This window comes from Amycolatopsis sp. NPDC043885 (genome assembly GCF_056435685.1).
Window position 1 is genome coordinate 21,330 of the sequence record NZ_JBWKEA010000017.1, and the last position, 114,206, is coordinate 135,535.

At 69.8% G+C, this 114,206-nt stretch carries 105 protein-coding genes (1 of these 105 only partly in view); 50 read left to right on the forward strand and 55 right to left on the reverse strand.

The features are described 5' to 3' along the window. Positions 1 to 308 precede the first annotated feature (308 nt). From AC069I_RS34395 to AC069I_RS34410, 4 genes are all read right to left on the reverse strand, one after another. Positions 309 to 851 (reverse strand): DUF1062 domain-containing protein, encoded by a 543-nt coding sequence (locus AC069I_RS34395; protein WP_478267261.1) that lies wholly within the window; start codon positions 849 to 851, stop codon positions 309 to 311. 230 nt (positions 852 to 1,081) lie between these two features. Next, complete coding sequence (locus tag AC069I_RS34400; RefSeq protein WP_478267262.1) at positions 1,082 to 2,635, reverse strand: GMC family oxidoreductase; 1,554 nt, start codon at positions 2,633 to 2,635, stop codon at positions 1,082 to 1,084. Continuing rightward, positions 2,632 to 4,143 carry an APC family permease gene (locus AC069I_RS34405; RefSeq protein WP_478227830.1) on the reverse strand — a complete coding sequence of 504 codons (1,512 nt, stop codon included), beginning with the start codon at positions 4,141 to 4,143 and terminating at the stop codon, positions 2,632 to 2,634. Before AC069I_RS34405 ends, AC069I_RS34400 begins: the two co-directional genes overlap by 4 nt. 17 nt (positions 4,144 to 4,160) lie before the next feature. Then, complete coding sequence (locus tag AC069I_RS34410; RefSeq protein WP_478267263.1) at positions 4,161 to 5,645, reverse strand: aldehyde dehydrogenase family protein; 1,485 nt, start codon at positions 5,643 to 5,645, stop codon at positions 4,161 to 4,163. A gap of 216 nt (positions 5,646 to 5,861) precedes the next feature. On the opposite strand from AC069I_RS34410, the gene dxs reads away from it, so the two are divergent. After that, positions 5,862 to 7,766, forward strand: a complete 1,905-nt coding sequence (dxs, locus tag AC069I_RS34415) for a 1-deoxy-D-xylulose-5-phosphate synthase (protein WP_478227832.1) — start codon at positions 5,862 to 5,864, stop codon at positions 7,764 to 7,766. Positions 7,767 to 8,238: 472 nt separating this feature from the next. Here dxs and AC069I_RS34420 read toward each other — a convergent pair whose 3' ends face one another. Beyond that, positions 8,239 to 8,886, reverse strand: coding sequence for a DJ-1/PfpI family protein (locus tag AC069I_RS34420; protein WP_478267264.1), 648 nt, complete (start codon positions 8,884 to 8,886; stop codon positions 8,239 to 8,241). Positions 8,887 to 8,944: 58 nt separating this feature from the next. After that, positions 8,945 to 9,472: a TetR family transcriptional regulator gene (locus AC069I_RS34425; protein ID WP_478267265.1), complete on the reverse strand. Its 528-nt coding sequence runs from the start codon at positions 9,470 to 9,472 to the stop codon at positions 8,945 to 8,947. 91 nt (positions 9,473 to 9,563) lie between these two features. Here AC069I_RS34425 and AC069I_RS34430 point away from each other — a divergent pair, with 91 nt between their 5' ends. Further along, positions 9,564 to 10,379 (forward strand): oxidoreductase, encoded by an 816-nt coding sequence (locus tag AC069I_RS34430; protein WP_478267266.1) that lies wholly within the window; start codon positions 9,564 to 9,566, stop codon positions 10,377 to 10,379. Positions 10,380 to 10,521: 142 nt separating this feature from the next. Here the strand turns inward: AC069I_RS34430 and AC069I_RS34435 are convergent, their stop codons facing one another. From AC069I_RS34435 to AC069I_RS34455, 5 genes are all read right to left on the reverse strand, one after another. Further along, complete coding sequence (locus AC069I_RS34435; protein ID WP_478267267.1) at positions 10,522 to 11,964, reverse strand: purine-cytosine permease family protein; 1,443 nt, start codon at positions 11,962 to 11,964, stop codon at positions 10,522 to 10,524. An 80-nt stretch (positions 11,965 to 12,044) separates the two neighbouring features. Then, the gene (locus AC069I_RS34440) at positions 12,045 to 13,451 is read right to left on the reverse strand and encodes an aminobutyraldehyde dehydrogenase (protein ID WP_478227837.1); all 1,407 of its coding nucleotides are present in this window, start codon (positions 13,449 to 13,451) and stop codon (positions 12,045 to 12,047) included. Next, a complete protein-coding gene (locus AC069I_RS34445; protein ID WP_478227838.1) occupies positions 13,448 to 15,103 on the reverse strand; it encodes a thiamine pyrophosphate-binding protein in 1,656 nt (551 codons plus the stop codon). The genes AC069I_RS34440 and AC069I_RS34445 overlap by 4 nt, the downstream gene beginning before the upstream one ends. Beyond that, positions 15,100 to 16,053 carry an agmatinase gene (speB, locus tag AC069I_RS34450; protein ID WP_478233753.1) on the reverse strand — a complete coding sequence of 318 codons (954 nt, stop codon included), beginning with the start codon at positions 16,051 to 16,053 and terminating at the stop codon, positions 15,100 to 15,102. Before speB ends, AC069I_RS34445 begins: the two co-directional genes overlap by 4 nt. A 21-nt stretch (positions 16,054 to 16,074) precedes the next feature. Further along, positions 16,075 to 17,526 carry a sodium:solute symporter family protein gene (locus AC069I_RS34455; RefSeq protein WP_478267268.1) on the reverse strand — a complete coding sequence of 484 codons (1,452 nt, stop codon included), beginning with the start codon at positions 17,524 to 17,526 and terminating at the stop codon, positions 16,075 to 16,077. A gap of 111 nt (positions 17,527 to 17,637) precedes the next feature. Between AC069I_RS34455 and AC069I_RS34460 the strand changes: the two genes are divergently transcribed. The 4 genes from AC069I_RS34460 (at position 17,638) to AC069I_RS34475 (ending at position 21,881) form a co-directional block, all read left to right on the forward strand. After that, entirely contained in the window at positions 17,638 to 19,119 is a 1,482-nt protein-coding gene (locus AC069I_RS34460; RefSeq protein WP_478267269.1) for a PucR family transcriptional regulator, read from the forward strand. 109 nt (positions 19,120 to 19,228) lie between these two features. Beyond that, positions 19,229 to 19,906 carry a response regulator transcription factor gene (locus AC069I_RS34465; RefSeq protein ID WP_007033550.1) on the forward strand — a complete coding sequence of 226 codons (678 nt, stop codon included), beginning with the start codon at positions 19,229 to 19,231 and terminating at the stop codon, positions 19,904 to 19,906. After that, complete coding sequence (locus AC069I_RS34470; protein WP_478267270.1) at positions 19,903 to 21,030, forward strand: sensor histidine kinase; 1,128 nt, start codon at positions 19,903 to 19,905, stop codon at positions 21,028 to 21,030. Before AC069I_RS34465 ends, AC069I_RS34470 begins: the two co-directional genes overlap by 4 nt. Before the next feature lie 26 nt (positions 21,031 to 21,056). Further along, positions 21,057 to 21,881 carry an aldo/keto reductase gene (locus AC069I_RS34475; RefSeq protein WP_478227843.1) on the forward strand — a complete coding sequence of 275 codons (825 nt, stop codon included), beginning with the start codon at positions 21,057 to 21,059 and terminating at the stop codon, positions 21,879 to 21,881. A 255-nt stretch (positions 21,882 to 22,136) separates the two neighbouring features. On the opposite strand, the gene AC069I_RS34480 is transcribed toward AC069I_RS34475, so the two are convergent. Further along, entirely contained in the window at positions 22,137 to 23,744 is a 1,608-nt protein-coding gene (locus AC069I_RS34480) for a CehA/McbA family metallohydrolase domain-containing protein (RefSeq protein WP_478267271.1), read from the reverse strand. 78 nt (positions 23,745 to 23,822) lie between these two features. Between AC069I_RS34480 and AC069I_RS34485 the strand changes: the two genes are divergently transcribed. Next, positions 23,823 to 24,206 (forward strand): hypothetical protein, encoded by a 384-nt coding sequence (locus tag AC069I_RS34485; RefSeq protein ID WP_478267272.1) that lies wholly within the window; start codon positions 23,823 to 23,825, stop codon positions 24,204 to 24,206. Between the two features lie 157 nt (positions 24,207 to 24,363). On the opposite strand, the gene AC069I_RS34490 is transcribed toward AC069I_RS34485, so the two are convergent. Together AC069I_RS34490 and AC069I_RS34495 are read right to left on the reverse strand one after the other, a co-directional pair. After that, entirely contained in the window at positions 24,364 to 26,475 is a 2,112-nt protein-coding gene (locus tag AC069I_RS34490) for a 3-hydroxyacyl-CoA dehydrogenase NAD-binding domain-containing protein (protein ID WP_478267273.1), read from the reverse strand. Further along, on the reverse strand, positions 26,475 to 27,761 hold the full coding sequence (locus AC069I_RS34495) for a thiolase family protein (RefSeq protein WP_478227847.1): 1,287 nt from the start codon (positions 27,759 to 27,761) through the stop codon (positions 26,475 to 26,477). Before AC069I_RS34495 ends, AC069I_RS34490 begins: the two co-directional genes overlap by 1 nt. A 185-nt stretch (positions 27,762 to 27,946) precedes the next feature. On the opposite strand from AC069I_RS34495, the gene bla reads away from it, so the two are divergent. Continuing rightward, complete coding sequence (gene bla / locus AC069I_RS34500) at positions 27,947 to 28,861, forward strand: class A beta-lactamase (RefSeq protein ID WP_478227848.1); 915 nt, start codon at positions 27,947 to 27,949, stop codon at positions 28,859 to 28,861. A 100-nt stretch (positions 28,862 to 28,961) separates the two neighbouring features. Here the strand turns inward: bla and AC069I_RS34505 are convergent, their stop codons facing one another. The 6 genes from AC069I_RS34505 to AC069I_RS34530 all read right to left on the reverse strand — a co-directional run bounded on the left by AC069I_RS34505 (position 28,962) and on the right by AC069I_RS34530 (position 37,814). After that, the gene (locus AC069I_RS34505; RefSeq protein ID WP_478227849.1) at positions 28,962 to 29,549 is read right to left on the reverse strand and encodes a D-alanyl-D-alanine carboxypeptidase family protein; all 588 of its coding nucleotides are present in this window, start codon (positions 29,547 to 29,549) and stop codon (positions 28,962 to 28,964) included. A gap of 172 nt (positions 29,550 to 29,721) precedes the next feature. Further along, the gene (gene atzF / locus AC069I_RS34510; protein ID WP_478267274.1) at positions 29,722 to 31,335 is read right to left on the reverse strand and encodes an allophanate hydrolase; all 1,614 of its coding nucleotides are present in this window, start codon (positions 31,333 to 31,335) and stop codon (positions 29,722 to 29,724) included. Then, complete coding sequence (gene uca / locus AC069I_RS34515) at positions 31,332 to 34,898, reverse strand: urea carboxylase (RefSeq protein ID WP_478227851.1); 3,567 nt, start codon at positions 34,896 to 34,898, stop codon at positions 31,332 to 31,334. Before uca ends, atzF begins: the two co-directional genes overlap by 4 nt. Then, positions 34,895 to 35,506 carry an urea amidolyase associated protein UAAP2 gene (locus tag AC069I_RS34520; protein ID WP_478267275.1) on the reverse strand — a complete coding sequence of 204 codons (612 nt, stop codon included), beginning with the start codon at positions 35,504 to 35,506 and terminating at the stop codon, positions 34,895 to 34,897. The genes uca and AC069I_RS34520 overlap by 4 nt, the downstream gene beginning before the upstream one ends. Further along, positions 35,503 to 36,336: an urea amidolyase associated protein UAAP1 gene (locus tag AC069I_RS34525; protein WP_478267276.1), complete on the reverse strand. Its 834-nt coding sequence runs from the start codon at positions 36,334 to 36,336 to the stop codon at positions 35,503 to 35,505. The genes AC069I_RS34520 and AC069I_RS34525 overlap by 4 nt, the downstream gene beginning before the upstream one ends. 11 nt (positions 36,337 to 36,347) lie before the next feature. Beyond that, the gene (locus AC069I_RS34530; RefSeq protein WP_478227854.1) at positions 36,348 to 37,814 is read right to left on the reverse strand and encodes an amino acid permease; all 1,467 of its coding nucleotides are present in this window, start codon (positions 37,812 to 37,814) and stop codon (positions 36,348 to 36,350) included. 177 nt (positions 37,815 to 37,991) lie between these two features. Here AC069I_RS34530 and AC069I_RS34535 point away from each other — a divergent pair, with 177 nt between their 5' ends. Further along, on the forward strand, positions 37,992 to 38,648 hold the full coding sequence (locus tag AC069I_RS34535) for a TetR/AcrR family transcriptional regulator (RefSeq protein WP_478227855.1): 657 nt from the start codon (positions 37,992 to 37,994) through the stop codon (positions 38,646 to 38,648). A 7-nt stretch (positions 38,649 to 38,655) separates the two neighbouring features. On the opposite strand, the gene AC069I_RS34540 is transcribed toward AC069I_RS34535, so the two are convergent. From AC069I_RS34540 to AC069I_RS34550, 3 genes are all read right to left on the reverse strand, one after another. Continuing rightward, entirely contained in the window at positions 38,656 to 39,921 is a 1,266-nt protein-coding gene (locus AC069I_RS34540) for an HRDC domain-containing protein (protein ID WP_478233763.1), read from the reverse strand. Positions 39,922 to 39,989: 68 nt separating this feature from the next. Further along, the gene (locus AC069I_RS34545; RefSeq protein ID WP_034318331.1) at positions 39,990 to 40,706 is read right to left on the reverse strand and encodes a response regulator transcription factor; all 717 of its coding nucleotides are present in this window, start codon (positions 40,704 to 40,706) and stop codon (positions 39,990 to 39,992) included. A gap of 1,209 nt (positions 40,707 to 41,915) precedes the next feature. Further along, positions 41,916 to 42,479, reverse strand: coding sequence for a DUF3000 domain-containing protein (locus AC069I_RS34550; RefSeq protein ID WP_478227857.1), 564 nt, complete (start codon positions 42,477 to 42,479; stop codon positions 41,916 to 41,918). Positions 42,480 to 42,567: 88 nt separating this feature from the next. Here AC069I_RS34550 and hemE point away from each other — a divergent pair, with 88 nt between their 5' ends. The 4 genes from hemE to AC069I_RS34570 are packed head-to-tail and all read left to right on the forward strand — an operon-like array spanning position 42,568 to position 47,078. After that, positions 42,568 to 43,638, forward strand: a complete 1,071-nt coding sequence (hemE, locus tag AC069I_RS34555; RefSeq protein ID WP_478227858.1) for a uroporphyrinogen decarboxylase — start codon at positions 42,568 to 42,570, stop codon at positions 43,636 to 43,638. Next, positions 43,635 to 45,014, forward strand: a complete 1,380-nt coding sequence (gene hemG / locus AC069I_RS34560) for a protoporphyrinogen oxidase (protein ID WP_478227859.1) — start codon at positions 43,635 to 43,637, stop codon at positions 45,012 to 45,014. The genes hemE and hemG overlap by 4 nt, the downstream gene beginning before the upstream one ends. A 25-nt stretch (positions 45,015 to 45,039) precedes the next feature. After that, positions 45,040 to 45,732 carry a hydrogen peroxide-dependent heme synthase gene (gene hemQ / locus AC069I_RS34565; protein WP_016332997.1) on the forward strand — a complete coding sequence of 231 codons (693 nt, stop codon included), beginning with the start codon at positions 45,040 to 45,042 and terminating at the stop codon, positions 45,730 to 45,732. Beyond that, the gene (locus AC069I_RS34570; RefSeq protein ID WP_478233767.1) at positions 45,732 to 47,078 is read left to right on the forward strand and encodes a CoA transferase; all 1,347 of its coding nucleotides are present in this window, start codon (positions 45,732 to 45,734) and stop codon (positions 47,076 to 47,078) included. The genes hemQ and AC069I_RS34570 overlap by 1 nt, the downstream gene beginning before the upstream one ends. A gap of 17 nt (positions 47,079 to 47,095) precedes the next feature. Here the strand turns inward: AC069I_RS34570 and AC069I_RS34575 are convergent, their stop codons facing one another. The 9 genes from AC069I_RS34575 to AC069I_RS34615 form a co-directional block, all read right to left on the reverse strand. After that, positions 47,096 to 47,452 (reverse strand): SCO6045 C-terminal-like domain-containing protein, encoded by a 357-nt coding sequence (locus AC069I_RS34575; RefSeq protein ID WP_478233768.1) that lies wholly within the window; start codon positions 47,450 to 47,452, stop codon positions 47,096 to 47,098. Continuing rightward, entirely contained in the window at positions 47,449 to 48,264 is an 816-nt protein-coding gene (locus AC069I_RS34580) for an MbnB/TglH/ChrH family RiPP precursor modification enzyme (RefSeq protein WP_478267277.1), read from the reverse strand. Before AC069I_RS34580 ends, AC069I_RS34575 begins: the two co-directional genes overlap by 4 nt. After that, complete coding sequence (locus AC069I_RS34585) at positions 48,254 to 49,180, reverse strand: TIGR04222 domain-containing membrane protein (RefSeq protein ID WP_478227863.1); 927 nt, start codon at positions 49,178 to 49,180, stop codon at positions 48,254 to 48,256. The genes AC069I_RS34580 and AC069I_RS34585 overlap by 11 nt, the downstream gene beginning before the upstream one ends. 80 nt (positions 49,181 to 49,260) lie before the next feature. Further along, the gene (locus AC069I_RS34590) at positions 49,261 to 50,052 is read right to left on the reverse strand and encodes a TIGR04222 domain-containing membrane protein (RefSeq protein WP_478227864.1); all 792 of its coding nucleotides are present in this window, start codon (positions 50,050 to 50,052) and stop codon (positions 49,261 to 49,263) included. Further along, the gene (locus AC069I_RS34595) at positions 50,045 to 50,779 is read right to left on the reverse strand and encodes a TIGR04222 domain-containing membrane protein (protein WP_478227865.1); all 735 of its coding nucleotides are present in this window, start codon (positions 50,777 to 50,779) and stop codon (positions 50,045 to 50,047) included. Before AC069I_RS34595 ends, AC069I_RS34590 begins: the two co-directional genes overlap by 8 nt. 76 nt (positions 50,780 to 50,855) lie before the next feature. Next, positions 50,856 to 51,278: a peptide-methionine (R)-S-oxide reductase MsrB gene (msrB, locus tag AC069I_RS34600; protein WP_007033524.1), complete on the reverse strand. Its 423-nt coding sequence runs from the start codon at positions 51,276 to 51,278 to the stop codon at positions 50,856 to 50,858. Positions 51,279 to 51,297: 19 nt separating this feature from the next. Further along, positions 51,298 to 51,603 carry a hypothetical protein gene (locus AC069I_RS34605; RefSeq protein ID WP_410649339.1) on the reverse strand — a complete coding sequence of 102 codons (306 nt, stop codon included), beginning with the start codon at positions 51,601 to 51,603 and terminating at the stop codon, positions 51,298 to 51,300. Between the two features lie 77 nt (positions 51,604 to 51,680). Then, the gene (locus AC069I_RS34610) at positions 51,681 to 53,288 is read right to left on the reverse strand and encodes a serine/threonine-protein kinase (RefSeq protein ID WP_478267318.1); all 1,608 of its coding nucleotides are present in this window, start codon (positions 53,286 to 53,288) and stop codon (positions 51,681 to 51,683) included. Positions 53,289 to 53,454: 166 nt separating this feature from the next. Beyond that, positions 53,455 to 54,141 carry a TVP38/TMEM64 family protein gene (locus AC069I_RS34615; RefSeq protein ID WP_478227866.1) on the reverse strand — a complete coding sequence of 229 codons (687 nt, stop codon included), beginning with the start codon at positions 54,139 to 54,141 and terminating at the stop codon, positions 53,455 to 53,457. Positions 54,142 to 54,165: 24 nt separating this feature from the next. On the opposite strand from AC069I_RS34615, the gene AC069I_RS34620 reads away from it, so the two are divergent. Both AC069I_RS34620 and AC069I_RS34625 read left to right on the forward strand, forming a co-directional pair. Continuing rightward, the gene (locus tag AC069I_RS34620; RefSeq protein WP_478227867.1) at positions 54,166 to 54,723 is read left to right on the forward strand and encodes a GNAT family N-acetyltransferase; all 558 of its coding nucleotides are present in this window, start codon (positions 54,166 to 54,168) and stop codon (positions 54,721 to 54,723) included. A gap of 19 nt (positions 54,724 to 54,742) precedes the next feature. Continuing rightward, complete coding sequence (locus AC069I_RS34625) at positions 54,743 to 55,762, forward strand: DNA polymerase domain-containing protein (RefSeq protein ID WP_478227868.1); 1,020 nt, start codon at positions 54,743 to 54,745, stop codon at positions 55,760 to 55,762. Here the strand turns inward: AC069I_RS34625 and AC069I_RS34630 are convergent. Next, entirely contained in the window at positions 55,759 to 56,181 is a 423-nt protein-coding gene (locus AC069I_RS34630) for a hypothetical protein (RefSeq protein WP_478227869.1), read from the reverse strand. The genes AC069I_RS34625 and AC069I_RS34630 overlap by 4 nt on opposite strands. A gap of 242 nt (positions 56,182 to 56,423) precedes the next feature. Between AC069I_RS34630 and AC069I_RS34635 the strand changes: the two genes are divergently transcribed. Both AC069I_RS34635 and AC069I_RS34640 read left to right on the forward strand, forming a co-directional pair. Then, the gene (locus tag AC069I_RS34635) at positions 56,424 to 56,816 is read left to right on the forward strand and encodes a DUF6221 family protein (RefSeq protein WP_465452081.1); all 393 of its coding nucleotides are present in this window, start codon (positions 56,424 to 56,426) and stop codon (positions 56,814 to 56,816) included. Positions 56,817 to 56,823: 7 nt separating this feature from the next. Beyond that, a complete protein-coding gene (locus AC069I_RS34640; RefSeq protein WP_478227870.1) occupies positions 56,824 to 57,861 on the forward strand; it encodes an LLM class flavin-dependent oxidoreductase in 1,038 nt (345 codons plus the stop codon). 84 nt (positions 57,862 to 57,945) lie between these two features. Here the strand turns inward: AC069I_RS34640 and AC069I_RS34645 are convergent, their stop codons facing one another. Continuing rightward, the gene (locus AC069I_RS34645; protein WP_478267319.1) at positions 57,946 to 59,538 is read right to left on the reverse strand and encodes a PucR family transcriptional regulator; all 1,593 of its coding nucleotides are present in this window, start codon (positions 59,536 to 59,538) and stop codon (positions 57,946 to 57,948) included. A gap of 128 nt (positions 59,539 to 59,666) precedes the next feature. On the opposite strand from AC069I_RS34645, the gene pruA reads away from it, so the two are divergent. Then, positions 59,667 to 61,295, forward strand: coding sequence for an L-glutamate gamma-semialdehyde dehydrogenase (pruA, locus tag AC069I_RS34650; RefSeq protein ID WP_478267278.1), 1,629 nt, complete (start codon positions 59,667 to 59,669; stop codon positions 61,293 to 61,295). An 18-nt stretch (positions 61,296 to 61,313) separates the two neighbouring features. Then, positions 61,314 to 62,243: a proline dehydrogenase family protein gene (locus AC069I_RS34655; RefSeq protein ID WP_478267279.1), complete on the forward strand. Its 930-nt coding sequence runs from the start codon at positions 61,314 to 61,316 to the stop codon at positions 62,241 to 62,243. 87 nt (positions 62,244 to 62,330) lie between these two features. Here the strand turns inward: AC069I_RS34655 and AC069I_RS34660 are convergent, their stop codons facing one another. Continuing rightward, positions 62,331 to 62,687, reverse strand: coding sequence for a thioredoxin family protein (locus AC069I_RS34660; RefSeq protein WP_020637318.1), 357 nt, complete (start codon positions 62,685 to 62,687; stop codon positions 62,331 to 62,333). A 90-nt stretch (positions 62,688 to 62,777) separates the two neighbouring features. Here AC069I_RS34660 and AC069I_RS34665 point away from each other — a divergent pair, with 90 nt between their 5' ends. Continuing rightward, positions 62,778 to 63,020 (forward strand): DUF2630 family protein, encoded by a 243-nt coding sequence (locus AC069I_RS34665; RefSeq protein ID WP_478267280.1) that lies wholly within the window; start codon positions 62,778 to 62,780, stop codon positions 63,018 to 63,020. Between the two features lie 148 nt (positions 63,021 to 63,168). Here AC069I_RS34665 and AC069I_RS34670 read toward each other — a convergent pair whose 3' ends face one another. The 10 genes from AC069I_RS34670 to AC069I_RS34715 form a co-directional block, all read right to left on the reverse strand. After that, positions 63,169 to 64,734, reverse strand: coding sequence for an alpha/beta fold hydrolase (locus tag AC069I_RS34670; RefSeq protein WP_478267281.1), 1,566 nt, complete (start codon positions 64,732 to 64,734; stop codon positions 63,169 to 63,171). Between the two features lie 71 nt (positions 64,735 to 64,805). Then, complete coding sequence (locus AC069I_RS34675; RefSeq protein WP_478227874.1) at positions 64,806 to 65,885, reverse strand: ATP-dependent DNA ligase; 1,080 nt, start codon at positions 65,883 to 65,885, stop codon at positions 64,806 to 64,808. A gap of 28 nt (positions 65,886 to 65,913) precedes the next feature. Continuing rightward, the gene (gene amaP, locus AC069I_RS34680; RefSeq protein ID WP_478267282.1) at positions 65,914 to 66,501 is read right to left on the reverse strand and encodes an alkaline shock response membrane anchor protein AmaP; all 588 of its coding nucleotides are present in this window, start codon (positions 66,499 to 66,501) and stop codon (positions 65,914 to 65,916) included. Then, positions 66,498 to 67,034 (reverse strand): DUF6286 domain-containing protein, encoded by a 537-nt coding sequence (locus AC069I_RS34685; RefSeq protein ID WP_478267283.1) that lies wholly within the window; start codon positions 67,032 to 67,034, stop codon positions 66,498 to 66,500. The genes amaP and AC069I_RS34685 overlap by 4 nt, the downstream gene beginning before the upstream one ends. Positions 67,035 to 67,048: 14 nt before the next feature. Further along, on the reverse strand, positions 67,049 to 67,405 hold the full coding sequence (locus tag AC069I_RS34690; RefSeq protein ID WP_478227877.1) for an Asp23/Gls24 family envelope stress response protein: 357 nt from the start codon (positions 67,403 to 67,405) through the stop codon (positions 67,049 to 67,051). After that, the gene (locus AC069I_RS34695; RefSeq protein ID WP_005157087.1) at positions 67,402 to 67,578 is read right to left on the reverse strand and encodes a hypothetical protein; all 177 of its coding nucleotides are present in this window, start codon (positions 67,576 to 67,578) and stop codon (positions 67,402 to 67,404) included. The genes AC069I_RS34690 and AC069I_RS34695 overlap by 4 nt, the downstream gene beginning before the upstream one ends. Then, positions 67,578 to 68,027, reverse strand: a complete 450-nt coding sequence (locus tag AC069I_RS34700; protein ID WP_478267284.1) for an Asp23/Gls24 family envelope stress response protein — start codon at positions 68,025 to 68,027, stop codon at positions 67,578 to 67,580. Before AC069I_RS34700 ends, AC069I_RS34695 begins: the two co-directional genes overlap by 1 nt. A gap of 189 nt (positions 68,028 to 68,216) precedes the next feature. Then, on the reverse strand, positions 68,217 to 68,642 hold the full coding sequence (locus AC069I_RS34705) for a hypothetical protein (protein ID WP_340683202.1): 426 nt from the start codon (positions 68,640 to 68,642) through the stop codon (positions 68,217 to 68,219). Next, complete coding sequence (locus AC069I_RS34710) at positions 68,642 to 69,199, reverse strand: RNA polymerase sigma factor (RefSeq protein WP_340683201.1); 558 nt, start codon at positions 69,197 to 69,199, stop codon at positions 68,642 to 68,644. The genes AC069I_RS34705 and AC069I_RS34710 overlap by 1 nt, the downstream gene beginning before the upstream one ends. Next, entirely contained in the window at positions 69,196 to 69,942 is a 747-nt protein-coding gene (locus AC069I_RS34715; RefSeq protein WP_478267285.1) for a pyrimidine reductase family protein, read from the reverse strand. The genes AC069I_RS34710 and AC069I_RS34715 overlap by 4 nt, the downstream gene beginning before the upstream one ends. A 98-nt stretch (positions 69,943 to 70,040) precedes the next feature. Here AC069I_RS34715 and zapE point away from each other — a divergent pair, with 98 nt between their 5' ends. Beyond that, positions 70,041 to 71,075 carry a cell division protein ZapE gene (gene zapE, locus AC069I_RS34720; RefSeq protein WP_478227879.1) on the forward strand — a complete coding sequence of 345 codons (1,035 nt, stop codon included), beginning with the start codon at positions 70,041 to 70,043 and terminating at the stop codon, positions 71,073 to 71,075. Here zapE and AC069I_RS34725 read toward each other — a convergent pair. Then, entirely contained in the window at positions 71,029 to 71,637 is a 609-nt protein-coding gene (locus AC069I_RS34725; RefSeq protein WP_478227880.1) for a phosphatase PAP2 family protein, read from the reverse strand. The two genes, zapE and AC069I_RS34725, sit on opposite strands and share 47 nt — an antisense overlap. 70 nt (positions 71,638 to 71,707) lie before the next feature. Between AC069I_RS34725 and AC069I_RS34730 the strand changes: the two genes are divergently transcribed. Then, on the forward strand, positions 71,708 to 72,583 hold the full coding sequence (locus AC069I_RS34730) for an FAD-dependent oxidoreductase (protein WP_478267286.1): 876 nt from the start codon (positions 71,708 to 71,710) through the stop codon (positions 72,581 to 72,583). 33 nt (positions 72,584 to 72,616) lie between these two features. On the opposite strand, the gene AC069I_RS34735 is transcribed toward AC069I_RS34730, so the two are convergent. Both AC069I_RS34735 and rocD read right to left on the reverse strand, forming a co-directional pair. Further along, a complete protein-coding gene (locus tag AC069I_RS34735) occupies positions 72,617 to 73,978 on the reverse strand; it encodes a DUF2252 domain-containing protein (protein ID WP_478227882.1) in 1,362 nt (453 codons plus the stop codon). A gap of 31 nt (positions 73,979 to 74,009) precedes the next feature. Then, positions 74,010 to 75,212, reverse strand: a complete 1,203-nt coding sequence (rocD, locus tag AC069I_RS34740) for an ornithine--oxo-acid transaminase (RefSeq protein ID WP_478227883.1) — start codon at positions 75,210 to 75,212, stop codon at positions 74,010 to 74,012. Between the two features lie 156 nt (positions 75,213 to 75,368). On the opposite strand from rocD, the gene AC069I_RS34745 reads away from it, so the two are divergent. Genes AC069I_RS34745 through AC069I_RS34755 form a run of 3 tightly spaced genes read left to right on the forward strand, consistent with a single transcriptional unit; the run spans position 75,369 to position 79,315 of the window. Further along, entirely contained in the window at positions 75,369 to 76,223 is an 855-nt protein-coding gene (locus AC069I_RS34745) for a PPK2 family polyphosphate kinase (RefSeq protein ID WP_478227884.1), read from the forward strand. A 21-nt stretch (positions 76,224 to 76,244) separates the two neighbouring features. Beyond that, entirely contained in the window at positions 76,245 to 78,368 is a 2,124-nt protein-coding gene (locus tag AC069I_RS34750; RefSeq protein WP_478227885.1) for a S9 family peptidase, read from the forward strand. Further along, on the forward strand, positions 78,365 to 79,315 hold the full coding sequence (locus tag AC069I_RS34755; protein WP_478227886.1) for an LLM class F420-dependent oxidoreductase: 951 nt from the start codon (positions 78,365 to 78,367) through the stop codon (positions 79,313 to 79,315). The genes AC069I_RS34750 and AC069I_RS34755 overlap by 4 nt, the downstream gene beginning before the upstream one ends. Before the next feature lie 187 nt (positions 79,316 to 79,502). Here the strand turns inward: AC069I_RS34755 and AC069I_RS34760 are convergent, their stop codons facing one another. Continuing rightward, on the reverse strand, positions 79,503 to 80,579 hold the full coding sequence (locus AC069I_RS34760; RefSeq protein ID WP_478267287.1) for an NAD(P)/FAD-dependent oxidoreductase: 1,077 nt from the start codon (positions 80,577 to 80,579) through the stop codon (positions 79,503 to 79,505). A gap of 86 nt (positions 80,580 to 80,665) precedes the next feature. On the opposite strand from AC069I_RS34760, the gene AC069I_RS34765 reads away from it, so the two are divergent. Beyond that, the gene (locus AC069I_RS34765; protein ID WP_478227888.1) at positions 80,666 to 81,091 is read left to right on the forward strand and encodes a MarR family winged helix-turn-helix transcriptional regulator; all 426 of its coding nucleotides are present in this window, start codon (positions 80,666 to 80,668) and stop codon (positions 81,089 to 81,091) included. A 1-nt stretch (position 81,092) separates the two neighbouring features. On the opposite strand, the gene crcB (AC069I_RS34770) is transcribed toward AC069I_RS34765, so the two are convergent. Next, on the reverse strand, positions 81,093 to 81,467 hold the full coding sequence (gene crcB / locus AC069I_RS34770) for a fluoride efflux transporter CrcB (RefSeq protein ID WP_478227889.1): 375 nt from the start codon (positions 81,465 to 81,467) through the stop codon (positions 81,093 to 81,095). Then, on the reverse strand, positions 81,464 to 81,874 hold the full coding sequence (gene crcB / locus AC069I_RS34775; RefSeq protein ID WP_478267288.1) for a fluoride efflux transporter CrcB: 411 nt from the start codon (positions 81,872 to 81,874) through the stop codon (positions 81,464 to 81,466). Before crcB (AC069I_RS34775) ends, crcB (AC069I_RS34770) begins: the two co-directional genes overlap by 4 nt. Positions 81,875 to 82,046: 172 nt before the next feature. On the opposite strand from crcB (AC069I_RS34775), the gene AC069I_RS34780 reads away from it, so the two are divergent. The 16 genes from AC069I_RS34780 (at position 82,047) to AC069I_RS34855 (ending at position 98,494) form a co-directional block, all read left to right on the forward strand. Continuing rightward, the gene (locus AC069I_RS34780) at positions 82,047 to 82,178 is read left to right on the forward strand and encodes a hypothetical protein (protein ID WP_255431246.1); all 132 of its coding nucleotides are present in this window, start codon (positions 82,047 to 82,049) and stop codon (positions 82,176 to 82,178) included. Further along, entirely contained in the window at positions 82,179 to 83,360 is a 1,182-nt protein-coding gene (locus AC069I_RS34785) for a cupin domain-containing protein (RefSeq protein ID WP_478267289.1), read from the forward strand. 85 nt (positions 83,361 to 83,445) lie between these two features. Continuing rightward, on the forward strand, positions 83,446 to 84,393 hold the full coding sequence (locus tag AC069I_RS34790) for a sucrase ferredoxin (protein ID WP_478267290.1): 948 nt from the start codon (positions 83,446 to 83,448) through the stop codon (positions 84,391 to 84,393). Between the two features lie 131 nt (positions 84,394 to 84,524). Beyond that, the gene (locus AC069I_RS34795) at positions 84,525 to 86,432 is read left to right on the forward strand and encodes an intein-containing Rv2578c family radical SAM protein (protein WP_478267291.1); all 1,908 of its coding nucleotides are present in this window, start codon (positions 84,525 to 84,527) and stop codon (positions 86,430 to 86,432) included. Between the two features lie 161 nt (positions 86,433 to 86,593). Further along, complete coding sequence (gene merB, locus AC069I_RS34800) at positions 86,594 to 87,169, forward strand: organomercurial lyase (RefSeq protein WP_340683185.1); 576 nt, start codon at positions 86,594 to 86,596, stop codon at positions 87,167 to 87,169. Positions 87,170 to 87,283: 114 nt separating this feature from the next. Continuing rightward, a complete protein-coding gene (gene aspS / locus AC069I_RS34805; RefSeq protein ID WP_340683184.1) occupies positions 87,284 to 89,056 on the forward strand; it encodes an aspartate--tRNA ligase in 1,773 nt (590 codons plus the stop codon). Then, complete coding sequence (locus AC069I_RS34810) at positions 89,056 to 89,997, forward strand: DUF389 domain-containing protein (RefSeq protein WP_478267292.1); 942 nt, start codon at positions 89,056 to 89,058, stop codon at positions 89,995 to 89,997. Before aspS ends, AC069I_RS34810 begins: the two co-directional genes overlap by 1 nt. A 79-nt stretch (positions 89,998 to 90,076) precedes the next feature. Continuing rightward, positions 90,077 to 91,264, forward strand: a complete 1,188-nt coding sequence (locus AC069I_RS34815; protein ID WP_340683182.1) for a phosphotransferase — start codon at positions 90,077 to 90,079, stop codon at positions 91,262 to 91,264. A gap of 75 nt (positions 91,265 to 91,339) precedes the next feature. Then, on the forward strand, positions 91,340 to 92,188 hold the full coding sequence (locus AC069I_RS34820; protein WP_478267293.1) for an SGNH/GDSL hydrolase family protein: 849 nt from the start codon (positions 91,340 to 91,342) through the stop codon (positions 92,186 to 92,188). A 43-nt stretch (positions 92,189 to 92,231) separates the two neighbouring features. Beyond that, positions 92,232 to 93,599: a replication-associated recombination protein A gene (locus AC069I_RS34825; RefSeq protein ID WP_478267294.1), complete on the forward strand. Its 1,368-nt coding sequence runs from the start codon at positions 92,232 to 92,234 to the stop codon at positions 93,597 to 93,599. Positions 93,600 to 94,014: 415 nt separating this feature from the next. Continuing rightward, a complete protein-coding gene (locus AC069I_RS34830) occupies positions 94,015 to 94,440 on the forward strand; it encodes a phosphorylase family protein (protein WP_478227899.1) in 426 nt (141 codons plus the stop codon). Beyond that, positions 94,437 to 95,567 (forward strand): acyl-CoA dehydrogenase family protein, encoded by a 1,131-nt coding sequence (locus AC069I_RS34835; protein WP_478267295.1) that lies wholly within the window; start codon positions 94,437 to 94,439, stop codon positions 95,565 to 95,567. Before AC069I_RS34830 ends, AC069I_RS34835 begins: the two co-directional genes overlap by 4 nt. Continuing rightward, positions 95,567 to 96,577: a s-methyl-5-thioribose-1-phosphate isomerase gene (locus AC069I_RS34840; RefSeq protein ID WP_478233803.1), complete on the forward strand. Its 1,011-nt coding sequence runs from the start codon at positions 95,567 to 95,569 to the stop codon at positions 96,575 to 96,577. Before AC069I_RS34835 ends, AC069I_RS34840 begins: the two co-directional genes overlap by 1 nt. Beyond that, complete coding sequence (gene mtnC, locus AC069I_RS34845) at positions 96,574 to 97,290, forward strand: acireductone synthase (protein WP_478227901.1); 717 nt, start codon at positions 96,574 to 96,576, stop codon at positions 97,288 to 97,290. The genes AC069I_RS34840 and mtnC overlap by 4 nt, the downstream gene beginning before the upstream one ends. After that, complete coding sequence (gene mtnB / locus AC069I_RS34850) at positions 97,287 to 97,919, forward strand: methylthioribulose 1-phosphate dehydratase (protein WP_478267296.1); 633 nt, start codon at positions 97,287 to 97,289, stop codon at positions 97,917 to 97,919. Before mtnC ends, mtnB begins: the two co-directional genes overlap by 4 nt. Then, positions 97,916 to 98,494, forward strand: coding sequence for a 1,2-dihydroxy-3-keto-5-methylthiopentene dioxygenase (locus tag AC069I_RS34855; RefSeq protein ID WP_478227903.1), 579 nt, complete (start codon positions 97,916 to 97,918; stop codon positions 98,492 to 98,494). Before mtnB ends, AC069I_RS34855 begins: the two co-directional genes overlap by 4 nt. 79 nt (positions 98,495 to 98,573) lie before the next feature. Here the strand turns inward: AC069I_RS34855 and AC069I_RS34860 are convergent, their stop codons facing one another. Both AC069I_RS34860 and AC069I_RS34865 read right to left on the reverse strand, forming a co-directional pair. Continuing rightward, on the reverse strand, positions 98,574 to 100,949 hold the full coding sequence (locus tag AC069I_RS34860) for a chitinase C-terminal domain-containing protein (protein ID WP_478267297.1): 2,376 nt from the start codon (positions 100,947 to 100,949) through the stop codon (positions 98,574 to 98,576). A gap of 178 nt (positions 100,950 to 101,127) precedes the next feature. Continuing rightward, positions 101,128 to 101,820, reverse strand: coding sequence for a VOC family protein (locus tag AC069I_RS34865; protein WP_478267298.1), 693 nt, complete (start codon positions 101,818 to 101,820; stop codon positions 101,128 to 101,130). Between the two features lie 161 nt (positions 101,821 to 101,981). Between AC069I_RS34865 and AC069I_RS34870 the strand changes: the two genes are divergently transcribed. Beyond that, positions 101,982 to 102,572: a hypothetical protein gene (locus AC069I_RS34870; protein WP_478267299.1), complete on the forward strand. Its 591-nt coding sequence runs from the start codon at positions 101,982 to 101,984 to the stop codon at positions 102,570 to 102,572. A gap of 68 nt (positions 102,573 to 102,640) precedes the next feature. Here AC069I_RS34870 and AC069I_RS34875 read toward each other — a convergent pair whose 3' ends face one another. Continuing rightward, positions 102,641 to 104,719 carry a phosphocholine-specific phospholipase C gene (locus AC069I_RS34875; protein ID WP_478227907.1) on the reverse strand — a complete coding sequence of 693 codons (2,079 nt, stop codon included), beginning with the start codon at positions 104,717 to 104,719 and terminating at the stop codon, positions 102,641 to 102,643. 737 nt (positions 104,720 to 105,456) lie between these two features. Between AC069I_RS34875 and AC069I_RS34880 the strand changes: the two genes are divergently transcribed. The 7 genes from AC069I_RS34880 (at position 105,457) to AC069I_RS34910 (ending at position 113,686) form a co-directional block, all read left to right on the forward strand. Beyond that, the gene (locus tag AC069I_RS34880; RefSeq protein WP_007031187.1) at positions 105,457 to 105,855 is read left to right on the forward strand and encodes a DUF948 domain-containing protein; all 399 of its coding nucleotides are present in this window, start codon (positions 105,457 to 105,459) and stop codon (positions 105,853 to 105,855) included. Next, positions 105,852 to 106,160, forward strand: a complete 309-nt coding sequence (locus AC069I_RS34885) for a hypothetical protein (RefSeq protein ID WP_016333063.1) — start codon at positions 105,852 to 105,854, stop codon at positions 106,158 to 106,160. The genes AC069I_RS34880 and AC069I_RS34885 overlap by 4 nt, the downstream gene beginning before the upstream one ends. A gap of 99 nt (positions 106,161 to 106,259) precedes the next feature. Next, the gene (gene alaS, locus AC069I_RS34890) at positions 106,260 to 108,923 is read left to right on the forward strand and encodes an alanine--tRNA ligase (RefSeq protein ID WP_478267300.1); all 2,664 of its coding nucleotides are present in this window, start codon (positions 106,260 to 106,262) and stop codon (positions 108,921 to 108,923) included. Next, positions 108,916 to 109,419 (forward strand): Holliday junction resolvase RuvX, encoded by a 504-nt coding sequence (ruvX, locus tag AC069I_RS34895; protein WP_034318271.1) that lies wholly within the window; start codon positions 108,916 to 108,918, stop codon positions 109,417 to 109,419. Before alaS ends, ruvX begins: the two co-directional genes overlap by 8 nt. A 344-nt stretch (positions 109,420 to 109,763) precedes the next feature. Next, complete coding sequence (gene mltG / locus AC069I_RS34900) at positions 109,764 to 111,209, forward strand: endolytic transglycosylase MltG (RefSeq protein WP_478267301.1); 1,446 nt, start codon at positions 109,764 to 109,766, stop codon at positions 111,207 to 111,209. A 13-nt stretch (positions 111,210 to 111,222) separates the two neighbouring features. Continuing rightward, on the forward strand, positions 111,223 to 112,053 hold the full coding sequence (locus AC069I_RS34905; protein WP_478227931.1) for a shikimate dehydrogenase: 831 nt from the start codon (positions 111,223 to 111,225) through the stop codon (positions 112,051 to 112,053). 364 nt (positions 112,054 to 112,417) lie between these two features. Continuing rightward, positions 112,418 to 113,686: a GrpB family protein gene (locus tag AC069I_RS34910; RefSeq protein WP_478267302.1), complete on the forward strand. Its 1,269-nt coding sequence runs from the start codon at positions 112,418 to 112,420 to the stop codon at positions 113,684 to 113,686. 106 nt (positions 113,687 to 113,792) lie between these two features. Here AC069I_RS34910 and AC069I_RS34915 read toward each other — a convergent pair whose 3' ends face one another. Next, positions 113,793 to 114,206 carry the 3' portion of a TetR/AcrR family transcriptional regulator gene (locus AC069I_RS34915; protein ID WP_478227911.1) on the reverse strand. It continues 267 nt past the right edge of the window, so the window shows 414 of its 681 coding nt (coding positions 268-681); the start codon falls outside the window, past its right edge — the gene reads right to left on this strand; its stop codon occupies positions 113,793 to 113,795.

The following is a 114,206-nucleotide window of genomic DNA, read 5'->3' on the forward strand; positions in this document are numbered from 1 at the left end:
GGTTGGGGGAGAGAGGGGGCCCCTTTCGTCTGGGTGGGGGGGGGGGGGGTGGGGGGGGGTTTTGGGGGGGAAAACCCAAAACCCCCCCCCACGACCCCCTCGCGAAATCGCCCCTCCGGCATCACTCGGACATTGAGTCAGCGAAAAGTGTTCTTGGTGGACACTCAGGGGCGCGGCCGGCTCCTGTCGGCCAGGGCGGCCGAGCGCGTGACGGACGGACGACAATCACGCGAGTTCGCCATCCAATCACGGTTGTCGTCCGTCCAGTCACGCGAAACCGCCAGTTTGGCGCAGGTGCTCGTGAGTGGTCAGCGCTTCAGTGTAAAAGTGAAGTCCCCGGACACTTTCCCGGTCAACCGCACCCCCGAAACCACCTGCCCCTCATCGATCAGCCTCTCGACCTCGCCCCGCGAAAGACCGCACCCTTCGGCGATCAGCCGCACCGGCCGGACCGGGATCCGGGCCGCGAAGCGAACCGAGACGTCGCGAAAGTCCGGCACGCCCGAGGGGCCGGTGTCGAGGCGCCAGGCGCCCTCCCAATCGAGGGCGATGCGGTTCCGGCGCCGCACAGCGGGATCCTGGAGCAGTTCCGCCGCCAGGACGAGGTCGTTCTCGTGTAGCCGGTCCAGCAGGTCAGGCCGCACGGAACGCACGTTCACGCGCTCCAGGATCGTGAGCTTCGCGGTGTCCCCGCATCCGGCGCAGAGCACGAGAAGCCAGACGTCGAGGAGTTTGTGGTGGGCGTTGACGCGGAATTTGCCGTTCGCCCGGGAGCGTCCGGACGGGCAAGAGCGGCAACGGCGGAGGACGACAGGCAGGCAGGTGGGAACGACCACCCAGTTTTCGAGCATGGGAAGTACACCCGTTCCAGTGAGAAATCCGCAGCAAAAGGAAGCGCGGCGCCAAAGCGCGACGCGCGACGAAATCAGCGCTCGGGAGGTCTCACAGGGTGTACAACGGCAGGCCCTCGGCTCGACGACGTGGTCCGGCAGCACGGTAATGGCCCGGGAGAGGCCGCTCCACCGGTTTTCCGGGCACGACAAAGGCCCCCTCCAGCACGGAGGGGGCCTTCAGCGTGAAGCTAGGAGCGCGTGTCCTCCTTCAGCATGTCCGCGCACCGCTCACCGATCGCCATCGTCGTGATGCACGGGTTCACCGCGACCAGGAACGGCATCGCCGAACCGTCGGCGACCCGCAGGCCTTCGACACCCCGCACTCGCAGACGCGCGTCCAGCACGGCCATCGGGTCGTCGTCGCCGCCCATTTTCGCGGTGCACGAGGGGTGATAGACCGTGTTGTGCGTCTTGCGCAGGTAGTCCGCGATCTCGTCGTCGGTCTTGACATCCTTGCCGGGCGCCAGTTCCGTGCCCGCCCATTCGTCCAGCGCGGGCTGCTCGGCGATCTTGCGGGCCAGTTTGATGCCGTAGGTCATCACGCGCATGTCGTGCTCGTCGGTGAAGTACCGCGGGTCCACCTTCGGCTTGTCCCGGTAGTCGCGGCTGCGAAGCCGCACCGTCCCGGTCGACCGTGAGCGGGTGACGTTCGGGGTCAGGCAGAAGCCGTTCTCCGTGGTGGGATATCCCTGCCGGAGGGTGTTCATGTCGAACGGCACCGAGCCGTAGTGGAACATCAGGTCCGGCCGGTCGAGACCTTCCTCGGTGGTGGTGAAGATGCCGATCTCCCACCATTGCGTGGACTCGGTCGTCATCGGCTGCAGCGCGTCCCACTGGATGACGCCTTCGGGGTGATCCTGCAGGTTCTCGCCGACGCCGGGGGAGTCCACCAGAACCTCCAACCCGACCTCGCGCAGGTGCTCGGCGGGGCCGATCCCCGACAGCATCAGGAGTTTCGGGGTGTCGATCGCGCCGGAGGACAGGATGACCTCCCGCCGTGCCCGCAGCGGAACGCCGTGGATCAGGTCGTCGGCCAGGTATTCCGCGCCGGTGCAGCGTTTGCCGTCGAACAGCAGCCGCCGGACGCGGGCGCCGGTGATGACCTCCAGGTTCGGCCGCTTGCCGATGATCGGGTGCAGATACGACACCGATGCCGACGAGCGTGTGCCGTCCTCACGCGCGTTGATCTGGAACCAGTTCGCCCCGTGCGTCACGGTCTTGCCCGAGTTGAACTCCGTCCTCGGGATACCCGCCTGCTCACAGGCCTGCAGCAGCGCGACGCCGGTCGGGTCGTTCGGCGGCACCGAGCGGATGGTCACCGGACCGGAGCGGCCGTGGTGGTCGCCGGGTCCGTCGTTGGTCTCAAGACGCTTGTACAGGGGGAAAATGTCCTTCGAAGACCACCCGGGCAGGCCGAGCGACGCCCATTCGTCGAGGTCTTCGGCCGGCGCCCAGAAGGCGATGCACGAGTTGTGCGATGAGCAGCCGCCGAGCACCCGCGCGCGGGCGTGGCGCAGGAAGGAGTTGCCGGACTCCTGCGGTTCGACCAGGTAGTCCCAGTCGTAGCCGGATTCCAGCAGTGCCATCCACTTCGTCAGTTCCAGTACCGCCGGATCGTCCACATCGGACGGTCCGGCTTCCAGGAGCGCCACGGTGACGTCCGGGTCTTCCGAGAGTCTCGCCGCGACCACCGAACCCGCCGTCCCGCCGCCGACGACGATGTAGTCGAACTCTCCGGTCACTGTGCTGCCTCCTCGGGAAGTGCTTCCGCGGCGTGATCGGCCAGGACGCCGCTCTTGTGCCGCAGGACGAACCAGTAATACGCGAAACCGACGACCGCCACCGCGCCGACGAACAGCACGGCCCCCCATTCGAGGTACCAGTGATACGGCTCGGTCGCGTTGTAGACCTCGCGTCGCGGCCACGCCAGGTTCACCACGATCGCGCCGCCCCACAGCACACCGAGGATGTTGACCGGCAGCCCCAGTTTGCCGAGCGAGAAGTACTTGGCGCCCGCCACCTTCGGCGGCGGCCACTGCCCGCGCAGGCGTTTGACCAGCATCGGAACGGTGACCAGCAGGTACGCCAGGTAGATCATGATGATGCCGATACTGGTGATCACCGTGAAGATCTGCGGCTGGCCGACGTTCACCACCAGGATGAAGACCGCGATGACCCCGGAGACGATCGCGGGGATCACCGGCGTCTTCGTCTTCGGCGACACCCGCGCCAGATGCTTCCCGGCGGGCAGGTTGTTGTCGCGGCCCATCGCGAACATCATCCGGATCGACGCCGACTGCACGGCCAGGTTGCACACGGTGATCGCGATGACCACCGCCAGCAGGAAGATCGTGCCGATGGTGCTGCCCAGCACGTCGAGCACGATGAACTGAAGGCCGCCGGTGGCGATCTCCGGGTTGTTGATGTCGCCGACGGCCATCAGCGCGAGGATCAGGATGAGCCCGCCGATGACGAACGACGCGATCAGCGCGCGCAGGATCGCCTTGGGCGCGTTCTTGCGCGGGTCGTGGCTTTCCTCGCCGAGCGAGCTGGCGGTGTCGAAGCCGTACATGACGTAGGTCGACGCGAGCGAGGCGACCAGGAAGGCGCCGAAGTAGCCCCACGGCTGGTCGGCGCCGGTGTTGTTGGTCTGCATGACGACCTCGGGGCCCCGCGTGATGTTCACCGCGAGCGCCACGATGAGCAGGACCGCGGCGACCAGTTCGATGAACACGCCGGCGCTGTTGATCCGCGCCATCAGCTTGACGCCCCATGCGTTCACCAGCGTGGTGAACAGGATCAGGACCGTGCCGAGGATGACCGCGTTCACCGCGCTGTCGCCGGAGAACGAGAAGAACGACGAGATCTGGGGGAGCGTGATCTGATAGGCCAGCGCGACCGCGGCGATGGTGACGATCGACGCGGTCAGCATCATCCACCCGGCCAGCCACGCGACGTGCGGGCTGCCGAGCCGTTTCGACCAGTTGTAGATCGAGCCGGCGACCGGATAGTGCGCGGCCAGTTCGGCGAACGACAGCGCGACCATCAGCTGGCCGACGAACACCATCGGCCACGACCACCAGTACGCGGGGCCGCCGAAACTGAAACCGAAGTAGAACAGCTGGAAGGTGCCCGTCAGGATCGAGATGTAGCTGATCCCGGCGGCGAAGGTGTGGAAGTTGCCGAGGGTTCTTTCGAGTTCCTGTTTGTAGCCGAAACCGGCCAGGCCGTCATCGGAAGGAGTGCTCATCGGCAATTTTCCCCTCTTTAGTTGGACGCGGGCTCCCCGGAGAACCAGCGCTGTGGAGCGGGCCGGAGGTTCTGATAGATGTGCTTCGCCTCCGTGTACTCGGCGAGTCCGGTCGGGCCGAGTTCGCGCCCGAAACCGGACTGCTTGTAGCCGCCCCACTCCGCCTGCGGCAGATAGGGGTGGAAGTCGTTGATCCAGATCGTGCCGTGCCGCAGCCGGTTCGCGACCCGCTGCGCGCGGGAGGCGTCCGAGGTGAACACCGCGCCGGCGAGGCCGTAGTGGGTGTCGTTGGCGATGCGGACGGCGTCGTCCTCGTCGGTGAAGGTCTCGACGGTGAGCACCGGGCCGAACGATTCGTCGACGACGGCGCTGCTGCCCTGCTTCACGTTGTCGAGGATGGTCGGCAGGTAGTAATGCCCCTTCGCGAGCTTGCGATCGTCGGGGCGTTTGCCGCCGGTGCGCAGGACGGCGCCCTCTTCCAGTGCCGCGGCGACGTAGCGTTCGATCTTTTCCAGATGGGCGGCCGAGATCAGCGGACCGGTTTCAGCCTTCGGGTCGAAAGGTCCACCCAGTCGGATCAGTTCGGCGCGGCGGACGAGTTCGTCGACGAACCGGTCATGCCATTCCTCTTGGACGATCAGCCGCGCGCCCGCCGAGCAGACCTGCCCGGAGTGCAGGAACACCGCGGTCAGCGCGTAATCGACGGCGGTCTCGAAGTCCGAGTCGGCGAACACGACGTTCGGGTTCTTGCCGCCCAGCTCCAGCGCGACCTTCTTGACGGTCGCGGCCGCGGAGGCGGCGATGATCTTGCCGGTCGTGAGGCCGCCGGTGAACGACACGAGGTCGACGTCCGGATGCTCGGACAGCGGTGCCCCGGCCTGCGCGCCGGCGCCGAGCACCAGGTTCGCGACGCCGCCGGGGAGTCCGGCCTCGGTCAGCAGCTTCATCAGCATGATCGAGGTGTGCGGGGTCAGTTCGCTGGGCTTGAGGACGAACGTGTTGCCCGCCGCGAGCGCGGGGGCGACCTTCCAGATGGTCTGCAGGAGCGGGTAGTTCCACGGCGTGATCAGCCCGCAGACGCCGACCGGCTCGTGCACGATCCGGCTGAACGCGTCGGGGTTGCCGGTGTCGACAACGCGGCCCGCGTCGTTCGCGGCGAGCTTGCCGAAGTAGCGCAGGCACGCGGCGATGTCGGCCATGTCGTATTCGCTCTCGACCAGCCGTTTCCCGGTGTCGAGCGATTCGGCGCGGGCGAAGGCCGCGGCGTCCCGGTCGAGCAGGTCGGCGGCCTTCAACAGCAGGTCACCGCGCTGTGGGGCGGGCGTCTGCGGCCACGGGCCGGTGTCGAACGCCTTCCTCGCGGCGGCGATGGCCGCTTCGGTGTCTTCACGGGTGCCTTCGGCGACTTCCGCGACCAGCGACCCGTCCGCGGGGCAGCGGATTTCCCGGCGACCACCGCCGACCGCGTCGACCCACTCGCCACCGATGAAAAAGTCCGCCATCAAGCCCTCCGAACCGGCTCCTGCTCAACCGTCGATCAGCGATTATCGCGGCCACCCGACGTGACCGCTACTTGGCAAAAGAGACCATGTTCACACCATCGGGTGTCGAGTGGTGATTTTCTGACATGTGACCCGTGACGCGGCGGACGGAAGACTCTCAGGCGCCCTCCGTAGACTGGTCGGAACGGCGGAAGAGGAACCAGGCGAGGTGGGAGAGTGACGTTGCTCGAGTCCGTGCACGGACCGGCCGACTTGAAGCGGATGAACCAGGATCAGCTCGGTGAGCTGGCCGCGGAGATCCGGGACTTCCTCGTCGAAAAGGTGCGGCTCGCCGGTGGTCACCTCGGCCCGAACCTGGGTGTGGTCGAGCTGACCATGGCGCTGCACCGGGTCTTCGACTCGCCGGACGACGCCATCGTGTGGGACGTCGGTCATCAGGCGTACGTGCACAAGATCGTCACCGGTCGTCATGACGGCTTCGGCAAGCTGCGCCAGCTCGGCGGCCTCACCGGCTACCCGGCGCGCTGCGAGAGCGAGCACGACCTCGTCGAGAACAGCCACGCGTCGACCGCGTTGTCCTATGTGGACGGTCTGGCGAAGGCGTTCGAACTCGGCGGGGGCGGCAGGCACGCGATCGCCGTCGTCGGCGACGGCGCGCTGACCGGCGGCATGTGCTGGGAGGCGCTCAACAACATCGCCGCGAACCCGCGCCGCCCGGTCGTCATCGTCATCAACGACAACGGCCGCTCGTACTCGCCGACCATCGGCGGCGTCGCGGACCACCTCGCGTCGCTGCGGCTCAAGCCGGGCTACGAGCGCGTCCTGGACCGCGGCAAGGAACTGCTGCGGCATACGCCCGTCGTCGGCAAGCCGATCTACGCGGCGCTGCACGCGGCGAAGGCGGGACTGAAGGACGCGCTGAGCCCGCAGATGATGTTCTCCGACCTCGGCCTCAAGTACCTCGGCCCGGTCGACGGGCACGACCTCGTCGCGCTGGAGAAGGCGTTCCAGAGCGCCCGCGACTTCGGCGGCGCGGTCATCGTCCACGTGGTCACCGAGAAGGGGCACGGCTACGAGCCCGCCGTGACCAACCAGGCCGACCAGATGCACCAGACCGATCCGATCGACCCGGAAACCGGCCTGCCGCCGGTCAAGGGCCCGAGCTGGACCGGGGTCTTCGCCGACGAACTGGTGAAGATCGGCGCCGACCGTGAAGACGTCGTCGCGATCACCGCGGCCATGCTGCGCTCGACCGGGCTGCACAAGTTCGCCGAGGCGTACCCCGACCGCTGGTACGACGTCGGGATCGCCGAGCAGCACGCGGTGACCTCGGCCGCCGGTCTCGCGATGGGTGGCAAGCACCCCGTGGTCGCCGTGTACTCGACCTTCCTGAACCGGGCGTTCGACCAGGTCCTGATGGACGTCGCGCTGCACCGCCAGCCGGTGACGCTGGTGCTGGACCGCGCGGGCATCACCGGTCCGGACGGCCCCAGCCACCACGGCATGTGGGACCTTTCGCTGCTGGGCATGGTGCCCGGGATGCGGGTCGCCGCGCCGCGTGACGCCGGAACGCTGCGCGAGGAACTGCGGGAGGCCGTCGCGGTCGAGGACGGGCCGACGGCGCTGCGGTTCTCCAAGGGCGGCGTGATCGACTCGGTGCCCGCCGTCGAGCGCGTCGGCACCGTGGACGTGCTGCGCAAGCCCGCCGGTGAAGCGGACGTCCTGCTCGTCGCGGTGGGCGCGTTCGCGATGCTCGGGCTCGCCGCCGCGGACCGGCTGGCCGACCAGGGCATCGGCGTGACCGTGGTGGACCCGCGTTGGGTCGTCCCGGCCCCGGCCGAACTGGTGGCGCTGGCCGAGCAGCACAAGCTCGTCGTGACCGTCGAGGACAGCGGGCGGCACGGTGGCTTCGGCTCCGCGCTGGCCGCGCTGTTCCGCGACGCCGAATGCGATGTGCCGCTGCGCGATCTCGCGGTGCCGCAGGTGTTCCATGACCACGGTTCGCGTGAGGAGGTGCTGGCCCGCGTCGGGCTCACCGCGCAGGATGTGGCGCGGCGGGTGACCGAGTGGTCGGCGAAGCTGGCGAGCCGGACGCCGGCGCCGGAGGACACTCGCCGCTGACAAGCGCTATGAAAGGTCCTTTCCTTGCAAAATTTGCAAGGAAAGGACCTTTCATGGCACGCGTGTCAGGTCAGTGCCTGTCGATGCTTGATGCTTCATGTTCGAATGAAGGACACGATTCGACGGCTTCAGCTGGCGGCGGATGAGATCGCAACTCGGACACGTCAGCGAAATGACTTGATGTGCGAGCTTTTCGTTGCAGGGATGCCCCAGCGTGAGATCGCCAAGTACGCCCTGGTGAACCAGGCGACCGTGAGCCGCGTCATCGCGCGAGCACGGGGTGGCGACCGGGCTCGTGAGTGATTCGGGTCGTTTCGCGGGTACGGCCGATGACCGTGTGGATTTTGGGTCGTTAGATGACCAAAAATCCACACAGTGCAGCGAGACGGTCCTGGTGACGACCAGATCCGGAGGGGTGTGTGGAAACAGGGACACTCAACGTCCCTATTTCCACACACCCTCACTCACGCGGTCAGGCCCGCCAGACGGTGCCCCGCCGCTCGTACTCCAGCACCACCTCGGCCCGCTGAGCCACCTTCGCGCCCAAGAAGCGCTCCACGAGCCACAGCGAGACCTCGAGCCCCGCGGTGATCCCTCCACCGGTGATCAGATCGCCGTCGTCGACGACACGCGCGTCGATCACCTTCGCGCCCTGTGCGGCCAGGTCCGCCTTCGCGCCGTTGTGTGTCGTCGCGTTGCGGCCCTTCGCCAGGCCGGCGGCGGAAAGCACCATCGTGCCGGTACAGATCCCGACGGGTAGCGCCCGCGACGCGGTGAGGCGCCGCAGGAAGCCCTGATCGGCGTTGAGCCGGTGCACTCCAGGCCCGTTCCGGTCGGTGTAGCCGCCGCCGGGCACCACGAGGACGTCGGCCTCACCAGGCGACCATCCGCGCGGCACCTCGACGACAGTGCCATAGGTGCATTTCGCGGATCCGGGCCGTCCCGCGCTCACGAGCGAGGTGACGACAGCGCCACCGGTGAGCTTCCCAGCCAGGCCCAGAACTTCGACGGGCGCGATGAAATCCTGTTCCTCCACGCCGTCGAACAGCAGGATCTGCACCCGTAACGGGGCAGCGGCGGACGCGTCGGGGGCGGTGACGCCCACCAGACCGGCGGACAAGGCTGAAGCACGCAGGAAAGTTCGGCGCTGCATACCCAGTGGTCGCGCGAAAAGCGGCTCAGGTTCCCACGATCCGGCTGACCGCGCGGACGACGAGGTCGCGGGTCGCGGTGGGGGAGGAGAACCCGAGGATCGACAGGTGCACGACGAGGCTCAGTAGTTCCTCGGCGTCGAAGTGGTCCGGCACGGTGCCCGAACGTTGCGCCTCCCGGATCGCGGCGACCTTGTCCGCGTGCGCCCTGACCTCGGCTTCCGGCATCGCGTCGAAGCCGTTCTCCAGGCGAAGCCAGCCCATGAGCCGGAGGAGCTGGGGATGTTCGAGGTAGCGGTCGAACAGCTTTCCCGCGTAGCCGGGCAGGTCCTCGGGGGTGATCGTGAGGGTCCGGATGGCGAGGTCCACCTGCTCCTGCACGACCTTCTCGAAAAGCTCTTCCTTGCTGCAGAAGTAGGCGTAGATCAGCGCCTTGTTCGCGCCCGCGTTCTTCGCGATGCGATCCACCCTGGCACCGGCGATGCCGTACGTCGCGAACTCCGTCGTCGCCGCGTCCAGCAGTTTCCGCTTGGTCGCTTCCTTGTCCCTGGCCATGTGACCCACTCTAACTAACTGGTTGGTTGACAGCTAGCCCGGACTCGTGGCAGCCTGAGTTGGCAACCAACCGGTTAGTTAGGAGAGGGATATGAAGGTCGCACTGGTCACGGGCGCTTCCGCGGGCATCGGCGAAGCCACGGCGCTCGCGCTGCACGAAGCGGGCTACACGGTCTACGGCGCCGCGAGGCGCGTCGAGCGGATGGCGGGGCTGGCCGAACGCGGTATCAAGATCCTCGAAATGGACGTCACCGACGACGCGTCGATGGTCGCGGGGATCGAGCGGATCATCGAGGAGTCCGGCCGCATCGACGTCTTGGTCAACAACGCGGGCTACGGCTCCTACGGCGCCTTCGAGGATGTCCCGCTCTCGGAAGGGAAGTACCAGTTCGAGGTCAACCTGTTCGGGCTCGCGCGGCTCGTCCAGCTGGCCACGCCGCATATGCGTGCCCAGGGGGCCGGCAAGATCGTGAACGTCTCGTCGATCGGCGGCAAGATCTACGAACCGCTCGGCGGCTGGTACCACTCGACCAAGTTCGCGGTCGAAGGTCTCAGCGACTCACTGCGGCTGGAGCTCAAACCGTTCGGCATCGACGTCGTGGTGGTCGAACCCGGCGCCATCAAAACCGAATGGGGCGGCATCGCCATCGAGAACCTGATGAAGACCTCGGGCGACACCGCGTACGCGCCACAGGCCAAGGCGCTGGCGAAGTTCTTCGATCAGGCCGCGCGCGGTTCCCACCCCAAGGTGATCGCCGACGTCATCCTGAAGGCCGTCCGGGCCCGGCGCCCGAAGACCCGCTACGCCGCCGGATTCGGGGCGAAGCCGATCCTGTTCGTGCGCCGGGTGCTCCCGGACCGTGCCTTCGACGCGTTGTTCCTCGGGGCGCTGCGCCGCTTCGCTTAGACGGTGTCATTCAAAGCGCGCTTTCGGATTTTCGTAGCCGGGCCTCCGGCCCGCCTCCGCAAATCCGAGGCCTCCGGCCGAAAAGAAACGCGCGCGCGTGCCCTCGCCCGACGTGCCTACCTGGCGGTTCGGGCGACACGTCCTAGACCGCGACGGCCGGTTCCGCGACGGGCTCCGCGTACGAGTAGACCTCCCGCGGTTCGGGGAAGATCTTCACCAGCACGGGGTACGCGATCGCCGCCGTGCACAGCGTCACCACCATGCTGATGTCGACGCCGCCCGCGATGTCCTTGAACGGCCCGGCGATCATCGGGGTGTTGGCGGTCAGCAGGCCCAGCGTCGTCGCCGGGATCCACGCGGCCATCGCGCGCCAGTTCACCCCGCGGGTGAACCAGTAGCGGCCGCCCTTGCGGCCCTGGTTGAACACCTGGAGATCGTCCGGGTCGTAGAACCCGCGCCGCAGCACGAAACCGATCATCATGATCACCATCCACGGCGACGTGCACAGCACGATCAGCGTGGCGAAGGCGTTGATGCTGGAGACCATGTCCAGCACGAAATTGCCGACGAAGATGAACACCACACTGAGCGAGCCGATCAGCAGCGTCGCCTGTACCCGGCTCAGCTTCACGAAGATCGAGCTGAAGTCCAGCCCGGTCCCGTAGAGCGACGTCGTGCCGGTGGACAGGCCGCCTATCAGCGCGACCACGATCAGCGGGATCGCGTACCAGAGCGGGGAGATCGCGGTCAGGCCGGTGATGTAGTCGGCCGGATCGGCGACGAGGGTCGCGGTGGCGATGCCGAACCCGAACGGCAGCAGGGTCGCCACCTGCGCCAGGAACGGCGCGGCCAGCAGGGAACGGCGGCTGTGGCGCGCGGGGATGTAGCGCGTCCAGTCGCCGAGGAAGGCGCCGAACGAGATCGGGTTCGCCATCGTGGTGAGCGCGGCGAGGATCCAGGTCGGCCAGAAGTCCCCGAGCGCGTAGGTGCCGGTGCCGGCGAACCCGGGGTCGAACGTGCCGCCGTAGGCCACGATCCCGAGCAGCATGATCGCCGTGCCCAGCACCACGGCGACCCGGTTCACCAGCAGCATGAACCGGTAGCCGTAGATGCACACCACCAGCGTGGCGATCGCGATGACGCCGTACGCGACACCGCGAAGCGCTTCGCCGCCGTCGAAGCCGAAAAGCCGTTGTGCCGCACCGGCGACGGCGTCGCCGCTCACCCAGACCGAGATGGCGAAGAACGTGATCGCCGTCAGCAGGGAGAGGAAGGAGCCGACACAGCGGCCGACGACGCCGAAGTGCGCGCCGGAGGAGACGGCGTTGTTGGTCCGGGTGAGCGGGCCGAACAACGACATCGGCGAGAGCACGAGCGCGCCGACGACCACGCCCGCGACGGTGGCCGCCACCGCCGCCCAGAAGCTCAGGCCGAAGGCGATCGGGAGGGTCCCGAGGATGATGGTGGCGAAGGTGTTCGCACCGCCGAACGCCATCCGGAACAGGTCGCGCGGACGCGACGTCTGTTCCTCCGTCGGGATCGGCGCGATGCCATGCTGCTCGACTTCGGTGACCTTGTCACCCATGGGGACCTCCAAATACGCGTTTCGTCCTCTGAATGCGGTCCTTGCACACGCAACTACCGCATTCAGAGGACGAAATGCGGTCAGGCGAAGCGGGTCATGACGTGCTTGACGCGGGTGTACTCGGCGAAGGAGTAGGACGAGAGGTCCTTCCCGTGGCCCGAGTGCCCGAAGCCGCCATGGGGCATTTCCGAGACCAGCGGCCCGTGGGTGTTGACCCAGACGCAGCCGAAGTCGAGTTCGCCCGAAACGCGGGTCGCGCGTGCCAGGTCGTTGGTCCAGATCGACGACGCGAGCCCGTACGGGACGCCGTTGGCCAGGCGCACCGCCTCGTCCTCGTCCACAAAGGACTGGACGGTGATCACGGGGCCGAAGATCTCCTCCCGCACGATCTCGTCGTCCTGTTTCAGGCCCGAGATCACGGTGGGGGAGAAGAAGAAACCGCGGTCGCCGGCGGGCACTCCGCCGGTCTCCACGCGAGCGTGCGACGGCAGCCGCTCGACGAGCCCGCGGACCCGCCCGAACTGCGCCTCGCTGTTGAGCGGGCCGAACTCCTCACCGGGCGTCTGCGCGGCGGCGGCCTTGGTCAGCTCCGCGACGAACTCGTCGTGGATCGCCGCGTCCACCAGCACCCGGCTGCCCGCCGTGCAGTCCTGCCCGGCGTTGTAGAACGCCGCGCCGACGATGCCCTCGGCCGCTTCGGCGAGGTTCACGTCGCCGAAGACCAATAGCGGCGCGTTGCCGCCGAGTTCGAGGTGCGTGCGCTTGAGGTCGGCCGCCGCGACGGTCGCGACGTCGATACCGGCGCGGGTCGACCCGGTGATCGACACGAGCTCGGTGATCGGATGCTTCACCAGCGCGCGGCCGGTGTCGCGGTCGCCGCACAGCACGTTGAAAGCGCCCTGCGGCAGGAACTCCGCCGCGACCTTCGCCAGCAGCACGGCCGTCGACGGCGTGGTCTCCGCGGGCTTCAGCACGACGGTGTTGCCCGCGGCCAGCGCCGGGGCGATCTTCCAGACACCCATCATCAGCGGGTAGTTCCAGGGCGCGATCTGCGCGCAGACGCCGACCGGCTCGCGACGGATCGCGGACGTGTGCCCTGGCAGGTACTCACCGGACGCGGTGCCTTCGAGCTGCCGCGCCGCACCCGCGAAGAACCGCAGCGCGCTGACGCACTCCGGGATCTCCTCGTCCAGCACGACGGACCGGATCTTGCCGGTCTCGCGGATTTCGAGGTCGGCGAACTCCTCGGCGCGGGCCTCCACCGCGTCGGCGATCTTCAGCAGTGCGAGCTGGCGCTGAGCGGGGGTGCTCTTGCGCCACACCTTGAACGCCCGTTCCGCGGCGGCCAGCGCGGCGTCCACATCGGACTGTTCGGAGAGGACGCTGGTGCCGAAGACCTCGCCGGTGGCGGGGTCGACCAGGTCGAGCGTCCGCGAGCCCGAAGCCGGTACCTCGGCGCCGTCGACGAAATTCAGGACCTGAGTCATTTCTTCTCCAGGTGGGTCGGCTCGAACATCTTCAGGAGGGCGGGGAGGACGACCATCGACGGACCGGGCGTGCCCAGCGCGTCGGCCAGGTCCTTCCCGATGGTGTCCAAAGAGGACACAGTGGCCGGGACGCCGAAGGACTGTGCCAGCGCGGCGAAATCGGGCCGCGCGAGCTCGGTGGCCGTGGACTGGCCGAACGCGCCGGTCAGGTACTCGCGCAGGATGCCGTAGCCGCCGTCGTCGATGACGAGCCACGTGACGGCCAACCCGTGCTGGACCGCCGTGGCCAGTTCCGCGACGCCGTACATCGCGCCACCGTCACCGGAGACCGCGAGCGCCGGGCCGCCGGTCGCCGCCGCGCCGCCGAGCGCGCCGGGCAGGCCGTAGCCGAGCCCGCCCGCGCCCTGCGCGGTGTGGATCGGCGCGCCCTCGGGATTCCACGCCGACCAGGCCCAGTAGGCCGCGATCGTCATGTCCCAGAACGTCTGTGTGCCTTCGGGGACCGCGGCACGGATGTCGTCGATCAGCTTGCGCTCGGTTTCGAGGGGCTGGCCGTCGAGGCGTTCGCGCACCTTGGCCAGCAGATCCGCGACCGCCTTCTCGGCGACGCCGTCACTCTGGCGGAAGGGCACCTGCTCCAGAAGTCCTTGCAGGGCGAGGCGGACGTCGGCGTGGACGCCCAGCGCCGGGTAGTTCGACTCCAGCTTCCCGAGATCGGCCTCGATCTGGATCACCCGGCCGCGCGGGGCGAATTCGCGGTAGTTGCTGGACAGCTCGCCGAGCCCGGAACCCAGTACCAGCAGCACATCCGCGGCCGAGAGGAACTCCGTGCTGTGCCAGTCTTCGAGCCACGACTGGCCGGACAGTTCATGGTCCCAGCCGAAGACGCCCTTGCCGCCGAACGTCGACAGCACCGGCGCGCGCAGTGCCTCGGCGAGCGCCTTCAGCTCGGCCTGCGCGCCCGAGCGCAGGGCGCCGCCACCGGCGAGGATCACCGGATTCTTCGCCGCGCCAAGGAGATTCGCGGCTTCGGTGACGAGCTCCGGCAACGGTTCGAGCGGTGCGGGCCGTGCCGTCACCGACGTGATCCGCGGCAGGTCCGCCGGTGCCAGCAGGATATCCTGCGGGATCTCGACCCACACCGGGCCGTACGGCGCGGTCGCCGCCGATTCCCATGCTTCGCGCAACGCCGTCGGGATCTGGCTGACGGTGCGCACCACGTGCACCGACTTCACCACGTCGCGAAAACTGGCCTGCTGGTCGGGCAGTTCGTGCAGATACCCGTGCCGCCCGCCGCCGAGCCCGGCCACCGGGATCTGGCTGGAGATCCCGAGCACCGGGACCGACGCCGCGCGGGATTCCTGCAGGGAAGCCAAAGTCAGCAACGCGCCGGGGCCGGTCGACACGATCATCGGGGTCACCGGGACCGGGCCTTCGGGATCCGCCGCGAGCCGGGCACGGGCGTACCCGTCGGCCGCGAACGCCAGGTTGTTCTCCACCCGTGAGCTGATGACGCGCAGGTCCTCGGTGCGCCGCAACGCTTCGAACAGCCCGAGCGCGTGCTGGCCCGGCAGGCCGAAGACGGTGTCCGCGCCGAGCGCGTGCAGGATTTCGACGACTACGTCGCCGCCTATCCGTTCAGTGCTGGTCATGCGCCCTTCCCCAAACTGAGCAGGCTCACCAGGTCGTAGGCGACGTGGGAAGCCGCGATGGCGGTGATCTCGGCATGATCGTAAGCCGGGGCCAGCTCCACCACATCGGCTCCGATGAGGTTGCAGTCCCGCAGCCCGCGCAGGATCTCCAGCAGTTCGCGGCTGGTCATGCCGCCCGCTTCGGGGGTCCCGGTGCCCGGCGCGTGCGCCGGGTCGAGCACGTCGATGTCGACCGAGATGTAGAGCGGGCGGCCACCGATGCGCTGGCGCAGCGCGTCGACGGTCTCGGCGACCCCGCGGCGCATGACGTCGCCGGAGGTGACGATGCCGAATCCGAGGCGGCGGTCCTCTTCCAGATCCCGCTTGCCGTACAGCGGGCCGCGCGTGCCGACGTGGGACAGCGCTTCGGTGTCGAGGAGGCCTTCCTCGGACGCCCGCCGGAACGGGGTGCCGTGGGTGTACGGCTCGCCGAAGTAGGTGTCCCAGGTGTCGAGGTGCGCGTCGAAGTGCAGCAGCGCCACCGGTCCGTGCTTCTTCGCCGCCGCCCGCAGCAGCGGCAGCGCGATCGTGTGGTCGCCGCCGACGGTCACCAGCCGCGTCCCGCCCGCGGTCAGCGCCTCGGCCTCGCTCTGCAGCGTCTCGATCGCCTCGCCGATGTCGAACGGGTTGAGCGCGATGTCGCCGGCGTCGACCACCTGGGTCGCGGCGAACGGGGAAACGTCGAGTTCCGGGTGGTACGGGCGAAGGAGCCGGCTGGCCTCACGGAGCGCCGCGGGGCCGAACCGCGCGCCGGGACGGTAGGACACCCCGGCGTCGAACGGCACCCCGACGACGGCGACGTCGGCATGCTCGACCTGATCGATCCGCGGCAGCCTCGCGAAGGTCGCGAAACCGGCGAACCGGGGCACCCTCGAAGAGTCGACGGGTCCGATCGGGGTCTGCTCAGGCACTGTGTCTCCTTCGAATGGTTTTCAGGACTGCGAAGCGGCGAGTTCCGCCTCTTCTTCTTCGGCGGCCGCGCTGCCGTTCAGGCGGCGGGTCCACACGGTGAGGATCTCGTCCGAGGTACGCGGGGTGAGGAAGCTGACCAGCAGGTACACCGCGAGGCTGGACCCGAGGCCCCAGTAGATCGGGCTGTTGGCCTCGACGCCGTCGACGAACATGAACGTGATGACGACGACGGTGCCGACGACCATCGACGCGAGCGCGCCCTGACGGGTACCGCGTTTCCAGGCCAGTCCGCCGATGATCGCGACCAGCAGGCCGCCGACGAGGATGTCGTAGGCGATGGTCAGCGCGTTGACGACGTCGTCCACGATCATCGCGATGCCGATCGCGGCGATGCCGAGGACCAGGGTGGTGACCCGGTTCCTGGTGACCTCGTTGACGGCCTTTTCGAGGCCCAGTTTGGAAAGCAGGTCCGAGGTGCTGACCGTCGAGCACGCGATGAGCGCGCCGCTCGCGGTCGACATCATCGCCGAGAGCGCCGCGGCGAGCACCAGCCCGCGGACCCCGGCGGGCAGCTGGTCCTCGACGATGGTCGCGAACGCGTCCTGCGCGCTGGCGAGGTTCGGGTACAGCGTCTTGGCCGCGGTGCCGATCAGCGCGCCGGCGAGACCGTAGACCAGGCAGTAGACGCCGGAGATGACGCCGCCGCCGGTCGCGATGCCCGGTGTCCTCGCGGTGAACACGCGCTGCCAGATGTCCTGTCCGATCAGCAGCCCGAAGCTGTAGATGAGGAAGTAGGTGAAGATCGTGTCGCCGCCGATGGCGGTCAGCTCGAAGTAGCTCTCGTCCAGCCGCGCGGCCATCCCGTCGAAACCGCCCGCCGAGACGATCGAGACCGGCAGCAGGATCAGCAGGATGCCGATGGTCTTGATGACGAACTGGACGATGTCGGTCAGCGTGATCGACCACATGCCGCCCAGCACCGAGTAGAGCACCACGATCGAGCCGCCGATGGCGATACCCGCCCAGCTCGGCACGTTGAAGAGGACCTTGAAGATGGTGGCGAACGCCAGCGTCGAGGTGACGGTCAGCATCAGCGTGTAACCCCACATGACGACACCGGAGATGGTGCTGGTGGAGCCGCCGTAGCGCAGGTCGAGCATCTCGCCGACGGTGTAGACCCGCAGTTTCACCAGCCGCCGCGCGAACAGGGTGTGGAGGACCAGGATGCCGACGCCGATCGCGATCACGAGCCAGGCGCCGGAGATGCCGTAGGTGTAGCCGAGCTTCACCCCGCCGACCGTCGAAGCGCCGCCGAGGACGACCGCGGACATCGTGCCCGAGTACATGAACCAGCCGAGACGGCGGCCCGCGACGAGGTAGTCGGATTTGGTCTTGGCGAGCCGCAGCCCGAACCAGCCGACTCCGATCATGCCCGCTATGTAGAGCGCGATCACCGCGTAGTCACCGGCCACGGTGTCCTCCTTGACTTGGGGCTGTTCGCTTCGTTCGGGTCACCGTAGGTTCGTTAGCGGCTTGAACGACATGGGATGATCCATCCGAACTCCGGCGTGAGCGAGGATGAAATGACCCAAGGCCGCGATCCGTTCGACTCGGATGTGAATGTCCCGTTACGGGCCGTGGTCGGCAACCCGGAACTGGCGGTCGACCCGGTCTTGGAGACCCTGCGGCCGGGTGCGCTCGACGCCCCGGTGCGCTGGGCGCACGTCAGCGAGCTGCTGGATCCCGCGCCGTACCTGCTCGGGGCGGAACTCCTGCTCACCGCCGGGGTGAACCTGCCGGTGGAACCGGCCGAGATCGACCGCTACGTCCGGCGGCTCGCCGAAAGCGGGATCTCCGCGCTGGGGTTCGGGCTCACTCCGGGCGCCTACGAGACGCTGCCGCCGCCACTGCGGACGGCGTGTGCCCGGCACGGGCTCCCGCTGCTGGTCGTCCAGCCGCGGACACCGTTCCTCGCGATCAGCCGGGCGGTGTCGGTCGCGCTGGCGGAGGCGGGGCAGCGGGAACAGCGGCGGATCGCGGTCGCGCGCGAGGCGCTGACCAGGGCGGCCGGTGACGGACTCGGTGAACTGGCCGGCGCGCTGGCCGGACGGCTCGGGGCCTGGGTGGCGCTGGTCGGCGTCGGCGACGTCCTGGCCGCGGACCACGGGGCACCGTCGCCGCTGCCCGCGGAAGTCCGGGAGCTCCTCGCCACGCTCCGGACGGGCCGGGGGATCCGCAGCGCGACCACGGAACTGGCCGACGGCACCCACGTCGTCGCGCAGCCGGTGTACCCGCAGGCGACGGCGTCGCATCTGGTCGTGGTCGGCCGCGTCGCGCGGTTCGACGGGGCGGACCGCTCGATCCTGTCGGTCGGGGCGGCGCTGCTCGGGCTGGTGGGCCGCGCGGGTTCGGACGCGGCCGGTCTGGGCGCCACCGCCACGGCGTTGCTGCTGGGCGAGACCGACGTGATCGGCGGGGACGAACGCCGTCTGGTCGCGGGGATCGCTTACCGCCGCGGGCCGAACGAGGTCGCCGCCCGCTACGACTGGCTGCGCGCCCGGCTCGACACCCCGCTCGTCCGGTTGCGGCCGGGGCCGCGGTTCACCGCGATCGTCCGCGAGGCGCCTGAAATCGGCGACCTCGACCGGCTCCGCGCCGACGGCTGGCTCGCGGTCGTGGGCTCGCCCGTCCCGCCCGGACGGCTTCCCGAAGCGGCGGGCGAAATCGAGTTACTGCTGACGCGGGCAGCCGCGCTGGAACGGCCCATCGTGGCGGAAGGTACTGCGGGGCTGGACGCCCTGATCGATCCGGGCGCCGCGGCCGGGTTCGCCGCCCAGACGCTGGCGCCGCTGCGCGAACTCGACCGGAAGGGGGACCGCGAACTGGTCGGGACGCTGCGGACCTGGCTCGCGCACCACGGCGGCTGGGACCGGACGGCCGCCGAACTCGGCGTGCACCGCAACAGCGTCCGGCACCGGATCGGTCAGATCGAACGGGCGCTGGGGGTGGACCTGGCGGATCCGGAGATCCGGATGCGGCTGTGGTTCGCGCTGAGGTGGATGTGAAGGGGGCGGGTGGTCATGGGGTTCGTGAGTGGTAGGGACGGCTAGAACCGTCCTTACCACTCACGAGTCCAATAAGGTCACTCTCAGGAATGTGTGGCAACGTAGGGTCGTGCGAATTCTGGTAGTCGAAGACGAAGAACCCCTCGCCGACGCGATCGCACGCGGCCTGCGGCGCGAGGGCATGGCGGTGGACATCGCGCTCACCGGGGACGACGGGCACGAGAAGGCCGCCGTCACCCGGTACGACGTCGTGCTGCTCGACCGCGACCTGCCCGGGATGTCCGGTGACGACCTGTGCCGCGAGATCGTCGCGTCCGGCGAGCTGACCCGTGTCCTGATGCTCACCGCGAGCAGTTCCGTTTCGGACCGCGTCGACGGGCTTTCCCTCGGCGCCGACGACTATCTCGCCAAGCCGTTCGCCTTCCCCGAACTCGTCGCGCGCGTGCGGGCGCTCGGCCGCCGCGCGACCCCGGCCGCGCCGCCGCTGCTGACTTCGGGCGACGTCGAACTGGACCCGGCGAGGCGGACCGTCCGCCGCGCGAGCGGTCCGGTCGAGCTGACCCGCAAGGAGTTCGGCGTCCTGGAGGTGCTGCTGTCGGCCGCCGGTTCGGTGGTCAGCAGCGAAGAACTGCTCGAACGCGTGTGGGACGAGAACGCAGACCCGTTCACCACCACCGTCCGGGTCACCGTGATGACACTGCGCAAGAAGCTCGGCGAGCCGGGCATCATCGAGACCGTCGTCGGCTCCGGCTACCGGGTGCCGGAGCAGGGGACCGCACGCGGGTGAACCTGTCCGGTGCCCGCAGCCTGCGCGCGCGGGTCACGCTGCTCGCGACCGGGCTGGTGGCACTGGTCAGCCTCCTGTTGCTCTGGCTGACCTGGAACCTGGTCGGCGACGCGGTTTCCGCCGTCCCGCAGCTGCCGCCGGGCACCACGGTGCGGGTCGACGGCGTCGACGTCGACGCTTCCGCGGTCACCGAGCATCTGCGGGCGTACGCCAGGAACCGGGTGCTGCTCTTCGGCGCGGTCGCGTTCTGTTTCGTCGTGCTGGCGGCGGGGATCCTCGCGTGGACGTTCACCGCGCGGGTCCTGCGACCGCTGCGCGAGATCACCGGTACCGCGCGGCGCCTGTCGATCGAATCGATGGGGGAGCGGATCGGTGAGGTCCGCACGAAGGACGAACTCGCCGAACTGGCCGAGACCTTCGACGACATGCTCGACCGGCTGCAGGCCGCGTTCGACGCGCAACGGCATTTCGTCGCCAACGCCAGCCACGAACTGCGGACACCGCTCGCGGTCATCCGCACCGAACTCGACGTCACCCTGGCCGACGAGCACGCGGACGAAGCCGAATTACGCCGGATGGCGGGTGTGGTCCGCGACGCGACCGAGCGGGCCGAGCGGCTGGTCGGTTCGCTGCTGCTGCTCGCGCGCACCGACGGCGCGGGACTGGTGGCCAGGGAGCCGGTCGATCTGGCGGTGATCGTCGCGAGCGCGTGGCGCGCGGTGCGCACCGAAGCCGAAAAGCGCGGCATCCGTACCGAATTCGCGACCCAGGGAGCGCCGACGTTCGGCGATCCCGCGCTGCTGGAGCGGATCGCGGGAAACCTGCTGGAGAACGCCGTAAGGCACAACATCGACGGCGGCTGGCTGGACGTCGTCACGCAGGCGGGTCCACAGTGGTCAGTGCTGCAGGTGCGGTCGTCCGGCGGTTTGCTCGACCCGGCCGCGGTCCCCGAACTGTTCGAACCGTTCCGCCGCGCCGGCGTCGCCAGGACCGCCCGCACCGGTGCCGGGCTGGGGCTTTCGATCGTGCGGGCCGCGGTCCAGGCGCACGGCGGCACGGTGTCCGCGGAACCCGTTGTGGGCGGCGGTCTTTCGGTGACCGTGCACCTGCCCGCTCTGCCTTGACCCCCGGCTGGGGTTACGGTTCAAGCATGGTCCCCAGCATTCGGCTGAACAACGGAACGTCCCTCCCGCAACTCGGGTTCGGGGTGTACAAGATCGGCGACGACGAGGTCGTGGACGCGGTCCGTACCGCCATCGGGGCGGGTTACCGGGCCATCGACACGGCGACCCTGTACGCCAACGAACGCGGAGTCGGCGAGGCCGTTCGCACCAGCGGGCTGCCCCGCGAGGAACTGTTCGTCACCACGAAACTGTGGAACACCGAGCACGGCTACGACTCGGCGTTGCGTGCCTTCGACACGAGTCTGAGCGAACTCGGTCTCGAGTATGTCGATCTGTACCTGATCCACTGGCCGCTGCCCGCGCAGGACAAGTACGTGGAAACGTGGCGGGCGCTGGAAAAGATCGCCTCCGACGGCCGGGCGAAGGCGATCGGCGTCTCGAACTTCCAGATCCCGCATCTGGAGCGGCTGATCGAAGAGACCGGGATCGTCCCGGCGGTGAACCAGATCGAATGCCACCCGTGGCTGCAGCAGCCGTTGCTGCGGGACTTCCACGAGAAGCACGAGATCGTCACCGAGGCCTGGGGTCCGCTGGCGCGCGGCGGGGACCTGCTCGCCGACGAGAAGATCACCACGATCGCGGAGAAGCACGGCAAGACTCCGGCGCAGATCGTGCTCCGCTGGCACGTCGAGATGAACCACCTGGTGATCCCGAAGTCGGTCACGCCGGAACGGATCAAGGAGAACATGGACGTCTTCGACTTCGCGCTCGACGCCCACGACGGCGCCGCGATCGCGACGCTGGAGCAGGGGAAGCGGCTGGGGCCGGACCCGGACAAGCTGGGCGCCTAGGGTTTCGGCGCGTTCTGGACTGTCCATAAAGGACGATTTCTGGGATTGAAGTGCCCGTTTTGGGTATTTCGCGTAGCTTCGCGCGTAGGTCGTGAGTGGCAATGAGGGTTCTAACCCTCATTGCCACTCACGACCCCAGAAGAAACCGTGCATATAGGCATTAATCGGACAGCGAGGTGAAGGGGACATTCCGGGCATGCCATGAGGGGAAAGTCCCCTTCATCCTCAGGTCTGCTGGTTCGCGGGACCGTGTGCTTACCGCACGTCCACGAAGATCGGGTTCCCGTACAGCCACAGGTCTTCGAACGGGTTCGACTGCCCGATCACGTCGGCGCTCGGCTCGATCCCGCCGGGCACGTGCTTCTTGCCGTCGGTGCCGCGCGGGCGTACGAAGAACGGCTCACGCACGTTGCGGAAGGTGTGCCGGAAGGCCACCCGGCGCCCCGGTGCCCAACGCGGTTCGAAGGACCGCACGACCCGCGTTCCCGGGGCGGTCTGGGTGTCCCGGTCGGCGGCCGGGCCGGTCACCGGTCCCGAAACGAGGTCGAGCCGCGCGAGCCGGGGGATCGTGCCGCCGCCGTTCGGCCGGGCGGCCAGCTTCGCCGAGACGACGACCGTGACGTCGGATCCGCGCCGGACCCGCAGCCTGCCGCCCATCGTCGCCGAGCTCCAGCCGCTGTACGCGCCGAACTCCAGTTCCTGCGCGAGCCCGCCGTGCACCACCCAGACGCGTCCCGCGCGCAGGCCCTCCAACACGCCTTCGTGGCTTCGGCGTGACACGCCGACGACGGTTCGGCTGAACTCAGCGGGCGCGAAGTCCGCGTACGGAGGCAGAGTCTGCGGGACGCCGGTGTCGATCGGGTCCGGGTAGGCGCCGTGCTCGTCGTAGTACCCGTCCGGGACGCCGGGCCGGACGTGGGTGTCGCCGCGGTTGTAGTGCGAGTCGGAGTTGCTGGTGATCCACCACGGCTTTCCTTCGGCCAGGAGCGAATCCCACAGGCCGCCGACGGTCGCGGTGCTCCAGTCGAAGCCGCCGTAGGTGCGGTAGGCCGACTCCGGGAAGCCCGGCCACGAGTTCGAACCGGGAGAGTTGCCGTAACCGCCGCGCGCGCCACCACCGCTCCCGAGCGGTTTCGGAAAGCCGTCGGCCTGGGCGCCCGGCGCGCCTTCCATGCCGATGACGATCCCGGGCGCGGCGTCGCGCAGCGCGCGGAGCTCGTGCGGGGCGATCCGGCCGTTGCGCAGCGGATGGTTGATCACCACCACCGGCGCGTGGATCCGGCGGGCCCGCTCTTCGGCGGCGAGCCAGCGGATCGCCGCGACGGCCAGCGCCTCGTTGTCCGGAGTGCCCGGCTCGGTCCCGGTCAGCCGCCAGTCGAAGGCGCGCTCGAACTCACGCAGTTTCGCGGCCTGGTTCGCACCCGCCTGGAAGAACAGCGTCGCGTGCTCGGCGCCCGGCACGTTCCACTCCATGCCCTGCCACAGCAGGAGATCGGGGTGCTCGCGCTGCGCCGCCCGGATCGCGGCGTCCGTGCGCTCCACCGACGACTTCTCGTGCGCGGCGTGGCCGTGATCGGTGATCACCGCCCAGTCCGCCCCGTGACGGCGGGCGCCGTCGGCGATTCCGTCCACTGTGTACATCGCGTCGTAGGAGTACTGCGTGTGGATGTGGTGATCGCCCACCAGCCACCGGTAGCGGTCCCGGCCGAAGAGCAGGTTGACATCGATGTCGAGATCGATGTCGAGATCGAGGGCTTCCGCCGGGGCGGTGGCGGCGAGCGGGGCGCCCGCGGCCGCCGCGGACACGAGGCCGGCGCGCTTGAGGAATCCGCGGCGGTCGACGCCGGGTTTTTCGCTGTTCACCGGCGGCACGCTAAAGAGCCTCGCTGAACGGGCGGTGTCCGGACGGCGAATGAACCGCGCCGTGTGATGATCGTCCCTGTGGAGGAACCGGAACGGACACCCAAGGCGCCGCGGCGGTTGCTGTGGGTGGTCGGTACCGACGCGGACATGACCGTCGTCGCCCAGGCGCCCCGGGACGATCCGAAAGCCCGCCGGATGCTCACCGAAACCAAGACAGTGGCGTCCGAGCGCTTCAAGAAGATCTTCGCGGACCGGCCGGAAATGCTGGAGCCGGCGACGCCGGACGTGCTCCCCGCGGCCGTCCCTCTCGTACCCGTGGCCGGAACCGACGTCGAAGCGTGGGCGAACGAGTTGCGGCAGCGGTTCCCCGAGGCGGAGAAGGTCGACCTACTCGATCCCGCGCGGATCGCCGCTCGGATGACGACCACGCCGCCGCCCTGCCCGCCTTCAGGAGAACGCTGACAGTCCGTCTCCCCGGGGGATGGCCGGGGAGACGAACCTTCCGGCTCGGAGACAAGGTTTCACGAAAACGCAGTCATCCGCCATGAAATCCACGAAAAACGTGAAAGGCCACCGCCTGCGATCAAGGGATCGCCGACGGTGGCCTTTCGTCGCGGCCTCAGGAGAGCGGCACGCTCGCCAAGCCCGGGGCCAGGAACGGCTTGCCGTTGACCTTCTCGGACACACCCGCCCGGTCCAGGTACGGCGTGATGCCGCCGAGCCAGAACGGCCAGCCAGCGCCGAGGATCAGGCACAGGTCGATGTCCTGCGCCTCCGCGACCACGCCCTCGTCGAGCATGATCCGGATCTCTTCGGCGATCGCCGCCAGCGCGCGGTCACGCACCTGCTCGGAGGTCGACGGCGCGTCGCCCTGTTGCCAGAGTTCGGCCACCTCGGGGTCGACGGTGGCGTTGCCCTTGTCGTCCCACTGCCAGACGCCCTTCTTGCCCGCCTTGACGAACCGGTCGAGGTTCTCGCTGACGGTGAACCGGTCCGGGAACGCCTCGTGCAGGGTCTCCCCGACGTGCAGGGCGATCGCCGGGCCGACGAGCTGCATCAGCGTCAGCGGCGTCATCGGCAGGCCCAGCGGCTCGAGCGCCTTGTCGGCGACGTCGAACGGCGTGCCCTCGTCCACGGTCACCAGCACCTCGCCGAGGAACCGCAGCAGCAGCCGGTTGACCACGAACGCGGACGCGTCCTTGACCAGCACGCTCGACTTCTTGAGCTGCTTGCCGAGCGCGAACGCCGTCGCCAGCGTGGCGTCGTCGGTCTTCTCCGCGCGGACGATCTCGAGCAGCGGCATCACCGCGACCGGGTTGAAGAAGTGGAACCCGACCACGCGCTCCGGATGTTTGAGCTGCGACGCCATCGCGGTGATCGACAGTGACGAGGTGTTCGTCGCCAGGATCGCCTCGGGCGAGACGTACTGCTCCAGGTCGGCGAAGACCTTCTGCTTGACGCCCAGCTCCTCGAACACCGCTTCGATCACGAAGTCGGCGTCGGCGAAGGCGGACTTGTCGAGCGAGCCGGTGACGAGCGCCTTCAGCCGGTTCGCGCCGTCCGGCGAAACCCGCTTCTTGGCCAGCAGCTTGTCGATCTCACCGTGCACATAGGACACGCCCTTGTCGACGCGTTCCTGGTCGACGTCGGTGAGCACCACCGGCACCTTGAGACGACGGACGAACAGCAGCGCCATCTGGCTGGCCATCAGGCCCGCGCCGACGATGCCGACCTTGTTCACCTTGCGCGCCAGCGACTTGTCCGGCGCGCCCGCCGGCCGCTTGGCGCGCTTGTTGACCAGGTTGAACGAGTACAGCCCGGCACGCAGGGTGTCGTCCATCAGCAGTTCGGCGAGCCCGTCGGTCTCGGCCGCGTAGCCGCGGTCCAGATCGTTCTCGCGGGCCAGCTCCAGCAGCTCGACGGCCTTGGTCGCACCGGGGGAGGCGCCCTTGGTTCGTCCGTCCACAATGGCCTTGGCGCGGGCGATCGCGGCGTCCCAGCCCGCGCCGCGGTCGATCTCGCGGCGGGCGGGGGTGATCTCGCCGTTGACGACCTTCGCCAGCCACAGCAGGGACTGCTCCAGGTAGTCGGCCGAACCGAAGACCTCGTCGACGATGCCGAGCTCGGCCGCCTGCGCGACCTTGAGCATCTTGTTCTGCGCCAGGGCGTTCTCGATGATCACGGTGACCGCGGCGTCCGGCCCGATCAGGTTCGGCAGCAGCTGCGTGCCGCCCCAGCCGGGGAACAGGCCGAGGAAGACCTCGGGGAACGCGATCGCGGCGGTGTTCTCCGAAAGCGTGCGGTAGTGGCAGGAGAGCGCGAGTTCGAGCCCGCCGCCCATCACCGCGCCGTTGATGAACCCGAACGTCGGGATCTCGGATTCGGTGAGGCGCCGGAACACGTCGTGCCCGGTCTGCGCGATCTCCCGCGCCAGCGCCGGATCCGCGACCGCTTCGACACCGGAAAGGTCGGCGCCGACGGCGAAGATGAACGGCTTGCCGGTGACCGCGATCGCGGCGGGTTCCGCGGCGAAGGCGGCGTCGATCGCGGCGTCGAGGCTCACCAGGCCCTGCGGGCCGAAGGTGTTCGGCCGGGTGTGGTCGTGGCCGTTGTCCAGGGTGATCAGCGCGACCGGCTTGTCGAGCCCGGGCACCTTCACCAGCCGCGTGACCGCGTTCGTGACGACCTCGTCGGGGAAGGCGGCTTTCGCCTGTGCAGCGGTGAAAGTCATTACTTCGCCCCCTCGAAGGCCGGGTTTTCCCAGATCACAGTGCCGCCCATGCCGATACCGATGCACATGGTGGTCAGGCCGTAGCGCACGTCGGGGCGCTCGGCGAACTGACGCGAGAGCTGCGTCATCAGCCGGACACCGGACGAGGCGAGCGGGTGACCGCAGGCGATCGCGCCACCCCACTGGTTGACGCGGGGGTCGTCGTCGGCGATGCCGAAGTGGTCGAGGAACGCGAGCACCTGGACGGCGAACGCCTCGTTGATCTCGAACAGGCCGATGTCGTCGATCGACAGACCGGTGCGCTTGAACAGCTTCTCGGTGGCGGGCACCGGGCCGATACCCATGACCTCCGGCTCGACACCGGCGAAGGAGTAGCCCACCAGGCGCATGCCGATCGGCAGGCCGAGTTCGCGGGCGGTGTCCTCGTCGGCGAGCAGCGCCGCGGTGGCGCCGTCGTTGAGGCCGGCCGCGTTGCCCGCGGTGATCCGGCCGTGCGGGCGGAACGGCGTCTTCAGCCCGGCGAGCTGCTCGACGGTGGTACCGGGACGCGGCGGCTCGTCCTCGGTCGCGAGGCCCCAGCCCAGTCCATCCATGCCCCCGCCGCCGCCCTCAGCGGAGGAGCTTCGCTCCGCTGATTGAACTTTTGACCGGGTGGCGACCGGGACCAGCTCGGGGCCGATCTTGCCGGTTTTCACGGCCTCGGCGTACTTCTCCTGGCTGCGCGCGGCGAAGGCGTCGGTGCGCTGCTTGGTGATGGCCGGGAACCGGTCGTGCAGGTTCTCCGCGGTCTGGCCCATCACGAGCGCCGTCGGGTCGACCAGCTTGTCGGCGATGATGCGCGGATTCGGGTCGACGCCCTCGCCCATCGGGTGGCGGCCCATGTGCTCGACGCCGCCGGCGATGGCGATGTCGTACGCGCCGAAGCCGATCCCGCTCGCGGTCGTGGTGACCGCGGTCATCGCGCCCGCGCACATCCGGTCCAGCGCGAAGCCGGGCACCGACTTCGGCAGGCCGGCCAGCAGCGCGGCGGTGCGGCCGATGGTCAGGCCCTGGTCCCCGATCTGGGTGGTGGCGGCGATCGCCACCTCGTCGACGCGCTCGGGCGGCAGCTCGGGATGCCGCCGCAGCAGTTCACGGATGGCGTTGACGACGAGATCGTCGGCACGAGTGCCGGCGTACATACCCTTTTCGCCTGCCTTGCCGAAGGGCGTTCGCACCCCTTCGACGAAGGCGACATTGCGTACCGACCGCGCGTTCGGCGCGAGCGGTGTTGCTCCTGCGGCCACGAATGCTCCTGAAGTTGAGGTAGTCCTGACCGCACCCTAGCCCCGGTTACCCGTCGGTAACCAGGATGGTGGCCCGGTCGAGTGGGGGAAGGCACACTCCCGGGGTCACCCGCCTCGGCCGCTTGGCCGATCCGGGGGTGGTGGGGAAGTTGCTATGTTCGACGTGATCAGGGGGAGGGATCACGATGAACTCGCCGGGGCCGGCCGTCACCCGTCGTGCGCTGCTGGGGATGGCGGTCCTCGCGTCGCTGGCCGCCTGCACCCGCGGGACCCCGCCTCCGAGCCCTTCATCTCCTCCGCCTCCGCCTTCTCCTTCCCGGCAGTTCCACGACCGGTTGATGGAGCTGGAAAAGAAGTTCGACGCCAGGCTCGGCGTGTACGCGGTCGACACCGGAGGCGGCGCCACGGTCGAGCACCGCGCCGACGAGCGCTTCGCGTTCTGCTCGACGTTCAAAGGGGTGGCGGCGGCCGCGGTCCTGCAGCGCAATCCGTTGTCGCATCTGGAAACCCGGGTCGAATACTCGCGCGACGACCTGATGAAACACGCTCCGGTCACCGGGCAGCACGTGGCCACCGGGATGACCATCCGCCAGCTGTGCGACGCCGCCATCCGGTTCAGCGACGGCACCGCGGGCAATCTGCTGCTGCGGGACCTCGGCGGCCCCGCCGCGCTGACGGCGTTCACGCGCAGCATCGGCGACACCGTCACGCGGATGGACCGGGTCGAGCCGGCCATCACCGAGGCCACCCCGGGCGATCTTCGTGACACCACGACTCCGCGCGCTTTCGCCGCCGACTACCGGGAGATCGTGCTGGGCGACACGCTGACGGCCGACAAACGGGACTTCCTGCGCGACCTCTTCCGGCGCAACACCACCGGCGCCCAGCGGATCCGGGCGGGCCTGCCGTCCGGCTGGACCGTCGCCGACAAGACCGGGACCGGCGACTACGGCACGTTGAACGACATCGCCGTCGTATGGCCGCCGGACAGGGCGCCGCTCGTCGTCGCGATCATGTCCAGCAAGGCGACCAAGGACGCTCCGTACGACCAGGCGCTCCTCGCCGAGGCCGCGAAGTACGTGGCCGAAACCCTCACGTGAGGGAATCCGGGACTCGCGTGATCGAAGGCGGAACTCGCGTGTTCGGAGGAGTTCCGCCTTCGATCACGCGAGTTCCGCGTCCAAGCACGCGAGTCCCGGCCTAGTTGCCGGTGGCACTGGGAAGCAGGGCCGGGCAACCGCTGGTCTTGTAGGCCGGGTCGTACTCGAAGTGCCATTTCTCGTTGTCGTAGCGGCGGCACCAGCCGAGCGCGCCGCCGTTCTTGTCCACCCACGCGGCCGAGTTCAGCGGCTGGATGTCGACGGCGATTCCCTTGACGTGCATGGACGTCTCCGGCTGCAGTGCCCACTTCTTGGCTTGCTCCACGGAGCCGAACCGCTCGACGGCCTTGTCGAACTCGCGCTGCTGCTGGCTCCGGCTACGCTTGCCGTCGTTCACGCAAAGCGTGATGTTCTGTGCTTTGGCCTTGGCGCGCAGGGCGTTCCACGCTTCGATCACGTCCGGGCGCATGCCGAAGGTCTCTTCGTCGACATAACGCTTGTCGACAGCGCACGTCGGGCCGGATTCGGGTCCGGGGACCTCTTCGAGGACCGCGAGCGCCTGCCCGTTCACTGCCTTGACGGCCACGCCGGTGGCTCCCAGCGTCACCATCGCGGCCCCGACGAGACCCAGTGCCACGAACACGCTGATCGCGGTCCGGCGGTGGGAGGTGGAGGTGGTCGGCACCACCCCGAAGCTACCCAGCGTCCGGCGGGGCGCCAGGGTTTGTGAGGTTGTTCCCAGAACCGCCCGGAAGGCCAACCAAATCGGAAAAGCCCTGGTGAGTCCCGGTAGGCCAGTACCGCAGGGGGTCGTGAGTGGCGATTCGGGTTCTAACCCGAATCGCCACTCACGACGTGACTCAGCGGCTCAGGTAGCCGAGCCACCCGCCGTACCCCGTGATGTCTTCGGCGCCCACCACCGCGCCAGGCTCGCAGACGAACCCGGACACCTCGCTCCCATCGGCCAGCCGCACCTTCCCGATCGCCAGCGGCGCCGGGACACCGGCGACGAACTCCCCGAAGCCCGCGAGTGGCAGGTCCCACACCTCGGCCTCGATCGCCGCGCCGCCCGAAGCGACCCGGACGAGACCGGGTTTGGGCGGGACGGTGTCCAGCGCGTGGAGCCGGTACTCGGCCGCCGTCGGTCCCGCGGAAACGAACCGGCCACCCCGCGAGGTCAGTTCGTGGTTCAGCTGCTGCCCGCGCAGATGGGCGCCGACGACGGCGATCCGCGTCCGCCGCGGCACCGAGCGGGCGACGTCGGCGAGGATCCGGTCGGCGTACGCGGCGCCGACCAGCATCACCCCGAACGGCAGCCCGCCGACCGTTCCGGCGGGAACGGCGAGCGACGACAGGCCCAGCAGGTTCGTCGAGTTCGTGAACCGGCCCAGCCGGGCGTTCACCCCCAGCGGATCTGCCTCGACGTCGGCGATCGTCGGGTGTTCCGTCGTCGTGGGCAGCAGGACGCAGTCCACAGTGGACAAAACAGCCGACGCCTCACGCTCCAGATCCCCGAGCGTCGCGAGGTCGGAGAACAACCGATGCGCCGGGATGTCCTTCGCCGCGCCGATGATCCGCCGCACGGCCGGATCGACGGCGTCCGGGTGGGCGTCGATGAACTCGCCCACCGCCGAGTACCGCTCGGCCACGAAGGCGCCCTCGTACAGCAGACGCGCCGCGGCCAGGAACGCCGATATGTCGACAGTGACCAGTTCGGCGCCCGCGTCGCGGAACTCGTGAGCCGCCGCGGAGAACGCTTCGGCCCACCCGTCCTGGAGCGGCCCCACCTCGGACGGCACACCGATCCGGAAAGGACGGTTGACGACCGGAAGCTCCCGAGGCTCGCTCAGGCAGGCGAACGCCGCGGAAGCCTCATCGACCGTCCGCGCGAACACGGTCACGCAGTCGATGCTCGCGCACGCGGGCACGACACCGGTCGTCGGCAGCAGCCCCCGCGTCGGCTTCAGCCCGACGATCCCGTTGAACGCCGCCGGGACCCGGCCCGATCCGGCGGTATCCGTGCCCAGCGCGAGATCCGCGATCCCGAGCGCCACCGCGACCGCCGACCCCGAACTCGACCCGCCCGAAACGTACGCCGGATCGATCGCGTTCCGGACCGCGCCGTGCGGGCTGCGCGTGCCGACCAGCCCGGTCGCGAACTGGTCCAGATTGGTGGTGCCCAGGATCAGGGCCCCGGCCTCGCGCAGCCTCGCCACCACCGGCGCGTCCTCGTCCGGCTGATAGGCGTACTCGGGGCACGCCGCCGTCGTCGGCAGCCCGGCGACGTCGATGTTGCCCTTGACCGCGGCGAGTTTCCCGTACAGCGGCAAGGATTCCCCCGCCGCACGACGGGCTTCCAGCGTCTCCGCGTCGGCGAGGACGTCCTCCTCGGGACGCAGGTCGATCCAGATCTCGGGCCGGTCGACCCGCGCGATCCGGTGGTACGCGGCGCGCACCCGCTCCAGCACGCTCATCCCGCGCTCCTTCCCAGTACCACCAGAGGGGTGCCGGGGGCGACCTGATCGCCGGGGGAGACGAGCACCTCGACGACCTCCCCGGCGGCGGGCGCGGGGATCCGCGCCTCGGTCTTCATCGCCTCGAGGATCACCAGCGTCTCCGCCGGGCCGACCTCCTTGCCGGGCTCGACGTCCACCCGCCAGACGGTCGCGGCGAACGGTGCTTCGACGACGTACCCACCGGGCGGGGCCTCGACCTTCGTGGTCGGGACCTTGGCTCCGACGGGTTCCGGTCGCGGGTCGAATTCGCCCGCCGCCGCCCAGGCCTGCCGTTCCGCCTCGAACGCCGCGCTCTGCTTCGCCCGGAACGAGGCGATGTCATCGGCGTTGTCGGCGAGGAACCGCTCGTGGTCCGCCAGCGCGAACTCGCCGTCGGTGATGTCGAGTTCCAGTTCCCCCGCCGAACTCCGAGCCCGCAGATCCATCAGTTCCTCGGCGGTCACCGGATACCACGAGATCCGGTCGAAGAAGCGCAGCAGCCACGGCGAACCCGGCTCGAACGATCCGCGTTGCCGCCAGCCGCTCCACACCTGCACGGTCCGCCCGACGAACTGGTACCCGCCGGGGCCTTCCATCCCGTAGATGCACAGGTACGAGCCGCCGATGCCGACCGAGTTCTCCGCGGTCCAGGTGCGGGCGGGGTTGTACTTCGTGGTCACCAGCCGGTGCCGCGGGTCCAGCGGAGTGGCCACCGGCGCACCGAGATAGACGTCACCGAGGCCGAGCACCAGGTACTCCGCGTCGAACACCGTGCGATAGACATCGTCCACACTGGACAGACCGTTGACCCGCCGGATGAACTCGATGTTCCACGGGCACCACGGCGCGTCGTCGCGTACGCCGGCCATGTACCGCTCGATCGCCTCGCGCGTCGCCGGGTCGTCCCACGACAACGGCAGCCGCACGGTGCGGCTCGGTACCACGAGATCGGCGGTGCGCGGCAGATCGTGCTCCACCTCCTGCACGAGGCCGAGCAGTTTCGGCACCGGCAGCACGTCCGGATCGACGTGCACCTGCAGCGAGCGGATGCCCGGGGTCAGGTCCACGACACCGTCGAGCCCTTCCGTGGCCAGCCGATCGGCCAGCGCGTGGACCCGCATCCGCAGGGCCAGGTCGAGTTTCATCGGCCCGTACTCGATCAGCAGGTTGTCGTCGCCGCTGCGCCGGTAGGTGACCTCGGGGTTCTCGTCCGATGTGGACAGACGGCCGAGGATGCCGCCGTCGTCGATCGGCTGCCGGCTCGCCTTGACCGCCTTGGCCGGTTCGTCGCGCAACGCGCCCGCGTGCTCGATGGTGATCGGCACGAACCGCACGGTGTCGCCTGGCCGCAGCTGGCCGAGTTTCCAGCGCTGCCCGGTCACCACGGTCGCCGGGCAGACGAAACCGCCGAGGCTCGGCCCGTCCGGGCCCAGCAGGATCGGCAGGTCGCCGGTGTAGTCGACGGCGCCGATCGCGTACGGCGTGTCGTGGATGTTCGACGGGTGCAGGCCCGCCTCGCCGCCGTCTTCCCGCGCCCAGCGGGGCCGGGGCCCGACGAGCCGGACGCCGGTCCGCGCGGAGTTGAAGTGCACTTCCCAGTCCGTGGCGTAGAACGTCTCGACGTCGTCCCGGGTGAAGAACTCCGGCGCCGCGTGCGGCCCCTCCGAGGCACCGATCTCCCAGTGCGTCGCGAAAATCGGCCGCTCGGCCTCGGGAACCGTTCCGGTGACGGCGTTCTCCGGTTCCGGACCGGGGGAGAGGACGTCACCGGTCGCCAGCGCGCGCCCGCCATGTCCGCCGAAGCCGCCGAGGGTGAACGTCGCCGCACTGCCCAGGAAGTCCGGCACGTCGATCCCGCCGCGGACGAGGACGTACGCGCGGAGCCCGGCTGTCCCCGTGCCGACGTCGAGCACGCCGCCGGCGGGGACCTCGACGGGCGTCCACTGTGGAACAGCGGTGCCGTCGAGGGTCACCGGTGACGGCGATCCGGTGACGCAAACGATTGCGTCTTCGGTGAACCGCAGGGAGACACCGTCCACAGTGCACTCCAGGCCCGCCGCGCCTTCGGGATTGCCCAGCGCGCGGTTGCCCAGGCGCAGGGACAAATCGTCCATCGGCCCGTTCGGCGGGACACCCACGTGCCAGAAGCCCAGCCGTCCCGGCCAGTCCTGGACGGTGGTCATCGTGCCGCCCCGCAGGACCTCGATCCGCGGCTCGGGGTCGGCGATCGTGTCCAGCGTCGCGGTGTCGTGGGTGACGTCGCGCAGCCGCTGATCAGCGGCGACCGCGCGCAGTTGGCCGAGGTTCGTGCGGACGCCGTCCACCCGGCTTTCGCCGAGCGCCTCGCCCAGCGCGGACAGCGCCTCGGCCCGGTCCGCGCCGACGGTGATCACCTTGGCGAGCAACGGGTCGTAATGCGTCGTCACGTTCGCCCCGGCCTCGACCCAGGTGTCGACCCGGACGCCTTCGGGGAAGTCGGCGCGGGTCAGCAGGCCCGCGCTCGGCCGGTGCCCGGCGGCCGGATCCTCGGCGTAGAGCCGCGCTTCGACGGCGTGCCCGCGGGGCGCTGGCGTGGTGGTGAACATCCCGGTGTCGCCGTCGGCGAGCCGGAGCATCCACTCGACGAGGTCGATCCCGTACACCGCCTCGGTGACCGGATGCTCGACCTGCAGCCTCGTGTTGACTTCGAGGAACGCGGCCTCTTCGCGGTCCGGGTCGTAGATGAACTCCACCGTCCCGGCCGACCGGTAGCGCACTGAAGCGCAGAGGGCGACGGCCGTCGAGACCAGTTTCTCCCGCACCGCATCGGGCAAGCCCGGCGCGGGGCACTCTTCGAGCACCTTCTGGTTGCGCCGCTGCAAGGTGCAGTCCCGCGTGCCGAGCGCCAGCACCGTGCCCGCGCCGTCGCCGAACACCTGGACCTCGACGTGCCGCGCGTGCGTCACGAGCCGTTCGAGGAACACTCCCGGGGTCGAAAAGCTCTTGGCCGCGATGCTCCGTACCGCTTCCCAGGCGTCCCGCAGTTCGACGGCGGACGCGCAGGCACGCATGCCGATCCCGCCGCCCCCGCCGGTGGCCTTGAGCATCACCGGATAGCCGACCTCGGCCGCCGCGGCTTCGGCGTCGGCCAGGGTGTCCAGCAACCCGGTGCCGGGCAGCATCGGGACACCGGCCTCGGCGGCCTTCGCCCGCGCGGTGTGCTTGCTGCCGAAGATCTCGAGATGGTCCGCGGTAGGACCGGCGAACCGCATCCCGGCCGCTTCCACCGCCCTGGCGAAAGCGGCGTCCTCGGACAGGAAGCCGTAGCCGGGATGGATAGTGTCCGCCCCGGTCTTCAGCGCGGCTTCGATGATGGCGTCGCCGAGGAGGTAACTCTCCCTCGCCGGCGCCGGGCCGAGCCGGACGGCTTCGTCGGAAAGCCGTACGTGCGCGGCCGTGCGGTCGGCGTCGGAGTAGACGGCGACCGTCGGAATGCCCATCTCCCTGGCGGTCCGGATGATCCGGACCGCGATTTCCCCCCGGTTGGCGACGAGCAGTTTCACACGCCACCGCCGGTGACGATCATCCGGACCGGCGTCGGATCGAAGCCGTTGCACGGGTTGTTGATCTGCGGGCAGTTCGACACCAGCACCAGGACGTCGGTTTCGGCGCGCAGCTTGACTTCGAGACCCGGCGCGGAGATGCCGTCGACGATGCCGAGCGTGCCGTCCTGTTCCACCGGCACGTTCATGTACCAGTTGACGTTGCTGACCAGATCGCGTTTGCCGAGACCCCATTTGGCGCCTTCGGTCAGGAAGTTCTCGACGCAGGCGTGCTGGTACCGCGTGTGCTGGCCGTAGCGGAGGCTGTTCGATTCCTTGCTGCAGGCGCCGCCGATCGTGTCGTGCCGTCCGCAAGTGTCCTCGACGACGGTGAGCAGCGGCGCGCCCTCACCGGTGCGCAGGACGCTGCCGGTGGTGAGGAAGATGTTGCGCTGCGCGGCGATCGTGGTGGCCGCGCTGTATCTCTTCGCCGTGTCGGCGGCGTCGTAGCAGAGGAAGTCGACGGCCTGGTTGCCGCCGAGATCGATGATCGCGAGCGTCTCGCCCTCGCGGAGCACGGTGGAGTACGGCGCCCGCGCGGCGACCTCGGTGTCGGAGATGATCTTCATGCAAGGCCCCTTGCGGTGAGGTAGTCGGCGGTGTTCTCGAAGGCGCGCTGTGCCTCGGGTGACGCCGTCCATTCAGGACTGTCCGGAGTGGACGGCGCCGAGCGCTGGGCGAGGACGCGCAGCGGGGTGACCGTGTAGTCCGGCCGCGGGTCGAGCGGATGCGGCACGTTGGCGATCAGGACGACCACCGGGAGTTCCGTGCGCAGGACCACGGATTTGCCGGCGCCCGCCGAACCGGTGAAGGTCAGCCCTCCGTCGGCCTCCACGCGCACGCCTTGGAAGAAGGAGAGGCTCGGCGGCAGATCGCGCGGAGTGAGGCCGTGTTTGGCGGCGGCGAGGGTGAACAGCGCGTTCCCCGACGGCGAATCGCCCTGCGGGCTCCCGTCCCCGTAGCGCTCGGCGTTGCCGTCCACAGTGGATGTGCCGCAGAGGGCGTCGTGCTTGTCGCTCTCGTCGGTGACGACGGTCGCGAGCACCCGAGCCTGGTCCGACAGCAGGGCGATCGCCTCGCCGAGATAGGCGTTCCACTGGACCTTCACCGTGTCCGCGACGTTCAGCCGCTCCCAAGGCTGGTCCGCGTTGAACAGCAGCAGATGCGCGCAGGCGTCGCCCTCGACGTCGGTCAGCCGCAGCTCGGTGCCGCGGGCGAGGACCTTGTGGGTGTAGCCGCCGCCGGCGACTGTCTCGGCCCAGACCAGCTTCGCCGGGTCGATCCCGGGCGGCGGATCCGGCCAGGTGGACGCGGGGATGGCGGGCATCGCTTCGGCCACCGTGCCCGCTTGGGCGCGGGCGTGGTCGCGAGCGCCGTACGTGGTCGATGTCGTGCTCATGGAACCTTCCTTCAGGTCGCGGGGACGGGAACCGTGGTGAGCGCGGAGCGGCGGCGCCAGCAGAGGTAGCCGGTGAGCAGCGCGGCGCCGACGAACTCGATCGGGAACAACAGGACCCAGACGGAACCGGTGCCCGCCAGGTCGTAGATCTCGGCTCGTGGCCAAGCGATGTTGACGATCATCATCGCGCCGTACCCTACTGCCGCGATGTTGACCGGAATAGCCCATCGTCCCAGGGAGAAATGGCCGGGTTCGGCGGTGAAACGCCCTTGACGGCGCCGGATCAGCAGCGGTCCGGTCACCAGGAGATAGGCCAGGTAGACGACGACCACCGAAGTGCCGGTGATGGTGCTGAAGATGGTCGGATTCCCCAGGTTCAGCAGCAGAAGCCCGATGGCGAGCACCCCGGACAGCACGGCGGGCGCGATCGGCGTACCGGTGCGGGCGTTGACCGCGGAAAGCCTCCTGGCACCGGGGAGCGCGCCGTCGCGGGCCATCGAGTAGATCAGCCTGACGGTGCCGGTCTGGATGGTCAGGGTGCAGACGACGACCGCGATCGCGACGTCGGCGAGGAAGACCCGGCCGAGTGTGTCGCCGAAGACGGCCGTGATCACGTACGGCAGGCCTTTCCCGGCCAGCTGCCCGTCGGTCAGGCTCGGTGCCGCCATCAGCGCGGTGACGACGACGGCGAGGCCACCGACCCCGGAGATCAACAGTGCGCGAAGTACGGCGCGCGGGGCGATGTGGCGGGCGTCCTTGGTCTCTTCGGCGACGGAGGCGGCGGTGTCGAAACCGTACAGAACGTACGCGGCCATCAGTGCCGAAGCGAGAACGCCACCTGCTCCCGGGCTTTCGCCGGCAGGCTGGAGCACGACCTGCGGGCCGCGGACGGCGAACAGCGCGAGACCGATGATCAGCACGAGGACCCCGACGAGTTCGGCCCCGACCCCGATGTCGTTGATCCGCGCCATCAGCCGCACGCCGCCCGCGTTGATCGCGGTGGTGAGGACGATCAGCAGGGTGCCGAGCAGGACCGCGTTGCTGGCGCCGGTCGGGGAGGTGATCGCCGGGTCCCCGCCGACGAGCTGGAACCCGCTCCAGACCGACGGGAGGACGACCTGCAGCGCGATCGCGGCGCCGGCGAGGGCCACGACGCAGCCCACCAGCATCATCCAGCCGGCGAGCCACCCCGCGAATCCGGGGGAGAGGTGTTTCGCCCACTGGTAAACCGATCCGGCCAGCGGAAATCGGGCGGCGAGTTCGGCGAAGTTGAGCGCGACGAGCAATTGCCCGGCGATCACCAGCGGCCATGTCCAGAAGAAGAGCGTGTCGCCGAAGGAATAACCGAAGGCGAACAGCTGGAACACCGTGGTCAGGATGGAAACGAAGGAGAAACCCGCGGCGAAGGCGGAGAAACCGCCCAGTGTCCGGCGAAGTTCTTGGCGGTACCCGAAGGCGGAAAGGTCCTCGGAAGGCATTGCGGAGGCTCCTGTCTCAAGGGCCGGATTTCGATCGGCTGACCGAAATTAAGCGCGTGCGGGATCCTTCCGATCTCCGCCGGGTAAGCGCGGTGTTAACAGATACCGGATTCGGTAACCTGGGCCGACCGCCGGACGTAACAAAGATCTTCGCGGAGAAATGGCAGGATCGGATAGATGACGAAAACGACCGGGGTGGGCAGGCCGAGAGCCAGCGGCGCCGCCGCGAGCAAACGGGAGGCGCGGTTCGCCGTCTTGGACGCGGCGGGAGAGCTGTTCACCGGCGCCGGGTACGCGGCGACGACCACGCGGGCCATCGCCGAACGCGCCGGACTGCGCCAGGCGTCGCTCTACTACCACTTTCCGTCCAAAGAGGACATTCTCGCGGCGCTGCTGGAGGACACCGTCCGGCCGTCACTGGACGTCGCGGGCGGTCTTTCGGCCAAGCTCGCGCCGATCGGCGCGCGGCTGTGGGCGCTGGCCTACGCGGACATCCACTTGCTCGGCAGCGCGCGGCACAACCTGGGCGCCCTGTACTTGCTGCCGGAGATCTCGTCGCCGCGGCTGGCGCGATTCCGGGCCGAGCGGGCGGAGCTCAAACGCGTTTACGGCTCGCTCGTCGCGGCGGCCGGCGTCGCCGGAGACCTTCGCGGCATCCGGACCGATCTCGTGTTCGGGCTCGTCGAGAGCATCGCGATCGTCCGGCGTGACCAGCCGGACGTGGACGTCGAGGCGCACGCCGTCGAAGGGGCCGACGGCGTGCTGAGGCTCGCCGGTCTCGGGGAACCGGACGCCGCGCTGCGCGGAGCCGCGCGGGCGCTGCTGGAGGGCTGAAGCCGGGTCAGGCGGGGGTGGCGTGGAGCGCCTTGCTCAGCACCGCCACCGTCAGCTCGACCTGCCAAGGCCGGGCACCGCCGTCGCGGAGGACCTGGGCGACCGAGTCCTCGCTCAGGTCCGCGGGCGGACGCCAGCAGGTGCGCCGCACCAGCTCCGGCAGCAGCAGGTTCTCCACCGGGAGCCGCCGGTCCTCCGCGATCGCGGACAGCGCCGCGCGGGCCGCCGAAAGCCGGGCGGCGGCGTCGGGATCCTTGTCCGACCACCGGTTCACCGGCGGCGGTCCGTCGGTCTGCTGCGCGGGGGTCGGCAGCTCGTCGGCGGGGAGCGCGCGGGCGGCCTGCAGATGCCGCAGCCAGCTCGCGGTGTACTTGCGCTGGACCCGGCCGCTGAATACCGGCAGCGCCTGCAGCTGGTCGACGGTCTTCGGGTCCGCGGTGACGGCGTTGATGATCGCGCTGTCGGGCAGGATCCGGCTCGGCGCGCGGTCGCGTTTGCGGGCGAGTTCGTCCCGCGCCTGCCACAGTTCGCGCACGGCGGCGAGGCCGCGGGCGTTGCGGATCTTGTGCACGCCGGACGTCCGGCGCCACGGCTCGGCCCGAGGGGCCGGCGGCGGCGCGGTGCGGACGGCCTCGAATTCCTGCTGGGCCCATTCGAGCTTGCCCTGGTCGGCCAAGTCGGCTTCGAGCTTCTCTCTCAGCTCGAGGAGCAGCTCGACGTCGAGTGCGGCGTAGTTCAGCCAATCGACGGGAAGCGGGCGCTTCGACCAGTCGGCGGCGCTGTGGCCCTTCTCCAGCTGGTAGCCGAGGAGGAGTTCGACGAGGGTGCCGAGGGCGACGCGTTCGTACCCGGCGAGCCGTCCGGCGAGTTCGGTGTCGAAGAGGCTCTTCGGGTGCAGGTCGAGTTCGGCGAGGCACGGCAGGTCCTGAGAGGCCGCGTGCAGCACCCATTCGGCGTTGTTGAGCACTTCCGCGAGGGGTTCGAGCTGCCCTTCGAGCGGAATGGGGTCGATGAGGAAGGAACCGGCGCCTTCTCGGCGCAGCTGCACGAGGTAGGCCTTCGGCCAGTATCGGTAGCCGGACGCGCGTTCGGTGTCCACGGCGATGGCCCCGCTGCCGCCCGCGATCTTCGCGCAGGCTTCGACGAGGGCGGTCGCGTCGGCGATCACCGGTGGAGTGCCCTCGGCGGGCTCGCGCAGGAGGACCGGTCCACCGGTGTCGTCGGTGCCGGTCTTCGGGTCCGTCTGCGGTTCTCCGGGTCGGTCGCCTTCCATAGGTGAAGACCCTACGGGACGAGCGGGCCGCGCCTGGTCCGCCCGCCCCGCAGGGCTGTTCGCCTTTGTCAGCGGATCACGCCGGCACGCATGGCCAGCGCCACCATCTGAGCCCGGTCACCCGTGCCGAGCTTGCGCCCGATGCGGGAGAGGTGAGACTTCACCGTGAGAGCGGAGAGGCTGAGTTCCTCGCCGATCTCCTTGTTGCTCTGGCCGTCGGCCACGAGCTGCAGCACCTCGACCTCGCGCGCCGAAAGCTCGCGCGGGGTGTTGTCGGTGCCGGCGACCCGGGTGCCGGTGGCCAGGACCGGTGCGACGCTCGGGTCCGCGTAGACGCCGCCCTCGAGCACCCTGCGGACGCCGTCGGTCACTACGACCGGCGATGCCGACTTGAGCAGGTATGCCTGGGCGCCGGCCTGGAACGCCGACCTGACCGCGTACGGGTCGTCTGATGAAGCGAGCACCACTACTCGAGGCCAGCCGTGGCTACGGAGTTCCGTAACCAGCTCGATGCCGCTGCCATCCGGCAGTCCGAGATCGAGGATCGCCAGGTCACAAGGCCCGGTGGCCTGTGCTCGCGCCCTCGCCTCGGCCACCGTGGCGGCCTCGTGGACGGTGCCCGCACCCATCTGTGCGAGTCTTGCTGAGATTGCCTCCCTCAACAGCGGGTGGTCATCGACCACCAACACGGAAAAAAGCTCTTCCCGCGGGTGCGGAACCATGCTCGCCGGCAATGAACCGGCTGGCGTGGATCGGACGGCCTGAGAAATGCCGACGGTAGCCACGTCACTACCTCCCTGGAGTCGGTCGTGCCCCCCGACCGGCACCGGGACTTTCGGCCGTTTAGCCGCGCCAGCTTTAGACCGAAAGTGGTGTCGTCGATGGCACTGTAGCCGCCCTGAGGCCTTCGCGGGGGGATCGAATGGGTATCTATCTCAAACGAGTAGTCACTCAGGGAGTTCGTCGTAACACGATCGGGCTAGTACACAGCCGGTGGCTAACACATCGCCGAAAGAACACGATGGACTTGAGTTACCGGGGCTCGACCGACTGTGCAGATGGGCCGTGCACTTGCCGGTGCCTCTGCCAGGGCGCCTCGGCGGGCGGTGCGGCGGGGGCCGGAAACCGCCTCCGGCATGGGGCTTGATCAACTTCGCGGAGCGCCATGATCGCTTCGCTCGGTGACGATGATGGTAACGCTCCGGAAGCGTCTCGGGGTGCTCGCGATCGGTTTTGATCTTGTTGCGGACGGTGACGGCCGGGTTAGCACGAACGGGGTGGTCTAGACCTCTGAGCGACCGGCTCCGCGCTGGTCGGAGCTGGTCCGGTCCGGATGGCCCCGAAGCGCGGCTTAGTGGCGTACAGACGCTCTGAGGGGCCCGCAGGCGGAGCAGTCGAGGCGTCCTCGGGCGCTTCGTGCGGCTCGGCGGGCGTCGCGGCTGTCCGTGAAGGCCTCCTTCCCTACCTTGAGGGTAGGGAAGGAGGCCTTCACGGATCCGCGGGTGGAAGCAAGGGACCTTTAGTACCGCTAGCTTTCCTAGCGTCGCTAGGTGGCCGGAAATTGCAAAATAACCCAAATGCTATGTCTCGATTGCTGGGATCCGGCGTGTCGGGACCGGTGCCGAGGGGTGTCGCAAGTCAGTCAAGGCCTCCTTGAGGGACTCTGGATCCCTCAAGGAGGCCTTCACGGACTTGCCGCCGGGTTCGGGAGCACCGGCGCGACGGGGGCTCCTGGGTGATCCGGGGCGTTCTGGAGAGCCCTCTCGCGGGTCCTGCGGCGTGTCTTGCCTGATATCAGGAGGTCCCAGTGCATGAAGGCCCCTTCCTGTACTTAGGCGCAAGGAAGAGGTCCGTCTAGTACTGAGGAAGGGGTGAAGGCCGAGTTTCCTCGGCTGAGCCGAGGGAAGGGGGCCTTCACGCGCTGTCGTTGTGGCTGGTGATGCTACTAAGCCCCGGCCTCTAACGATCCGAGCGCGGCGCCCGCGCGAAGCGGCTCAGGAGGACTGACGCTGCTCGAAGAGGGTCACGCCGACCGGCGGCAGCCCCACGACGCTCGCCATCACCTGGCAGAACGCCTGCCCGTGCGGCCGCAGTGCCGCGTCCGTCGGCGTCCAGGACGCCCGGAGTTCCAGATCGTCGGTGCGCGCGGGCCCGGAAATGTCGCCGAAGCGGGCCGACGACGTCTCGGTGACGGTGCCGCCCAGCGCCGTCCACTCCGCGCCGGAGGTCTCCAGCGCGTCGGTCAGCCACGACCAGCCCACCGCGGGCAGGAAGGGATCGGTCGCCAGTTCCCGGTCGAGTTCCGCGCGCACGTACATGACCAGCCGCAGGACCCCGTCCCAGCCTTCCTGGCCCTCCGGATCGTGCAGCAGCACCAGCCGTCCCGACGCCAGCACGTCCGCCGGCCCTTCCACTTCGCAGCTCACCGCGTAGGACCACGGCGCCAGCCGCTGCGGCGGGCGCATCGTCTCCAGCTGCACTTCGGGGCGGGGCCGGACCGATTGCAACGCCGCGACGGCTTCACGGAAGAGATCGGGTGCTGACGTCATCGCGGTCACCAACCGACTGTAAGACGCGATCGTCCGGTTCGGGGCGCAGGCGCGCCGAGAGTAAGGCCTCCGAGCGCCCATGGCACCATGAACCGTGATGTCTCCTTCAGTCGCTTCTCCCGCGCAGACCGTCCCAGTGGCCCGTCGCGCCCTGCCCGGTGCGCCGTTCCTGGCCGCCGCGCGCGGCGAACGCCCGGCCCATACCCCCGTGTGGTTCATGCGCCAGGCAGGCCGGTCGCTGCCCGAGTACCGGGCGCTGCGTGAGGGCACCTCGATGTTCGACGCCTGCTTCGACCCCGAGATGCTCGCCGAGATCACGCTCCAGCCGATCCGCCGCCACGGCGTCGACGCGGCCATCCTCTTCAGCGACATCGTCGTCCCGCTCAAGGCGGCGGGCCTCGACATCGACATCGTCGCGGGCACCGGCCCGGTCGTCGCCGAGCCGATCCGCTACGCCGCGGGCGTGCGGGCGCTGCCGGTGCTGGAACCGGAGCAGGTGGAGCGGGTCGCCGAAGGGGTCCGGCTGCTGGTCGGGTCGCTGGGCGAGACGCCGCTGATCGGGTTCGCGGGCGCGCCGTTCACCCTGGCGTCCTACCTCATCGAGGGCGGGCCGAGCCGCAACCACGAGCACACCAAGGCACTCATGCACTCCGAGCCGGAGCTGTGGCACGAGCTGGCCGGGCGTCTCGCGGACATGGCGATCACCTTCCTCTCCGCGCAGCTCGACGCCGGGGCCGACGCGATCCAGCTGTTCGACTCGTGGGCGGGCGCGCTCTCGGAGCGGGACTACCGAGAGTTCGTCCTGCCGCATTCGGCGAAGGTCCTGTCCGCGGTCGCGGGCTACGGCGTGCCCCGGATCCACTTCGGCGTCGGCACCGGCGAGCTGCTGGTGGCCATGCGCGACGCGGGTGCCGACGTGGTCGGCGTCGACTGGCGGATCCCGCTCGACGAAGCGGTCCGGCGGCTCGGCGGCGGTGTGGTCCAGGGCAACCTCGACCCGGCGCTGCTGCACGCGTCGTGGCCGGTGCTTGAAGCCGAGGTCCGGCGCATCCACGCCGAGGGCCGCGCGGCCGACGGCCACATCTTCAACCTCGGCCACGGCGTGCTGCCCGGCGTCGACCCGGACGTGCTGACGCGCGTGGTCGGGCTGGTGCACGAGCTTCAATGAGCACCATCGCCGTCGTCGGTGGCGGTATCTCGGGACTGACCGCGGCGTACCGGCTGCGGACGCTGCTCGGTGAAGACGCCCGGATCGTCGTCTTCGAGGCGACGGAGTCGCTCGGCGGGAAGCTCCGCACGGTGGAACTCGCCGGTGAGCGTTACGACGTCGGCGCGGAGGCCTTCCTCGCTCGCCGTCCCGAGGCGCTCGCCCTGGTCCGAGAGGTGGGGCTGGGCGAGCGCCTGGTCCATCCCACCACGGCCCGCGCGAAGATCCACGCCGGCGGCTCCGTGCTCGGTCTGCCGCCGGGCACGGTCATGGGTGTTCCGGTCACGGCCGACGCGGTCGCGGGGGTGCTGTCGGAGAAGGGACGCGCCCTGGTCGAGGCCGAGGCGTCGCTGTCTCCGCTGGAACTGCCCGCCGGTGACGTGCCGCTCGGCCCGTTGCTGCGCGAGCGGTTCGGCGACGAACTCGTGGACCGGCTCGTCGACCCGCTGCTCGGCGGGGTCTACGCCGGGGGAGCGGACGGGCTCGGCCTGCGCGCGACCATGCCCGGTCTCGCGTCCGCGATCGATCGTGGCGCGCGCTCGCTCACCGAAGGCGCCGCCTCGCTCATGCCCGCCTCACCGAGTACGGCGCCGGTCTTCGGCACCCTGCTGGGCGGCCTCGGAACGCTGATCGTGCGGCTCGCGGAGCTGGCCCGCGCCGAGGTCCGCACCGGAACCACCGTGACGGCGCTCGAGCGCACCGCCGACGGCTGGAGGGTCGACGACCTCGACGCCGACGCCGTCCTTCTCGCCGTCCCGGCGCCTTCGGCACGACGGCTGCTCGACGGTGTCGCAGGAGTGGCCTCGTCGGTGTTCGCCAAGGTCGAACTCGCGTCGATGGCGGTGGTCGCGCTCGCGCTCCCGCCGGGAACCGCGCTGCCGGAGTCGTCCGGGGTCCTGATCGGCGCCGGGGAGCGGGACGCTGCCGGGAAGCCGTTCGCCGCCAAGGCGTTCACCTTCTCCTCCCGCAAGTGGGCGCAGTACGGCGAAGGCCCGGTGCTGGTGCGTGGCTCGGTCGGCCGCTTCGGCGAACCGGGCGCGCTGCACGCCGACGACGACGAACTCGTGCGCGTGGTCCGCGATGACCTGGCCCGGCTGACCGGTGTCACCGCCGAGCCGATCGACACCCTCGTGACCCGATGGGGCGGCGGGCTCCCGCAGTACGGCACCGGGCACCTCGTACGCGTCGAGCGGATCGAACGTGCCGTCGCCGGCGTCCCTGGCCTCGCCGTGGCGGGCGCGACGCTGCACGGCGTCGGGATCCCGGCCTGCATCGCCACCGCCGACGCGGCCGCCCGCCGCATCGCCGGGATCACACCGACCCACGAGGGCTCTTGAGCACCGGCAGTGCCAAGATGGCGGTATGGCGCGGCTGAACTACAACGAGCTCAATGACACCATCCGCTACACCGCCTGGTCGGTCTTCCGGGCCGAGCAGGGCAAGCTCGGCGAAGACCGCGCGAAGGCGACCGCGGAGACCACCGAGTACCTCGACGCGCTGGAGGCGAAGGGCGTCGTCGTCCGCGGTGTCTACGACCTTTCGGGGCTGCGCGCCGACGCCGACTACATGATCTGGTGGCACGCCGAGGAGATCGAGCAGGTCCAGGCGGCGTACAGCGGCTTCCGGCACACGCCGCTCGGCCGCGCGTCGGCGCCGGTGTGGAGCCAGGTCGCGCTGCACCGCCCGGCGGAGTTCAACAAGAGCCACATCCCGGCGTTCCTCGCCGGCGAAGAGGCCCGCAAGTTCATCTGCGTCTACCCGTTCGTGCGCTCCTACGAGTGGTACCTGCTGCCGGACGACGAGCGCCGCAAGATGCTCGCCGACCACGGCAAGGAGGCCCGCGACTACCCGGACGTCCGCGCCAACACGGTCGCGTCGTTCGCACTGGGCGACTACGAGTGGATCCTGGCCTTCGAGGCCGACGAGCTGCACCGCATCGTCGACCTGATGCGGCATCTGCGCGGCACCGAGGCGCGGCTCCACGTGCGCGAGGAGATCCCGTTCTACACCGGGACGAAGGTGGCCCCCGCCGAGCTGATCGCCCTGCTGCCCTAGTGGACACCCGCGTCTGGACCACGCTCACCGGCGACACCCTCGCCGAAGACGCCGTCGAGATCACCGGCCCCGAGTCGGTGCTGCCCGGCACCTTCCGGGTCGAGGAGGCGGCGGCGACGAGTATCGCCGCGGCGACGCTGGCCGCCGGGGAACTGTTGCGGCTGCGGGGAATCGAGCCGGGCAAGGTCTCGGTCGACACCCGGCACGCCGCCGCGTCGTTCCACAGCGAGCAGTACATCCGCGTCGACGGGGAACCGGTGCCGTTCAGCGCGCCGCTGTCCGGCGACTACCGGGCGAACGACGGCTGGGTGCGGCTGCACTGCAACTACCCGCGTCACGTCTCCGCCGTGTGCTGGGGCCTGGGCGTGCCCGCGACCCGGGCGGCGTTCGAGAAGGTCGTCGCGGCCAAGTCGAAGTACGAGGTCGAGTCGGCGGTGATCGGCGCCGGCGGCGCGGCCGCTGTGCTGCGCTCTCGCGACGAGTGGCTGGCGCACAAGCAAGGGCAGGCGGCGTCGGCGTTGCCGGTCGCCGAGATCCGGCCGCTCGGACCGTCGGAACCGGTGCGGCTGTTCGAGTCCGACCGGCCGCTGGGCGGGGTGCGGATCCTGGACCTGACCCACGTCATCGCCGGACCGGTCGCGGGCCGCGTGCTCGCCGCGCACGGCGCCACCGTCATGCACATCGGGTCGGCCCAGCTGCCGACCGTGCCGCCGCTGGCCGTCGACACCGGGATGGGCAAGCTCTCGGCGTACGTCGACCTGGAGACCGAAGCCGGGCGCTCGCGGCTGCGCAAGCTGATCGCCCGCGCGGACGTCGTTCTGCAGGGTTTCCGACCGGGATCGCTGGTGGCCAAGGGTTTCTCGCCGGAAGCGATCGCCGAGCTCCGGCCGGGCATCGTCGTCGCGGACCTGTCGGCCTACGGCTGGGAAGGGCCTTGGGCGCGCAGGCGCGGGTTCGACAGCCTGGTGCAGATGGCGTCGGGGATCGCCGACGAGGGCGGCAAGACGGCCGGGCTCGACGGCCCGGGACCGCTTCCGGTGCAGGCGCTCGACCACGCGACCGGCTGGCTCACCGCGGCGGCGATCATGACCGCCGTCCGCCGTGCGGCCACCGAGGGCGGCAGCCGGCATGTCCGGACCTCGCTCGCCGGGACCGGGGAGTGGCTGAACTCTTTGGGGCGCAAGGAATCCGGGCCCACCGGCTTCGACGGCGGCGAATGGCTCGAAGAGGTCGACAGCCAGCTCGGCCGGGTCACCAGGGTCAAGATGGCGGGCACGCTGCCGGGCTCGAATCCACAGTGGACGGAAGCGACGCACGTGCCCGGAAGCGACCGCCCGGTCTGGTGAAACCCGCATTCAGAGGACTAAACGCGGCGTAGGCGTAGGCGTAGCCAGCTCGTGAAACGGCCCCGGGGCTTGGGTACCTCGCCGCGGTCAACGAGCCAAGCGCCGAAAGCGTCCGCGTAGGCCCGCGCGCGGATCGCGTCGGTCTTCGGATGGCTCGTCACGTACTCGCGGAACAGCGCGGCGAACCGGTCGCCGAGGGCCTCGGCGAGATCCGGGCGCAAGTAGGTGACCAGCCTGCTCTGCTTGTTCCGCAAGACGTTCGCCTCGATACGGAGCCTGTCCGCGTCGAAGCCCGCCGGTGCGTCGCCTCCCGCGAGGAGCGCCTTGAGCAGCTCGGCCTGCTGGGAGGCGAGCCGCTCCCGGGGCGACGTCACGGCGAGACCGCTTCCCGCAGCGCGGCCAGCTCGGCCGCCAGTTCCGTGTCGGACGGGTAGTCGTCGTCGCGCTCCAGCAGGACACCCGGCGGCTCGGTGCGGCGCCGCAGTTCGCGCAGCAGATCCAGCACCTCCGGGACCACCGGATGAGCGTGCGTGTCGTGGTAGACGCCGTCGCGTTCGACACCGCCCGCCATATGCGTGTACGCCAGCCGCTCCCACGGGATCTCGTCGAGGAACCGCACGGGATCGGTGCCGAGGTTGCGGGCGTTGGCGTACAGGTTGGCGACGTCGATGATCAGCAGGCAGCCGGTCCGGTCGGTGAGCTCCCGCAGGAACTCCGACTCGGTGAACTCCGCGTCCGGCCATTCCAGCACCGCCGCGATGTTCTCCAGCGCGAACGGGGCCTCCACGATGGACTGGGCGAGTTTGACGTTGTCCACCAGCACGTCGAGCGCTTCCCGGGTGCGGGGAAGCGGCATCAGATGGCCCGAGTCGAGGCCGCCCGCGCGCACGAAGCACACGTGGTCGCTGGCCATCGGCGCGCCGAGCTCGCGAGTGACCTCCGCGAGATGCTCGACGCGCGCGGTGTCCAGCGGCTCGGCCCCGCCCAGCGACAGCGACACCGCGTGCGGCAGAACCGGCATTCCCTTGTCGCGCAAAGCGACCAGGGTCTCCGGCAGATGCCCGGGGTGCAGGTTCTCGGCGACGACCTCGACCCAGTCGACGCCGGGCAGCCGCGCGATCGAAAGGTCGAGCTCGTGCCGCCAGCCGATGCCGATCCCGAGCTTGCCCGGCCCGTCAACCACCACAGCCGCCGCCTCCTCCGCAGGAACTGCCGCCGCCGCTGCACGAGCTTCCGCCACTGCTGCTGCACGAGGAGCCGCCGCCGGACGAACCGCCGCCGAAACCACCGGAGACCGGCGGCGGGATCAGGGCCGCGCTCAGCTCCTCGTCGGGGTAGGAGGCGAGACCACCGAACGCGACCGCCGCCGCGGCGCCGCCCAGCACCGCGCCGCCGACGTATCCCGGTCCGTTCGGGATGCCGCGTTTGCGCTCCCGTCCGTGAGCGGACCTGGCCTTGTGGAGGACCCGGGCGCCCTCGCTGGTCGGACGCGGGCCCGGCCGCTTGTTCTTGAGCGCACGGGAGATCACCGTCGCGAACACTGCCGAGATCAGCAGCGGGATCAGGAATCCGACCGGGCGGTCGCCGGCGATCCCGGCGATCAGGCGCACCACGCCGAGGACCAGGACGGCGAGGTACAGGAAGAACACGACCTGGCGGATCCGGGGCGACCGGTCCACGACCACCAGTCCTCGCTCCTCCAGCCCCTTGGCGAGCGCCTGCATCGGACCCGACAGCCGCAACCGGTCACGGATGCCGCGGGTCGTGGCGTTGTGACCCGGCCGCGCGCCCTTGGCGACGGCCTTTTCGATCGGGTCGGCGGGCTCGGGACCGGTGAGCTGGAGCTGCTTCGAACTGCTGACCCGCAAGGTCCCGCGGTCGACCAGCGTCGCGATGGCCGTGTCGACCACCCGGTCCGGGCCGCCGGCGAGATAGGCGAGTTCGTACACCGTCGGCTCAGGTCCGGTCACGGTGGCGCGCGGTGCCTTGGCACCGAGTTTGACCGCGATCGTCCACACGAGACCGACGGCCAGCGGGAACACCAGCAGGGCGCCATAGATCGCCAGGAACGTGGGTCCGGGGATACCCCAGGTGTCTTCCATCGCACGGGCCTTTCACGAGCAGGTGGGCTTACCGTAGTCGGACGCTTTTCCGTTCGGTCGTGGTTCCGCGAACCAGTCGATCAGCCGGGCGAATCGTCCACGACGGTCGTTGGACCGTCAGAGGAGCCGCAGGCGGTGACCGCGGTTCGGTCGCGGGCGCGAGATGGCGTAAGGAGCAGGTTCCGCGTGAGCCGTCGATCCGGATGCGCGGCGAGGCCGCCCAGCGCCACCGCGCCCGTCACTCCGGTGACGAGCCCTGGGTCCTCGCGCGCCAGGGAAAGCGCCAGCTCGCCCGCTTTCGTCGTCCACGTCTCGCGGTGTGCCCGACCGAGGCGGAGGGTGACGGCGAAAGCCGTCGTCGCGACGATCAGCGAGATCCCGGCGAGCAGCGCGGCCTGCCCGGTGACCACGACGGCCCGGAGAAGCATCGCCATTCCCAGCACGACGAGCACGAGTTGCGTGAGAAGGGCCGCACGCCAGACGAGGTGCAGGCGGCCTTCCGGCAAGGCCAGTCCGTCGGCGAGCAGTTCCGCCCGCAGCGAGCGCATCGGTTCCGACGCGCGCAGCGGACCGCGCACCCTCCCGATCCCCGCCTTCGGCAGCGCCTCGGACACCGCGAACGCGAACGGATCGGCGGGCCGGGCGGAAGACCGGCGCAGGACGCCGGCCTTGTCGAGGCGGACCACCTGCCGTTCGAGAGCGGCCGCGACGGCCGTGTCCGTGACCCGGTCGGGGCCGCCGGCGAGGTAGGCGACCTGATGGATCGTCCGTAACGGTTCCCCGCCGTGAGGTCGATTCCGCAGCCATCGGGTACCCGCCAGCGCCACGAGGAGTGGAAGCACCCCGAGCACGACCACGATCTGTTCAGCCACCGCAACCACCACCACAGGAAGAACCTCCGCAGCAGGACGACGCTCCACCGCCGCACGACGAACCTACGGCGTACGGTGCGCCACCGCCGCAGGTGCTCGCCGTGCGGGCGAACACGCCGGCCTTCGTGCCGCCGGTCTTGGTCAACGTGGCCGCGACGACCTGGTCGGGGAAGGCCCGCAACCCGTGGAGGGCCACCTGCCCGGCCGTGGTGCGCCCCAGGCCGCGGTCCCAGTCGCCGTGGTGGAGTGCCAGGCCACCCTCGGCCGTCGCCCGGCCCGTGCGGTCCGGCCGTTGCCGCCACACGACCAGGCCGATCGCACCTGCCACGACGATGACCAGGACGACGAGGGCGCCGGCCGGCCGCTTCGGCGGTACGGCGTTCGCCGGCCTCGCGATCCCCAGCGCGAAGACGGCCACGTACGCGGCGATCGCGTACTGCCAGCCCCTCCGGCGACGGGTTTCGGGAACGAGCAGGCCCCGCCGCTCCAGATCGGCACGCAGTTCCCGGACGGCCTCGTGCCGGGCCATCCTGGCGACGGCGGGGTCGGTGACCCGATCCGCGCCGTCCGCCAGCGCGGCCAGCGGATAGAGGCCGGGCACCGCCCTGGCCCCGGTGTCACGACGCAGCCACCGTTCGTGCGCCACGGCGAGCACGACCGGCAGTACGGCACAGACTCCGTAGAGCCACGCGGAAGCCGGTCCGGAGATTCCCCAGGGTTCGTTCATGAAAACACCGCCTTCCCCGACGCTGTTCCTGTTCCTCGTGAACGCGTCGAAGAGGGCGGTGGTTCGCTTCGGTCGGTTACGACTCGGGAACGAGCTTCAACGAGATCGAGTTGATGCAGTACCGCTGATCCGTCGGGGTGGCGTAGCCCTCGCCTTCGAAGACGTGCCCGAGGTGGCTGTGACACGACTTGCACAGCACCTCGATCCGGCGCATCCCCATCGTGGTGTCCTCACGGAGGAGGACGGCGTCGGTGTCGGCCGGGTCGTAGAAGGACGGCCAGCCGCAATGGCTTTCGAATTTCGTGTCGCTGCGGAACAGTTCGGCACCACAGGCTCGGCACTGGTAGACACCGGTGGTCTTGGTGTCGGTGTACTCCCCGGTGAAGGGGCGCTCGGTGCCCGCCTGGCGGAGCACGGCGTACTCGTCGGGGCTGAGCTGCTCCCGCCATTCCTGCTCGGACTTGACCACGCGCGGCGTGGCTCCGACAACGGGTTTCATGCCTTTCACCGGTTCCACGTTACCCCGCGAGCCACGCGATGGCCCGGCCGATGATGTCCCATGCGGTGACCATCACGCCGAGCACGATGAGGATCACGACCAGCGCCGAAATCCACCAGCGCAGACCGCCGAGCCGGTTGCTGGAGTCGGCGAAGTCGGAGACGCCGTCGAGGCAGGCTTCCACGGTGAAGTTCGGGCCGCAGCGTTCGATGCGGTCCAGATGCTCGGCGAAGGCACGGGCTTCGGGATCGTACGGGTCGAGGCCTACCAGATCCTCCTGGAAGCGAGGATTCTGGCCAGGCCCGAAAGGTCCGCTATCGGCCATACCGGCAACAGTAAGCCACGAGCGGCGATTGGCCTACCACCAGCGAGGCGGGTCTCACCACCGCCACGCACCGATTGCTAGTAGTTGCCCTGCGCGCTGCGGGTATCCCCGGCGATCAGCAGCTGACCGCCACCATCGTCGATGACGCGGACGGTCTTCGCCTCGGAGCCGCCGGATTTGAACGTGAGGTTGATGGTGATGTCGACCGAGCCGTCGGCGTTGTTGCCTTTGTTGGCATTGGCACCCTTGTAGCTGCTCAGCTGCTTCGTCGCCCAGTACTCCTGGTACTTCCCCTGGTCGCCATAGACGGCCTGGGCGTCCGGAGTGAGCATCGCCCAGCCTTCCGGCGTGCCTGCCTTGCTGTAAAAGTCAACAACGCGTTCCCCCGCAGGCCGGTACTCGATCTTGCCGCCGCTCGACGACGCGGAAGACGAGGGTGCGCTGCTCTTGGAGCCGCTCGACTTGGGCGCCGAGGTGCCGGGCTGCGGGTTCGCCCCGGCGTTGTTCCCACCCGGGGTATCGCCCCCGTTGCTCGAGTTCAGGATCAGGAACACGATCACGGCGATCACCACGACGGCGGCACCGGCGCCCGCGAACAGGACGGCCTTGCGTTTGGCGTCGGGCTGCTTGGCCGGCGACGGCCGCATCGGGGCGGCCGCGGACGGCGGCGGGCTCATCGCGGCGACCGGGCGCGGCGGCGTGTTCGGCGGTGCGCCCGGCGAGCGCATCGGGATGAAGGCGGCCGTCGGCGGGTGGGTCTTGGTGGGCTGCGGCGGAGCCGCCGCGGTGGACTGGGCCGGTTTGTCGGTCCGCTGCCACGGCGGCCGGTCTCCGCCCGGAAGGCCGTGTCCCGGGGTGTCGGGCACGGCCGGCTGTCTGCCGCCGCCCGCTCCGAAGAGCCGGGGCGACGCCGCCGTGCCCGCGTCGGATTCGTTCGCCGCCAGCGCGGCGAGGCGCTCACGGGCCTCGGCCATGGTCGGGCGCTCGGTCGGCTCGGTGCGCAGGAGGCTCATCAGCAGCGCCGTCGCGGGACCCGCCTGCTGCGGCGGGTTGATCTGGCCGTTCGCGGCCGCGTACAGCAGCGCCAGCTGGTTCGAGCTGTTCCCGTACGGGGTCTGGCCCTCGATCGCCTGGTACAGCGTCGCGCCGAGCGCGAAGACGTCGGAGCTGGGCACCGGGTCCGAGCCGCGCGCCAGCTCGGGCGCGAGATACGCCGGGGTGCCGCCGATCAGGCCGGTCTGGGTGAGCGTCATGTCGCCGGCGGCACGGGAGATGCCGAAGTCGGTGATCTTCGCGGTACCGGACTCGTCGATCAGGATGTTCCCGGGTTTGACGTCGCGGTGCACGATCCCGGCGCGGTGCGCGGCGACCAGCGCCGACGCGACCTGCTCGCCGATCTTCGCGACGCGCCCGAGCGGCAGCGTGCCTTCCTCGGAGATGATCGCCGAGAGGCTCGGGCCGTTCAGGTACTCCATCACCAGGCAGGGATCGCCGCCGTGCTCGGCGATGTCGAACACCACGATCGCGTTCGGGTGCTGGAAGCGGGCCGCGTTCTTCGCCTCGCGCATGGCGCGCTGGCGCATGTTGTCGCGTTCGGCCTCGGAGACACCCGGCTGCGGGAGGATCTGCTTGACCGCCACCGAGCGCTCGAGGCGGACATCGATGGCACGCCAGACCACCCCCATGGCACCGCTACCAATTTGCTCGACCAGGCGATAGTGCCCAGCGATCAGCTGACCGGTGTCGATGGCGACTGCTCCTGACACGTTCTCCGGGTGATGGTGGCGCTACGCGGCCTGACAGGTCCCGCGCACTCGATCGAGTGTAGCGGGCGGCGGTTTCGGCTCCCCGTCAGCTCGCCGGTGCGGAGGCGGGCAATTCTTCTTCCTCGCTCGGATCGGGCACCGGCCGGGCTTCGCGCCGGAAGACCTTGACGAGCCCGATGGCCCCCGCCGCGGCGAACACGGCGTAACAGATCAGCAGGGCGGGTGGTGTTTCCCCGGTCAGCGCGTCGCCGAGGACGACGACCGCGACCGTCCCCGGCAGGCTGCCGAGCGCGGTCCCGATCAGATACGGGGCGAAACGGACCGATGACACTCCGCACAGGTAACTGAACGGAGCGAACGGCACCATCGGGATCAGCCGTAAGGAGGTGATCGCCAGGACCCCGCCGTCCGAAAGCCGCTCGTTGACCGCGCGGACCTTCGCCCGGTGCAGGTGCCGGGTGACGAGATCGCGGCCGAGTGCCCTCGAAAGAGCGAACGAGAGCGCGGACGCGACCGTGGTCGCCAGGATGCCGACGAGGATGCCCGTCGTGGCGCCGAGCAGCAGCCCGCCCGCCAGGTTGAACACGGTGCGCGGGATCGGCGCCACGGTCAGCACCGAATAAGCCAGGAAGAACACCAACGGGGTGGCCGGGCCGGTCTCGGCCGCCCAAGCCCGCAGCCCGGCCGGACTCGGGATAGGCAACAGCACCGCCGCCGCCACGAACACGGCGAACACGGTGAGCGCGAGGATTAATTTGGTACGGCCGGACACCACGTCAACCGTACCGTGTCCGCTGTGATCGACACCGAGGCGCTGCGCGTCCAGCCCGAACTCACCGGCGAGAACGTCGTGCTCACCCAGCTCGACGAGACCTACTTCGAGACCGCGTGGAAGGCCTTGCAGGAGCCCGAAACCACGAGGCTGACCGGTACGCACACCCGATTCACCCCCGGGCAGATCCGGACCTGGCTGGCCGGGCGGACGGGGCTCGACGACCGCGCGGACTACGCGATCGTCCGCAAGGAGGATCGCGCGCACGTCGGCGACCTCGCGCTCACCGACGTCGACAAGGACAACCGTTCCGCGTCGTTCCGCATCGCGCTGAACGGCCCGGAGTTCTTCGGCAAGGGCTATGGCACCGAAGCGACCGAGCTGCTGCTGGGCTACGCGTTCGACGTCGTCGGCCTGCATCGTGTCTCGCTGGAGGTCTTCGACCACAACCCGCGGGCCCAGCGCGTCTACGAGAAGGCAGGGTTCGTCCGTGAGGGGCTCCAGCGGGAAGCGCTGCGGTGGGACGGCGAGTGGTACGACGTCGTCACGATGGCAATCCTGAAGACCGATCCCCGGCCCTGATCGGCGATACGGTGTGCGCATGCCCAAGAACGGTGAGCCGATCGAGGTCGAGGCAGGCGAGCGCAAGGTCCGGGTGTCCAGCCCGGACAAGGTGTACTTCCCGGCCCGGGGGATCACGAAGCGTCAGGTCGTGGAGCATTACGTCGCGGTCGGGGAGCCGTTGCTGCGCGCGATCGGGGAGCGGCCGACGACGCTGAAGCGGTACGTCGACGGCGTCGAGGGCGAGTGGTTCTACGCCAAGCGCGTGCCGAAGGGCGCCCCGGAGTGGGTGGAGACCGCGAAGATCACCTTCCCGTCCGGCCGGACGGCCGAGGAGGTCTGCCCGACCGAGCCCGCCGTGTTCGCCTGGGCGGCGAACCTGGGCACCTTCGACTTCCACCCGTGGCCGGTGCGGCGGCCCGACGTCGACCATCCCGACGAACTCCGCATCGACGTGGACCCGCCGGACGAGGCGGGCTTCGCCGACGCGGTCGAGGTCGCGGGCGTGGTGCACGAGGTCCTCGACTCGGCGGGCCTGGTCGGTTACCCGAAGACCTCGGGCGGCCGCGGCGTGCACGTCCTGGTGCGGATCCGGCCGGAGTGGGACTTCATCGACGTCCGGCACGCGGTGATCGCGCTGGGCCGCGAGGTCGAACGCCGGATCCCGGACAAGGCGACCATCGCGTGGTGGAAGGAAGAGCGTGGTGGCCGGGTCTTCATCGACTACAACCAAGCGGCCCGCGACCGCACGGTGGCGTCGTCGTGGTCGGTCCGCGGCACCCCTCGGGCGACGGTGTCGACGCCGCTGACCTGGGATTTGCTGACCGAGGTCGACCCGGACGACTTCGACGTCCTCACGGCGGGCGCCTTCTACAACGAGCGCGGCGACCTGCACGCGCCGATGGACGAGCAGGCGTTCGGCATCGAGACGCTGCTGGACTGGTACGCGCGGGACGAACGCGACCACGGCGTCGGCGAGATGCCGTATCCGCCGGATTACCCGAAAATGCCCGGTGAGCCGAAGCGCGTCCAGCCGAGCAAGGCGCGCGACGACACTTAGGACAGGGTGAACTCACACCCGGCGACCTGGACGTACTCGCCTTTGCGGGCGGTGAACCGGGCGGCGCCCGTGGTCAGTTGGTCGGCCACGATCTTCGACGCGCCTTCGGGCCGGAGCCGCGCCCAGTAGCAGTGCCCGTTTCCGCCCGCCGCCGGTCCGGGGGAGCGGTACGAGCCCGCTCGGATGTCCGTGCCGACCAGATAGGTCCCGTCGGCGAACCGGTCCGCGAGGGAAGCGATGGCCGTCCGCCCCGAGGTGACCGGCGGTGCCGGGACGGTCACGGTCGGCGCGGGTGCGGCCTCCGCCGTGACGGTCACCGTCGCCGGGGCGGCGGGTGCGACGCCGGGCTCACCCGGCCGGATGGCCGCCACCACGCCGACGCCCGCGCCCAAAGTGAGCGCGACGGCGAGGCCCGCCACGACGGGGAACGCATTTCGTGACGAGGTGTGCGGTACTAGTGACAAATTCGCGCCCGGCATCGGCCTCTTCTTCGTTTTGCTCGCGGAGTGATTGCGCTTTCGTGTCGATCTAGAAACCTGTTACCGCTCCGACCGTGACCGATACGAGACTGTGTGACGCGTGGGACTCAGCCGTAACGCAGGGCTTCCTGCCAGCGACATTTCCCTCCGAACACTAGGCTGGGGGAGACGAAGGAGTACCCGTGGACGACCTGATCGCCTTCCTCGCCGCGCGTGTGGGGCAACGCCAGGCGTTGATCATGCAGGCGGTCAAGAAAACCGAGATCAACGAATCGCTCAATCGTGGTGAGACCAAGGTCGTCATCGAAAAGAAGATCCGTTCGCTCAACGACATCGAACTCGACACGGTCAATCAGATGATCAACGAGATCGAAGCGACCCGGCGGCTCCTGCAGGCACACCGCACCACGGTCTCGGAGAAGGTCCCCGGATTCCCCTTGTACGGCAACGAGTACTGGTGCGAGACATGCCATGTGCCCGCCGACGAGGCCGGGACGAACTGGTGCCTGACCCTGCGGCTGCTGGCCCTTCCGCACGCCGACCACCCGGACTACAGCGAGCGCTGGCGCCCCTGAACGGGGAATGCCCGCCGGGTCCGGACGCGTTGATCCGAAGGTGATCACGCTTTCGGTACTGGACCGGTCCCCGACCCGCCGCGGCGGCGGCGCGCCCCGCGCCCTGCGGGACACGGTCGCCTTCGCGCGGGACATCGAAGCGCTCGGCTACCACCGGTTCTGGGTGTCCGAACATCACAGCGTGCCCGGTGTCGCGGGTTCGGCGCCCACGGTGCTGGCGGCCGCCGTCGCCTCGGCGACCGAACGGATCCGGGTCGGCACCGGCGGCGTGATGCTGCCGAACCACCGGCCCCTCGTGGTCGCGGAACAGTTCGGCGTGCTCGAATCGCTCTTCCCCGGCCGGATCGACATGGGGCTGGGGCGTTCCGTCGGGTTCACCGGCGGGGTGCGGCAGGCGCTCGGGCACGAGAAGGACGATGCCGATCGCTTCGGTGACCAGGTTCGCGAGCTGCTGGGCTTCCTCGCGGGTGACCAGACGACCTATCCGGGTGTGCACGCCATTCCCGCGGAAGGCCTGCGCGTGCCCGCGTTCCTGCTGGCCACCGGTGCCGGGGCGCGGCTGGCCGCGGAACTGGGGCTGCCGCTGGTGATCGCGCCGGTCCGGGGCGAGGGTCCGCTGCTCGAAGCCATCGACGGCTATCGCTCCGGATTCCGCCCGTCCGCACAGGCGTCGCGGCCGTACGTCGTGGTGTCGACGGCGATCGCGGTCGCCGAGACGGCCGAACGGGCCCGGCGGCTGCTGATCCCCGAAGCGTGGTCGACGGTCTACTCGCGGACGCACGGCGTCTTCCCGCCGTTGTCGCCGGTGGAAGAGATCCTCTCCGGGCCGCTGCCGGACCGCGACCGGGAACGGCTGGACCGGGCGCTCGACGGTCAGCTCGCCGGCACCCCGGACGAGGTGGGCGACCGGCTGGCCGACCTCGTCGCCAAGACCGGAGCCGACGAGATCCTGGTGACCACCAGTACTTTCGACCAGACGGAGCGGCTGGATTCCTATCGCGCGCTGGCCGAGGTCGCCGGACTTCGCAGCCTCACCGCCGTGTAAAGACTTGCCGCATTTCGTCCTCTGAATGCGGTCCTTTGCGTCTGCAAGTACCGCATTCAGAGGACTAAATGCGGGGGTGGAGGGCTAGAGGCGCAGCAGAAGCTGGGTGAGGATGCGTTGCGCGGGGTCGTCCAGGTCGATCCCGCACACCTCGCCGGCGCGGCGCACCCGGTAGCGGACCGTGTTCGGGTGGATGTTCAGCTCGCGCGCCGCTTTCCGGACGTCGCCGAAAGCGTCGAGGTACGCGAGTACGGCGGGCACCAGGATGCCGCCGTGCTCGGCGTCGTGGGCGATCAGGTCGGTCAGCCGCGGATCGCGGATCCTCGGCTGCTCACCGAGGAACGCGAGCACTTCCGAGAGCAGGACCTCGGCGCGGACGTCGGCCAGTGAGGCGACGTCCGCGGTCCCGTGCCCGCGCGCCATCGTGGCCAGCACGCGGTCCGCGTCGCCGCGCGAGGCCGCCGCGTCGGAAAGACTGGGGACCACACCGCCCAGCGCCGCGCGCACCCGGACGTCGAGATGCCGTTGGGCGGTACCGGCGATTTCCTTGGCCAGCGTCAGGATCCGCGGTTCGGCGTGCTCGGGGAGGTCGGGAAGGAGCGCGTAGACCCGGCCGCCGATCACGCTCACCAGCGCGCTCCGCCGGTACGCGGCGGTGTGCACGGTGATCAGGTGCACCAGCTCCGCGCGCCGGAGCTGCCGGTCCGTCGCGGCCCGGTCGCGGGGGAGCGAGAAGGCCAGCACCATGGCCGGTTTCCCGGGATCCGCGCCGATGTCGTCGGCGACGGACTCGGCGTCGAGGCGGCCGTCGAGCAGCCCGGCCAGCAGATCCTCGCGCAGCCGGAGTTCCGGGCTGGGCAGCGTCCGATGCCGGATCAGCTGCGGCGCGAGCGCGCGGCTGGCGCCGAGCAGGGCGACCTCCGCGCTTTCGGTGAGCGGATGCGCGCCCTCCTGGACCCAGATCGTGCCCAGCGGCTGCGATCCGGCGTGGATCCCGGCCGCGATCCGCCGCCGGATGCCGAGATCGGGGCGCTCGTCGATGCGGACAATGCCCTCACCGGCGCGAAGACGCTGATAGACGCCCCATTCGCGCAGCATCGCGAGGTAGCGTTCCGGGCCTTCGCGGCCGAGGATCGAGAGTCTGCGCAGCTCGTCCACCTCGTCGCCCGCCCGCGAATAGGCCAGCACCCGGCTCGCGGTGTCCTCGATGCTGACCAGGCCGCCCGTCAACGTCGCGATGGTCTGCGCGAGCGAGAACAGATCGCCCAGCACTTCGCCGCTGTCCGCCTCGCCACCCGCGCGAGCCGCGTCGACCACGCCCCTGGCCAGGGCTTCGACCTGCTCCCAGCGTGCCTCGTGGCCGACCTCGATCAGCGCGATCCCCGCGTCGGTCGCGACGTTCACGACGGCCATGCCGTTCTTGACCGCGACGGCGGCCGCGCCGGACCGTCCCGCCGCCCGGATCGCACCCGCGGCGGAGCGTCCGCGAGCGCCGATCACCAGGACGAGGTCACCCGGATGGGCGTCGGGCGGATCCTCCGGATCGTGGATGACGACGTCCTCCACTCCGACGCCGAGCCCGCCCGGGGCCGCGAGCACCCTGACCAGCGGTTCCCCGAGCGTGGCGAGGATGTGCCGCAGGGAAGCGCCGGGGGTCGTCTGAGCAGTCGTCTTGATCACCGATTAAGCCGATCGGACAAGATGGTCACCCTGATTCTAGCCAGTCGAACAAGCCGTCGTGGAGCTGTCAGGTCTACCGTTCGGGATGAGACCTCTACCCGGCGAAGTGCAGTCAGGAGCAGTCAGTGGACGCCGTGACCCAGACCCCCGCCCCGAAGAACGAGCCGGTGCTGAATTACGCACCGGGCAGCGCTGAGCGCGCTGAACTCGAGGGCGCGCTCAAGTTGCTGGGCAACGCCGACCCCATCGACATCACCGCGACGATCGGTGGTGAGCAGCGCAAGGGCGGCGGCGAGAAGATCAAGGTCGTCCAGCCGCACAACCACAAGGCGGTGCTGGGCGTCATCCACAGCGCGACCGCGGAGGACACCCGCGACGCGATCGCCGCGGCCAAGGCCGCCGCCCCCGGCTGGCGCGCGCTGTCCTTCGACGACCGCGCCGCGATCATCCTGCGTGCCGCCGACCTGCTGGCGGGCCCGTGGCGCGCCAAGCTGAACGCCGCCACCATGCTCGGCCAGTCGAAGACCGCCTTCCAGGCCGAGATCGACTCAGCCTGCGAGCTGATCGACTTCTGGCGTTTCAACGTCGCCTTCGGCCGTCAGATCCTCGCCGAGCAGCCGGTCAGCTCGCCCGGTATCTGGAACCGGATGGAGCACCGCCCGCTCGAGGGCTTCGTGTACGCCATCACTCCGTTCAACTTCACCGCGATCTCCGGCAACCTGCCGACCGCGCCCGCGCTGATGGGCAACGTCGTGCTGTGGAAGCCGTCGCCGACGCAGAGCTACGCCGCGCACATGCTGATGCGGCTGCTCGAAGAGGCGGGCATGCCGCCGGGCGTCATCAACCTGCTTCCGGGTGACGGCAAGGCCGTCTCCGAGGTCGCCCTGACCCACCGCGACCTGGCCGGTATCCACTTCACCGGTTCCACCGCGACCTTCCAGCACCTGTGGGCCACCGTCGGCGCCAACATCTCCGGCTACCGCACGTACCCGCGCCTGGTCGGCGAGACCGGCGGCAAGGACTTCGTGCTCGCGCACGCCTCCGCCGACGTGGACGTCCTGCGCACCGCGCTGATCCGCGGCGCCTTCGAGTACCAGGGCCAGAAGTGCTCGGCCGCGTCCCGCGCTTACGTCCCGCGTTCGCTCTGGGCGAGCCTGAAGGACGAGCTGGTCTCCGAGACCGAGGCCATCACCTACGGCGACGTCACCGACCTGGACAACTTCGGTGGCGCCGTGATCGACCGCCGCGCCTTCGACAAGCACGCCGCCGTGCTGAAGAGCGCCGCCGAGGACGCCGAGATCGAGGTCATCGCCGGTGGTACCGCCGACGACAGCGTCGGCTACTTCGTGCGCCCGACGATCCTGGTGTCGGACAACCCGAACCACGAGATCTTCCGCACCGAGTACTTCGGCCCGATCCTCGCGCTGCACGTCTACGAGGACGAGGACTTCGACAACGTCTTGAAGCTGGTCGACGAGACCGCCGACTACGCGCTCACCGGCGCGGTCATCGCGAACGACCGCACGGCCGTCGCGAAGGCGTCCGAGGCGCTGCGCTTCGCCGCCGGCAACTTCTACGTCAACGACAAGCCGACCGGCGCGGTCGTCGGCCAGCAGCCCTTCGGCGGCGGGCGCGCGTCCGGCACCAACGACAAGGCCGGTTCGGTGTTCAACCTGCTCCGCTGGACGAGCCCGCGCTCGGTCAAGGAGACCTTCGTTCCGCCCACCAGCGTCCGCTACCCCCACCAGGGCTGAGTTCTCCAGGAGTCCGTGATGTTGCGTGCCCCGTTGCTCGCCGCCGCTCGATCCCAGCGGATGCGCAAGCTGGTCGAGGTCGTCCCCGCCACCCGATCGGTGGTAGGCCGGTTCGTCGCCGGTTCGAAGACGCCCGACGCCGCCAGGGTGGTCCGCGAACTGGCCGACGACGGCCTCCGGGTCACCCTCGACCACCTCGGCGAGGACACCACCGACGCCGAGCAGGCCGCGACGACCGTCCGCGCCTACGAGGAACTGCTGACCGCGCTGGCGGCCGACGGCCTCGCGTTCGGCGCGGACGTCTCGGTGAAGCTGTCGGCCGTCGGGCAGTTCCTGCCGGCCGACGGTGAGAAGGTCGCGCTGGAGAACGCCCGCAAGATCTGCGCGGCGGCCGAGGCGGTCGGTGCCACGGTGACCCTCGACATGGAGGACCACACCACCACCGACTCGACGCTGGGCATCCTCAAGGAGCTGCGCACCGAGTACCCGTGGGTCGGCGCGGTGCTGCAGGCCTACCTGCGGCGCACCGAGCAGGACTGCTGCGACCTGGCGACCGAGGGTTCCCGCGTCCGGCTGTGCAAGGGCGCGTACGCCGAACCCGAGGAGGTCGCGTTCCAGGACAAGTCCGAAGTGGACAAGTCCTACGTGCGCTGCCTGAAGATCCTCATGCAGGGCAAGGGTTATCCGATGGTCGCCTCGCACGACCCGCGGATGATCGCGATCGCCGAGAAGCTCGCGGCCGACGCGGGCCGCAAGGCGGACGACCACGAATTCCAGATGCTGTACGGGATCCGTCCCGAAGAGCAGCGCCGAATCGCGGGCGACGGCAAGACGATGCGCGTCTACGTCCCCTACGGCGACGAATGGTACGGCTATTTCATGCGCAGGCTGGCGGAACGCCCGGCGAACCTGGCGTTCTTCCTGCGCGGACTCGCCACCCGGGGCTGACCCGGTCACCGGTGGCACTGGTCCGCTGAAAGACAAAGGGGCCCTTCCCGGCGAAACCCGCCGGGAAGGGCCCCTTCTCCATACGCGTCAGGCCTCCTGGGCCTCTTCCTTGAGCTTGTCCATGTCGATGTCGCGCGCCTGCTGGATGAGGTCTTCCAGCGTCTTCTCCGGGAGCGCGCCCGGCTGCGCGTAGATGACCGTCTTGTCGCGGATCACCGCGAGCGTGGGGATCGAACGCACGTCGAAGGCCGCGGCCAGCTGCTGCTCGGCCTCGGTGTCGACGCTCGCGAAGACGATGTCGTCGTGGTTGCCCGACACCTTCTCGTAGGTCGGTGCGAACTGGCGGCACGGCATGCACCAGCCGGCCCAGAAGTCGATGATCACGAAGTCGTTCTCCGACACGACCTGATCGAAGTTGGCGGCGGTCAGCTCCACAGTGCTCATGCCCGGCGTAACGAATCGGGCGGGACGCGCATTCCCGCGAGTGCGCGTAGCGTCTCGGATGGAGCAACCCACGTTTCGCAGGAGGCGCACATGGCCGACGGGGACATCCTCAGCCGGATCGACGAGCTGGTCAGTGAGGAGCACGAGCTCCGTTCGCGGGCGATCGGCACCGGGCTGAGCTCGGACGATCGGTCCAGGCTCGCGAGTGTGGAACAGCAGCTGGACCAGTGCTGGGACCTGCTGCGGCAGCGGCGGGCGCGCGTGGAGTTCGACGAAGACCCGGACCAGGCAACGACGCGGCCGATCTCCGAGGTGGAGTCTTACCGGCAGTAGGTCTTTCTCGCGCTCTGGCCGACGCCTCGCGCGCGTGCAATGAAGGGGCCTTTCATAGCAAATTTCGCCATGAAAGCGTCCTTCATCTCACGCGCGGGCGGGGGCGCCGGAGGTGGCTGGGTGCCGTGAGCAGCGGACCCGGAGCGGCTCAGGCCGGGCAGAGGGTCCCGTCGACCGGGATCTTCCCGTCGATCAGGAAGGCTCGCGTCGCGTCCGCGACACACGGCGAGAGGCTCAGCGCGCCGTGCCCGGCACCCTGCCAGGTGATCGTCACCGCGCTCGGCATCTGGTCGGCCGCTCGGCCGGTGCCCTGCTCCGGCGTGACCGGGTCGGTCGCGGTGCCCGCGACGAGCATCGGCGGGGCGCCCGGCGCTCCCGCGGGCGGGAGCGGTTCGCGGCGCACGGGCCACGGGCTGCACCAGGCCAGCTGTTGCGCGGCGAAGACACCGAACTGCGGGTACTTGTCTCGCAGGGTCGTGGTCGCGCGCGTGAGTTCCTCGGCCGAGAGCCGGGTCGCGCTGTCGTTGCATTTGGTCGCGAGCGTGCCGTCCAGCCGCGAAGGCCGCGCCTTGGTGTCCTTCAGCACGGGCTCGGCGAACGCGGCCAGCGGCGTGACGTCGCCGGTCTGCGCGGTCTTGAGCGCCTCGGCGAGTTCCACCCAGCGCGAGCGCTGCGCGAGCCCGGAGTAGATGGCGTACAGCGCGATCCCCGGCGTGATCTGCTCGCCGTCGGTGGTCGTCGCGGACGCCGACCGGAGCCGGTCCGCGACGGCGGTCACGGCCGAGCGGGCGTCGCCGATCGGGCAGCCCCTCGCGATGCAGTCGGCGCCGAACGCGTCGAGGGTCGCCTGCGCGCTCGCGGCGACGCCTTCCTGCGTGGCGGTCGCGTCGGGGGCGGGGTCGGGCAGCCCGTCGAGCATGACCCGGCCGACCTGGGCGGGGAACCGCACGGCGTATTCGGCGAGGACCTTCGAACCGTCGCCGCGGCCCAGCGCGTGCAGCTTGTCCAGCCCCAGTTGCTCGCGGAGTTCTTCGAGGTCGCCCGCCGCCCGCCAGCTGTCCATCGCGACCTGCGAGTCGTCCAGTTCGATGGCGCACTGCTGCCCCGCCCGGCGTGCCGCGTCGACGACGCCTTCGAGGTCGGGGGCGGCCGGATCGGCGCCGAGCAGGTCGGTGCGGATCTCCGCCGGGATGCACTGCACCGGCATGGACGTCCCCGTCCCGCGCCGGTCCACGCCGATCAGCGAGAACTTCTGCAGGAACTCGGGCGGCAGCGTCGCGGCCAGCCGCGCGGCGTACAGCGACCCCGGCTCGCCGTCGACGTCGTTGACCACGACGAGCGGGATCGGCCCGCCCCCGGTCTTGACCACCGAAAGCCGCGAGAGCCCGCGACCCGGCAGGTCCGGCGCGTCGAGCGTGGTGGGCACCCTGGCGCAGGAGAACTTCAGTGTGTCCGGCACGGAGGGCCGGCCCAGCCGTTGCCGGGTCGCTTCGTCGCAGTCCTCCCATTTGATCGACGGCGACCGCGGTTCGGCGAGCGGCGGCAGCGGCACCTGCTGGGCCGTCGTCGGGCCGCCGGGATTCGGCTTGCCGTCGTTGTCGATCACCGCCGGCCGCACCGACGGCCCGGCCGTGCAGCCCGCGAGCACGGCCGTCACCACGGTGGTCATCAGGAACAGCCGTGGCCTGCGGCGGACGGTGCTGGCGGGGCGCACGGGCTGGTCCTCACTTTCCGGGCATGACAAAAGCTCGGGGTGAGCTTCGCAGGTCGAGTGTTTGACCTCGGTTAGCGGGTGCGTTTCACCTCGCCGCGGAACACCGCGTCCAGGTCGTAGCGGGCGACCTCCTCGAGCTGGGCATAGGTGCAGGAGGACGGCTCGCGGTCGGGGCGCCAGCGTTTGAACTGCGCGGTGTGCCGGAACCGCGACGGAAATCCGGCCTCCGTGTGCTCGTAGCCGACCTCGACCACCTTCTCCAGCTTCAGCGGCACCCACGGGGCTTCCTTGGCCTTCCACCGGGTGATCCCGCCGGGGATCCGCTGGTTCTCGCGCACGTTGTCGCCCAGCCAGGGGTGATCGGTCCCGTCGGTGATCAGCGGTGCCAGCTCTTCGGCCAGCTCACGCCGCCGGGTGACCGGGAACGACCCGACGACGCCGGGGTGGTGCAGCACGCCGTCCTCGTCGTAGAGCCCGAGCAGGAACGAGCCGACCATCTCGCCCGGTTCGCCGTCGACGTGCCAGCGCAGCCCGGCGAGCACGCAGTCGGCGGTGCGCGAGTGCTTGTACTTCAGCAGCACCCGTTTGCCGGGCGTGTACGGCTCGTCCAGCGGTTTGCCGATGACACCGTCGAGCCCCGCGCCCTCGAACAGTTCGAACCAGTGCCGCGCGATCGCCGGATCCGAAGTGGCCGGAGTCAGATGGACGCCGTCGGAGGCCAGTTTCTCCAGCCGCTCCCGCCGCGTCGACGTCGGTTCGTCCAGAAAGGACTCGTCGCCCAGCGCCAGCAGGTCGAAGGCGACGAACTCCGCCGGGGTCTGCTCCGCCAGCAGCTTGATACGGCTTTCGGCGGGGTGGACCCGGTCGGTGAGCGCGTCGAAGTCCAGCTTCCCGTCCCTGGCGACGACCAGTTCGCCGTCCAGCACGATCCGCTCGGGCAGTGCCGCCTTCAACCGCTCGACGACCTCGGGAAAGTACCGGTTGAGCGGCTTCTCCGACCGCGACTGCAAGGTCAGCTCGTCACCGTCGCGGAACACCAGGCAGCGGTACCCGTCCCATTTCGGCTCGAACAGCAGCCCGCCGGAATCGGGGATCGCCTTCGCCGGTTTGGCGAGCATCGGTTTGACCGGCGGAGTCAGGGGAAGCGACATGACGGCCATTCTTGCCACAAGTAGCCGGTCAGCGCACCCGCTGCGGTGCTGCCGTGTCGAGTTCGATCCGGACGGCCGTCGGCAGCACTTCCACCCCGAGCGACTCCCGCGCGCGGGCCAGCACCGTGCTGTCGAGCTGCTCCCAGACCCGTTTCAGGTCGGTGCCCTCGGCGAGCCAGAGCGTGATCCGCAACGCCGGATTCTCCTTGTCGCCGACCGCGCGGACCCGGGCGCGCCCGACCCCGTCCACCGTCTCCGCGTCGGCGCGGACGGCCTCGGAGATGGCCGAGGAGGTCACCACGAGGTCGTCGTCGAGTTCGAGGTCCGGACGGCCTTCCGGGCGCAGCGACCGGAAGAACCACCACAGCCCCAGCCACAGCAGGAGAACGCCGAGCACGATCGCGCCGATCCGGGAGGCGAGCGCGTGCCGCGACAGCCAGTCGAGGGCGATCGGGTCCACGAGCGGCCGGCCGGCGCGGTGTGCGCCGAGCCAGCCCGCGCCGACCACGAGCACCGCCGCCCCGCCGAGCAGCGCGAGGAGTCCGATGAGGACGGTCAGGGTCCGTTCCATGCCGGTGGACCGGCCGAGTGCCTTGGCGGAGACCGAACGGGTCATCGGCGGTCCTTCGGGGAGTCGACGACGACCGAGACCTTCGGCCGCCGCACCAACGGGACGTCGTCGAGCAGACCGGAGACCGTCTCCAGCAGCCGCGGCCGCAGCTCGCCTTCGGTTTCCAGCCTGCTCGTCGCGCGGACGCGGATCTTCTTGGCGGTGGCCGTGACCTTCGCGCCCGCGACGTTGTCCTGCGCGCGCACGGTCACCCCGACCAGCCTCGCCAGGGAACGCGGTGATGTGGTCACACTGACCTCGTTCGCCGGATCGGTCAGCCGGATGGCACGCCGCCCGGCCGAGGCCGCCGCCAGGATCAGCAACAGCCCCACGACCGCGACGGCGATCGCGAGATACCGGACCGGGGAAGCGTTCCAGGACTGCTCCGCGAGCCTGACGCGCCAGTCGTCCCACGGGAGGAACAGCGGGCCCCGCCCCGGCCGCCACCAGCCCCAGCCGACCTCCAGTGCCAGCAGGACCCCGGCGGCGGCCAGCGCCAGCCCGATCAGGGCCGACAGCAGGCGGACGATCAAACGCATACCGGTTGCTCCTTCTAACGGACGCGGGGCGCGATGTCGGGCAGGAGCGCGGAGACCGTCACCGAGATGTCCCGCACCTGGTACGAAGTGATCCGCTCGACCTCCTCGGTGACCCTGGCGCGCAGGTCGCCGACGATCCGCCGCACCGGCGCCGGATAGTTCAGCGCCACGTCGAGCACGAGGTCGACGTCGTTGCCCTCACCGCCGACCTTCGCGCTCGCGCCGTGTGTCCCGAGCCCGAGCCCGGCGATGCGCCGCTCCGCGCGCGTGGTCCCGTCGACCTGGTCCGCGGCGTGCTGCGCGATCTTGCGGACCACGGACGGCGAGATGGTGAGAGTGCCGCGATCCTCGGGTTCGGGCGGGACGGTCATTTGTCGCGGCCCCGGCCGAACAGGTCGCCGAGGTCGAGCTCGCCGTCGAGCACGCGGCCGAGGACGAGGCCGATGACGCCGACGGCCAGCGTCACCAGGAACGCGGTGAAGCCCTGGGTCGCGGCGAGGCCGAGGATGAGGCCGGCGAGCAGGCCGGTCTGGGTCCCGTTCATCACTCGACCCGCGAGGTCTCGGTCTCGCCGCCGTTCTCGTCGGGCAGGTGGATGTCGTTGACCGCGATGTTGACCTCGATCACCTCGAGGCCGGTGATCTGCTCGACCTGGCCGATCACGTTGCGGCGCACCGCCCGCGCGACGTCGACGATGCGGGCGCCGTACTCGACGACCACGTCGAGGTCGATGGCCGCCTGCTTCTCGCCGACCTCGACCGAGACGCCGGACGTGGTGACCGTGCCGGAACCGGGAATGCGCTCGCGGATCGCGCCGAAGGCCCGCGAGACCCCGCCGCCCAGCGCGTGGATCCCGGTCACCTCGCGGGTGGCGAGACCCGCCACCTTCTGCACCACCACCGACGAGATCGTGGTCTTGCCGGCGGCTCCTTCCTCGTTGAGGAACGCCCCCGCCACGGGGGTGTCGGGCTTGCTCGCGCTCGGCTGCGCCATGAAGTTCGCTCCTTCTCGGCCTGTGCCGCGCGACCTGCGCGCGCGACGGTCTCTACGCTCTCACCGACCAGGACACGCGCGCATGCCGAGCCGTCACGCGATGTCCCCCGGATGGGGTAATCAGTTCCGGGATGGTCGTGAGTGGACCTTCGGGGTCGCGGCACCGAACTCACGGCTTCGTTCCGGGATTCAGTCCGGGTGGACGTCGACTACGTGGACGTTGATCGTCGGCGGGGCGGACCCGAGCTGACCGGTCAGAGCCGCGCTGACCCGGTGGCGCAACAGGTCCGCGACGGCCGCTTCGACACCGAACCGGATCGTCACCAGCACCTGGAGCACGTCCTCTTCGAGCGCGACGGCGGCGACGTGCACTCCGCCGAGCTCCCGGCCGATTTCGGCGGCGAGGTTCCTGGTCATCAGTACCAGCGCCCGTTCCGACACCTGGGTCTTGCCGCCCGACGAGGGCAGGTCGAGCGGGGCGGTGGTGTGCTTGCCGCGGACGCCGCCGACCGAGCGGAGCACCCGTTCGACCAGTCCCGGCGGCGTCGGCACCGGACGGCTCGCGGCGGCGCGCACCTGCTGCCACCGGGGGTCGTCGCGCGGATCGTCGCTCATCACCGTTCCCCGGGTCGGAAGTTGTCGCCGAGTTTCGCCAGCAGCGCCACCCTCGCGCGGTGCAGGCGGGCACGCAGGGCGGGCACGCTGACTTCGAGCACCTCGGCCACCTCGTCGTAGGTCAACCCTTCGAATTCTCGCAGAATCAGCGGGATCCGCTGGCCGACGTCCAGTTCGGCGATCGCGCGCAGCACCGTGCCGACCTGCTCGGCGCTCACCACGTGACCCTCCGGACCAGGCACGACGCCCGCGTCGCCCTCGTCGAGCGGCACGGTCGGCTTCCGGCGCCGGACCGCGCCGAGCGCGCCGTTCGTCGTCACCCGGTAGAGCCAGGTCGACACCGCGGATTCGAACCGGAAGCCGGGCAGCGCCCGCCACGCGGAGAGCCAGGCCTCCTGTACGACGTCCTCGGCCTCGGACGAGCTGCCGGTGATCCGCAGCGCCACCCGGTACATCCTGGCCGTGTGCCGCCGGACCAAGGTGTCGAACGCACCGTGGTCCCCGGCGGCGGCCAGTGCCACCAGTTCCTCGTCCGGAACCGGCGCGGCCTCGCTCACCCGCCCTCCCGTCGGCGATAGCGCAGCATGGTGAAGCCGTCTTCGACGAGCACGGACGCGAGAGCCATCCGCCGCGGTTCCGGGGCCGGACGGCCGCGCGCGATCCGGCTCTCGCCCGCTCCCGCCAGCAGCGGGGCGACGGTGAGGCACAGCTGGTCGACGAGGTCGGCGGTGATCAGGTCGGCGAACAGCGCCGGACCGCCCTCGCAGTCGACACGGCGCAGGCCGCGCTCGCCCAGCAGCGCGAGCGCCCGGTGGAGGTCGACGTCGGCGGTCCCCGCGACGAGCACGACGGCACCCGCGCGCTCCAACTCGGCGCGAGGCGCCTTCTCGGTGGTGATGACGATCGGCGGGACCTTGGTGTCGGTGAACAACGGGCCCTCGGGGTCGAGATCACCGGAACGGGTCACCACCGCGATCGGCGGGACCTCGGACAGACCGAGCGCGACCCGGCGGGCGGCGCGTTCGGGAGTGACGCGCGCGCCACGATAGCCCTCGGCGCGCGCCGTGCCCGCACCGACCAGGATCACGTCGGCGAGCAGCCGTCCCATCAGGAAGATCCGCTTGTCGGCGGGGTGGGAAAGCCCCTCGGACAGCTCGTCGACCGCCGCCGCGCCGTCCGCGGAGCTGACGAAGTTGACCTGGACCCAGGGACGGTTCAGGTCTTCCGGATACCCATAGAGCCGTTCGAGGACGGTGTCGGAGACGGGTTCCGCCGGTGTCGTTGGCCACAGAAGCTGCACACGAACATCCCAGCACGCGCCCGATGGCACCGCTGAGCGGGGGATACGCCCGGTCAGGGAGGGTGAACCCGCCAGGCCGGTGCCGTTACGCTCGGCGAATGCCCGCCCGCCTGATCGATCGCCGTCCGGAGCTGTCCGCCGACGAGCTGATCACCGCGCTCGTCCCGCCGCCGAGGTTCGACGCGGTCCGGTTCTCCACGTACGTGCCCAACCCGGACGAGCCGAGCCAGGCCGAAGCCGTCGTCACCTGTGGCGCGTTCGCGAAGCGCGTGGCGGAAGCGTCGAGCCGGAAGCCGAAGTCGAAGCTGCGCGCGTTCTTCGGCGGCGGGGACGAGGTGCCGTCCGGGCCGATGGGGCTCTACCTCGACGGCGGTTTCGGCGTGGGCAAGACACACCTGCTCGCCTCGACCTGGCACGAGACGCCGTCGCCCAAGGCGTACGGGACGTTCGTGGAGCTGACCCACCTCGTCGGCGCGCTGGGTTTCGCCGAGGCGGTGCGGCGGCTGTCCGAACACCGGTTCCTGGCGATCGACGAGTTCGAGCTCGACGACCCCGGTGACACCATGCTCGTCACACGGTTGCTGCAGGAGCTGATCTCGGCGGGCGTGTTCGTGGCGGCGACGTCCAACACGCTGCCGGACAAACTCGGCGAGGGCCGGTTCGCCGCCGCGGACTTCCTGCGCGAGATCCAGTCGCTGTCCGCCCGGTTCGGCGTCTGCCGCGTCGACGGCCCGGACTACCGGCACCGCGGCCTGCCGGACGCGCCGCCGCCCGCGAGCCCCGAGGAGCTGGAAGCCTCCGCCGCCACGCACCCTGAGTCCACTGTGGACGATTTCGACGCGTTGTGCGAACACCTGGGCGGCCTGCACCCTTCGCGCTACGGCAGGCTTCTCGACGGCGTGGCCCGGGTGCACCTGCGCGATATCCACCCGGTGCCCGACCAGAACGTCGGACTGCGCCTGGTCGCCTTCGCCGACCGGCTCTACGACCGCGCGATCCCGCTGGTGGTCTCGGGTGAGCCGGTGCCGGAGCTGTTCACCGAGGAGATGGTGAACGGCGGCTACCGCAAGAAGTACCTGCGCGCCGTCAGCCGTCTGACGGCACTGGCTCGCGACGCCGTGCAGCCCAGCTGAGCAGCACCCACGTCGCGCACACGGTCGCGACGGCGAACAGCGTGCCGCCCACGACGTCGGTCAGGTAGTGGTAGCCGAGGCCGAGCATGCCGATCGTGACTCCGCAGAGCACCACGGCGCTCACCGTCGCCATGACCACCGTCGCGACGCCGGGGCGGGCGAGCAGGACGAGCACCGTCAGCACCGCGACCAGCGCGACGGTGTGCCCGCTGGGGTAGGCGAGGTAGGTGTACTTCCAGCGGTCGAAGAGCGGTTTGAGCACCCATGTGTTCGCGAGGATCGCGATGAGCGGGCCGACGATGGTCAGCGCCGCTTCGAGCCTGCGCCGTCCTATCAGGCAGAGGACGGCGGCGAGGACCGCGACCGGGATCAGGATGTAGGCCTCGGTCGGCATCACCAGCAGCTCGAGAAGGCCGGTGTCGCGGCCGAAGGTGCGCTCCACCCACCTGACGGCGAGCTCGTCGGGAACGGAAGGGCCTTCGCCCGAGACCAGCAAACCGAGGACGACCATGATCGCGGCGCAGGTCACCGCGACCGGCCCGTACGGCCCTCTTCCGCTCATCCGGCGAGATTACGTGACGGGTGATCAGTCACCATGCAGGGACGGCTCGCGAGGACGAAGGGGGCTTTCGATGCGGATCAGTGTGGTCGGTGGCGGCGTGATCGGGCTCAGCTGCGCGCACCGGCTGGCCGGGGCCGGGCACGACGTCACGGTGGTCACCGACACCGGGCCGGGGGAGACCACGTCGGCGGTCGCCGGTGGCGTGCTCTTCCCGCCGCTGGCGGCGAACTCCGACCGGGTCGACCGCTGGACCGCGACGAGCGTCGAGGAGTACCGCGTCCTCGGCGCGCCAGGGGTCCGCATGGTCCGGGGAACGTACCTCGTCCCGCATGAGGCGCCGCTGCCTTCGTGGGCGTTGTCGATGCCCGACCTCGATCACGAACCCGGACGGCTCACCTTCACGACCGCGCTGGTCGACACCCCGGTGTACCTCAACTGGCTCGCCGGCCAGGTCGCCGCGCTGGGCGTGCGTACCGAATACCGCACCGCCACGAGGCTGGACGACCTCGACGCGGACCTCGTCGTCAACGCCGCCGGGCTCGGTGGCGGGCGGCTCGCGGGGGACGGAACCGTGGTGCCGGTCGGCGGCCAGGTCGTCCATCTCGCCGACCCGGGGCTGACCGAATGGATCGTCGACGGGGCCACTCCGGTGCTGCGGCACGTGATCCCGCACGGACGGCACGTCGTCTGCGGCGGCACGCAGGAGCCGGGGCGCGACTCCGTCGAGCCGGATCCCGGGGTGACCGCCGACATCGTGCGGCGGTGCCGGGAACTCGTGCCCGCGCTGGCCGACGCGCCCGTGCTGGGGGCGAAGGTGGGCCTGCGGCCGTTCCGGCCCGAGGTGCGGCTGGACCGGGACGGCCGGGTCGTGCACTGCTACGGGCACGGGGGTGCGGGGATCACGGTCGCCTGGGGCTGCGCCGACGACGTCCTGGTCCTGGTGTGAGCGCTCCGCATTCAGAGGACTAAATGCGTGGGGTCAGAGGGCGGCGAAGGCGGCGAAGTCCGCTTCGGTCTGATCCGCGTACCGCACCGCGTAGGCCCCGATTGCCTCGTCGAGGTCTTCGTCGTCCTCGAAGTAGCCCGCCAGCATCCGCGGATGCAGTGATCGCGCGTGCGCCCGCGCGAGCAACGCGCCGGCGAGCCGGCCGTAGTCGTCGAGGTGGTCCTTCTTCAGCTCCGCCGGATCGATGTCGCCCTTGAGATTCCGGAACTGCCGCACGATGTACGGCACGCCGTCGATGGTCGTCCAGCCGAGCAGGATGTCCGTCTCGGCCTGCACGAGCCGCGCGCCCTCGACGATCCGCCGCCCCTCGTGCTCCGGGGCCGGCAGGCCGAGGAACGGCGCGAGCGCCGACGGGATGGCCTGCTTCACCTGCAGGACAAGGTCTTCGCCGGAGTTCCCGTGCAGCAGGGCCACGTAGCTGCGCAGCCCGACACTGCCGGTGCCGACCACCCGGAAAGCCACATCGGACACCCGGTACCGTGAGATCAGCGTCCGCCGGGACTCGCGCAGCGTGTCCACATAGGACACCAATCCGGTCACGACGGCTTCGGCGGTCGCGTCGTCGACGTGCGTGAGCACCGGTGGGTCTTCGACGAACCGGTGCCGTTCGAGGCCGGTCTCGTGGTCGTCGATGCGCCTGGTCCACTTCGCCGTGACCTTGGCGCTGGTGTTCTTCCGCGCCTTCTCGGCCGCTTCCTCGAAGTCGTCGATCAGGTCGTGCGCCTTGACCTTGCTCAGCACCGACGCGTCCGGCAACGCGTTCCACGACCGGAGGAACGGCAGCTCCGCCAGCCCCCGGATGGTGCGCCGGTACGACTTAACCGCGTCTTCGGCGGCTTCGCGGCAGCCCGATTCGCCGATGCCGCCTTCGCGCCCGGCCAGGACGAGACTCGCGGCGAGCCGTTTGAGATCCCACTCCCACGGGCCCGGCACCGATTCGTCGAAGTCGTTGATGTCCATGACGATCTGGCCTTCGGGCGTGCCGTACAGCCCGAAGTTCGCGGCGTGCGCGTCGCCGCAGAGCTGCGCCGTCAACCCGGACGACGGCGATCCGGCCAGATCGGCGGCCATCAGCCCGGCGGCACCGCGATAGAAGGTGAACGGCGACGCGAGCATGCGCTCGCGCCGCAGTTCCACCAGTTCCGGCAGGCGGCCTTCGTTGGTGCGCGCGAAGAACTCCGCCACGCTGGGCCGCCCTTCGCCCGCCGCCGCGTGGTCGTGCGCGGACGAGGGCGCCTCGTCCCGCAGTGCCTTACCCCTCGCGAACCAGTCCTCCGGCGACACCGACTCGGTGCCGGCCAGCGGCCGCTCCACCCACTCCCGCTTGTCTCCCATGGACAGGCAACGTACAGCCCGTCCGAAAGGTTCACCGGGTCTTGACGACCTCCGTGATGGCGTCGATACCGCGGTCGAGCTCCTCGCGGCTGATCACCAGCGGCGGCGCGATCCGCAGCGTGTGGTCGTGCGTCTCCTTGCACAGGACGCCGCGTTCGGCCAGCGCGGTGGACGCCTCGCGGCCGGTCGGCCCGCCGGGCGCGATGTCGATCCCCGCCCAGAGCCCGCGCCCGCGGACCTCGGCGAGCCCGTTCCCGACCAGTTCGCCGAGCCGCGAGTGCAGGTGGGCGCCCAGTTCCCGCGAACGCTCCTGGAACTCCCCGGTCTTCAGCAGCCCGACCACGGCCCGCCCGATCGCGCAGGCGACCGGATTCCCGCCGAAGGTGGAGCCGTGTTCACCCGGCCGCAGCACGCCGAGCACGTCCTTGCCGCCGACCACGGCAGACACCGGCATGATCCCGCCGCCGAGCGCCTTGCCCAGGGTGTAGACGTCGGCACGGACGCCTTCGTGGTCGAGCGCGAGGACGGTGCCGGTGCGGGCGAGACCGGACTGGATCTCGTCGGCGATCAGCAGCACGTTGTGCTCGTCGCACAGCCGCCGGGCCTCGGCGAAGTAGCCGGCGGGCGGGACGATCACGCCCGCCTCGCCCTGCACCGGCTCCAGCAGGATCGCGGCGGTGCGCTCGGTGATGGCGTCGCGCAGCGCTTCGGCGTCGCCGTACTTGACGGTGACGAAGCCCGGCGTGAAGGGGCCGAAGTCGGCGCGCGCGGTCTCGTCGGTGGAGAAGGACACGATGGTCGTCGTGCGGCCGTGGAAGTTGGAACCGGCGACGACGATCTCCGCGGTCCCGTCGGGGACGCCCTTGACCCGGTACGCCCACTTCCGGGCGATCTTCACCGCCGACTCGACGGCTTCCGCGCCGGAGTTCATCGGCAGGGTCATCTCGGTGCCGGTCAGCTCGGCGAGCTCCTTGCAGAACAGCCCGAGCTGGTCGTGGTGGAAGGCGCGCGAGGTCAGCGTCACCCGGCCGAACTGCTCGATCGCGGCGGCGATGAGCCCGGGGTGGCGGTGCCCGAAGTTCAGCGCGGAGTAGCCGGAGAGGAAGTCGAGGTAGGTCTTGCCCTCGACGTCGGTGACCGAGGCTCCTTCGGCGGTGGCGATCACCACCGGGAGCGGGTGGTAGTTGTGCGTGCTCCACTGCTCGTCGAGCGCGATGAAGTCGGCGGTCGTCATGCGTTCAGGTTAGAGGTCCATCCGGCCGCTTTCATCCGGGAAACGTTGCTTTGACCCGTTGTTCATTGCGTATCGACTCCTTCGGGTGGCGAAATCGTGCATCGGCGTACTCGATCACCGGAGGCGCGGTGTCCGGAGCGCGGTTATCGTCGCCGGATGGCGAAAAAGGACACCGTCTCCGTCCGGGACACGCTGAGGATCGGCAAGGGCGCCGAGCGGCACCATCCCGGCTCGTTCCCGATCGGGCCGACCAAGAAGCCCGAGGGGCTCAAGGACCTCGCCGACGCCGGAGGCAGGCTCGCCGAGCTGCAGGAGGCCCTGTACGCGGAGGGCGTCGGCGGGGGAAACCGGAGCCTCCTGCTGGTCCTGCAGGGGATGGACACCTCGGGAAAGGGCGGCACCGTGGGCCACGTCCTCGGTCTCGTCAACCCGATGGGCGTGCGGTACGCCGGGTTCAAGAAGCCGACCGCGACCGAGCGGCGCCACCACTACCTGTGGCGGATCCGCAAACAGCTCCCCGTGCCGGGGCAGGTCGGCGTCTTCGACCGCTCCCACTACGAGGACATCCTGGTCCCGCGCGTGCAGAAGCTGGTGCCCGCGGCGGAGTGGCGCAAGCGCTACGCCGAGATCAACGCGTTCGAGAAGGAGCTGACCGACGCCGGCACGACGATCGTGAAGGTCTTCCTCGACATCTCGCCGGAGGAGCAGCTGAAGCGCCTCAAGGCGAGGCTGGAGAATCCGGCGAAGTGGTGGAAGTACAACCCCGCGGACCTCGACGCGCGCGCCCAGTGGAACGACTACCAGAAGGCCTACGCCGACATCTTCGCCAAGACCTCCCCGGCGGCCGCGCCCTGGTACGCCGTCCCGGCCGACCGCAAGTGGTACCGCAACTGGCTGGTCGCGCGGCTGCTGATCGAGACGATCGAGGAGATGGACCCGAAGTTCCCGCCCGCCGACTTCGATCCCGAGACGGAGCTGAAGAAGCTGGAAGGCGTTGGCGTCTCCGGTTGATCGTCTGAGAGAGTGCGGGACGTGACCGACAACAGCCTCGAAGATCTCCCGTTCCTCCGCCGTCAGGCCCGCACCCAGCGCTTCACCCTCGGCGCGCCGAAAGAGTTCAAGGTCTCCCCGGACGGCGCCCGCATCCTGTTCCTGCGGTCCGAGTCCGGCACCGACCCTCGGCACAGCCTGTGGTCGTTCGACGTCGCGGCGGGCGAGGAGACGAAGCTGGTCGACGCCGCCGAGCTGCTGCCCGGTGAAGAAGACCTGCCGCCGGAAGAGCGTGCCCGTCGCGAGCGCAGCCGGGAGACCGGCGGCGGTGTGGTCGGCTACGCGGTCGACGACGCCTTCACCGTCGCCGCGTTCTCGCTCTCGGGCAAGCTCCACACCCTCGACCTGGCCACCGGTGAGGTGTCGGTGCTGGTCGACGGTTCGGTCGTCGACCCGCGGCCCAGCCCGGACGGCACGCACGTCGCCTACGTCCGCGACCGCCGCCTGCGGGTGATCGACCGGGCCACCGGTGAAGACCGGCTGCTCGGCGGTGAAGACAGCGAAGCGGGCGACGACATCGCCTGGGGGCTCGCGGAGTTCATCGCGGCCGAGGAGATGGGCCGCACGCGCGGGTACTGGTGGTCGCCGGACGGGAAGAGCCTGCTGGTCGAGCGGTCCGACCGGGCCGCCGTGCCGCGCTGGACGATCGCCGATCCGGCGAACCCGCAGTCGGCGGCGAACGTCGTCGCGTATCCGGCGGCGGGCACCACGAACGCGGACGTGACACTGGCGATCCTCGGCCTCGACGGCTCCCGCGTCGACATCGAGAAGACCGATTGGGAGTACCTGGCCGCGGTGCACTGGTCCGCCTCGGGCAAGCCGCTGCTGTCCGTGCAGTCGCGTGACCAGCGGAAGCTGGAGATCCAGGCGGTCGACCCGGCGACCGGCGCGGTCGAGGTGCTGCACACCGAGACCGACGAGCACTGGGTCGAGCTCGCCGCGGGCGTCCCGGCGTGGACGACCGACGGCCGCCTGGTCCGCGAGAGCGCCGCCGACGGTGACCACCGGCTGGTCGTCGACGGCGTGGCCGTCACCCCGCCGGGACTGCAGGTGCGCTCGATCCTGCACGTCGGCGACGAGGTGCTGTTCAGCGCCTCGGAGGCCGATCCGACGCAGATCCACGTCTTTCGCACGGAAGGCGGCGAGCTCCGCCGTCTGTCCACTGAGGACGGTGTGCACGTCGGCTCCGGGAACGCTTCGCTGACCGTGCTCTCGTCCTGGACGCTGGAGCGCAGCGGCCCGGTGGTGACCGTCGTGTCCGGCGAGAAGACGGTGGCACGCATCGGTTCCTTCACCGTCGACCCCGACGTCGTGCCGAACCTGACCTGGCTGACGCTGGGGGAGCGGGGCCTGCGCGCCGCGCTGGTGCTGCCGACCGGGTACGAGGAGAGCGAAGGCAAGCTCCCGGTGCTGCTCGACCCGTACGGCGGCCCGCACGCCCAGCGTGTCCTGCAGACCCGCAACGCCTTCCTGACCCCGCAGTGGCTCGCGGACCAGGGCTTCGCGGTGCTGGTCGCCGACGGGCGCGGGACCCCCGGCCGGGGTGCGGCCTGGGAAAAGGAGATCGCCGGAAAACTCGCCGATGTCACCCTCGCCGACCAGGTCGACGCCCTGCACGCGGCGGCCGCGCTCCATCCGGAACTCGATCTGGAACGGGTCGCGATCCGCGGCTGGTCCTACGGCGGCTATCTCTCCGCGCTGGCCGTGCTGCGGCGCCCCGACGTCTTCCACGCCGGGGTCGCGGGCGCCCCGGTGACCGACTGGTCGTTGTACGACACGCACTACACCGAGCGTTACCTCGGGCTTCCGCGGGAGGAAACCGCTTCGTACGAGCACAACTCGCTGATCGCCGGCGCCGGCGATCTCTCGCGGGCACTGCTTATCGTGCACGGGCTGGCCGACGACAACGTTTTCGTCGCCCACTCGTTGCGCCTGTCGTCGGCCCTGCTGGCCAAGGGACGCGCGCACGTGTTCCTGCCGCTGGCCGGCGCGACGCATATGACGCCGCAAGCCGAAGAGGTCGCGGAGAACCTGATGCGCACGCAGGTGGACTGGATCGTGCGTGAGCTGTCCGGTGCCGCGGTCAAGAGCGAGGAGAACGCATGAAACGGTGGGGCATCACCATTCCGCTGACCGGGGTGCCGCTCGCGGCGCACGAGGAGATGGTGCGGGAGTTGCCGGATCTCGGCTACACCGACGCGTGGTCGGCCGAGACGGCGGGCCACGACGCCTTCACGCCGTTGGTGCTGGCCTCGCAGTGGGCGCCGCAGCTTCGGCTCGGCACCGCGATCGTGCCGGTGTACACACGCGGACCCGGGCTGCTGGCGATGAGCGCGGCGACCGTCGCGGAACTGGCGCCCGGCCGGTTCGTGCTCGGCATCGGCGCGTCGTCGCCGGTGATCGTGAAGAACTGGAACGCCGCCGAGTTCGAAGCGCCGTTCGCGCGTTCGCGGGACACCCTGCGCTTCCTGCGGTCGGCGCTGGCGGGGGAGAAGGTCACCGAGGAGTACGAGTCGTTCTCCGTCAGCAAGTTCCGGCTGGAGCGGCCCGCCGACCCGCCGCCGTCGATCATGCTCGCCGCGCTGCGGCCGGGGATGCTGCGGTTGGCCGCGAAGGAGGCGGACGGTGCCATCACCAACTGGCTCGCCGCCTCCGACGTGCCGAAGGTGCGGGCCGAGATCGGTCCGGACACCGAACTGGCCGCGCGGATCTTCGTCTGCCCCACCGAGGACAAGGCCGCCGCGCGCGGGCTCGGCCGGATGCTCATCTCGAGCTACCTGACCGTGCCGGTGTACGCGGCATTCCACGAATGGCTCGGCCGCGGCGACGCGCTCGCGCCGATGCACGAGGCGTGGGCCGCGGGCGACCGGCAGAAGGCGAACCAGGTCATCCCGGACGAGGTCGTCGACGACCTGATCGTCCACGGCAGCCTCGATTCCTGCCGCGAGCAGGTGCAGTCCTACGTGGACAACGGGCTGACGACGCCGATCATCGCGCTGCTGCCGACGGGGGAGGACCCCTTCACACACGTGCGTGGGCTGGCTCCCCGCTGACAACCTCGTGAGTGGCGTTTCGGGTTCTATTGAGGGGTAAGGCAAACGTGTCGGGTGCGATGGGCGGTCCGCTCATGGCCGCCTTCGATCGTGTCGCGAAAGCCGCGTCGACGGCGTAGCGAAGGGCCCCTTCCCTACCGTCAGGGTAGGCAAGGAGGCCTTCACCGCCCTTACCACTCACGAGCCCCTATGCCTTCCCGAACATCTCCTCGTACCTGGACACCATCATGTGCGACCCCTTGATCTCCGAAGTGGTCGCCGCGTCCAGGATCCCGACCTCCTCGGCGTAGGTCGCGCCCCCGGAAGGCCCGAGCGGCAACGAGATCATCGGCCCGCCCGGCGTATGCGCGCGCAGCTCGCCGCCTTCGATCAGCGCCCGGATGTTGGCCACGACGACCTCGGCGTGGTCACCGGCCACCTTCGCCAGCTTCCCCTCCGGCAGCGCGGTGATGTCGCCGAGCGCGAACACGCCGGGCTGTCCCGGTAGACGCAGTTCGGGAGTCACCTCCACCTGCCCGTTCGCCTGCCGCGCGGCGGCCAGTTCGCCGTCGAGGTACGCGGTGTGCGGCGCGCCGCCGTAGCACTGGAACCACAGGTCGGCGGTCACCTCGCCGCCGCCGCTGAGCCCCGAGGTGAACGTCTTGGCCTGCCCGGGTTCCGAGACCGGTGGCTCGGTCAGCGAGGTGCCGAGCAGGAGTTCGACGCCCAGTCCGTCGAGCTGGCGGCGGATCTCCGCGCGGAAGTCCTCCGGGAAACCGGGCAAGATCTCCTTCGCCGGATCGGCGATCGTCACGGCCTTCTCCGGCCACACCGCCTTGATCTCGCCCGCCAGTTCGAGGCCCACCGGGCCCGCGCCGAGCAGCAGCACCTTCTCCGCGCCCGCGAGTTCCTCCCGGGTGGCACGGATCTTCGCCTTCGCCGAAGCGCTGTCGTGGAAATCGATCTTCGCCGGGAACGGGTACGCCGAACCGGTCGCCAGTACGACGTAGTCCGGCGTGAGCCGTTCACCCGAAGCGAGCGTGACGCCGTCCTCGTCCACGCGCACCGCGCGGTCGCGGAGCACCCGTCCCCGCTCGAGAAGCCGGGCGTACGGGTAGAAGAGCCGATCCGTCCACTCGGGATCGACGAGTCCCCGCAAGGCGGCGACGTGGTGGACGAAGTCTTCGCGCGGCTCGACGAGCACGACGTCGGTGAACGAGTCCAGCTCCTTGGCGACGGTCGTGCCGCCGTATCCCCCGCCGATGACGGCCACGGTCGTGGTCATGAGATCCCCTAGTTCGCAGTACGGAATGTTGGTACTACGAACTACGGTAGTTCGTACTCCGAACGATCGTCAAGTAGACTGCGCTCATGACCACGGCCGAAGACCTCGGATTCGCGACGGCGCTGGTGCGGCTCTCGCATCTGGTGCAGCGGGCTTTCATCGACGTCGGCCGGTCGCACGACCTCACGCCGCAGCAGGCTCAGCTGCTCTGCGTGCTGGCGCAAGGGGAGGCGGGCGTCGGGATGACCGACCTGGGCAAGATGCTGAACTTGGAGAAGTCCAGCGTCACCGGCCTGGTGGACCGTGTGCAGCGGCGCGCGCTCGTCGAGCGGGTCGCGGATTCCTGCGATCGCCGCGCGCTGAAGATCACGCTGACGGAAGAGGGACTCCGGCTCGCGAACGCCGCCCACGAAGGCGTCGTCGAAAAGCTGGAGGAGATGGCGGCGGACCTCCCGGCCGAACAGCGTGAGGCGATCGCGGCCGCGGCGTGGCGGATGGCGCCCGAAGACTGATTCAGTGCCAGATCGCGACGGCGAGCAGCAGCCCGGCCGCCGCGGCGCCGATCCCGGCGGCCATCGTGGCGACGGCGTTCACCACGGCGCGTGCTCGCGTCTTCTCGGTGAACAGGCGCAGGGTTTCGTACCCGAACGTCGAAAACGTGGAGAGCCCGCCGCAGAACCCGACGGCCAGCAGCGAGCGGACGCCGTCCGGCTGGCCGCCGTGCAGTGCCCAGCCGGTCAGGACGCCGAGGAGCGACGAGCCCGCGATGTTGACCGCCAGCGTGCCCCACGGGAAGGCGGCGCCCCGCCACGCGCGCAGCCGGAGATCGGTCAGGAAACGGACGATCGCACCGAAACCGCCGCCGAGCGCGACGAAGAAGAGGGTCATTTCTTCACCGCACGGGTGATTTCGTGCCCGGCGTAGACGGCTACCAGCGCCGCGGCCACCGTTCCGAACGCGTAGGCCAACCCGGTGAACGGGCGCCCGGTCGTCACGAGATCGAGTGTGTCCGTCGCGTAGGTCGAAAACGTCGTGTAACCGCCCAGGAACCCGACCCCGAGGAACGGCCGGAGCAACCTGTGCGGATCGGCCGTGGCGGTCAGCGACGCCATCAGGACGCCGATCAGCAGGCAGCCGGAAACGTTGGTGGCAAAGGTGGAAAACGCGAACTGACCCCGGGGATGGGGGATCGCGACCGACAGTCCGTAGCGGGCGAGGCTGCCCAGCGCGCCACCGGCGCCTACGGCCGCGAGCACGTCCCAGCGCGGGCGGGAGACGGATGCCGGATCAGCCATGGATGGCAGCTTAGAACCGCTGTCCGGGTGAACCGGCGCCACGGTGTCGAAGATCGCTCGCTAGGCCGTTTTTCCCTGCTGGACAGTGAATTATCTCGAAACGTGTCGTAGGCTGGGCGGCGCTCCAGGCCGATTTTCGGTCCGTCCGCTCGTCTGAGAAAAAGGTGGCAGGATGGCACAGGAACAGTCAGGTACGCAGGCTCCCGACAGCGGTTTGCTGCTGGAGGTCGAGATGATCCCGACCGCGGTCGACCGCGGGAAGGCCAACGGCGCGGCCGCCGACAACGACGGCAACGACGGCTGAGTGCCCGAACCGCCGACGCTGGCTGACCTCGTGACTCCGCTCGGGGTCAGCCAGTTCTTCCAAGAGGTCCAGGGCGAGACCTATCGCCGTTTCGAAGGCCGCGCGGGCCGGTTCGCCGACCTGCTGCCGTGGCCGGCGCTGAACGCGATCCTCCGGCAGCACCGCCTGGAGTTCCCGCGGCTGCGCCTCGCGCTCGACGGCACCCCGGTGCCCATGGAGAGCTACACCGATCTCGTCCCCACCCGCCGCAGTGGCACCGTCCCCCGCCTGCTGGCCGCTCCGTTCACCGAACACCTCCGCGGCGGCGCGACGATGGTGCTCGACGCCATCCAGGAACTCAGCGATCCGATCGGCGATCTCGCCAGGGGTCTCGAACACGACCTCCGCGAGAGCGTCCAGGTCAACCTGTACGCGGGCTGGGGCGTGACCCATGGCTTCGACGTGCACTGGGACGACCACGACGCCTTCATCATCCAGGTCGCCGGCCGCAAACGCTGGCGGATGCACGGCCCGACCAGGCCCGCTCCGCTGCATCGCGACGTCGAGCAGCCCGAGCGGCCCGGTGAGCCGATCGATGACTTCATCCTCGAAGACGGCGACGTCCTCTACGTCCCGCGCGGACACTGGCACGACGTCACCGCGGTGGGGGAGACGTCGCTGCACCTCACGCTCGGGTTCAGCCCGGCCACCGGGATCGACCTGGTGTCCTGGCTCGCCGACAAGCTCCGGGCGAGCACCGTGTTCCGCCAGGACCTCCCGAGATTCGGGACGGACGAGGAGCGGGCGGCCCGTGCCGCCGCGCTGCGGGCGGAACTGGAAGCCACGCTGACCGGCGACGTCGTCGACCGGTTCCTCGCCGAACGCGACTCGGCGGCCCCGGCGCATCCGCGGGTCGGGCTGCCCTGGGCGGCGACCCCCGGCCTGCTGCCGGACGGTGACGAGACCGAGGTCCGGTTTCTCGTCCCGAGGGCGGTGCTCGAAGAACGCGACGGCCGGGTGACCCTGCTCGCTGACGGTAAACGGTTCGTCTTCGCGGGCGCCGCGGCTCCACTGCTGAAGGCGCTGCTCGACGGAACGCCGCAGGCGGTCAAGCGACTCGCCGAGCTGTCCGAACTCGATCGGGGGACGGTGCGGGCCTTCCTCGGCGAGCTCACCACGCAGGGACTTCTCTCGATCGGCTGAAAGTCACAGAGGACGGGAAGTGTGAAGGGAGGTCGGGCGGGGTAAGCTAAGGCATGCCTAAGGTGAAGTCCGGAGTGGTCAGCCGATGACCGCTCAGCTCTCGGACACCCCAGCGCCGCCCGCCGCGTTGCCGGGCTGCGCCACCGTCGCGCGCATGCTGGGCGCGAGCCCCGCCGGCACCGCCGCGGACATGCGCTGCTGGCTGCTCATCGAGCAGCCGGGTCCCTGGTCCGCGGACGCGCTGGAAAACGTCCTCGACGAGGCCTTCCCCGCCGAGCGCCGTGAGCTGCTCGAAAACCTGAGACGGTCCCACGGGCTCCGTCCGCTGCTGATCCGTCGTCCGGGCAAACATCGGCGCGACCCGGATCGCCCCCGTTCCGTGTACGTCGGCGGAGGAGAGCCGGGCAACCGCTGGCTGGAGCGGCTGGAGATCCGCGACCTCGGCGAGCTGGCCGAGCTGGACCTCGAAGCGGTCGCGGAAGGCATGGGCGGGCTCGGCACGCGAGTGGACGGGCCGCTGTTCCTGGTCTGCACGCACGGCACCAAGGACATGTGCTGCGCGGTGCTCGGCCGCCCGCTGGCATCGACGCTCAACACCAACCACCCCGGCCGGGCCTGGGAGGTCAGCCATGTCGGCGGTGACCGCTGGGCGGGCAATCTCCTGGTGGTCCCCGACGGTTTCCTGCACGGCCAGCTCAACCCGGCCGAAGCGGCGCTGGTCGCCAAGGCCGCGCTGCGCGGCCAGGTCGAGCCGGAGCAACTTCGCGGCCGGACGTCGGCGCGGACGGCGTGGGCGCAGTTCGCGGAGATCGCGCTCCGGCGGCGCCTGGACCTCCCCGGTCTGGACGACGTGCTCGCCGTGCAGGAGGAGCCGCTGCTCGAATCCGACGCGCGGGTCGTCACCGTGCGCGGCGGCGAGGACTTCTACTCGGTGACGGTGCGCCGCCGGTCGGCGACGCCGCGCGGGGACAGCCGGTGCGCGGGGCTGATCCAGCCCGCCGGGTACGTGACCGAGGAGATCACGAAGCTCTAGCACGCATTTCGTCCTCTGGATGCGGTACTTGCGCGCGCAACTACCGCATCCAGAGGACGGAATGCCGCGAAGGTCACCCGTGTTCGAACATCTGTTTGACACCCGTCTAGAACATGTGTTCGACTGGCCGGGTGCGATGGGATCGACAGCGGGCGAACGGCGGCGAGCCGGTACTGCCCGGATTGGACGGGCTGCTGCGTTCGGTGCGCACGCCCGAGTTCGACGGCGTCACCTTTCACGAGGTGCACGCCAAATCCGTGCTGAACAAGGTGCCCGAGGGCTCGGGTGTCCCGTTCGGATGGACGGTGAACCCGTACCGCGGTTGTTCTCACGCGTGTACGTACTGCCTCGAAGGCGGGACGCCGGTCCTGATGGCCGACGGCCGGACGAAGCCGCTGGCGGAGCTGGCGCCTGGCGACGCGATCTACGGGACGCGCGGGCGTGGCGCGGGGCGCCGCCTGGTGCCGACGAAGGTCCTCGCGCACTGGTCGACGCTGAAGCCGGCGTACCGCCTGTCCCTCGACGACGGAACGTCCATCGTGGCCAGTGGCGATCACCGGTTCCTGACCGGGCACGGGTGGAAACACGTCACTGGCACCCGTTTCGGCGCCGCGCAGCGGCCGCATCTGGTCGGCGGCACCGAACTCGTCGGCGTCGGGAAACTCGCCCGCACCCCGGACGACACCCTCGGCTATCGCGCCGGATATCTGTGCGGAATGTTGCGCTCCGGCGGGTTCTCGGCCGAGAAGGACGCAGCGGACCGCGCGCTTCGCTACCTGCCGGATTTCGGTGCGTCGGTCGGCTTCGTGCAGGTGCCGCCGTCGCCGGATTCCCATTGGCTGCGCGGATTCCTGGCCGGGTTGTTCGACCTCGCCGGGAGCTACCGGCACGGCGCGCTGCGCGTCACCCATGACGAACAGGACATCGTCTCCACCTTCTGTTCCGCGCTGGGCAACTTCGGCTTCCGTTACGTCAGAAGCGAAAACGCCAAGTTCCGTCCGTTGTGGACGGTGCAGATCCTCGGCGGGCCCGCGGAGGAGGTGCGGTTCTTCCACCTCGCCGACCCCGCCGTCGGCTGGAAACGATCGCTCGACGGCCTCCCCATCGGCCGGACGAGACGGAAGGTGACGTCCATCGAGCCGCTGGGCATCGAGCTGCCGTTGTTCGACATCACCACCGGCACGGGCGACTTCATCGCTGACGGCATGGTCACGCACAACTGTTTCGCCAGGAACACCCACACGTACCTCGATTTCGACGCCGGACGCGATTTCGACACGCAGGTGATCGTGAAGGTCAACGCGCCCGAGGTGCTGGCCGCGCAGCTGCGGAGGCCGAGCTGGACACGCGAGCACGTCGCGATGGGCACGAACACCGACCCCTACCAACGCGCCGAAGGCCGGTACAAGCTGATGCCGCGCATCATCACCGCGCTGGCCGATTCGGGCACGCCGCTGTCGATCCTGACCAAGGGAACAGTGCTGGCGAGGGATCTCCCGTTGCTGGGATCGGTGTCGAAGGACGTGCCCGCTGGGCTGGCGATCTCGCTCGCACTGCTGGACGAGAAGCTGCAACACCGCCTGGAGCCGGGGACGCCGAGCCCGCGGGCGAGGCTCGACCTGATCCGCAAGGCACGCGACGCCGGGCTGCCGTGTTCGGTGCTGGTCGCCCCCGTGCTCCCGTACCTGACCGATTCGGTGGCCGCGCTCGACGCCCTGTTCTCGCGGCTGGCCGAAGCCGGTGCCACCCGGGTCACCGTCCTGCCGCTGCATCTGCGGCCGGGCGCGCGGGAATGGTTCGCGCGCTGGCTCGGCCGGGAACATCCGGAGCTGGTGCCGAAATATCGCGAGCTGTACGCGCGCGGCGCGTATCTCCCGAAGTCCTATCGGGAGCGGCTCGGCGCCAAAGTCGGCCCGTTGTTGCGCCGTCACGGCTTCGGTTCCCGTGCGGACGACGGGGAACGGATGCAGGTGACGATGCCCGCGCAGCGTTCGGGGGAGGCGGTGGTGCCGCCGGCCGAGCAGCTCAAACTGCTGTAGCACCACTTTCGCCCGATACGGCCGAAAGTGCGTCTTCCCGTTGCTCGATGCGCACTGTGAATTTTCTTACCGCACAACGCATTCGGCCGTTCGGCGCAGTGACTTGGCGGAAAACCTTTTCGTGCTTAATCTCAACGGGGACGAAGGCGAGGAGGTGCCTGTTGACCACCCGTACGGATCGCACCGCCGCTGTCCGCATCGCCTGGGCCGCGACCAAGCTGACCAGGGCGGGCAGACACCCCATCGCCATCGGAAGACTCGCCGCGACCGTCGGCATGGACCCCGCCGAAGCCCACCGGCTGATGGACCTGATGGGTTTCGCCATCCGCGACGGCCTGGTCGTGATGGACCGTGGCTCGCGCCCGGCCGACCGCGCGGGCTCCGACCGGTACCGCGTCGACTTGTTCCTCCTGGCCGTCGCCACCGGTGAACCCGTGCACGCGGACGCGGTCTGCCCGGCGACCGGGGCCCGCGTCCGGGTCCACTTCACCAGGGAAAGGGTCTTGAGCGTCGACCCGCCGCAGGCCGTGGTCGCCGCGTCGCGGTTGTCCGGTATCGACCTCGCCCTCGGCCAGGACTACGTCGAGGCCCTGGTCTGCACGCAGTTCTTCGCGTCGAAGGAGGCGGCCTCGGGCTGGCTGCTGGAGAACATCGACGGCCGGGTCCTGTCCGTGCCGGACTACCTGGCGCACACCCGGCGGATGGTCGCGGCGCTGGAGGCCTGGCCGACGATCTGACGAAACGCCGGGTTTGTACCTGGTCGCGAGGCATCCGGAGTGATTCGTTAGCCTTTGACGTCGGCGAAAAGCCGTCGAATCGCAGAATCGTGATGCCGAAGGAGAGCACCCGCAGTGCTTCGCACCCACAAAGCCGGCACCTTGCGTGCCGAGCACGCCGGTCAGACGGTCACCCTCACCGGATGGGTGGCCCGGCGGCGCGATCACGGCGGCGTCATCTTCATCGATCTGCGTGACGCCAGCGGCGTGAGCCAGGTCGTCTTCCGCGAGGGCGAGATGGCCGAGCGCGCCCACCAGTTGCGCTCCGAGTACTGCGTCCGCATCGTCGGCGAGGTCTCGAAGCGGCCGGAGGGCAACGCCAACACCGAGATCCCCACCGGCGAGATCGAGGTGCTGGCCACCGAGCTCGAGGTGCTGTCCGAGGCCGCCGTGCTGCCGTTCCCGATCGACGACCGGGTCGACGTCGGCGAGGAGGTGCGGCTCAAGCACCGTTACCTCGACCTGCGCCGCAGCGGCCCCGCGGCCGCGATGCGCCTGCGCAGCGAGGTGAACCGCGCGGCCCGCGAGGTGCTGCACGCGCAGGAGTTCGTCGAGGTCGAGACCCCGACCATGACCCGCTCCACCCCCGAGGGCGCCCGCGACTTCGTGGTCCCCGCCCGGCTCAAGCCCGGCTCCTGGTACGCGCTCCCGCAGTCGCCGCAGCTGTTCAAGCAGCTGCTCATGGTCGGCGGTCTCGAGCGGTACTACCAGATCGCACGCTGCTACCGGGACGAGGACTTCCGCGCCGACCGGCAGCCGGAGTTCACCCAGCTCGACATCGAGATGAGCTTCGTCGAGCAGGACGACGTCATCGCACTCGGCGAGGACATCGTGACGGCGCTGTGGAAGCTGATCGGCGCCGACATCCCCCGGCCGTTCCGGCGCATCACCTACGCCGAGGCGATGGAGAAATACGGTTCGGACAAGCCGGACCTGCGCTTCGACCTCGAACTGACCGACATGACGGCGTTCTTCGCCGACACCCCGTTCCGCGTGTTCCAGGCACCGTACGTCGGCGCCGTCGTGATGGCGGGCGGGGCCGACCAGCCGCGCCGCACCCTCGACGCCTGGCAGGACTTCGCCAAGCAGCGCGGCCACCGCGGTCTCGCCTACATCCTGGTCAACGAGGACGGCACGCTCGGCGGGCCGGTCGCGAAGAACCTGTCGGAGAAGGAGCGCGAGACGGTCGCCGAGGCCGTCGGCGCCAAGCCTGGCGACTGCGTCTTCTTCGCCGCGGGCAAGCCCGCCGACGCGCGTGCGCTGCTGGGCGCCACCCGGCTGGAGATCGGCAGCCGTCTCGGCCTGATCGACGAGAACGCCTGGTCGTTCGTCTGGGTCGTCGACTTCCCGATGTTCATCTCGGCCGAGGAGTCCGACGACGTCGCGGTCGGCGGCGGCAAGTGGAAGGCCCTGCACCACGCCTTCACCTCGCCGACCCCGGAGTGGATCGGCAAACTCGCCGACGACCCCGGCAACGCGCTGGCCTACGCCTACGACATCGTCTGCAACGGCAACGAGATCGGCGGCGGTTCGATCCGTATCCACCAGCAGGAACTGCAGAAGCAGGTCTTCGAGCTGATGGGCCTGTCCGAGGAGGAGGCACAGGAGAAGTTCGGTTTCCTGCTCGACGCCTTCGCTTTCGGTCCGCCGCCGCACGGCGGGATCGCGTTCGGCTGGGACCGGATCGTCATGCTGCTGGCCAAGGCCGAGTCGCTGCGTGACGTCATCGCGTTCCCGAAGACCGGCGGCGGGTTCGACCCGCTGACCGCGGCTCCCGCGCCGATCACCGCGGAGCAGCGCAAGGAGGCGGGCATCGACGCCAAGCCCGCGCCGCCCGTGAAGAACTGATGCTCCATCTCAGGGCCGTGTGCCCGCCGGACCGGACCGAAGAAGCGATCCGGATCCTGCGGGCACACGCCGGGACGGCGCACCTCGTGATGCATCGTGGGGTGGCGGTCGCCCCCGAAGGCGACTTGATCGAGGCGGACATCGCGCGCGAGGCGACCGACGAGATCGTCGAGTCGCTGTGCGGGCTCGACCTCGACCACACCGGCGGGATCACGCTGGAGGCGCTGGACACCGCGGTGTCCGACGCCGCCGACAAGGCGGAGGAGGCCGCGCCGGGCGAGGCCGCGGACGCGGTGGTGTGGCAGGAACTCGTCGGCCGCACCGGCGAGGAGTCGCGCCTCACTTGGACATTTCAGGCGTTTTTGACCATCGCGTGCCTGTTGGCGGCGGTCGGTGTCGTCACGAACTCGTCGGTCACCATCGTCGGTGCGATGGTGGTGGGTCCGGAATTCGGACCGCTGGCGGCGATCGCGGTCGGTCTGGTGCTGCGTCGGAAAGATCTCGTGAAGCAGGGCGGAATCGCGTTGCTCGGCGGTTTCCCGATCGCGATGGTGATCACCCTCGGCGTGGTACTGGTGGGCGGTGCCACCGGTGTGCTCGAAGTGAGCAAGCTCGCCGAGAACCACGAGGTGGATTTCGTCTACAAGGTCGGAGTCGCGTCGCTGATCGTCGCGTTGCTCGCCGGCGCGGCCGGGATGCTTTCCATGACTTCGGCCAAATCCGCCGCGCTCGTCGGCGTGTTCATCTCGGTGACGACGGTGCCCGCGGCGGGTTACGCGGTGGTCGCGGCGGTTGCCGGTCAGTGGGAACGGTGCCTTTATTCGGCCGGTCAGCTGCTGGTCAATCTCATCGGAATCGTTGCAGCTGCGGCCATTGTGCTGACATTGCGCCGTCGTGGGCAACGATCGAGGGTGACGGAACGTCCGCTTTCACGCGGATGAGTCCCAGATCGCGCCAGAGCGCGCGATTGCCCGGATCTCAGTGGTCATGGTTGCTCAGTCACGAGTAGGGTCGGTGGCAATGACAGTCGATACCTCCTCTGCCGACGATTCGACCGTCGGAGCTGGAGCCGAAACCCTCGCCGTCGCGGCCGCACTCGCCGCCGGCGAGTCGGTCCTCTCACGCCGATTCGGCAGCGCGATCACCCTCGTCGCCCCCGAAGACCTCGCCGGCAGTGGCCCGGCCACGGTCGTGCGGGCGCGGGTGGCGTCGTCGCCGTTCGCGCTGCCACGCACGCTGGTCATCAAGCACTACCCCGACCAACCCGAACCGGGACGGCCCGACCCGTTCGCGCAGGAGGCGGTCAGCTACCAGCTGTTCACCGCGCTCGCGCCGGAGGACCGCATGTGCCCGGAGCTGCTGGCCCACGACGGCCGGGACCGCGTCCTGGTGATCGAGGACCTCGGCGGCGTCCCGACGCTGCACGACAAGCTCCACGCGCGTGACGCGCGCGGCGCCGAACGCGCGCTGCTGTCCTGGGCCCGGTCGCTGGGCAGGCTGCACGCGAGCACGGCGAGCCGCGAACCCGATTTCAACGCGCTGCTGCGCCGTCTCGGCGGCCCGGTCAAGAACGAGGACGCGCCGCTGCCCGCGGTCTGCGCGCAACTGCCCGGCCTGCTGGAGGAACTGCTCGACGTCGAGACGCCGGAGCCGGTGCAACAGCGGGTCATGGAGGTCGCCGAGCGAGCGGGTTCGCCGTCGTACCGGGCGTTCAGCCCCGTGGATCTCAGCCCGGACAACAACCTCGTGACCAGCGGGGGAGTGCGGTTCCTCGACTTCGAACGCGGCCGGGTGCGCAGCACTTTGATGGACGCGGCGTACCTGCGGCTCCCGTTCGCGTCGAGTGAGGACGCGCTGGCGCTGCCGCCGGGGATGAGCGAGGCGATGATCGCGGCCTGGCGGGCCGAGGTCGTCTCGGTCTGGCCCGCGCTCGCGGACGAAGACGCGCTGGCCGAGCACCTGATGGACGGTCAGCTGCTCCTGCTGTGGGTCATCACCTGGGAGATCCTCCCGGAGCTGGACCTGGACCGGCACGCCACGCCGATCAGCCGGGAGGCCGCGCTGGTGACCTGGTGGCGGGAACTGGCCAAACACTCGCTGCGCGCCCGCCTGACCCACATCTCAGAGCACGCCACCAGGGTCGCCGCGGCGCTCGGCGCGAGGCTGGGGCCGCACGCGGATCTCGCGTTCTATCCGGCGTTCCGGTAGCCACCGCACGGACTTTTCGCTCGACCGTCCTCGCCGCGTTACCCAGGCATCACCACGGGTGAGTCTGCGTGGCCGATGGTGGCTACCGTGACCGTGATCAGTGTCGAAGTCACTCCGAGTCCCGAACCTCTCCTTCCTCCCGCGCCCGCCGTTCCGAGGTCCGCGCGCAGACTGGTCGTGCTCGGCGATTCCACGGCCGTGGGCCTTGGCGACCCGCTGCCGGACCGAGGCGGCTGGCGCGGGGTCGGCCCGCTCGTCGCCGAGGCGCTGGGTGTCGAGCCGGGCGGCTACCTGAACCCGTCGTTCACCGGTGCCCGCATGGGCTGTGTGCTGACGAAGCAGCTTCCCGCGGCCGTGTCGCACCGGCCGGACGTCGCGCTGGTGGTGGCGGGGATGAACGACACGCTGCGCCCCGATTTCAGCGCCGAGAAGATCGCCGCGGACCTCACCGAGGTGATCCGTGCGCTGGCCGCCGTCGGCACGACCGTGGTCCCGGTGCGCTACCACGACCATGGCAAGGTGTTCCGCCTCCCGCAGTCGCTGCGGCGGGCGTTGAGCCAGCGAGTGGCCGAGCTGAACGCCGCCATCGACGGGGTCGTCGAACGCGAGAGCGTGCCGTGTCTCGACCTCGAACTGCTGCCGGGCGCCTACGACCTCACCGCGTGGAGCGTCGACCGGCTGCACCCGTCGGAACTCGGGCACCGGATGCTGGCGACCGGGTTCACCGAACGGCTCGCCGAGGCCGGGTTCGCGGTGCCGCGGCCGGTCAGCCTGACCTGCTCGGGAGGCGTGGAGCCGAGTGCCGCCGGGCACGTCGGCTGGCTGGTGCTGAAGGGCATCCCGTGGGTGTGGCGGCGCGGCCGGGAGTTCGTGCCGTACGCGGCCGTGATCATGTGGCATTCGTTCCGGGAGCGGCTGCGCTGACCTGTGGCCGGAACCGTCGGTGGGTACGGCTACCGTCGACACCGTGGCACAGGACGAACTCTTCACCGTGAACCCCGATCTCGGGCCGCCGCCGGAGCCGGCCGAGTCGAGGGACGTCGCCGTCCCGGCGGGCTCACCGCTGGCGGTGCGGATGAGGCCGCGTTCGCTCGACGAGGTCGTCGGCCAGCAGCACCTGCTGCGGGAGGGGGCGCCGCTGCGGCGGCTCGTCGAAGGCGCGGCTCCCGCTTCCGTGCTGCTCTACGGTCCGCCGGGGACGGGCAAGACCACGTTGGCGAACCTCGTCTCGGCCGCGACCGGCCGCCGGTTCGTGGCGATGTCGGCGTTGTCGGCGGGGGTGAAGGAGGTGCGCGGGGTCATTCAGGAGGCACAGCGGAGGCTTCGATATAACGCCGAGAACACGGTGCTGTTCATCGACGAGGTCCACCGGTTCTCCAAGACCCAGCAGGACGCCCTGCTCGGCGCCGTCGAGGACCGGACGGTGCTGCTGGTGGCGGCCACGACGGAGAACCCGTCGTTCTCCGTCGTCTCGCCGCTGCTTTCGCGGTCGCTGGTGCTGCAGTTGCGGCCGCTGACCGACGCCGACATCGGCGCGCTGATCGAGCGTGCCCTGGCCGACGAACGCGGCCTCGGCGGCGAACTCACCCTGACCGAAGACGCGCGGGAACATCTGGTGCGGCTGGCCTCCGGCGACGCGCGGCGCGCGCTCACCGCGCTGGAGGCGGCCGCGGACGCGGCGAGCGCGACCGAGGCCAGGACGATCGACCTCGCCATTGTCGAGTCCACAGTGGACAAGGCGGCGGTGCGCTACGACCGCGACGGCGATCAGCACTACGACGTCATCAGCGCGTTCATCAAATCGATCCGAGGGTCCGATGTGGACGCCGCGCTGCATTACCTGGCGCGGATGATCGAGGCGGGGGAGGACCCGCGGTTCCTGGCCCGGCGGCTGGTGGTGCACGCGAGCGAGGACATCGGCATGGCCGATCCGACGGCGTTGCAGTCGGCCGTCGCGGCGGCGCACGCCGTGCAGTTCATCGGTATGCCGGAAGGCCGTCTCGCGCTCGCGCAGGCGACCGTGCACCTGGCGACGGCGCCGAAGTCGAACGCCGTCATCACCGGCATCGACGCCGCGCTCAGCGACGTCCGGTCAGGGCGGATCGGGACGGTGCCGCCGCATCTGCGGGACGGGCACTACGCGGGAGCGGAGAAGCTTGGCAACGCGAAGGGATACCGGTATCCGCACAACGTGCCGGAAGGTGTTCTGGCGCAACAGTACCCGCCGGACGAGCTGGTGGGGCGGGACTACTACGAGCCGACGCAGCGAGGGGCGGAGCGGACGTTGTACGAGCGGGTGCCGAAGCTGCGGCGCACGATCCGGGGTGAGCGTTAGTCCGCATTCGGGCGATGCCGGCTTCCAGCCGGGACGCGAGCGCCGGTCCTTCGGTCGTGATCGGTCCGGTCACGCGGGTTCCACCAGGTGATTCCTAGGTTCGGTCCATGACGGCGCTGCCGAGTACATGAAGGAGCCCTTCCTTGTGCTAGACGCAAGGAAGGGCTCCTTCACTACTCTCAGGGTAGGGAAGGAGTCCTTCACGGAGCGTCCGGGCGTGGGCATGCCGAGGGGCCCGTCGCCGATGTGGCCGGCGTGCTGCGCGACCTCGCCGCCGAGGACCGCACGATCCTGCTGGTGTCGCACAAACTCCAGGAGGTCCTCGCCGTCAGCGACCACGTCACGGTGCTGCGGGACGGCCGCGTCAGCGCGCGGGCGCACCGCGGCCCAGACGGCCGCCAGGCTCGCCGCGGCGATGACCGGACGCGAGGTCGACCTCGACCGTGTCCACCCGGCCGGGACACCCGGCGGCACCCACCCGGAGTACCCGGCGTTCGCCACCCCGGAGATCGTCGTGGCGCTGAGCCGCGAGGCCCCGGAGGCGCACCGGGGTGTGGTGTGGACACGGGCCGCGTTCAGCCCGCTGGTGCTCATCCTCCCGATGACCGAATACCTCGCCGCGCGGGTGATCGCCATTGAGAGGGAACTCTCCACGTTGCTGGTGTTCGCGGCATTGCGCGGCCTGCGGGCCGGTGGTGTGCTCGTGATCGACGGCGACGCGCGGCCCGAGCACCCCGACCCGTCGGCCTACGACCCGCATCGCGACGTCGTGGCCGCCGGGGTGGCGAGGGCGACCCGCGTGGCGCTGGACGCTCTCATCGACGTGGAAGGGGCGGAATGACCGAAGTGTGGCGAAAAGCGGCGCTCGAGCTTGCGGGCGCCCTGGCGGCGGACGCGGCCGAGCGGGACCTCGCCGGAGATCTCCCGGTCCGGGAAGTCGGCCTCCTGCGCGAGTCCGGGCTGTTACCCCTGCTCGACACCGCCGGCTGGGCGGCCGCGAACGAGGCCACCCGGATCGTCTCCGCCGCGGACGCGTCGGTCGGTCATCTGCTCGGTTACCACTACCTGCAGCTTTGGCGCACCGGCCTGTTCGGGCCGCGCGCGACGAGCGAACCGGGCTGGTTCTGGGCCGGCGTGAGCAACCCGCTCGACGCCGCCCTGCTCCTGACCCCGGCCGACGGCGGGTTCACCGTCGAGGGCACCAAGACCTTCGCCACCGGCGCGGCCGTCGCCGACCGCCTGGTGGTCAGCGCGACGAGGACCGACAACGGCGAGAAGCTGACCTTCGTCGTCGACGCGCGGGCCGACGGGATCACCTTCCCCGGTGACTGGGACAACATCGGCCAGCGGCTCACCGCGAGCGGCGCGGTACGGTTCGAGGACGTCCACGTCGCCAAGGACGACGTCCTCGGCGCCCAGCCGGAAGACCAGTCGGATCCGAGGGTGCCCCGCATCTCCCTGGCGGCGATCGGCTTCCAGCTCATGCTCGCGCAGGTGTACGTCGGCCTCGCGGCAGGCGCGCTCGACGCAGCGGCGGTGTACACGAGGGAGACCGCGCGACCCTGGATATTGTCCGATGTGGACAAAGCGGCCCAGGACCCGTACATCCTGGCCGGATACGGCGAACTGGTCGCGACGGCACGGGCGGCCGGATTCGCCGTCGACGCCGCGGTCGCCGCATTCGGTGAGGCCGACGAGCGCGGCTTCGAGCTGACCCCGGCCGAGCGCGCCGAAGCGGCGATCGCGATCTCTTCGGCGAAGATCGTCGCGAGCCGGGCCGCGGTCGAAACCACGAGCAAGGTCTTCGAGTTCACCGGCGCGCGGGCCACCGCGACGAAGTACGGCTTCGACCGCTTCTGGCGCAACGCCCGCACGCTGACCTTGCACGACCCCGTGATGTACAAGGCGCGCGAGGTCGGCGATCACTTCCTCAACGGGATCCCGCCGTGCCTTTCGGGGTACAGCTGATGACGCTGCCGATCCTCGCCGAAAGCGTCCGCCTCGACGGCGAAGGCGTGCACATCCTCGACCGCCGGATCTTCCCGTTCGAGCGGGAATGGGTGCTCTGCCGGACTTCGGAAGAGGTCGCGGTGGCGATCGAAGAGATGGTCACGCAGTCTTCCGGGCCGTATTTCGCCGCGTTGGGCGCGATGGTGCTCGCCGCTCGCGAGGCGTCCGGGCTCGCGGACCCGCGGGCGTACCTGGAGCGGGCGGGGGAACGGATCATCGCGACCCGCAAGACCAACAACCACCTGCGCAAGGCCGTCGCCGTCGTACTGTCCGAAGTGGACAAATCGGCGGGTGACCTCATCGAGGCCGCGTCGAGGGGAGCGCAAGCAGGTGACGAATTGTATCGGTCGCGCAGCCGTGCGCTCGGCGAGCACGCGGCGGCGCTGGTGCCGGGCGGGGCGACCGTGCTGACGCATTGCTGGGCTGACCTCTACCTGGTCGAATTCGTGCTCGCCGCGCGACGGCAGGGCAAGGAGTTCTCCTTCCTGTGCACGGAAACCCGGCCGTACCTGCAGGGTGCGCGGCTGACCGCCGAGACACTCGCCGAGATGGGCGCCGACACCCGGCTGATCACCGACGGGATGGGCGCCGCGGTGCTGTCCTCCGGAGAGGTCGGCGCGCTGGTGACCGCGGCCGACCGGGTCACCATGGACGGTCATGTGGTCAACAAGATCGGCACGCTGGGGCTCGCGGTGGCGGCGGAGGCGTTCGGCGTGCCGTTCTACGCGATGGTCCAGGCGCCCGACCAGGCGGCGCCGACCGGCGCCGACGTGCCGATCGAATACCGCGACGGCGACGAGGTGCTGAGCGCGCTCGGCCACCGCGTCGCGAGCGAACGCGTCCGTGGGCACTATCCGGCCTTCGACGTGACACCACCGCGGTTCGTGACCGCGGTGGTGACCGACCGCGGGGCCTTCGAGCCCGGACGGCTCCGCGAGTACTACGCAGAAGGGGAAGCGAACCAGTGACCGCAACGCTGACCGCCCGATGGGTGGTCCTCGACATCGAGGGCACGCTGACCGCCACCAGCTACGTGCACGTGACCCTCTACGACTACGCGCGTCCGCGGCTGGGCCCGTGGATCGACGACCACCCGGACGATCCCGAGGTCGCCGGCGCCGTGGCCCGGATCAGGGAACTCGGCGGGCTCCCGGCGGATGCGTCCACAGTGGACGTCGTGCGGGTGCTGCACGGCTGGATGGACGCGGATCAGAAGATCGCGCCGCTGAAGACGTTGCAGGGGCTCATCTGGCAGCGCGGGTACGCCGAGGGCGACCTCACGACGGAGTTCTTCGGCGACGTCGCCCCGGCGCTGCGGTCGTGGCACGAGTCCGGCCTGCGGCTCGCGGTGTTCTCCTCCGGTTCGGTCGCCGGGCAGATCGCGTCGTTCTCGCGGACCACCGACGGCGACGTCACCGGCTTGTTCGAGAAGCATTTCGACACGGTCAACGCCGGGCCGAAACGTGAGGCGCCGTCGTACCGCGCGATCGCCTCGGCGCTGGATGCCGAGCCGGGGGACATCGTGTTCTTCTCCGACGTCCCGGCCGAGCTCGACGGGGCCGCCGCCGACGGCTGGCAGACCGTCGGCCTCGCCCGCGACGGTGAGCCGTTCGGGGATGCGGATTTCGGGACACACCGGACCATCCGGACATTCGACGAGGTGAAGGTCGTCCCTCGATGAGTCTCCTGGAACTCGCCGGGCGCGCGCTGGCCGAAGAGTCCGCCCGGTTCGCCGGAATGGGCTGGCTGCGGGGCACGTCCGGCAACCTCTCGGTGGTGCTCGGCCGTGATCCGCTGCGGGTCGCCGTCACCGTCAGCGGCCGGGACAAAGGCGAGCTGACCAGCGACGACGTCGTGGTGGTCGGCGAAGACGGGCTGGCCGTCGCCGACCAGCCGCATCCGGACAAGGTGCCGTCGGCCGAGGCGGGACTGCACGCTCGGATCGCGGCGGTGTCGGGCGCGGGCGCGGTGATCCACGTGCACGCCCTCGCGCCGGTGGTCGCCGCCGAGCACTGGCCGGACGGCGTCGAACTGCGTGACCTGGAGATGCTCAAGGGTTTCGGCCGCGCCGCCCACGACGACCTGGTGACCATCCCGGTGATCGCGAACGGTCAGGACATGCGCGTCCTCGGTGACGCGTTCGAGGCGGGGTTCCGGGCGGACACGCCGGCGGTGATCGTCGCGCGGCACGGCATCTACGTGTGGGCGGATGACCTGCGCCACGCGCGTCATCGCCTGGAATGTTTGGAGTGGTTGCTCCGGTTCCGGGTAGAGACAAGACTTGTCGGTGGAGAAAGGGGAGTGCGATGACCCTGCTGACCGTGTGGCCGGACGACCGGCCTGGCGAGATCGCGCTCAGGACCGAGGACCCGGCCGTGATCACCGGGGAACTCGGGCGGCTCGGTGTCCGCTTCGAACGGTGGGACCTCGTCCCGGATCTGCCGCGCGAGGTGACGCCCGAACAGGTGCTGGCCGCCTACGAGGAGCCGGTCGGCAAGGTCTCGGCGGCCGAGGGCTACACCTTCGTGGACGCCGTCCGCATGACCCCGTCGGACGAGCCCGGCTGGGCGGCCGAGGCCGCCGAAGCCCGGCAGAAGTTCCTCGCCGAGCACACCCACGACGATGACGAGGACCGCTTCTTCGCGCGCGGGTCCGGCGTGTTCTACCTGCACGTCGGGGGCAAGGTGTACGCGGTGCTGTGCGAGGCGGGGGACCTGCTGAGCGTGCCCGCGAACACCACGCACTGGTTCGACATGGGGACGCGGCCCGACTACGTGTCCATCCGGTTCTTCCACGACGACGGCGGGTGGGTCGGCAACTTCACCGGCGCCACGCTGGCGGGGGACTTCCCGGGGTTCGACGAGTTGACCGCCGGGCGTTACTGACCGCTTTGGGCTCGTGAGTGGTAAGGACGGTTAGAACCGTCCTTACCACTCACGAGCTTCAGCGCGCTGCCGGGCTCTGTCAGGCGGGGGTCCAGAGGGCAGGCACGTTCGGCGGCTCCCAGCCGGGCAGCGACCGGTGGCCCTGCCGGCATACGTAGGCCGCGCCGTTGTGGGTCACACGAGCACCCGTGGCGTAGTCGACGTTCGGCTTCCAGGCGTCGGACGGCACCGTGGTGGTCGTCGTCGGGGTGGTGGTCGTCGTCCGCGTCGTCGTCGGACTCGTCGTGGTGGTCGTCGTACCGGTAGTCGTGGTGGTGGTCGTGGTCGGCGGGGTACCGCCGCCACGCGGGTGATCCGACGCGATCGCGTAGGTCGTCCCGCCGAAGGTGAACGTGAAGTTCGACGGCGAGGCGATCGGCATGTAGTAGTTCAGCCGGATCTCGACGGTGGCGCCCGGTGCGATGTTCTGCCAGGTCGGCACGGTCACCGCGACGTGCTGGAAGTCTCCCTTCATCCCGCCGACGTTGGGCCCGCTGTGGCCCTTGCTCGTGACCGTCAGGCCGAAGCCCGACTGGTCGGACATGCTGCCGGGCGCACTGGTCCCGTAGTCGAACTCGATCTTCGTCCCACCGGGGATGGTGGTGGTCGAATTGTTGGTGATGCGCATCCGCGGGGTGATCGGGTAGTTCGCGTCGCCCAGCGCGAATCCGGTCAGGTTCACGTTCGCGTTCAGCACCGACGACGGTGCGGGACGCGGCGACTTGGCGTTGCCGTACGGGGCGGCGCCGCGCAGTCCGTCGTTGATCTTCGTGATCAGCGTGTCGCCCATGAAGTACTGGCCCTTGGCTTCGTCGAAGGCGTAGTCGCCCGCCAGTTCCCAGATCATGATGCCGCCGATGCCCTTGTCGGCCACGTACTTGGCCTTCGTGGCGAGCGAGGCCTCATCCTCAGTGGACAGGAACACCTTCTTGTCGTTGTTCCACAGCCACGGTGTCACCATCGTGTTGTCGTAGAACCTGTCGTAGGAGCCGGAGATCCGGTCCGCCGGGTCGGTCTTCGGGGTCAGCCCGTACGCCTCCAGGTAGTCCGGGGTGATCTCGTTTTCGAGGTTCTTCGCGTGCCACATCGGGTTCGCGCCCGCGGGGACCTCGCCGCCCGCCAGGCCGAGGTCGTGCCAGAGGTTGTCGATGCCGATCGCGCCGTTGCCGCACGGCACCGTCGAACCGACGTGTGACCCGGTGCCCGGTGGACACTGTTTCTGGTCCGGCAGCGGGGCCTTGCCCCACAACCCGTTGGTCCCGCCGGACACACCTTGCCAGCCGCGGGTGTAGAACCCGACGCCGATGTTGATCCGGCCGGCCTGCATCGCACCGCGGAAGTAGTGATAGGCCCAGTCGGTGTTGAGATAGCCCTGCCCGTCGTACTGCGGTGTCGTGTACACCTGCCAGTGCGCGAGTTCCGCGTCGTTGCCGGAGTCGTAGAGCGCGGCGTTCGGCCCGACGAACTGGTTCCACGCGCCGTGCAGGTCGTAGCTCATCATGTTGGCGTAGTCGAGATAGCGCGTGACGCCGTAGACCTCCTGGCCGCGCAGCAACCAGCCGGACGCGGGCACGGCGGCGGTCAGCAGGTAGTGCTTGCCGTCGGCGGCGCCCGCGCGGTCGAGCTTCTCGCGCAGCGTGCGCATCAGGTTCTCGTAGCCCGCCCAGAGAGTGCCCCGGTTGGCCTGCGCGATCCAGTAGTCGTCCGGGTTGCCGGCGTAGTTCGCCGACGTCGCGTACTCGTAGTCGATGTCCGCGCCGTTGAAACCGTAGGTGCGCAGGAATTGCACGACGGAATCCGCGAAGACGTCGATACCCGCCTGGGTCTGCGTCATCTTGTAGAACCCGCCGGAGGCGTTGCGGGTGCCGTCGGGGTTCAGGAAGCCACCGGTCTCGGCCCAGCCGCCGATCGAGATCAGCGACTTCACGTTCGGGTGCTGCTTCTTGTACTTGGTCAGCAGGTTGAAGTGTCCCTTGTAGGGCAGCGACGGATCCATCTCGGCGCCGGGAACGCCCGGCCATTCCATGCCGATGGACTCGTTGGTCGCGCTCGGCGCGCCGACCGAGACCTTGTTCTGCGCGTCCACATGCGCGAACGCGTAGTTGAGGTGGGTGACCTTCGACCACGGGATGTTGTTGACCAGATAGGCCGGTGCGCCGTTCTTCCCGGTGCGCCAGCTGGTGAAGTAGCCGATCACGCGGCGGGAATGCCCTTCTCCCAGGGATTCGCGGCCCGCTGTGTCGTAGACGGTGCAGTAGGGGGTGTCGACGCCGGGTGTCCGGTACAGCCCGTCGGGTCGGCAGTCCTCATGGCCTGCCGCGCTCGACGGGGACGGGGTGATGACGACGATCATGAGTCCGGCCAGCGTGATGAGCGACGCCAGCAGGGGGAGTAGTTTCCTGGTTCTCCTTGGCACGCCGAACCTCCGACAGTGGAAGATGGCCCTCGGTCCCAGCAGCTTGAGCCGCTGACCTGCCGCGCGTCAATAGGTGTAGACCAATTTCCATCCGGTGCCGTACGGCGGAGCGTACCTGTGGTTCGTCAGGTCCGGCTTCGGCGGCGATGGCCATACTCCAGGTCCCATCCGGCGCGTGTTATGCCGCCGTTTCCCGCACCACGAAGGAAAACTCGTTCCCGTCGGGATCCGTCATCTCCACCTGTTCCTCCACCATGCCGGGGTGTGAAGCGCCGAGCGCGACGAGCCGCTCGGCTTCCGACAGGGAACCGCTCAGGACGAAACGCAGCCGGTTCGGCCCGGTTTTCGGGGTGAACGGCGGACCGCCCCAGGTGATCTTCGGGCCACCGTGCGGCGACCGGATCGCCGTCTCCTGGTCCTTGTCCCACACCAGCGGCCAGCCGAGCGCTTCGCTCCAGAAGCAGCCGGCCGCTTGCGAACCGTCGCACGCGACGGCGCCGACGAATCCGCATTCGGCGAGGAAGTCGTTGCCCGGCTCGATGACACAGAACTCGTTGCCTTCGGGGTCGGCGAGCACCACGTGTTCTTCCTCCGGACGCTGGCCGACGTCGATGTGGCCGCCGCCGAGTTCGAGCGCCTTCGCAACCGTCCGCCGCTGGTCTTCCGGGGATTCGCTCGTCAGGTCGAAATGCATCTGGTTCTGGCGGGTCTTCGGTTCTGCCGACGGCACGAAACCGAGCCGGAAACCGGTGTCGTCGTTCGGGATCAGGGTGTCGCCGTCGGTTTCCCAGCCGAGGAGACCCGCCCAGAAACGCGCCAGACGACGCGGGTCGTGCGCGGCGAAACAGAGCGCGTGCAAGGTGATGGTCATAAGCGACGCTAGAAACGCCGGCGACCCACACGCAATCGAATAAGGTGCTCTCCCCCACGGAGTGGACCCGCTTCAATCCGGTGGGGGACGCGGCGGACCGGGGCGGCTGTGATCGTTGAAACCGATCAAGCGAGCGGAACCCGATCGTCCGAGGAGCACGTATGACCGTCCACCAAGCCACCGCGACCGGGCGACTGCGCGCCGCATGGACCAGAGCGCACGCCCCGGTGCCCGGAGTCCCCAGGTGGGCCAAGGTCGCCGCCTACGCCATCCCCTTCACCGTGCTCCCTTCCGGCCTTTGGCGGATCATGACCGTCGTCTTCGACGTCGGCGGTGACGGCCCGCACGGTTCGGGCCAGCTCCCCTCGTGGTTGCCGGGGCCGGTGTACGTCATCGCGTTGTCCGTCGTCGCGGAACTGTTCGCCTTCACCGCCATCGGGCTGGTCGCCGAGTGGGGAGAGGTACTCCCGCGCTGGATTCCGCTGCTGGGCGGCCGCAAGGTACCGCCCCTCGCCGCCGTCGTGCCCGCCGCTCTCGGCGCCACGATCCTGACCGTTCTGTGGACCGCCGCCATCGCCACCGAGATGTCCGGGCGCACCCTCCAAGGCGATCCCCTGCCGGACGACTACCCCACGAAGTCACTGCACGGCTGGCAACTCGCCTTCTTCGAACTCACCTACGCCCCGCTCCTGCTCTGGGGACCGCTGCTGGCGGCGGTCTGCTTCGCGTACTGGCGGAGGCGCCGGCAGTGATCAAGCACAAGTCCGTGAAGGCCTCCTTCCCTACCCTGAGAGTAGGGAAGGAGGCCTTCACGGAACGATCAGCAGGAGACGCCGGTCCGCCCGTTCTCCACCCGCGCGGTCAGCGTCCGCAGGAACGACGGATCCCCGTCCGCGGTGACCTTCACGTCGTACCAGCCGCCCGAAACCGGCCAGTCCACCGTGACCGAACGCCCGGCCCCGACCCGCACGACGCGCGTGAACCGCGAAGACGACAGCCGCAGCGTCAGCGCCGAAGTGCCCGAGTTGGACAGCTTGAATTCGACACCCGAGCGCCACGTGAGGAACCGCGTCCGGACATCGACACCCGCGGCGGCCCCGCGACGGTTTCCGCGCAGTTCCCACCACGACCGGTTCGGCCCCTGGACGACGACGCGGTAGTCGTCACCGGCCAGCCGCACGAGTTCCGGTGCCTCGCCGCGGACGTCGCGGTGCGCGGGCTCGGCGAATTCGCCCTTGTACGGGTACAGCGCGAAATGCGCCGACGACGAGCCGCTGTTGGCCAGCGAAAGCGCCAGATTCCCCGACTTGTCCACCGCGCCGGACACCGACACCTGGTACGGCAGCGGCCGGGACGGCCGGCTGCCGGGCTCGGCCACGGGCAGGCTCTGCTCCGCCGGGGCGGACGGCCGCCAGCGGCTGATCGGTGCGGGCACCGGTCCGGGCCGGTTCACCCGCGGCTGACGTCCGGCCCGCGAGAAGTCGAAGGCACCGGTGAGATCACCCGCGACGGTCCGCCGCCACTTGCTGATGTTGGGCTCGGCGATCCCGGTCCAGCGTTCGAGGAACCGCAGCACCGAGGTGTGGTCGTACACGGTGGAGTCGACGTTGCCGCCGATCGACCACGGCGAGACGACCGTCATCGGCACACGCGGGCCGAAGCCGAGCGGCTGGCCGTTGAAGTGGTCCGCGTCGTTGGCCGCGTTCCCGGGCGGCATCGGCGGCGGAACGTGGTCGAAGTAACCGTCGTTCTCGTCGAAGTTGATCAGCAGCACCGTCTTGGACCACGTTTCGCGGTCGGACGCCAGCGCGTCGAGCACGCGGTAGATCAGGTTCGCGCTGCCGACCGGAGTGGACGCGCCAGGGTGCTCGGAGTCCTTCGCGGACGGCACCAGCCAGCTGACCGCGGGCAGCCGCCGCGCCTGGATGTCCGCCTTCAGCCGGGTCACCAGTGTCTCCGGCTCGCTGCGGTACATGGCCTTCTTGAACAGGTTCCGTTCGGCGGGCGTCAGTTTCGCGACCCCGGCGTCGAACTGCGCCAGCAGCTTGGTGCGCTCTTCGGGGGTCTTCTTGAGCAGCGTGTCGTAGAACTCTTCGGTGGTGCGGAACTTCCCCTCGACCGAAGCGAGGATCTTCGTGCCGACCTTCTTGAACGGCACGAAGTACTCGACGGCGTTGTCGGTGAAGTTGTCCCACTCCTGGTAGATCTGCCACGGCACCCCGGCGGCTTCGAGGCGCTCCGGATACGTCGTCCAGTCGTAGCCCTTGTGGTCGTAGGAGTACGCCGCGTTCGTGACCGCGCGGTTCGTCGTGCTGCCCGGTTCGAACCCGGTGGTCCCGGTCCACAGGAAGTTCCGGTTCGGGTTGGTGGAGCCGAAGATCGAGCAGTGGTAGGCGTCGCAGATGGTGAAGGTGTCCGCGAGTTCGTACTGGAGCGCGATGTCGCGGCGCTCGTAGTAGGTCATGGTGGCCGGCGTTTTCGCCGCGATCCAGCCGTTGTTCCAGCCACGCGCCCACGCCTTGCCGCTGCCGTTCCAGCTGTGGTCGAGGTCGCCGAGGTACTGGATGTCGTCCGGTTTCCGCCCGGCGAGTTCGGCCGCCTTGCGCACCGAGAACGGCAGCACCGTGCCGCCCGCCGGATTCGGCTGCTCGAACACCGACGTCCCCGACGGCAGTTCGAGCGGATGCGTGTCTGAGAAGCCCCGGACACCGCGCAGGCTGCCGTAGTAGTGATCGAACGACCGGTTCTCCTGCATCAGCACGATCACGTGCTCGATGGCGTCGAGTCCGCCCCGGCGCATGGGTTCGGCCATGGCGGCGTGCACGGACGGCGGGAGAAGGGTGGTGGCGGCCGCGGCGCCGGTGGCGCCCAGCAACGTACGGCGTGACAGTTCAGGCATGCCCGAACCTTGACCCAGTAACATGAACGTCACAAGAACCGAACCGGTCGACTCGGAGTCGGTAGCCGGATGGTGACACGGCGTCCGTAGTGGTCCGCCCGTACGATTCCCGGATGGCCGTGATTCCTGAGCATCACGACGAAAACGACGGTGGGGAAGACCTCCCGAAGCCGGTGTTCGCCGATCCTGGAGGCCGTCGCCGCGTCGTCCGCCGGATCGCGATCAGTGCCGGCGCCGCCGCCTCTTACGGAGCACTTCTCCTCTTCGCGCTCTCCGGCGTGCCTGACCTGCCTACCGCGCTGGGCCCCAGGCCGGTGCCCGGGCCAGAGGTGACGCCCCCGCCGTCCGTGACAGCGCCGCCCACGACAACGACAGAAGGGCCTCGAACGGCTTCACCGCCGGAATCGTGGGGAGCGCCCGAGCCGGTTCGCGAAACTTCGCCCACGAGCGCCAGGCCCGCTCCGGTCCGGACCACGGCTTCGCCCGGCCAACCGGAGACACGGGCACCCGCCGCCTCCTCGCAGTCGGGCAGCGACCGCCGCAACCGCCGCGTGCCCGAAGACCCGCCCAGCAAGGTGAAGACCACGCCGCCCAAGAGCGGGCGCTGACGCCCGGTTCTCCCCGGTTCGTCGTGAGGTCACTGCGCTGAGTGACCGTCCGGTGGGGTGACCCCGCTGAACGGCCGCCTGCGCGGTAACCTCACGGGCACCAAGACCGCAGACCCTTGAGGAGGGCCCGTGTCGGCAGGGCAGATCGCCGCGCTGATCGCCGCAGGAGCATTCGTCGTACTCGTCGTGCTGCTGGCGATCGTGCTGTTCAAGCTCGGCCGGACCCTGGACGAGGCCACGATCGCCATCCGCAAGGCGCACGAGAACACCGACCCGCTGCTGATCGGCGCGAACGAGACGATCACGCACGTCAACACGCAGCTGGAGCGGGTCGACGGCATCACCGCCAACGCGCAGGCCGTGTCCGGCAACGTGTCCGCGCTGTCGTCGGTGTTCACCGCGACGCTCGGCGGACCGCTGGTGAAGACGGCCGCGCTGTCCTACGGCCTCAGCAAGGCGATCAAGGCCCGCCGGAAGAAGGCGGAAGCGAAAGCCTCTCGTCCGGCGAAGAAGCGGGGCCGCAAATGAAGCGCCTGTTCTGGCTCGGCGTCGGTGTGGTCGCCGGCGTCGCCCTGTCACGCAAAGCGACGGAAACCGCTCGCCAGGCCACCCCTGCGGGGTTAGCCTCGAACCTGGGCGACGCCGTGCGGGAACTCGCGGGCGCCGTCGGTTCGTTCGGCGCGGAGGTCCGCGCCGGGATGAGCGAACGGGAACAGGAGCTGCACGACATGGTGTCCGAACGGACCGGCTTGAGCACGGCCCCCGTGACCGAGGGCAGGCACGCGGCGTCGTCGCGGCGCCCGGTCCGGCGAGCTCGCCGGGCGGAGGGCTGATCGGGTCGCCTCCGCGACCGGAAGATCCCAGCCCTTCGCCGTTCTCGCCTGTCCGCATTCCCCGCGCCTTCGCGCGAGCCCGTATACAAGGACGATCCCGTGGAAACACACGAAATCACGAAGCGTTTTCTGAGCCATTTCGAGAACAAGGGACACACGCGCGTCCCCAGCGCGCCGCTGATCCTCGACGACCCGAACCTGCTGTTCGTCAACGCGGGCATGGTCCAGTTCAAGCCGTACTTCCTCGGCGAGGCCCCGCCGCCGTACCCGCGCGCGACCAGCGTCCAGAAGTGCGTCCGCACGCCGGACATCGACGAGGTCGGCAAGACCACGCGGCACAACACGTTCTTCCAGATGGCCGGGAACTTCTCGTTCGGCGACTACTTCAAGGAAGGCGCCATCGAGTACGCCTGGGAGCTGATCACCAAGCCCCAGAGCGAAGGCGGCTACGGCCTCGACCCAGCCCGCATCTGGGCGACGGTCTACGAGGACGACGCCGAGGCGGCCGGCCTGTGGAAGAAGCTCACCGGCCTGCCCGGCGAGCGCATCCAGTCCCGTGACGGCAAGGACAACTACTGGGACATGGGCGTGCCCGGTCCCGGCGGTCCGTGTTCGGAGATCTACTACGACCGCGGCCCGGACTACGGCCGCGAGGGCGGCCCGGTCGCCGACGAGGACCGTTACATCGAGATCTGGAACCTCGTCTTCATGCAGGACGTGCGGGGAGACAAGAGCCCGAAGCACGGCCACAAGCCGATCGGTGAGCTGCCGAAGAAGAACATCGACACCGGCATGGGTGTCGAGCGGGTCGCTACGATCCTCCAGGGCGTCGAGAACGTCTACGAGACCGACCTCGTCCGCCCGGTGATCGGCCGCGCCGAGGAGTTCTCCGGCCGCCGCTACGGCTCCGACCACACCGACGACGTCCGCTTCCGCGTCATCGCCGACCACGCCCGCACCGGTGTCCTGCTCATCGGCGACGGCGTCACCCCGGGCAACGACGGCCGCGGCTACGTGCTGCGCCGTCTGCTCCGCCGCATCATCCGCTCCGCGCGCCTGCTCGGCGTGCACGAGCCGGTGCTGCCCGCCTTCGCGGCGGTCGTCCGCGACACCATGGGCCCGACGTACCCCGAGCTGGTCTCCGGTTTCGACCGCATCGAGGACATCGTGCGCGTCGAGGAGGAGGCCTTCCTCTCCACGCTCACCAGCGGCTCGCGCATCTTCGACCTCGCGGCCGAGGAGACCAAGCGCGCCGGCGGGTCGCTGCTGGCCGGCGACAAGGCGTTCCAGCTGCACGACACCTACGGCTTCCCGATCGACCTGACGCTGGAGATGGCGTCCGAACAGGGCCTGTCCGTCGACGAAGAAGGCTTCCGCACGCTCATGAACGAGCAGCGGCAGCGCGCGAAGGCCGACGCGGCTTCGCGCAAGACCGGCCACGGCGACCTGTCCGAGTACCGCAAGGTGCTGGAGCGCAACGGCGAGACCGAGTTCCTCGGCTACACCGACCTGCAGGCCGAAGCGAAGGTCGTCGCGCTGCTCGAAGACGGCGTGCCGGTCTCGAGCGTCGGCGAGGGCAAGAAGGCGGAGCTGGTCCTGGACCGCACGCCGTTCTACGCCGAGAGCGGTGGCCAGGTCGCCGACACCGGCGTGCTGCTCGGCGACGGCGTCGAGCTCAAGGTCCACGACGTGCAGAAGATCGTGCCGGGCCTGTTCGTGCACCGCGTCGAGGTGCTCGAGGGCGAGGTCGGCATCGGCAGCTCGCTGACCGGTTCGGTCGACCAGCACCGCCGTCTGTCGATCGAGCGGTCCCACTCCGCGACGCACCTGGTGCACGCCGCCGTGCGCGGCGCGTACGGCAAGCGCGCGGCGCAGGCCGGTTCGCTGAACTCGCCGGGCCGGATGCGCTTCGACTTCACCACCTCCGGCGGCGTGTCGGCCGACGTGCTGACCGAGGTCGAGGAGGAGGTCAACGACTACCTCCAGACCAACGTCGAGGTGAACACCTTCGTCACCACGAAGGACAAAGCCCTCGAACTGGGCGCGGTCGCGCTGTTCGGCGAGAAGTACGGCAACGACGTCCGCGTCGTCGACATGGGCGAGTACTCCCGCGAACTCTGCGGTGGCACCCACGTCGACCGCATCGGCCGGCTCGGCCTGGTGAAGCTGGTGGGCGACTCGTCCATCGGTTCCGGTGTGCACCGCGTCGAGGCGCTCGTCGGCACGGACGCGCTGAAGTACGTCCGCAAAGAGCAGCTGCTCGTCTCACAGCTCGCGAACACCTTCAAGGTGCCGTCGGAGCAGCTGCCGTCGCGTATCGACGACGTGCTCACCCGGCTCAAGAACGCCGAGAAGGAGATCGAGCAGCTGCGCACCCAGCAGGTGCTCGGCTCGGCGGGCTCGCTCGCGGACAGGGCCGAGGACATCGGCGGCGTCGCGGTCGTCGCCCAGATGCTGGGCGAGGGCGTCGACTCGAACGGCCTGCGCGCGCTGGCTTCGGACATCCGCGGCAGGCTCGGCAACCGTCCCGGCATCGTCGCGCTGTTCGCCCCACAAGGCGAGAAGGTCGCCTTCGTCGTCGCCACCACGAAGGCGGCGCAGGAGAAGGGCATCGCGGCGGGCAAGCTCGTCCCGTCGTTCGCCGAGGCGATCGGCGGTCGTGGCGGCGGCAAGCCGGACATGGCACAGGGCGGGGGCACCAACCCGGCCGGGGCCGAGCAGGCCATCGCCTCACTGCGCGCGGCGGTCGCCCAAGTTGGCTGACGACGCCCCCCAGCGGCGCCCGGATCGGCCAGGAGAGTCCGATCCGGGGCGTGGCAGGCGGCTTGGCGTGGATGTCGGATCCGTCCGGGTCGGGGTCGCCTTGAGCGATCCCGACCCCATCCTCGCGAGCCCTCTCGTTACCCTCACTCGCGACGCGGCGGGCGACAAGGACGTCGACCTGCTCGTCGGACTCGTCACGGAACACGACGTGGTCGAGGTCGTCGTCGGCTTGCCGAGGACGCTCAAGGACCGTCATGGGCCGGCGGCCGAAGCGGCGCTGGACTATGCCGAAAAGGTCGCCGCCAGGATCGCGCCGGTGCCGGTGCGACTGGCCGACGAGCGGTTGACCACGGTGACGGCATCCAGGATGCTGTCGCAGCGTGGGGTGAAGGGACGTAAGCAACGTGCCGTCGTCGATCAGGCGGCCGCGGTCGAGATCCTGCAGGCGTGGATCGACGCGGTAGCGGCACATCGCGCACGGAAGGGCGATACATGACCGAGCCCCACGGCCGGCCCGAGCGCCGTCAGGGCGGTAGACGACGGTTGCGGGAGCCTGAGGAGGCCAGCCCGCCACCGGCCCCGCCGCGTCGACGGCCCGAACCCCAGCCGACGGGACGACGGCACGTCCGGCAGGAACCGCCCGAGCCGCCCGTACGGCGTCCGGCGGAGGAACCGCCGCGTGCCCGCCGGTCGCCGGAAGAGCCGCCGCCGCGTGCCCGGCGCGCCGCCGACGAGCCGCAGCGTCCGGGCCCACCGAGGCGGGCCCCGGAACCCGCGGTCCCGCCACCGCCCCCCGCGCCGCAGCGGCGGTTCCCCCAGCCGGGTGACCGGAGTCTTGGCATGCCCGCCTATGCCCAGGACGAGGCCCCCCGCCCAGGCCGCCGCAGGCGCCGCGAGGACGACGGCCCGCTCCCGGACGAGCGGCCGACCGACATCCTCCCCGCGATCCAGGAAGCGCCGATCGCCCGGCGTCCCGGCGCGGCTCCTTCTTCGCCGCCCCAAGGAAGCGAAGAGGAATACAACGAGATCTTCGGTGACGACGAGTACGACGACTATGACGAGTACGACGACTACGAGGATTACGAGGACTTCGAAGACGAAGACCGGGCCGAGCCCGAACGCATCGAGGACGAGCGTCCGGAACGACAGGGGCCGCCGCCCAAGAAACGCAAGAAGAAGCGCGCGCTGGGCTGGATCGCCGCGCTGACCGTGCTCGTCCTGCTCGCCGGTGGCGCCTACTACGGCTTCACCGAGATCTTCGGTTACGACGACTACGAAGGCACCGGCGAGAGCGACGTCCTCGTCCAGGTGGAGAAGGGCGACTCGACGTCGGCGATCGGCAACCGGCTGCAGGCGGCCGGGGTGGTCGCCAGCGGCAAGGCGTTCGTGAAGGCGGGCGAGGACAACACCGCCGTCTCGCGGCTCCAGCAGGGCTACTACGTCATGAAGACGAAGATGTCCGGTGCCAGCGCGGTCGAGAAGATGATCGCGCCCGCGTCGAAGGTCGGCCAGATCGAGATCCGGCCGTACACCCAGTTCCACGACATCACCCAGCCCGACGGCAAGGTGACCCCTGGCGTGTATTCGTTGCTGTCCAAGGCTTCCTGCGCGGACCTGAACGGAACGAGCACCTGCCTCCCGGTCGAGGAACTGCGCAAGACGATCGAGACGGCGGATCTGGCGAAACTGGGCGTCCCGTCGTGGGCCGTCGAGTCCGCCACGAAGGCCGAGCACAAGGACCGGCGGCTCGAAGGGCTGATCGCCCCGGGTATCTACAACGTCAAGCCCGGATGGTCGGCCGAAGAGCTGCTCACGTTCGTCGTGAAGACCTCGGCGGAGCGCATCCTGAACGCCGGGCTGAGCGATCAGTCGAAGGGGCAGGGCAAGACCCCCTACGAGACGCTCATCATCGCGTCGATCATCGAACGCGAGGCGGTGAAGGCCGACTTCGGGAAGATCTCGCGGGTCATCTACAACCGGCTCGACGAGAAGATGCGGCTCGAGATGGACTCGACGATCAACTACGTCCTCGACCGGCCGACCCTGCTCACCAAACCCGAGGAACGGGAAAAAGCGGGCGCGTACAACACGTACAAATCGGTCGGCCTGACCCCGACGCCGATCGCGGTCCCGAGCGCGGAGGCGATCCAGGCCGCGTTGAAGCCGGCGGCGGGGGAGTGGCTGTTCTTCGTCAAATGCGAGAAGAACGGGCTCTCCTGCTTCGCGGTGACCTTCGAGGACCACAGGAAGAACCGAGATGACGCGGTGAGGCGTGGTGTCATCTGAGCGCAAGGCCGCGATCCTCGGGAAACCGGTCGAACACTCGCTCTCGCCCGTGCTGCACGGCGCCGCGTTCCGCGCGCTGGGGCTGGACGGCTGGACCTACGAGCGGGTCGAGATGGACGGTCCCGGGCTGCCCGCGTTCGTCGACGGTCTCGGCCCGGAGTGGGCCGGGCTTTCGGTGACCATGCCCGGGAAACGGGCCGCGCTGGAGCACGCCGACGAGGTGACGCCGCGTGCGGCGGCCGTCGGCGCGGCGAACACGTTGGTGCGCGGGGAAACCGGTTGGCTCGCCGACTGCACCGACGTCGACGGGGTCACCGAAGCGCTGCGAATCGCGGGGGAGTACTCGCCCGGCACGGACGACGCGGCCGTCGTCCTCGGCGCGGGCGGGACCGCCGCCGCGGCCGTCGTCGGGCTGGCGTCGCTCGGCGTGCGGACGGTGCGGCTCGTCGTGCGGGATCCCGCACGGGCGACCGAAACGGTCGAGGCGGCCCAGCGGGCCGGGCTCGACGCCGAGGTCCTCCGCTGGGCGGACGCCGACTTCGGGAAACTCGCGGCGGCTTCGGCGGTGCTGGTGAACACCGTGCCCCCGGACGTCGTCCGGCCACATCTGGCGGAGCTGGCCCGCATCGGGTGCGTCCTCGACGTCATCTACCACCCTTGGCCGACCGCGCTCGCCGAAGCCGTAGCCGAGCGGGGAGGGCGGCTCGCGACCGGCTTGGACATGTTGCTGCATCAGGCTTTCGGGCAGTCCGAGTACTTCACCGGGCAGCCGGCGCCGCGGGCCGAGATGCGGGACGCGTTGCGCGAGGCGACCGGCGGGATCCTTTCTCTGCCGATCGGCTGAGCGGACCACGGGAGGCCAGGTCGCACGGCTCACCGGTCCGTGAAGGCCTCCTTGCCTACCCTGAGGGTAGTGAAGGAGGCCTTCACGGACCGGTGAGCGTTCCCTCACTGCCGTCCGGAACCCTCCTTCAGTGAAAGCGCCTGACAAGATCGCCCAGGTTCGATAATCTGGCCGACTGCCTCGAGAGGGGTGTCGCGGCAACCTTGGTGGACCACCGCGCGCCCCTGGCCGAATGGCCCCGCTATCCCGGCGGCAGGGCGCTCTTGATGGGGGACGGGACGTCTGATTCCTATTCGCGCCCTGGCGACGTGATCGCGGTCGCGCGCAGCCTCGCGAGGAGTGTTGAGGAAGGAACAAGGGGTCAATGCCTAAACCCGATCGAGACGACTACACCGAAGAAGACATCAACGACTCGTGGGTCGATCAGGCTCCGGTGCTGAATTCCACCGTCACGCTGGCCGAATACGACCCGGAGTGGCCCGAGCTGTTCGACCGGGAAGCGAAGCGCATCAGGGGGATCCTGGGGGAGCGCGCGCTGGTCCTGGAACACGTCGGCTCCACGTCGGTGCCCGGGCTCTGCGCGAAACCGATCATCGACATCATGCTGATCGTCGCCGATTCGGACGACGAAGACGCCTACGTGCCGCAGTTGGAGGCCGAGGGCTACAAGCTCGTCATCCGCGAGCCGGAGTGGGAGAAGCACCGCTGCTTCAAAGGCCCGGACACCAACATCAACCTGCACGTCTACTCGCCGGACAACGGCCAGGCCGAGCGCTACCGGCTCTTCCGCGACCGCCTGATCGCGCACGACGACGAACTGAAGCTCTACGAGGACAGGAAACGCGAACTGGCGTCGCGCACCTGGAAGTACATCCAGCAGTACGCCGACGCCAAGACCGAGGTGATCGACGAGATCATCGAACGGGCGCGCGCGGCCCAGTACGACGGGTTCGCGCGTCTCTACGCGGCGCATGCCGAAACCAGCAGCACCAACGCCCTCTACGACCGGCCCGCCATCGTGGACCTGGCCGGGGACGTGGCGGGCAAACGGGTGCTGGACGTCGGCAGCGCGGCCGGTCACCTCAGCGCCTTGCTCGCCGCGAAGGGCGCGGACGTCCTCGGCGTCGACGCCAGTGAAGGCATGGTCGCCATCGCCAGGGAGAAGTTCGGGGACGTCGCTCGATTCGAGATGGCGGACGTTTCGCGGCCGATGTCCTTTTTGGAGGACGCCTCGATCGACGTCATCACGGCGTCGCTGGTGCTGCATTACCTGAAGGACTGGGCGCCGGCGCTGGCGGAGTTCCGGCGGGTGCTCAAACCGGGCGGGCTCCTGGTGTTCTCGGTGCACCATCCCGGCGAGGACTGGCGCTGGTTCGACAAGCGGAACTACTTCCGGCTCGAACTGCTGGAGGACGAGTTCCCGGCGGGCCACAAAGTCCGGTTCTACCGGCGGCCGCTGAGCTGGACGTTCGACGCGGTGCGGGACGCCGGCTTCGCCGTCGACAGGCTGGTCGAGCCGATGCCGCAGGAGACGGCCGCCGAATCGGACCCGCGGTGGTACGCGAAGCTGCGGACCGAACCCCGGTTCCTGTACTTCCGAACCGTCCGGGAACCAGCCACGGCCCGCATTTAGTCCTCTAAATGCGAAAGTCCGTGAAGGCCTCCTTCCCTACTCTCAAGGTAGGGAAGGAGGCCTTCACGGAATCGTGCGAGGCTCCGGAGCCCCGCAAGATAAGTGACTAATCGCGCGGGGGAGCGGCATCGTCCGGCTTCGAGAGGTCCCGGATCAGCGAAACGATCTCCCGGCTCACCGGCCGCAGCACCCGTAGCCGCGAGAGTCCCACCAGCCGCGCGATCAGCGGGACCGTCCGTTCCACCAGGATCCGGCTGCGTTTCTGGCCGCGCGAGCGGTCGTGGACCCAGAACAGCACGACGCCCATCTGGTACAGCCACAGCAGATCGGGCAGGTCGCCGCGCAGGTCCGGGTCGAGTTTGACGTCGGAGTCGGCGATGACGTCGCGCATCAGGCCGACGGAGGCGTCCCGTGCGGGTGAAGACTCCTCGCTGAACGGGCTCAGCGGTGAGTCCGGGTCGGCGGCGTTGACGAAGAGCTGCTTGCCGAAGCGGTGGTACGGCTCGGCGACGTCGAGCCA

Bases quoted from the DNA above. Each gene is read 5' to 3' on its own strand.
- AC069I_RS34695 (WP_005157087.1), bottom strand. From the start codon at position 67,578: ATGAACGGGACCCAGACCGGCCTGCTCGCCGGCCTCATCCTCGGCCTC.
- AC069I_RS34395 (WP_478267261.1), bottom strand. From the start codon at position 851: ATGCTCGAAAACTGGGTGGTCGTTCCCACCTGCCTGCCTGTCGTCCTC.
- AC069I_RS34425 (WP_478267265.1), bottom strand. From the start codon at position 9,472: ATGGCCAGGGACAAGGAAGCGACCAAGCGGAAACTGCTGGACGCGGCG.
- zapE (WP_478227879.1), top strand. From the start codon at position 70,041: ATGCCCGCCCGCCTGATCGATCGCCGTCCGGAGCTGTCCGCCGACGAG.
- AC069I_RS34855 (WP_478227903.1), top strand. From the start codon at position 97,916: ATGACCCTGCTGACCGTGTGGCCGGACGACCGGCCTGGCGAGATCGCG.
- AC069I_RS34460 (WP_478267269.1), top strand. From the start codon at position 17,638: ATGACCCAAGGCCGCGATCCGTTCGACTCGGATGTGAATGTCCCGTTA.
- AC069I_RS34595 (WP_478227865.1), bottom strand. From the start codon at position 50,779: ATGAACGAACCCTGGGGAATCTCCGGACCGGCTTCCGCGTGGCTCTAC.
- AC069I_RS34625 (WP_478227868.1), top strand. From the start codon at position 54,743: ATGCCCAAGAACGGTGAGCCGATCGAGGTCGAGGCAGGCGAGCGCAAG.
- atzF (WP_478267274.1), bottom strand. From the start codon at position 31,335: ATGAGCGTGCTGGAGCGGGTGCGCGCCGCGTACCACCGGATCGCGCGG.
- AC069I_RS34835 (WP_478267295.1), top strand. From the start codon at position 94,437: ATGACCGAAGTGTGGCGAAAAGCGGCGCTCGAGCTTGCGGGCGCCCTG.
- amaP (WP_478267282.1), bottom strand. From the start codon at position 66,501: ATGACCCGTTCGGTCTCCGCCAAGGCACTCGGCCGGTCCACCGGCATG.
- AC069I_RS34730 (WP_478267286.1), top strand. From the start codon at position 71,708: ATGCGGATCAGTGTGGTCGGTGGCGGCGTGATCGGGCTCAGCTGCGCG.
- AC069I_RS34755 (WP_478227886.1), top strand. From the start codon at position 78,365: ATGAAACGGTGGGGCATCACCATTCCGCTGACCGGGGTGCCGCTCGCG.
- AC069I_RS34530 (WP_478227854.1), bottom strand. From the start codon at position 37,814: ATGCCTTCCGAGGACCTTTCCGCCTTCGGGTACCGCCAAGAACTTCGC.
- AC069I_RS34780 (WP_255431246.1), top strand. From the start codon at position 82,047: ATGGCACAGGAACAGTCAGGTACGCAGGCTCCCGACAGCGGTTTGCTG.
- AC069I_RS34790 (WP_478267290.1), top strand. From the start codon at position 83,446: ATGACCGCTCAGCTCTCGGACACCCCAGCGCCGCCCGCCGCGTTGCCG.
- AC069I_RS34665 (WP_478267280.1), top strand. From the start codon at position 62,778: ATGGCCGACGGGGACATCCTCAGCCGGATCGACGAGCTGGTCAGTGAG.
- AC069I_RS34705 (WP_340683202.1), bottom strand. From the start codon at position 68,642: ATGAGCGACGATCCGCGCGACGACCCCCGGTGGCAGCAGGTGCGCGCC.
- mtnB (WP_478267296.1), top strand. From the start codon at position 97,287: ATGAGTCTCCTGGAACTCGCCGGGCGCGCGCTGGCCGAAGAGTCCGCC.
- AC069I_RS34540 (WP_478233763.1), bottom strand. From the start codon at position 39,921: ATGGAAGGCGACCGACCCGGAGAACCGCAGACGGACCCGAAGACCGGC.
- AC069I_RS34655 (WP_478267279.1), top strand. From the start codon at position 61,314: ATGTTGCGTGCCCCGTTGCTCGCCGCCGCTCGATCCCAGCGGATGCGC.
- AC069I_RS34910 (WP_478267302.1), top strand. From the start codon at position 112,418: ATGCCTAAACCCGATCGAGACGACTACACCGAAGAAGACATCAACGAC.
- msrB (WP_007033524.1), bottom strand. From the start codon at position 51,278: ATGAAACCCGTTGTCGGAGCCACGCCGCGCGTGGTCAAGTCCGAGCAG.
- AC069I_RS34660 (WP_020637318.1), bottom strand. From the start codon at position 62,687: ATGAGCACTGTGGAGCTGACCGCCGCCAACTTCGATCAGGTCGTGTCG.
- hemE (WP_478227858.1), top strand. From the start codon at position 42,568: ATGTCTCCTTCAGTCGCTTCTCCCGCGCAGACCGTCCCAGTGGCCCGT.
- AC069I_RS34690 (WP_478227877.1), bottom strand. From the start codon at position 67,405: ATGACCGTCCCGCCCGAACCCGAGGATCGCGGCACTCTCACCATCTCG.
- AC069I_RS34585 (WP_478227863.1), bottom strand. From the start codon at position 49,180: ATGGAAGACACCTGGGGTATCCCCGGACCCACGTTCCTGGCGATCTAT.
- AC069I_RS34610 (WP_478267318.1), bottom strand. From the start codon at position 53,288: ATGGGGGTGGTCTGGCGTGCCATCGATGTCCGCCTCGAGCGCTCGGTG.
- hemG (WP_478227859.1), top strand. From the start codon at position 43,635: ATGAGCACCATCGCCGTCGTCGGTGGCGGTATCTCGGGACTGACCGCG.
- AC069I_RS34840 (WP_478233803.1), top strand. From the start codon at position 95,567: ATGACGCTGCCGATCCTCGCCGAAAGCGTCCGCCTCGACGGCGAAGGC.
- AC069I_RS34875 (WP_478227907.1), bottom strand. From the start codon at position 104,719: ATGCCTGAACTGTCACGCCGTACGTTGCTGGGCGCCACCGGCGCCGCG.
- AC069I_RS34815 (WP_340683182.1), top strand. From the start codon at position 90,077: ATGACAGTCGATACCTCCTCTGCCGACGATTCGACCGTCGGAGCTGGA.
- AC069I_RS34685 (WP_478267283.1), bottom strand. From the start codon at position 67,034: ATGCGTTTGATCGTCCGCCTGCTGTCGGCCCTGATCGGGCTGGCGCTG.
- rocD (WP_478227883.1), bottom strand. From the start codon at position 75,212: ATGACGACCGCCGACTTCATCGCGCTCGACGAGCAGTGGAGCACGCAC.
- AC069I_RS34885 (WP_016333063.1), top strand. From the start codon at position 105,852: ATGAAGCGCCTGTTCTGGCTCGGCGTCGGTGTGGTCGCCGGCGTCGCC.
- AC069I_RS34765 (WP_478227888.1), top strand. From the start codon at position 80,666: ATGACCACGGCCGAAGACCTCGGATTCGCGACGGCGCTGGTGCGGCTC.
- crcB (WP_478227889.1), bottom strand. From the start codon at position 81,467: ATGACCCTCTTCTTCGTCGCGCTCGGCGGCGGTTTCGGTGCGATCGTC.
- crcB (WP_478267288.1), bottom strand. From the start codon at position 81,874: ATGGCTGATCCGGCATCCGTCTCCCGCCCGCGCTGGGACGTGCTCGCG.
- AC069I_RS34700 (WP_478267284.1), bottom strand. From the start codon at position 68,027: ATGGCGCAGCCGAGCGCGAGCAAGCCCGACACCCCCGTGGCGGGGGCG.
- AC069I_RS34870 (WP_478267299.1), top strand. From the start codon at position 101,982: ATGACCGTCCACCAAGCCACCGCGACCGGGCGACTGCGCGCCGCATGG.
- AC069I_RS34735 (WP_478227882.1), bottom strand. From the start codon at position 73,978: ATGGGAGACAAGCGGGAGTGGGTGGAGCGGCCGCTGGCCGGCACCGAG.
- AC069I_RS34490 (WP_478267273.1), bottom strand. From the start codon at position 26,475: ATGACTTTCACCGCTGCACAGGCGAAAGCCGCCTTCCCCGACGAGGTC.
- AC069I_RS34810 (WP_478267292.1), top strand. From the start codon at position 89,056: ATGCTCCATCTCAGGGCCGTGTGCCCGCCGGACCGGACCGAAGAAGCG.
- AC069I_RS34605 (WP_410649339.1), bottom strand. From the start codon at position 51,603: ATGGCCGATAGCGGACCTTTCGGGCCTGGCCAGAATCCTCGCTTCCAG.
- AC069I_RS34725 (WP_478227880.1), bottom strand. From the start codon at position 71,637: ATGAGCGGAAGAGGGCCGTACGGGCCGGTCGCGGTGACCTGCGCCGCG.
- AC069I_RS34435 (WP_478267267.1), bottom strand. From the start codon at position 11,964: ATGGGTGACAAGGTCACCGAAGTCGAGCAGCATGGCATCGCGCCGATC.
- AC069I_RS34745 (WP_478227884.1), top strand. From the start codon at position 75,369: ATGGCGAAAAAGGACACCGTCTCCGTCCGGGACACGCTGAGGATCGGC.
- AC069I_RS34430 (WP_478267266.1), top strand. From the start codon at position 9,564: ATGAAGGTCGCACTGGTCACGGGCGCTTCCGCGGGCATCGGCGAAGCC.
- AC069I_RS34405 (WP_478227830.1), bottom strand. From the start codon at position 4,143: ATGAGCACTCCTTCCGATGACGGCCTGGCCGGTTTCGGCTACAAACAG.
- hemQ (WP_016332997.1), top strand. From the start codon at position 45,040: ATGGCGCGGCTGAACTACAACGAGCTCAATGACACCATCCGCTACACC.
- AC069I_RS34820 (WP_478267293.1), top strand. From the start codon at position 91,340: ATGGTGGCTACCGTGACCGTGATCAGTGTCGAAGTCACTCCGAGTCCC.
- AC069I_RS34865 (WP_478267298.1), bottom strand. From the start codon at position 101,820: ATGACCATCACCTTGCACGCGCTCTGTTTCGCCGCGCACGACCCGCGT.
- bla (WP_478227848.1), top strand. From the start codon at position 27,947: ATGAACTCGCCGGGGCCGGCCGTCACCCGTCGTGCGCTGCTGGGGATG.
- AC069I_RS34445 (WP_478227838.1), bottom strand. From the start codon at position 15,103: ATGACCAGCACTGAACGGATAGGCGGCGACGTAGTCGTCGAAATCCTG.
- AC069I_RS34675 (WP_478227874.1), bottom strand. From the start codon at position 65,885: ATGTCGCTTCCCCTGACTCCGCCGGTCAAACCGATGCTCGCCAAACCG.
- mltG (WP_478267301.1), top strand. From the start codon at position 109,764: ATGCCCGCCTATGCCCAGGACGAGGCCCCCCGCCCAGGCCGCCGCAGG.
- AC069I_RS34535 (WP_478227855.1), top strand. From the start codon at position 37,992: ATGACGAAAACGACCGGGGTGGGCAGGCCGAGAGCCAGCGGCGCCGCC.
- AC069I_RS34440 (WP_478227837.1), bottom strand. From the start codon at position 13,451: ATGACTCAGGTCCTGAATTTCGTCGACGGCGCCGAGGTACCGGCTTCG.
- AC069I_RS34640 (WP_478227870.1), top strand. From the start codon at position 56,824: ATGCCCGCCGGGTCCGGACGCGTTGATCCGAAGGTGATCACGCTTTCG.
- AC069I_RS34520 (WP_478267275.1), bottom strand. From the start codon at position 35,506: ATGAAGATCATCTCCGACACCGAGGTCGCCGCGCGGGCGCCGTACTCC.
- AC069I_RS34760 (WP_478267287.1), bottom strand. From the start codon at position 80,579: ATGACCACGACCGTGGCCGTCATCGGCGGGGGATACGGCGGCACGACC.
- AC069I_RS34830 (WP_478227899.1), top strand. From the start codon at position 94,015: ATGACCGGACGCGAGGTCGACCTCGACCGTGTCCACCCGGCCGGGACA.
- AC069I_RS34475 (WP_478227843.1), top strand. From the start codon at position 21,057: ATGGTCCCCAGCATTCGGCTGAACAACGGAACGTCCCTCCCGCAACTC.
- AC069I_RS34410 (WP_478267263.1), bottom strand. From the start codon at position 5,645: ATGGCGGACTTTTTCATCGGTGGCGAGTGGGTCGACGCGGTCGGCGGT.
- AC069I_RS34525 (WP_478267276.1), bottom strand. From the start codon at position 36,336: ATGAGCACGACATCGACCACGTACGGCGCTCGCGACCACGCCCGCGCC.